General features: G+C 71.7%; 107 protein-coding genes and 1 pseudogene (2 of these 108 running past the window's edge). 57 read left to right on the plus strand and 51 right to left on the minus strand.

Annotation, left to right across the window (positions count from 1 at the left end):
• Positions 1-447 carry the beginning of a methyltransferase gene (locus tag ACTXG6_RS14505; RefSeq protein WP_445188318.1) on the minus strand. It extends 585 nt beyond the left edge of the window, so 447 of the gene's 1032 nt are visible here — the first part of the coding sequence; it begins with the start codon at positions 445-447; its stop codon lies off the left edge, out of view.
• 331 nt (positions 448-778) lie between these two features.
• On the opposite strand from ACTXG6_RS14505, the gene ACTXG6_RS14510 reads away from it, so the two are divergent.
• The 3 genes from ACTXG6_RS14510 to ACTXG6_RS14520 all read left to right on the plus strand — a co-directional run bounded on the left by ACTXG6_RS14510 (position 779) and on the right by ACTXG6_RS14520 (position 3483).
• Positions 779-1312, plus strand: coding sequence for a DinB family protein (locus tag ACTXG6_RS14510; protein WP_445188319.1), 534 nt, complete (start codon positions 779-781; stop codon positions 1310-1312).
• Positions 1313-1526: 214 nt separating this feature from the next.
• The gene (locus ACTXG6_RS14515; protein ID WP_445188320.1) at positions 1527-2300 is read left to right on the plus strand and encodes a hypothetical protein; all 774 of its coding nucleotides are present in this window, start codon (positions 1527-1529) and stop codon (positions 2298-2300) included.
• A 154-nt stretch (positions 2301-2454) separates the two neighbouring features.
• Entirely contained in the window at positions 2455-3483 is a 1029-nt protein-coding gene (locus ACTXG6_RS14520; protein ID WP_445188321.1) for an LLM class F420-dependent oxidoreductase, read from the plus strand.
• Between the two features lie 6 nt (positions 3484-3489).
• On the opposite strand, the gene ACTXG6_RS14525 is transcribed toward ACTXG6_RS14520, so the two are convergent.
• From ACTXG6_RS14525 to ACTXG6_RS14540, 4 genes are all read right to left on the minus strand, one after another.
• Positions 3490-3657 carry a hypothetical protein gene (locus ACTXG6_RS14525; RefSeq protein WP_445188322.1) on the minus strand — a complete coding sequence of 56 codons (168 nt, stop codon included), beginning with the start codon at positions 3655-3657 and terminating at the stop codon, positions 3490-3492.
• A 120-nt stretch (positions 3658-3777) separates the two neighbouring features.
• The gene (locus tag ACTXG6_RS14530) at positions 3778-4794 is read right to left on the minus strand and encodes a GlxA family transcriptional regulator (protein ID WP_445188323.1); all 1017 of its coding nucleotides are present in this window, start codon (positions 4792-4794) and stop codon (positions 3778-3780) included.
• Positions 4795-4896: 102 nt separating this feature from the next.
• Positions 4897-5697, minus strand: a complete 801-nt coding sequence (locus ACTXG6_RS14535) for a DUF899 domain-containing protein (protein ID WP_445188324.1) — start codon at positions 5695-5697, stop codon at positions 4897-4899.
• Positions 5698-5720: 23 nt separating this feature from the next.
• Positions 5721-6446, minus strand: a complete 726-nt coding sequence (locus ACTXG6_RS14540) for an SDR family NAD(P)-dependent oxidoreductase (RefSeq protein WP_445188325.1) — start codon at positions 6444-6446, stop codon at positions 5721-5723.
• 151 nt (positions 6447-6597) lie between these two features.
• On the opposite strand from ACTXG6_RS14540, the gene ACTXG6_RS14545 reads away from it, so the two are divergent.
• Positions 6598-7602 carry a sigma-70 family RNA polymerase sigma factor gene (locus ACTXG6_RS14545; protein ID WP_445188326.1) on the plus strand — a complete coding sequence of 335 codons (1005 nt, stop codon included), beginning with the start codon at positions 6598-6600 and terminating at the stop codon, positions 7600-7602.
• Between the two features lie 89 nt (positions 7603-7691).
• On the opposite strand, the gene surE is transcribed toward ACTXG6_RS14545, so the two are convergent.
• Positions 7692-8465: a 5'/3'-nucleotidase SurE gene (surE, locus tag ACTXG6_RS14550; RefSeq protein WP_445188327.1), complete on the minus strand. Its 774-nt coding sequence runs from the start codon at positions 8463-8465 to the stop codon at positions 7692-7694.
• A gap of 106 nt (positions 8466-8571) precedes the next feature.
• Between surE and ACTXG6_RS14555 the strand changes: the two genes are divergently transcribed.
• Positions 8572-9615 (plus strand): phosphotransferase family protein, encoded by a 1044-nt coding sequence (locus ACTXG6_RS14555; RefSeq protein ID WP_445188328.1) that lies wholly within the window; start codon positions 8572-8574, stop codon positions 9613-9615.
• Positions 9616-9660: 45 nt separating this feature from the next.
• Here the strand turns inward: ACTXG6_RS14555 and asnB are convergent, their stop codons facing one another.
• The 7 genes from asnB to ACTXG6_RS14590 all read right to left on the minus strand — a co-directional run bounded on the left by asnB (position 9661) and on the right by ACTXG6_RS14590 (position 17331).
• Positions 9661-11502 (minus strand): asparagine synthase (glutamine-hydrolyzing), encoded by a 1842-nt coding sequence (gene asnB / locus ACTXG6_RS14560; RefSeq protein ID WP_445188329.1) that lies wholly within the window; start codon positions 11500-11502, stop codon positions 9661-9663.
• Positions 11503-11766: 264 nt separating this feature from the next.
• A complete protein-coding gene (locus tag ACTXG6_RS14565) occupies positions 11767-12846 on the minus strand; it encodes a Rieske 2Fe-2S domain-containing protein (protein ID WP_445188330.1) in 1080 nt (359 codons plus the stop codon).
• Between the two features lie 79 nt (positions 12847-12925).
• Entirely contained in the window at positions 12926-13513 is a 588-nt protein-coding gene (locus tag ACTXG6_RS14570; RefSeq protein WP_445188331.1) for an SRPBCC family protein, read from the minus strand.
• Between the two features lie 6 nt (positions 13514-13519).
• Positions 13520-14326: an SAM-dependent methyltransferase gene (locus tag ACTXG6_RS14575; RefSeq protein WP_445188332.1), complete on the minus strand. Its 807-nt coding sequence runs from the start codon at positions 14324-14326 to the stop codon at positions 13520-13522.
• Between the two features lie 26 nt (positions 14327-14352).
• Positions 14353-15879 carry an MFS transporter gene (locus tag ACTXG6_RS14580; protein ID WP_445188333.1) on the minus strand — a complete coding sequence of 509 codons (1527 nt, stop codon included), beginning with the start codon at positions 15877-15879 and terminating at the stop codon, positions 14353-14355.
• An 82-nt stretch (positions 15880-15961) separates the two neighbouring features.
• Positions 15962-16732 (minus strand): SigB/SigF/SigG family RNA polymerase sigma factor, encoded by a 771-nt coding sequence (locus ACTXG6_RS14585; protein WP_445190006.1) that lies wholly within the window; start codon positions 16730-16732, stop codon positions 15962-15964.
• A 191-nt stretch (positions 16733-16923) separates the two neighbouring features.
• The gene (locus ACTXG6_RS14590; protein ID WP_445188334.1) at positions 16924-17331 is read right to left on the minus strand and encodes an ATP-binding protein; all 408 of its coding nucleotides are present in this window, start codon (positions 17329-17331) and stop codon (positions 16924-16926) included.
• Positions 17332-17530: 199 nt separating this feature from the next.
• On the opposite strand from ACTXG6_RS14590, the gene ACTXG6_RS14595 reads away from it, so the two are divergent.
• On the plus strand, positions 17531-18154 hold the full coding sequence (locus tag ACTXG6_RS14595) for a hypothetical protein (RefSeq protein WP_445188335.1): 624 nt from the start codon (positions 17531-17533) through the stop codon (positions 18152-18154).
• Between the two features lie 287 nt (positions 18155-18441).
• Here the strand turns inward: ACTXG6_RS14595 and ACTXG6_RS14600 are convergent, their stop codons facing one another.
• Positions 18442-18747 carry a WhiB family transcriptional regulator gene (locus tag ACTXG6_RS14600; RefSeq protein ID WP_445188336.1) on the minus strand — a complete coding sequence of 102 codons (306 nt, stop codon included), beginning with the start codon at positions 18745-18747 and terminating at the stop codon, positions 18442-18444.
• Between the two features lie 82 nt (positions 18748-18829).
• Complete coding sequence (locus tag ACTXG6_RS14605; protein WP_445188337.1) at positions 18830-19306, minus strand: STAS domain-containing protein; 477 nt, start codon at positions 19304-19306, stop codon at positions 18830-18832.
• Positions 19307-19395: 89 nt separating this feature from the next.
• Here ACTXG6_RS14605 and ACTXG6_RS14610 point away from each other — a divergent pair, with 89 nt between their 5' ends.
• From ACTXG6_RS14610 to ACTXG6_RS14635, 6 genes are all read left to right on the plus strand, one after another.
• Positions 19396-20412: a LacI family DNA-binding transcriptional regulator gene (locus ACTXG6_RS14610; RefSeq protein ID WP_445188338.1), complete on the plus strand. Its 1017-nt coding sequence runs from the start codon at positions 19396-19398 to the stop codon at positions 20410-20412.
• A 28-nt stretch (positions 20413-20440) separates the two neighbouring features.
• On the plus strand, positions 20441-21424 hold the full coding sequence (locus tag ACTXG6_RS14615; RefSeq protein ID WP_445188339.1) for a 2-hydroxyacid dehydrogenase: 984 nt from the start codon (positions 20441-20443) through the stop codon (positions 21422-21424).
• Positions 21421-22662, plus strand: coding sequence for a D-mannonate dehydratase ManD (manD, locus tag ACTXG6_RS14620; protein ID WP_445188340.1), 1242 nt, complete (start codon positions 21421-21423; stop codon positions 22660-22662). Before ACTXG6_RS14615 ends, manD begins: the two co-directional genes overlap by 4 nt.
• A gap of 5 nt (positions 22663-22667) precedes the next feature.
• Positions 22668-24236 (plus strand): mannitol dehydrogenase family protein, encoded by a 1569-nt coding sequence (locus ACTXG6_RS14625; protein ID WP_445188341.1) that lies wholly within the window; start codon positions 22668-22670, stop codon positions 24234-24236.
• A gap of 57 nt (positions 24237-24293) precedes the next feature.
• Positions 24294-25661, plus strand: a complete 1368-nt coding sequence (locus ACTXG6_RS14630) for an MFS transporter (protein WP_445188342.1) — start codon at positions 24294-24296, stop codon at positions 25659-25661.
• Positions 25662-25803: 142 nt separating this feature from the next.
• Positions 25804-27321: a DUF222 domain-containing protein gene (locus tag ACTXG6_RS14635; protein ID WP_445188343.1), complete on the plus strand. Its 1518-nt coding sequence runs from the start codon at positions 25804-25806 to the stop codon at positions 27319-27321.
• A gap of 4 nt (positions 27322-27325) precedes the next feature.
• Here ACTXG6_RS14635 and ACTXG6_RS14640 read toward each other — a convergent pair whose 3' ends face one another.
• Complete coding sequence (locus ACTXG6_RS14640; protein WP_445188344.1) at positions 27326-27850, minus strand: hypothetical protein; 525 nt, start codon at positions 27848-27850, stop codon at positions 27326-27328.
• Complete coding sequence (locus ACTXG6_RS14645) at positions 27847-29223, minus strand: PepSY-associated TM helix domain-containing protein (protein WP_445188345.1); 1377 nt, start codon at positions 29221-29223, stop codon at positions 27847-27849. Before ACTXG6_RS14645 ends, ACTXG6_RS14640 begins: the two co-directional genes overlap by 4 nt.
• 98 nt (positions 29224-29321) lie before the next feature.
• Between ACTXG6_RS14645 and ACTXG6_RS14650 the strand changes: the two genes are divergently transcribed.
• The gene (locus tag ACTXG6_RS14650; protein WP_445188346.1) at positions 29322-29759 is read left to right on the plus strand and encodes an RDD family protein; all 438 of its coding nucleotides are present in this window, start codon (positions 29322-29324) and stop codon (positions 29757-29759) included.
• 61 nt (positions 29760-29820) lie between these two features.
• Here the strand turns inward: ACTXG6_RS14650 and ACTXG6_RS14655 are convergent, their stop codons facing one another.
• Complete coding sequence (locus ACTXG6_RS14655) at positions 29821-30204, minus strand: anti-sigma factor antagonist (protein WP_445188347.1); 384 nt, start codon at positions 30202-30204, stop codon at positions 29821-29823.
• A 187-nt stretch (positions 30205-30391) separates the two neighbouring features.
• On the opposite strand from ACTXG6_RS14655, the gene ACTXG6_RS14660 reads away from it, so the two are divergent.
• Positions 30392-30823 carry an acyl-CoA thioesterase gene (locus tag ACTXG6_RS14660; protein ID WP_445188348.1) on the plus strand — a complete coding sequence of 144 codons (432 nt, stop codon included), beginning with the start codon at positions 30392-30394 and terminating at the stop codon, positions 30821-30823.
• Between the two features lie 23 nt (positions 30824-30846).
• Here ACTXG6_RS14660 and ACTXG6_RS14665 read toward each other — a convergent pair whose 3' ends face one another.
• Positions 30847-31452: a helix-turn-helix domain-containing protein gene (locus ACTXG6_RS14665; protein WP_445188349.1), complete on the minus strand. Its 606-nt coding sequence runs from the start codon at positions 31450-31452 to the stop codon at positions 30847-30849.
• A 143-nt stretch (positions 31453-31595) separates the two neighbouring features.
• On the opposite strand from ACTXG6_RS14665, the gene ACTXG6_RS14670 reads away from it, so the two are divergent.
• From ACTXG6_RS14670 to ACTXG6_RS14680, 3 genes are all read left to right on the plus strand, one after another.
• Positions 31596-33005: a purine-cytosine permease family protein gene (locus tag ACTXG6_RS14670; protein ID WP_445188350.1), complete on the plus strand. Its 1410-nt coding sequence runs from the start codon at positions 31596-31598 to the stop codon at positions 33003-33005.
• Positions 33006-33103: 98 nt separating this feature from the next.
• Positions 33104-34105 carry an isopenicillin N synthase family dioxygenase gene (locus tag ACTXG6_RS14675; protein WP_445188351.1) on the plus strand — a complete coding sequence of 334 codons (1002 nt, stop codon included), beginning with the start codon at positions 33104-33106 and terminating at the stop codon, positions 34103-34105.
• Between the two features lie 17 nt (positions 34106-34122).
• Positions 34123-35187 carry an isopenicillin N synthase family dioxygenase gene (locus ACTXG6_RS14680; protein WP_445188352.1) on the plus strand — a complete coding sequence of 355 codons (1065 nt, stop codon included), beginning with the start codon at positions 34123-34125 and terminating at the stop codon, positions 35185-35187.
• A 31-nt stretch (positions 35188-35218) separates the two neighbouring features.
• Here ACTXG6_RS14680 and ACTXG6_RS14685 read toward each other — a convergent pair whose 3' ends face one another.
• On the minus strand, positions 35219-37453 hold the full coding sequence (locus ACTXG6_RS14685) for a heavy metal translocating P-type ATPase (protein WP_445190007.1): 2235 nt from the start codon (positions 37451-37453) through the stop codon (positions 35219-35221).
• 426 nt (positions 37454-37879) lie between these two features.
• Between ACTXG6_RS14685 and ACTXG6_RS14690 the strand changes: the two genes are divergently transcribed.
• Together ACTXG6_RS14690 and ACTXG6_RS14695 are read left to right on the plus strand one after the other, a co-directional pair.
• On the plus strand, positions 37880-38380 hold the full coding sequence (locus tag ACTXG6_RS14690; protein WP_445188353.1) for a VOC family protein: 501 nt from the start codon (positions 37880-37882) through the stop codon (positions 38378-38380).
• A 194-nt stretch (positions 38381-38574) separates the two neighbouring features.
• Positions 38575-39906 carry a competence/damage-inducible protein A gene (locus ACTXG6_RS14695; RefSeq protein ID WP_445188354.1) on the plus strand — a complete coding sequence of 444 codons (1332 nt, stop codon included), beginning with the start codon at positions 38575-38577 and terminating at the stop codon, positions 39904-39906.
• Between the two features lie 110 nt (positions 39907-40016).
• On the opposite strand, the gene ACTXG6_RS14700 is transcribed toward ACTXG6_RS14695, so the two are convergent.
• Complete coding sequence (locus ACTXG6_RS14700) at positions 40017-41168, minus strand: acyl-CoA dehydrogenase family protein (RefSeq protein ID WP_445190008.1); 1152 nt, start codon at positions 41166-41168, stop codon at positions 40017-40019.
• A gap of 410 nt (positions 41169-41578) precedes the next feature.
• Between ACTXG6_RS14700 and ACTXG6_RS14705 the strand changes: the two are divergent.
• A pseudogene (locus tag ACTXG6_RS14705) lies at positions 41579-41680 on the plus strand (DUF2306 domain-containing protein); the annotation flags it as partial.
• 213 nt (positions 41681-41893) lie between these two features.
• On the opposite strand, the gene ACTXG6_RS14710 reads toward ACTXG6_RS14705, so the two are convergent.
• A complete protein-coding gene (locus ACTXG6_RS14710; RefSeq protein ID WP_445188355.1) occupies positions 41894-42712 on the minus strand; it encodes a helix-turn-helix domain-containing protein in 819 nt (272 codons plus the stop codon).
• A 132-nt stretch (positions 42713-42844) separates the two neighbouring features.
• Between ACTXG6_RS14710 and ACTXG6_RS14715 the strand changes: the two genes are divergently transcribed.
• From ACTXG6_RS14715 to ACTXG6_RS14730, 4 genes are all read left to right on the plus strand, one after another.
• Positions 42845-43600 carry a response regulator transcription factor gene (locus tag ACTXG6_RS14715; protein ID WP_445188356.1) on the plus strand — a complete coding sequence of 252 codons (756 nt, stop codon included), beginning with the start codon at positions 42845-42847 and terminating at the stop codon, positions 43598-43600.
• Between the two features lie 10 nt (positions 43601-43610).
• Positions 43611-45518: a sensor histidine kinase gene (locus ACTXG6_RS14720; protein ID WP_445188357.1), complete on the plus strand. Its 1908-nt coding sequence runs from the start codon at positions 43611-43613 to the stop codon at positions 45516-45518.
• Positions 45519-45638: 120 nt separating this feature from the next.
• A complete protein-coding gene (locus ACTXG6_RS14725) occupies positions 45639-46937 on the plus strand; it encodes a glycosyltransferase (RefSeq protein ID WP_445188358.1) in 1299 nt (432 codons plus the stop codon).
• A 10-nt stretch (positions 46938-46947) separates the two neighbouring features.
• Complete coding sequence (locus ACTXG6_RS14730; protein ID WP_445188359.1) at positions 46948-47691, plus strand: class I SAM-dependent methyltransferase; 744 nt, start codon at positions 46948-46950, stop codon at positions 47689-47691.
• 67 nt (positions 47692-47758) lie between these two features.
• Here ACTXG6_RS14730 and ACTXG6_RS14735 read toward each other — a convergent pair whose 3' ends face one another.
• Both ACTXG6_RS14735 and ACTXG6_RS14740 read right to left on the minus strand, forming a co-directional pair.
• Positions 47759-48439 (minus strand): O-methyltransferase, encoded by a 681-nt coding sequence (locus tag ACTXG6_RS14735; RefSeq protein ID WP_445188360.1) that lies wholly within the window; start codon positions 48437-48439, stop codon positions 47759-47761.
• 100 nt (positions 48440-48539) lie between these two features.
• Positions 48540-48782, minus strand: coding sequence for a hypothetical protein (locus ACTXG6_RS14740; protein WP_445188361.1), 243 nt, complete (start codon positions 48780-48782; stop codon positions 48540-48542).
• Positions 48783-49497: 715 nt separating this feature from the next.
• On the opposite strand from ACTXG6_RS14740, the gene ACTXG6_RS14745 reads away from it, so the two are divergent.
• From ACTXG6_RS14745 to ACTXG6_RS14755, 3 genes are read left to right on the plus strand one after another with little or no spacing between them, the layout of a single operon-like run.
• Positions 49498-50676 carry an LLM class flavin-dependent oxidoreductase gene (locus tag ACTXG6_RS14745; RefSeq protein ID WP_445188362.1) on the plus strand — a complete coding sequence of 393 codons (1179 nt, stop codon included), beginning with the start codon at positions 49498-49500 and terminating at the stop codon, positions 50674-50676.
• The gene (locus tag ACTXG6_RS14750; RefSeq protein ID WP_445188363.1) at positions 50673-51857 is read left to right on the plus strand and encodes an LLM class flavin-dependent oxidoreductase; all 1185 of its coding nucleotides are present in this window, start codon (positions 50673-50675) and stop codon (positions 51855-51857) included. Before ACTXG6_RS14745 ends, ACTXG6_RS14750 begins: the two co-directional genes overlap by 4 nt.
• On the plus strand, positions 51854-53233 hold the full coding sequence (locus tag ACTXG6_RS14755; RefSeq protein ID WP_445188364.1) for an NtaA/DmoA family FMN-dependent monooxygenase: 1380 nt from the start codon (positions 51854-51856) through the stop codon (positions 53231-53233). The genes ACTXG6_RS14750 and ACTXG6_RS14755 overlap by 4 nt, the downstream gene beginning before the upstream one ends.
• A gap of 158 nt (positions 53234-53391) precedes the next feature.
• On the opposite strand, the gene ACTXG6_RS14760 is transcribed toward ACTXG6_RS14755, so the two are convergent.
• Complete coding sequence (locus tag ACTXG6_RS14760) at positions 53392-53988, minus strand: TetR/AcrR family transcriptional regulator (protein WP_445188365.1); 597 nt, start codon at positions 53986-53988, stop codon at positions 53392-53394.
• A gap of 27 nt (positions 53989-54015) precedes the next feature.
• Positions 54016-54423: a hypothetical protein gene (locus tag ACTXG6_RS14765; RefSeq protein WP_445188366.1), complete on the minus strand. Its 408-nt coding sequence runs from the start codon at positions 54421-54423 to the stop codon at positions 54016-54018.
• A 23-nt stretch (positions 54424-54446) separates the two neighbouring features.
• Here ACTXG6_RS14765 and ACTXG6_RS14770 point away from each other — a divergent pair, with 23 nt between their 5' ends.
• Complete coding sequence (locus tag ACTXG6_RS14770; RefSeq protein WP_445188367.1) at positions 54447-54782, plus strand: TetR/AcrR family transcriptional regulator C-terminal domain-containing protein; 336 nt, start codon at positions 54447-54449, stop codon at positions 54780-54782.
• Between the two features lie 20 nt (positions 54783-54802).
• Positions 54803-55129, plus strand: a complete 327-nt coding sequence (locus ACTXG6_RS14775) for a DUF3817 domain-containing protein (RefSeq protein WP_445188368.1) — start codon at positions 54803-54805, stop codon at positions 55127-55129.
• Between the two features lie 3 nt (positions 55130-55132).
• Here the strand turns inward: ACTXG6_RS14775 and ACTXG6_RS14780 are convergent, their stop codons facing one another.
• Complete coding sequence (locus ACTXG6_RS14780) at positions 55133-55630, minus strand: MarR family winged helix-turn-helix transcriptional regulator (protein WP_445188369.1); 498 nt, start codon at positions 55628-55630, stop codon at positions 55133-55135.
• A 47-nt stretch (positions 55631-55677) separates the two neighbouring features.
• Between ACTXG6_RS14780 and ACTXG6_RS14785 the strand changes: the two genes are divergently transcribed.
• Entirely contained in the window at positions 55678-56136 is a 459-nt protein-coding gene (locus tag ACTXG6_RS14785; RefSeq protein ID WP_445188370.1) for a universal stress protein, read from the plus strand.
• A gap of 283 nt (positions 56137-56419) precedes the next feature.
• A complete protein-coding gene (locus ACTXG6_RS14790) occupies positions 56420-59266 on the plus strand; it encodes a right-handed parallel beta-helix repeat-containing protein (RefSeq protein ID WP_445188371.1) in 2847 nt (948 codons plus the stop codon).
• 162 nt (positions 59267-59428) lie between these two features.
• Here ACTXG6_RS14790 and ilvD read toward each other — a convergent pair whose 3' ends face one another.
• Positions 59429-61120, minus strand: coding sequence for a dihydroxy-acid dehydratase (ilvD, locus tag ACTXG6_RS14795; RefSeq protein ID WP_445188372.1), 1692 nt, complete (start codon positions 61118-61120; stop codon positions 59429-59431).
• Between the two features lie 321 nt (positions 61121-61441).
• Between ilvD and ACTXG6_RS14800 the strand changes: the two genes are divergently transcribed.
• Together ACTXG6_RS14800 and ACTXG6_RS14805 are read left to right on the plus strand one after the other, a co-directional pair.
• The gene (locus ACTXG6_RS14800; protein ID WP_445188373.1) at positions 61442-62290 is read left to right on the plus strand and encodes a L,D-transpeptidase family protein; all 849 of its coding nucleotides are present in this window, start codon (positions 61442-61444) and stop codon (positions 62288-62290) included.
• 64 nt (positions 62291-62354) lie between these two features.
• Positions 62355-63191, plus strand: a complete 837-nt coding sequence (locus ACTXG6_RS14805; RefSeq protein ID WP_445188374.1) for a phosphatase PAP2 family protein — start codon at positions 62355-62357, stop codon at positions 63189-63191.
• A 3-nt stretch (positions 63192-63194) separates the two neighbouring features.
• Here the strand turns inward: ACTXG6_RS14805 and ACTXG6_RS14810 are convergent, their stop codons facing one another.
• Positions 63195-65063: a glycosyl transferase gene (locus ACTXG6_RS14810; protein WP_445188375.1), complete on the minus strand. Its 1869-nt coding sequence runs from the start codon at positions 65061-65063 to the stop codon at positions 63195-63197.
• A gap of 189 nt (positions 65064-65252) precedes the next feature.
• On the opposite strand from ACTXG6_RS14810, the gene ACTXG6_RS14815 reads away from it, so the two are divergent.
• Positions 65253-66125, plus strand: coding sequence for a polysaccharide deacetylase family protein (locus ACTXG6_RS14815; protein ID WP_445188376.1), 873 nt, complete (start codon positions 65253-65255; stop codon positions 66123-66125).
• A gap of 6 nt (positions 66126-66131) precedes the next feature.
• On the opposite strand, the gene ACTXG6_RS14820 is transcribed toward ACTXG6_RS14815, so the two are convergent.
• Entirely contained in the window at positions 66132-66707 is a 576-nt protein-coding gene (locus tag ACTXG6_RS14820) for a TIGR03086 family metal-binding protein (protein WP_445188377.1), read from the minus strand.
• A 241-nt stretch (positions 66708-66948) separates the two neighbouring features.
• On the opposite strand from ACTXG6_RS14820, the gene ACTXG6_RS14825 reads away from it, so the two are divergent.
• Positions 66949-68205, plus strand: coding sequence for a LuxR C-terminal-related transcriptional regulator (locus ACTXG6_RS14825; protein WP_445188378.1), 1257 nt, complete (start codon positions 66949-66951; stop codon positions 68203-68205).
• A 538-nt stretch (positions 68206-68743) separates the two neighbouring features.
• Positions 68744-69718 carry an ABC transporter ATP-binding protein gene (locus tag ACTXG6_RS14830; protein ID WP_445188379.1) on the plus strand — a complete coding sequence of 325 codons (975 nt, stop codon included), beginning with the start codon at positions 68744-68746 and terminating at the stop codon, positions 69716-69718.
• A 43-nt stretch (positions 69719-69761) separates the two neighbouring features.
• On the opposite strand, the gene ACTXG6_RS14835 is transcribed toward ACTXG6_RS14830, so the two are convergent.
• Complete coding sequence (locus ACTXG6_RS14835) at positions 69762-70433, minus strand: TetR/AcrR family transcriptional regulator (RefSeq protein WP_445188380.1); 672 nt, start codon at positions 70431-70433, stop codon at positions 69762-69764.
• Between the two features lie 26 nt (positions 70434-70459).
• On the minus strand, positions 70460-72265 hold the full coding sequence (locus tag ACTXG6_RS14840; protein ID WP_445188381.1) for a PEP-utilizing enzyme: 1806 nt from the start codon (positions 72263-72265) through the stop codon (positions 70460-70462).
• Between the two features lie 284 nt (positions 72266-72549).
• Between ACTXG6_RS14840 and ACTXG6_RS14845 the strand changes: the two genes are divergently transcribed.
• From ACTXG6_RS14845 to ACTXG6_RS14870, 6 genes are all read left to right on the plus strand, one after another.
• Positions 72550-74043, plus strand: a complete 1494-nt coding sequence (locus ACTXG6_RS14845; protein ID WP_445188382.1) for an HAD-IB family hydrolase — start codon at positions 72550-72552, stop codon at positions 74041-74043.
• On the plus strand, positions 74043-75473 hold the full coding sequence (locus tag ACTXG6_RS14850) for a wax ester/triacylglycerol synthase domain-containing protein (protein ID WP_445188383.1): 1431 nt from the start codon (positions 74043-74045) through the stop codon (positions 75471-75473). Before ACTXG6_RS14845 ends, ACTXG6_RS14850 begins: the two co-directional genes overlap by 1 nt.
• Before the next feature lie 122 nt (positions 75474-75595).
• On the plus strand, positions 75596-76642 hold the full coding sequence (locus tag ACTXG6_RS14855; RefSeq protein WP_445188384.1) for an LLM class F420-dependent oxidoreductase: 1047 nt from the start codon (positions 75596-75598) through the stop codon (positions 76640-76642).
• A 198-nt stretch (positions 76643-76840) separates the two neighbouring features.
• Entirely contained in the window at positions 76841-78136 is a 1296-nt protein-coding gene (locus ACTXG6_RS14860) for a cytochrome P450 (protein ID WP_445188385.1), read from the plus strand.
• Positions 78137-78147: 11 nt separating this feature from the next.
• Positions 78148-78342 carry a ferredoxin gene (locus tag ACTXG6_RS14865; RefSeq protein WP_445188386.1) on the plus strand — a complete coding sequence of 65 codons (195 nt, stop codon included), beginning with the start codon at positions 78148-78150 and terminating at the stop codon, positions 78340-78342.
• Positions 78343-78348: 6 nt separating this feature from the next.
• Positions 78349-79578: an NAD(P)/FAD-dependent oxidoreductase gene (locus ACTXG6_RS14870; RefSeq protein WP_445188387.1), complete on the plus strand. Its 1230-nt coding sequence runs from the start codon at positions 78349-78351 to the stop codon at positions 79576-79578.
• A 48-nt stretch (positions 79579-79626) separates the two neighbouring features.
• On the opposite strand, the gene ACTXG6_RS14875 is transcribed toward ACTXG6_RS14870, so the two are convergent.
• The 5 genes from ACTXG6_RS14875 to ACTXG6_RS14895 all read right to left on the minus strand — a co-directional run bounded on the left by ACTXG6_RS14875 (position 79627) and on the right by ACTXG6_RS14895 (position 83660).
• On the minus strand, positions 79627-80775 hold the full coding sequence (locus tag ACTXG6_RS14875) for an acyl-CoA dehydrogenase family protein (protein WP_445188388.1): 1149 nt from the start codon (positions 80773-80775) through the stop codon (positions 79627-79629).
• Between the two features lie 159 nt (positions 80776-80934).
• Complete coding sequence (locus tag ACTXG6_RS14880; protein WP_445188389.1) at positions 80935-81780, minus strand: transglycosylase SLT domain-containing protein; 846 nt, start codon at positions 81778-81780, stop codon at positions 80935-80937.
• 341 nt (positions 81781-82121) lie between these two features.
• Entirely contained in the window at positions 82122-82748 is a 627-nt protein-coding gene (locus ACTXG6_RS14885) for a trimeric intracellular cation channel family protein (protein WP_445190009.1), read from the minus strand.
• Between the two features lie 85 nt (positions 82749-82833).
• Positions 82834-83217, minus strand: a complete 384-nt coding sequence (locus ACTXG6_RS14890) for a nuclear transport factor 2 family protein (protein ID WP_445188390.1) — start codon at positions 83215-83217, stop codon at positions 82834-82836.
• Positions 83214-83660: a nitroreductase family deazaflavin-dependent oxidoreductase gene (locus tag ACTXG6_RS14895; protein WP_445188391.1), complete on the minus strand. Its 447-nt coding sequence runs from the start codon at positions 83658-83660 to the stop codon at positions 83214-83216. The genes ACTXG6_RS14890 and ACTXG6_RS14895 overlap by 4 nt, the downstream gene beginning before the upstream one ends.
• Before the next feature lie 111 nt (positions 83661-83771).
• Here ACTXG6_RS14895 and ACTXG6_RS14900 point away from each other — a divergent pair, with 111 nt between their 5' ends.
• A complete protein-coding gene (locus ACTXG6_RS14900) occupies positions 83772-84599 on the plus strand; it encodes an alpha/beta fold hydrolase (RefSeq protein ID WP_445188392.1) in 828 nt (275 codons plus the stop codon).
• 116 nt (positions 84600-84715) lie between these two features.
• The gene (locus ACTXG6_RS14905) at positions 84716-86365 is read left to right on the plus strand and encodes an acyl--CoA ligase family protein (protein WP_445188393.1); all 1650 of its coding nucleotides are present in this window, start codon (positions 84716-84718) and stop codon (positions 86363-86365) included.
• A gap of 42 nt (positions 86366-86407) precedes the next feature.
• Here the strand turns inward: ACTXG6_RS14905 and ACTXG6_RS14910 are convergent, their stop codons facing one another.
• Both ACTXG6_RS14910 and ACTXG6_RS14915 read right to left on the minus strand, forming a co-directional pair.
• A complete protein-coding gene (locus ACTXG6_RS14910) occupies positions 86408-86833 on the minus strand; it encodes an SsgA family sporulation/cell division regulator (RefSeq protein WP_445188394.1) in 426 nt (141 codons plus the stop codon).
• A 361-nt stretch (positions 86834-87194) separates the two neighbouring features.
• On the minus strand, positions 87195-88130 hold the full coding sequence (locus tag ACTXG6_RS14915) for an aldo/keto reductase (protein ID WP_445188395.1): 936 nt from the start codon (positions 88128-88130) through the stop codon (positions 87195-87197).
• A gap of 70 nt (positions 88131-88200) precedes the next feature.
• On the opposite strand from ACTXG6_RS14915, the gene ACTXG6_RS14920 reads away from it, so the two are divergent.
• The 9 genes from ACTXG6_RS14920 (at position 88201) to ACTXG6_RS14960 (ending at position 98539) form a co-directional block, all read left to right on the plus strand.
• Positions 88201-89223, plus strand: a complete 1023-nt coding sequence (locus ACTXG6_RS14920) for a DoxX family membrane protein (RefSeq protein WP_445188396.1) — start codon at positions 88201-88203, stop codon at positions 89221-89223.
• Positions 89224-89942: 719 nt separating this feature from the next.
• Positions 89943-90731, plus strand: a complete 789-nt coding sequence (locus tag ACTXG6_RS14925; protein ID WP_445188397.1) for an IclR family transcriptional regulator — start codon at positions 89943-89945, stop codon at positions 90729-90731.
• A 189-nt stretch (positions 90732-90920) separates the two neighbouring features.
• Positions 90921-91553: a cytidylate kinase-like family protein gene (locus tag ACTXG6_RS14930; RefSeq protein ID WP_445188398.1), complete on the plus strand. Its 633-nt coding sequence runs from the start codon at positions 90921-90923 to the stop codon at positions 91551-91553.
• A 57-nt stretch (positions 91554-91610) separates the two neighbouring features.
• Positions 91611-92303 (plus strand): sugar transferase, encoded by a 693-nt coding sequence (locus ACTXG6_RS14935; protein ID WP_445188399.1) that lies wholly within the window; start codon positions 91611-91613, stop codon positions 92301-92303.
• 258 nt (positions 92304-92561) lie between these two features.
• Positions 92562-93617 (plus strand): LacI family DNA-binding transcriptional regulator, encoded by a 1056-nt coding sequence (locus tag ACTXG6_RS14940; RefSeq protein WP_445188400.1) that lies wholly within the window; start codon positions 92562-92564, stop codon positions 93615-93617.
• Between the two features lie 53 nt (positions 93618-93670).
• Positions 93671-94996 (plus strand): MFS transporter, encoded by a 1326-nt coding sequence (locus ACTXG6_RS14945; RefSeq protein ID WP_445188401.1) that lies wholly within the window; start codon positions 93671-93673, stop codon positions 94994-94996.
• Entirely contained in the window at positions 94993-96189 is a 1197-nt protein-coding gene (locus ACTXG6_RS14950; RefSeq protein ID WP_445188402.1) for a CaiB/BaiF CoA transferase family protein, read from the plus strand. Before ACTXG6_RS14945 ends, ACTXG6_RS14950 begins: the two co-directional genes overlap by 4 nt.
• Positions 96190-96211: 22 nt before the next feature.
• Entirely contained in the window at positions 96212-97117 is a 906-nt protein-coding gene (locus ACTXG6_RS14955; protein WP_445188403.1) for an HpcH/HpaI aldolase/citrate lyase family protein, read from the plus strand.
• 12 nt (positions 97118-97129) lie between these two features.
• Entirely contained in the window at positions 97130-98539 is a 1410-nt protein-coding gene (locus tag ACTXG6_RS14960) for an LLM class flavin-dependent oxidoreductase (RefSeq protein ID WP_445188404.1), read from the plus strand.
• 82 nt (positions 98540-98621) lie between these two features.
• Here the strand turns inward: ACTXG6_RS14960 and ACTXG6_RS14965 are convergent, their stop codons facing one another.
• The 6 genes from ACTXG6_RS14965 to ACTXG6_RS14990 all read right to left on the minus strand — a co-directional run bounded on the left by ACTXG6_RS14965 (position 98622) and on the right by ACTXG6_RS14990 (position 103500).
• Positions 98622-99347, minus strand: coding sequence for a DUF4190 domain-containing protein (locus tag ACTXG6_RS14965; RefSeq protein ID WP_445188405.1), 726 nt, complete (start codon positions 99345-99347; stop codon positions 98622-98624).
• A 121-nt stretch (positions 99348-99468) separates the two neighbouring features.
• Complete coding sequence (locus ACTXG6_RS14970) at positions 99469-100269, minus strand: SDR family NAD(P)-dependent oxidoreductase (RefSeq protein WP_445188406.1); 801 nt, start codon at positions 100267-100269, stop codon at positions 99469-99471.
• Entirely contained in the window at positions 100266-100607 is a 342-nt protein-coding gene (locus ACTXG6_RS14975; protein WP_445188407.1) for an alpha/beta hydrolase fold domain-containing protein, read from the minus strand. Before ACTXG6_RS14975 ends, ACTXG6_RS14970 begins: the two co-directional genes overlap by 4 nt.
• A 284-nt stretch (positions 100608-100891) precedes the next feature.
• Entirely contained in the window at positions 100892-101332 is a 441-nt protein-coding gene (locus ACTXG6_RS14980; RefSeq protein ID WP_445188408.1) for an SRPBCC family protein, read from the minus strand.
• Between the two features lie 27 nt (positions 101333-101359).
• Positions 101360-102193: a phosphoenolpyruvate hydrolase family protein gene (locus ACTXG6_RS14985; RefSeq protein ID WP_445188409.1), complete on the minus strand. Its 834-nt coding sequence runs from the start codon at positions 102191-102193 to the stop codon at positions 101360-101362.
• Positions 102190-103500 (minus strand): Tm-1-like ATP-binding domain-containing protein, encoded by a 1311-nt coding sequence (locus ACTXG6_RS14990; RefSeq protein ID WP_445188410.1) that lies wholly within the window; start codon positions 103498-103500, stop codon positions 102190-102192. The genes ACTXG6_RS14985 and ACTXG6_RS14990 overlap by 4 nt, the downstream gene beginning before the upstream one ends.
• A 196-nt stretch (positions 103501-103696) precedes the next feature.
• Between ACTXG6_RS14990 and ACTXG6_RS14995 the strand changes: the two genes are divergently transcribed.
• Entirely contained in the window at positions 103697-104797 is a 1101-nt protein-coding gene (locus ACTXG6_RS14995; protein ID WP_445188411.1) for a cysteine--tRNA ligase, read from the plus strand.
• Between the two features lie 109 nt (positions 104798-104906).
• On the opposite strand, the gene ACTXG6_RS15000 is transcribed toward ACTXG6_RS14995, so the two are convergent.
• Positions 104907-105275, minus strand: coding sequence for a winged helix-turn-helix transcriptional regulator (locus tag ACTXG6_RS15000; protein ID WP_445188412.1), 369 nt, complete (start codon positions 105273-105275; stop codon positions 104907-104909).
• A 75-nt stretch (positions 105276-105350) separates the two neighbouring features.
• Between ACTXG6_RS15000 and ACTXG6_RS15005 the strand changes: the two genes are divergently transcribed.
• Entirely contained in the window at positions 105351-106367 is a 1017-nt protein-coding gene (locus tag ACTXG6_RS15005; RefSeq protein ID WP_445188413.1) for a zinc-binding alcohol dehydrogenase family protein, read from the plus strand.
• Between the two features lie 181 nt (positions 106368-106548).
• Here the strand turns inward: ACTXG6_RS15005 and ACTXG6_RS15010 are convergent, their stop codons facing one another.
• A complete protein-coding gene (locus ACTXG6_RS15010) occupies positions 106549-106926 on the minus strand; it encodes an MFS transporter (RefSeq protein WP_445190010.1) in 378 nt (125 codons plus the stop codon).
• 338 nt (positions 106927-107264) lie between these two features.
• Complete coding sequence (locus ACTXG6_RS15015) at positions 107265-108716, minus strand: aromatic amino acid ammonia-lyase (RefSeq protein WP_445188414.1); 1452 nt, start codon at positions 108714-108716, stop codon at positions 107265-107267.
• A gap of 64 nt (positions 108717-108780) precedes the next feature.
• Between ACTXG6_RS15015 and hutC the strand changes: the two genes are divergently transcribed.
• Positions 108781-109536 carry a histidine utilization repressor gene (gene hutC, locus ACTXG6_RS15020; protein WP_445188415.1) on the plus strand — a complete coding sequence of 252 codons (756 nt, stop codon included), beginning with the start codon at positions 108781-108783 and terminating at the stop codon, positions 109534-109536.
• A 94-nt stretch (positions 109537-109630) separates the two neighbouring features.
• Here hutC and ACTXG6_RS15025 read toward each other — a convergent pair whose 3' ends face one another.
• Positions 109631-110023, minus strand: a complete 393-nt coding sequence (locus ACTXG6_RS15025; RefSeq protein ID WP_445188416.1) for a hypothetical protein — start codon at positions 110021-110023, stop codon at positions 109631-109633.
• Between the two features lie 8 nt (positions 110024-110031).
• The gene (locus ACTXG6_RS15030) at positions 110032-110556 is read right to left on the minus strand and encodes an MFS transporter (RefSeq protein ID WP_445188417.1); all 525 of its coding nucleotides are present in this window, start codon (positions 110554-110556) and stop codon (positions 110032-110034) included.
• 180 nt (positions 110557-110736) lie between these two features.
• Here ACTXG6_RS15030 and ACTXG6_RS15035 point away from each other — a divergent pair, with 180 nt between their 5' ends.
• Complete coding sequence (locus ACTXG6_RS15035) at positions 110737-111015, plus strand: DUF4873 domain-containing protein (protein WP_445188418.1); 279 nt, start codon at positions 110737-110739, stop codon at positions 111013-111015.
• A gap of 32 nt (positions 111016-111047) precedes the next feature.
• On the opposite strand, the gene ACTXG6_RS15040 is transcribed toward ACTXG6_RS15035, so the two are convergent.
• On the minus strand, positions 111048-112603 hold the 3' portion of the coding sequence (locus ACTXG6_RS15040; protein ID WP_445188419.1) for an AMP-binding protein. Its footprint extends 46 nt past the window's final position; only the last 1556 of its 1602 coding nucleotides appear in the window; its start codon lies beyond the right edge, outside the window — the gene reads right to left on this strand; its stop codon occupies positions 111048-111050.

Consider the following 112603-nt stretch of genomic DNA (forward strand, 5'->3'; position numbering starts at 1 on the left):
CAGTCGTTCCGGGTCGGCGTACATCGTGGCGAAGGGGTCTCCGCTGCAGCCCTTGAGCTCGTTCTGCGGTTCGCCGGTCCGCAACGCCTCAGTCAGCGAGCCCCAGAACCCGTACAGGCGGGTGTTCAACATCTCCAGCAACCCGCCGACGTAGCTGGCCTTGGCCGGGTCCAGGAACAGGTCGGTCTCGGCGGTGTTGAGGTAGCCGTCGTGGTTCCGGTCGAGCATGCCGAGCGCGACCAGCGCGTCGAAGAAGTCCCGCGCCGCGCGCGGGTGTAGGCCCAACCGCCGGCGCAGCTCCTCCAGCGGGAGCGGTCCGGCGGCCAGTGCCGCGAAGACCCCGAGCTCGACCGCGCTCAGAAGCGCCTTCGAGCCCCAGAACCCCGAGCCGAGCTCCATGATCCGGTTCGGCGTCGGCCTGTCCGGCGGTGCGTCTAGGGTGCTCACCAAGATCCCCTCGTCTCGACACTCGCGGCGGGCCTCTCAGCGGGCGCGACCCGCGAGTCTAGGACCGCCGGTGGTCGGAGCGACACCATTTTTGAGGCGCCCGCGCCGGTGCAACCAGCGCCGGTGTCCGTGGCCACGTCCTCAAGAAGGACGTCCGGGCCCGCTACCGGGAGGGCCGCGAGCGCAGCACCGTCTGACCGGACAAGCGGTTTTGCATCTCTGACCTGCATAAACAGTGCGCCGAACGTCGATGTGCGCGTTTGTGCGTCGCCCCCTGCCCGGTGCCTATCGTGATCCCCGCACACGGCCACACGCGAGGAACGGAGAACCGATGCAGGTGGACTGGCACGGCGAGCTGATCGGGCAGATGGAGTTCTACTGGGACACGTCGCTGCGACCTCGCCTCGAGGGCCTCACCGACACCGAATACCTCTGGGAGCCCGCGCCGGCATGCTGGTCCGTCCGCGCACAGCCGGATGGCACAGCCACCATTGACTGGGCATACCGGGAGCCGGGTCCACCGCCGCTGACCACCATCGCCTGGCGGATCTGCCACCTCGCGGGCCTGTGCTTCGCCCTGCGGACCAGCAATCACTTCGGCGCAGCTGACTGGACGCCTGACCGCACTGACTGGCCGACCACCGCCGCCGATGGCATCGCCTACCTCGACCAGACCTACACCGCGTGGCGGGACGCCATCAAGACAGCCGGACCGGCCCGTCTCACCGAGCGAACCGGAGATGCCGAGGGCCCGTACGCCGAGTACCCGTTCGCCACGCTCGTGCTCCATCTCAACCGCGAACTCATGCACCACGGCGGGGAGATCGGGCTCATGCGAGACCTCTACCGAGTGCGCAACACCTAACACTGCGACGGCTGCGGAACGCCAGCACGTCGTAGGCGGGGAGTCGCCGCGTCTCTGCTGGTCATCCTCATGATCGCTGCAACCGACTACGTGCCGGGCGGCACGCTGTCGTCAGTTCTGATGATGCTCCGACGCCGGCGCACTGGGCAAGCTCCACTATGCCGAGGTGGGCTGGGAGAGCCGGGCCGAGGGATCTAGCGGCAGGGAGATCACTGTGCGGAGCCTTGGACGAGCCTTGATCTCCCAATGGTTCACCGTGGTCTCGGGGCTGCTGCTGACCGTGACCGCGGCGGCTCTGGTGTTCGCGCTCGTCCCGCCGAGCTACACCTCGAGTGGCACGGTGGTGGTGCTGGCGCCGGCGCGGCCTACCAACAGGCCGGCGAACCCGCTGCTGGCGTTCAACTCCAGTCTCGACACCATCGCCTCGATACTGCTCCAGTCCCTGAGCAGCCCAGTGCTGCCCTTCCGGGTCGGGCTGGTGGCCGGCCAGGACGCCGTGACGATAAAGAACGCGGGTGTTGGCTCATCGCTCACCACCGGCCCGTTCATCAGCATCACCGCGCAGAGCCCGGACGCGGTGCGCAGCCCCGCGATCGTCTCCTGGGTCATCGACTTGGCCCGGCAGGACCTGGCGGACCGGCAGCACGCCCTGAAGGTGGCGAATCGCAAGGCCGTTACGTTGGGGAGCGTGGTCGATCCCACGCCGGCCAAACCGGTCTGGTTCGTTCCCGTGAGCGCGACCGGGGGCGCGCTGCTGCTCGGGCTGATGTTCACCACCGCGATGGCCTGGAGCATCAACTGGGCGGAGACCCGTAAGCGACACGAGCTCGCGGCGGCCGAGCCCCTCGAGGGAGTCGGCTACCCGCCGGCCACCCGGAAGCACCTGCCGGTCACTCCGGCCGTACGACCCGCCGTCGCCGCTGTCACCACTGGCGGCCGGCACTTCAGGCAGCCGACAACGGGCACCGCCTCGTCGCAGCCAGCCTGACGCGGTGCCGGTGCCCGCCTCGCCGACGAGGCGGCGGGCACCTTGCCGAGCCACTCGTAGGGCGCTCGTGTTCGAGCGGGACTGCTGAACGATCCGCGGCAGTCCGCATCACACCGTTATTCAACTTTCGGCCGCCGCCGACTAGGGTTGCGCTATGAAACTGAGCACCCCCGTTCTGTACGGCGGCAACCCGGTCGAGACGGTGAACCAGATCGTCGCGATGGAACAAATCGGTCTGGACACGGTCTGGCTGGCGGAGGTCTACACCTTCGACGCCCCCACCCTGATGGGTTACGTCGCGGCGAAGACGGAGCGGGTGGAGATCGGTTCCGGCATCCTGCCGATCTACAGCCGGACCCCGACGCTGACCGCGATGACCGCCGCCGGGCTCGACTCGGTCTCCGGCGGCCGCGCGATCCTCGGGCTCGGTGCGTCGGGCCCGCAGGTCATCGAGGGCTGGCACGGCGTGCCCTACGACAAGCCGATCGCGCGCACCAGGGAGATCGTGGAGATCTGCCGCTCGGTGTGGCGCCGCGAGGTCGTGCGGCACCAGGGCATCTACAACCTGCCGCTGCCCGCCGGCCAGGGCACCGGGCTGGGCAAGCCGCTCAAGCTGATCAACCACCCGGTGCGCGAGCGGATCCCGATCTGGCTGGCCGCGCTGGGCGACAAGAACGTGGAGATGGCCGCCGAGATCGCCGAGGGCTGGCTGCCGTTCGTGCTCTACCCGGAGAAGCTGGACGCCGTCTGGGGTGACTCGCTGCGCGCCGGCAAGGCCAAGCGGGCGCCGGAGCTGGGCGAGCTGCAGATCACCGGCGGCGGCATCCTGGCGCTGGAGGAGGAGCACTTCGACAACGCCAGGGCGGCCGCGCGCGGGCTGGCCGCGCTGTACATCGGCGGCATGGGCGCACGGGGCAAGAACTTCTACAACACCGTGTTCCAGCGCTACGGCTACCCGGAGGTGGCGGCCAACGTGCAGGACCTCTACCTGGACGGCAAGAAGAACGAGGCGGCCGCCGCGCTGCCCGATGAGTTCATCGCGAACTCCAACCTGATCGGGCGGCCGGAGTTCGTCAAGGACCGCATCGCGGCGTTGCGCGACGCCGGCGTGACCCACCTGAACGTGACGCCGTTCGGGTCCGACCCGGTCAAGCTGCTGGCCCAGGTAAAGGAGTGGATCTAGGCCGGGTCAGGCCCGGCCGGACATGACCGCGCCGTAGGGCGGCTCCGGGTCGTACTCGATGCCGAGCTGGATCAGCTGCGCGACCTCGTCGCCGGCGATCCGCCCGGCCAGCGTCAACCCCATGTCGATGCCGGCCGAGACGCCGGCGGCGGTGACGTACTTGCCGTCGATCACCACGCGCTCGTCGGCCGGGGTGGCGCCCAGCGCGGGCGCTCGGCGACGAACGCCGTCTCGGCACCGGGCAGCCGGCTGAGCACCTCGTACGGGCCGACCGCGTCCAGTGCGGTGAACCGGTCAAAGAGCAGGATGGCGATGCGCAGGGCGCTCCCTGGGTAGCGGGGTGAAACCGGGTTGGAACCGGCGCCGGTACTCCGCCGGGCTGAGCGCGAGCACCCGCAGGAACGCGCGGCGCATCGCCTCCGGGGTCCCGTAACCGCAGGCCCTGGCCGTCTCCGCGATGCCGTCGGTGCTGTCCTCCAGGCGCCGCCGGGCGGCCTCCAGGCGCACCCGGTCCACGTAGCGCCCCGGCGGTATGCCCACCTCGGCGGTGAACGCGCGGGCGAACTGCCGGGGGGAGAGGTGGGCGAGCTGGGCCAGCGTGTCGACCGAGAGGTCCGCGTCCGGGCGCTCGGTGATCCACCGCTGTACCTCGCGCAGCGGCTCGCGGTGTGCCACCTGGGCGGCCAGCTGTGCACTGAACTGCGACTGGTTGCCCGGCCGGCGCAGGAACACCACCAGATCCCGCGCCACCGCCAGTGCCGCGTCGTGGCCGAGGTCCTCCTCGACGAGGTCCAGTGCGAGGTCGATGCCCGCGGTCACCCCGGCCGACGTGGACAGCTCGGCGTCCCGGATGAAGATCGGCTCGGCGTCCACCTCGACCTCGGGGTGGCGCTGCGCCAGGGTGTTCGCGTAGTCCCAGTGCGTGGTGACCCGCCGCCCGGTCAGCAGGCCCGCCTCGGCGAGCAGGAACGCGCCGGTACACACCGACACCAGCCTGCTGGCCCGGGGCGCCTCGGTACGCAGCCAGTCGATCAGGGCCGGGTCGGACGCGCGGGTGCCGGCGCCGCCAGGGACGACCAGGATGTCCGGCGGCTCCGACCGGTACAGGTCCTCGTCCGGCGTGATCAGCAGGCCGGAGGAGGTGCGTACCGGCACACCACCGAGGCTGGCGGTGCGCGCCCGGTACGCCGGCTGTCCACCCCGGTGGTGGGTGGACCAGCGCTCGGCACCGACGAACACCTCGAGCGGACCGGTCACGTCCAGGCTCTGTACGTCCGGGAAGAGCACGAAGAGCACGGTGCGGGTCCGCATGAGGATCACCCTGCCGGCCCCGGCGGGTGACAGCAAGGCCGCATATCCCACCTTTCCTGCCACGCCGCCGTGGTCTGCCGGCCACGGCGGCATGGCTATCCGTCAGGGGACGGTGGGGCGCGGTCGGGGGTCGGCGGGGTCGACGTCGTCGGAGTCCGGGTCGCTCCACCACTGGGCCGGCCTGACGTCGCCGTACTCGTCGTGCCAGTTCCACCACGCATACGGTGGGGTTTGGGGGTGGCCCTCGGGCGAGTCCTCCCAGTCCTCCTGGCGGCCGAGCGCGGTCATGTCGAGATAGCTCCAGGTGCTGCCCAGTGCTTCGTCGCCGCGGTTGTTGATGAAGTAGGTGCGGAACACGCGGTCGCCGTCGCGGATGAACGCGTTCGTGCCGTGCCACTCGTCCACACCGAAGTCCGTGTCGAAGGCGCTGTTGTCGAAGGCGCTGTTGTCGAAGGCGTTGTCGAAGGCGCTGCCGGAAGAACCGGCCATGGTGTACCAGGGCATCGTCCAGCCCATCCGCGCCTTGACCCGCTCGATGTCGGGCTGGGGCGCGCGCGAGGCGAAGGCGAGGGTGGTGTCGCGGGCGTTCAGGTGGGCGACGTCGGCGACCTGGTCGGCTATCAGCGAGCAGCCCCGGCAGGCGTGCTCGGGCCAGCCGGACACACCGGGTTCGAGGAAGGCGCGGTAGACGATCAGCTGGCGGCGGCCCTCGAACAGGTCGAGCAGGCTCGCTGTGCCGTTCGGTCCGTCGAACTCGTACTCCTTGTCCACGGCCAGCCACGGCATCCGCCGGCGCTCGGCGGCCAACGCGTCCCGGGCGCGGGTCAACTCCTTCTCCCGCACCAGCAGTTTCTGGCGCGCGGCGTCCCACTCCGGTTGCGACACGATCGGCGAAAGCTTCATCGTGAGATGTCCACCTCTCCGGTTCATGACTTGACCGGCTCCGCAGGCACGAGCGCGGCGAACTGGTGCTCGAGCGCCTTGGCCGAACCGTTGCGCCAGCTCTCCGCCATGGACCCGGACAGGGGATCGGGGAAGATCTCCTCCTCGCCGTTCTCCACGCCGTCGAAGATGGCTCGCGCTACCGACTCCGGAGAGGCCTTCGGTATGTCGAGGTCCCGGGACATCTCCGTGTCCACCGGGCCGGTCATCACGGCGTGTACCCGCACACCCCGTTCGGCCAGGAGAGCACGCAGCGATTGGGACAGGGAGAACGCCGCCGCCTTCGAGATCGAGTAGGACGGAATGAGCGGCAAGGGGGCGAAGGCCGTCACCGACAGGATGTTGACGATGGCTCCCCGGGAGCGAGTCAGCAACGGCAGGAAGGCCTGCGTCATTCCGTACGTGCCGAAGAGATTGACGGCGAGCTGCCGTTCCAGCGCGGCACGATCGCTCAAGTCGTCGTAGAGCGAAAGGCCGGCGTTGTTGATGAGGATGTCGAGCGACTCGACCCTCTCGACAGCTGCCCGAGTCTGCGCTGCGTCGGTCACGTCCAGGGTCACCGGTGTGACGCGCCCATCCACGTGGGCCAGGGGCCGGCGCGTACCGGCATACACCCGTTTCGCGCCTCTCCGCAGGGCTTCCTCGACCAGCGCCTGTCCGATACCGCGATTGGCCCCGGTCACCAGAACCGTTCTGTCCGCGATTGTCATGGTTCCTCCTGATCCCGACGCCCCGGGTTGTCCGAGCCGTCGAAGAGGAAGACGCCAGGACGTTGGGGAACTGGGCGCCCAACCACCGCCCAGTTCGCGGCCGGGCCGGTGTCGATACTGGAAGTCCAGGGGAGGAGCGAGGGTGGAGTGGGTGACAACCGACCTGATCACCAGGGCGCGGGCCGGGGACGGCGACGCGTTCCGGGAGCTGACCGAGTCGCACCGTCGAGAGCTGCACGTGCACTGCTACCGGATGCTCGGATCCTTCCAGGACGCCGAGGACGCCCTGCAGGACACGCTGCTGGCCGCCTGGCAGGGCATCGGCGGGTTCGAGGGGCGCGCCTCGATCCGCACCTGGCTCTACCGGATCGCGACCAACCGGTGCCTCAACGCGCTCCGCGCGGCGAACCGGCGCCCTGCCAAGGAGTGGGATCTCCCCGGGGTTGAACCGCCCGAGCCGACCCGGCTCGGCGAGGTCGTGTGGCTCGAGCCGTATCCCGACTCCCTCCTCGAGGGTGCGGTCAACGTGCCGCTCGGCCCGGAGGCACGCTACGAACAGACCGAGGCTATCTCCCTGGCCTTCGTGACCGCGCTGCAGGTTCTGCCCGCTCGCCAGCGCGCCGTGCTCATCCTGCGCGAGGTACTCGGGTACCGCGCGAACGAGGTGGCCGACATGCTCGAGTCGACCGTCGAATCGGTCACCAGTGCCCTCAAACGGGCCCGCGCCAGCCTCCAGCGCCACCTGCCGCCGACGGGCGAGCGCGAACCGGCTCCAGCTCCCGACTCACCCGCCGAGCAGACGCTCGTGGCCAAGTTCGTCCGCGCGTACGAGTCCGGCGACATCGACGCCCTGCTCGCCCTGCTCACCGCCGACGTCCTGGTCTCCATGCCACCGATTCCCCTCGAGTACCAGGGCCTCGACGTCGTGGCCCGCTTCTACGCCGGCCTCATCGGCCAGGGCAGGACCTACGACTTCGTGCGGACGCGAGCGAACGGACAGCCCGCGCTCGGGACCTACATTCGCGCCGCCACCGGCATCCGCCACGGCGCCGGTCTCCTCGTCCTCACCCTCACCGGCGACCGGATCGGCGCCATCACCCGCTTCGACAACGGCACGCTCCCACCCTTCGGGCTGCCCCGCTCCCTCCCCGGCTGATGCTGTGTGCGCTGGCACAGACCTGGTGCGGGTCGCACAGAGCGTGCAGAGGCTGTGCGGCGTGCGCTGGGTGTGTGCCGCCGGCCAGCTCAGCGGCGGGTGAGCAGGTCGGCCAGCGGCAGGCCGGCGTCCTCGCCGACGGACCGGACGGCGGTGAGCGTCGGGTGCCCGGCGGACAGCAGTGCGACGTCGCTGCCCGGTTCGGCCGTGCCCGGCGGCGTGATCGAGTGCACCCCGATCTGGTCGTCGTCCAGGTTGTGCACCCGGAACTCGACCTTGCCCTTGGTGGCCAGGGTGGCGACCCGCAGCTCGCCGAGCTGATCGGCCGGCAGGTCCGGCACGTTGAGCGTCAACACGGTGCCCTCGGGAGTGCGGGCCAGCAGCTCGAGGACCTCGGGGACCAGCCCGGCGGCCACCGCCCAACCCGGGTCGGTGCCGGCCGGGGTGTCGTCGGAGTCCAGTGACACGGCCAGAGCGCGGACGCCGAACCGGCCCGCCGTGAGCGCGGCACCCACGGTGCCGGAGTGCGCGATGGCCCGACCGAGGTTGGCACCCTCGTTGATCCCGGACAGCACCAGCGTCGGCGGCTCGGCGAACCACCCGCGCATGGCCGCGAACGCGATGAACGCCGGCTGCGCGGACACCCCGTACGCCGGTACCCCGTCCAGTCCGGGCAGTTCGTGCCGCCGCACCGGTACCCGCCCGTTGCGCTGGTCGGCCATGATCGACGCGCCGGCGCCGCTCGACTGCTCGGCGGGCGCGGCAACCACCACCCGCTGACCGGCGGCGACCGCCGCGGCGGCGAGTGCGTGCAGACCGGGGGCGCCGATGCCGTCATCGTTGGTGATCAGTGTCCAGCTCACCCCCCGACGTTACCGGCGTGTGGTGTGGGTCCTCCTTCTGGCAGGGCGCCGTGTGCCCGGATACGGTCCCTGCATGGGAAGTGATCGGCCGTCCAGAAACGGTGCAGTGAGCGCGGTACGGGAAGGCGACGAGCTGGACTGGGCGAGCGTGGGCCGTTGGCTGCGCACCGCCGCCCCCGAGCTCGCCGGCCCGTTGAACGTCCTGCAGTTCCCGCACGGCCGGGCCAACCTGACCTACCTGCTCGAGGTCGGCGGCACCAGGGTGGTGTTGCGCCGGCCGCCGTTCGGCAAGATCGCCCCCGGTGCGCACGACATGCGCCGCGAGTACCGGGTGCTGTCGCGGCTGTGGCGCAGCTACGACCGGGCGCCCAGGGCCTACGCGTTCACCGATGACCAGTCGGTGGCCGGCGCGGACTGCTTCGTCATGGAGTACCGCGACGGCGAGGTGATCCGTGAGGACCTGCCGGCCAGCATGCGCGGCTACCCGGACCTCGGCCGGCGGCTGGTGCTCGCGCTGACCGACGCGATGGCCGACCTGCACCTGGTCGACCCGGGCGAGTGCGACCTGGAGGACCTGGGCAAGCCGGAGGGCTTCGTGGCCCGGCAGGTGTCCGGCTGGGCCCGGCGCTGGGAGCTGGCCGCGCCGCCGGACGCCGACCCGCTGATGGTCCAGGTCGGCGAGCGGCTGGCGAAGACCCAGCCGGAGACGCAGACCCACGGCCTGGTGCACAACGACCTCAAGATCGACAACTGCCAGTTCGACCCGGCCGACCCGGACCGGGTGAAGTCGGTGTTCGACTGGGACATGGCCACCCTCGGGGATCCGCTGGTCGATCTTGGCACCCTGCTGCACTACACGCCCAGCAAGGACGACCCGCCCGCGATCCAGGGCGCGGTGCGGCTGCCGCCGGGTCTGGAGCTGCCCAGCCAGGCCGAGGTCGCCGCCCACTACACCGAGCGCACCGGCACCGACACCGCGGACATCATGTGGTACCTGGCGTTCGCCCGGTGGAAGACCGCCACCGTCTACCAGCAGCTGGCCAACCGCACACTGCGCGGCGAGAGCAAGGACGCGCGCAACGCCGAGCTCGGCGCGTCCGTCCCGGTGCTCGCCGCCAACGCCTCGGAACTGCTGGACGAGCTGACCTGACGCCCGCACCGGCCCGGGGGGTCACACCCGGGCCGGCGGCCGAGATCAGGACAGCTTGAGCGTCGGGTTGTACATGTCCAGCCAGAGCGCCAGGTCCAGCGTGCGCTCCAGGCCCCGGCGGGAGAACTGGGTGATCTGTGGCGTGTCCACCTCGACGGCGCCGGCCAGCCAGTCGCGGCTGATCAGCTCGAACACCGGGTGGCCGGGCGAGGCCAGGTACTCGCGGGCGTGCTCCCGCAGCTTGACCGCGTACCTCGGGTCCTGGGTGGACGGGTAGGGCGACTTCACCCGGTTCGCCACCGACTCGGGCAACACGTCCCTGGTCGCCTCGCGCAGCAGTGACTTCTCCCGGCCGTCGAAGGACTTGAGCGACCACGGCGCGTTGTAGACGTACTCGACGAGGCGGTGGTCGCAGAACGGCACCCGCACCTCCAGGCCGACCGCCATCGACGCCCGGTCCTTGCGGTCCAGCAGGAGCCGCACGAAGTGGGTCAGGTGCAGGTAGCAGATCTTGCGCATCCGCCACTCGAAGTCCGACTCGCCGTCCAGCCGCTCGATCCTGGCGACCGAGGTGTTGTACGCGTCCTGGGTGTAGGCCGGCACGTCCAGTGACCTGATCAGCTCGGGCGTGAGCACCGTGTTGTCGTTGCCGAACTGCCGGCCGTCGCGCAGCAGCCACGGGAACGTGTTGGCCTGCCGCGCCTCCGGGTCGAAGAACTGCTTGTAGCCGCCGAACACCTCATCCGCCGACTCCCCGGACAACGCCACCGTGGAGTGCTGCCGGATCGCCTTGAACAGCAGGTAGAGCGACGCGTCGAGGTCGCCCATGCCCATCGGGATGTCCCGGGCGCGGATCACCTTGGAACGCACCTCGGGGTCGGCCAGCTCGTCGGAGTTGAGCACGATGTCCTGGTGCTGGGTCGCGGACTTCGCCGCCACGTCGTGCACGTACGGCGTGTCCGGGGTGCCGCGCAGCTCGTCGGGCACGAAGTTCTCGGTCTGCCCGACGAAGTCGACGGCGAAGCTGCGCACCGTCTCGCCGGTCTCCGCGAGCTGCGCCGCGGCGATGGCGGTCATCGCGGAGGAGTCGAGGCCGCCGGACAGGAGCGTGCACCTCGGCACGTCCGCGACCAGCTGGCGGCGCACGATGTCGTCCAGCAGCTCCCGCACGTGGGCGATCGAGGTGGCCTTGTCGTCGGTGTGCTCGCGGGTCGCCAGCGTCCAGTACCGGGTGGTGCGCAGGCCCTGGGCGGTGACCGTGACGACGGTGCCCGGCTCGACCTCGCGCATGCCCTCCCAGACCGCGTGGCCCGGGGTCTTGATGAACGCGAACAGCTCCCGCAGGCCGTCCAGGGCGACGGTGTGCTCGGCGAGCGGGTTGGCCAGGATTGCCTTGGGCTCGGAGCCGAACAGCACGCCGTCGGAGGTCTCGTAGTAGTAGAACGGCTTGATGCCCATCCGGTCCCGGATCATCACCAGCTTGTTCGCCCGGGAGTCCCAGATGGCGAACGCGTACATCCCGTTGAGCCGCTCCGCGACCGCGTCGCCCCACTCCAGGTAGGCGTGCAGCACGACCTCGGTGTCGGAGTCGGTCTCGAACCGGTGGCCGCGGCCGGCAAGCTCCTCGCGCAGCTCGGTGAAGTTGTAGGCCTCGCCGGAGTAGACCATCGCCACCGGCCCGTCCGGGGTCTCGACGCTCATCGGCTGCCGCCCGCCCGGCAGGTCGATGATCGCCAGCCGGCGGTGCCCGAGCGCCGCGTTCCGACTCAGCCAGGTTCCCTCGTCGTCGGGGCCGCGACAGGACATCGTCTCCGTCATCGCGCCCACGGTCGCCTGCTCGGAACGCAGGTCTCGGCCGAACGACACCCACCCGGTGATTCCACACATGTGCGCCTCCACGGTTGCTCGTCCGTTTCGCTGACCCGGGGCGTGGACCGGCGGTCCACACACCGCGCACATTCATTGTTAGCCTATGTAACTTCTCAGTTTCTGCGTCGTTACGTAGGTATTTCCTGAGGCAGGTGGGGCAATCGGGACGCACTGCTGGTCAGTCGCTCGCGGCGGGCGAGTGTGACGTCCGCCATGTCCGGGCCATCCCTCACTCGTCCGAGTTAGCTCGCGGAGCGGGCCGGACGGCGAACCTGAGTGAGCTCAGCCCTCGGCCGTCAGTGTCCGGGAGATGGCGCGGGCGCTGGTGCGGACCAGAGCGGCCAGCTGGTGCGGCGTCGCGGTGCCGTGCCGCACGACCAGCGAGACCGCCGCGACCACGGTGCCGCGCGCGTCCCGGACCGGGTCGAGCACCCGCTGCAGGACGTTCAGCGCGGCCACGTCCTGCAGCACCACGATGCGGTTCTGCTCGGCGAGGAACTCGGAGACGCCGGCATCGTCGAGCGCGAAGTCGCGGGCCACCGCCCAGAAGTCGTGGGTGCTGTGCCCGGTCTCCGGGGTGATCGCGTACACCACCTCGACGTGGAAGGCGGCCGGGTCGCTCAGGTCCGCGTTCGGCAGCACGCCGACCGGGGCGATCCGGCTGTGCAGCTGGTACAGGCACGGCGGTCGGTACTCGATGTCCTGCCAGCGGGTGATCCGCCCGGACAGGCCGGTGGATCGGGCGTAGAACGGCGGGCACTCGGCGTCGGCCATCCGCCTGCTGACGTGGACGACGCCGGCCTCGTCGTCGACCGCGGTGGTGATCGGGGTGTCGGCCACCTCGGGGGTGCCGATGTAGCCGCCGTGCAGGTAGGTCTCGTGGGACAGGTCGAGCAGGTTGTCCACCAGCAGCTGGTAGCCCGCCTCGAGCGGTTCCATCCCGCTGACCACGGTGTACCCGGGCGCGTCCAGGCATCTCGCGCGGGGGATGGCGGCGGCATCGGCGCGCTCCGGGTCGCCGATCCACACCCAGACGAACGAGTCCCGCTCGACCACCGGGTAGCTGCGCAGCCGGGCCGTGCGCGGCACCCTGGTCTGCCCGGAGACCGCGACGCAGCGGCCGTCGGCGCCGTAGCTGAAGCCGTGGTAACCGCAGACGACCCGGTCGCCGACCAGCCGGCTCGGCGGCTCGGCGAGCGGGAAGCGGCGGTGCACGCAGCGGTCCGAGGTGGCGGTGACCTCGCCGGCCCCGGTGCGCCAGAACAGGATCGACTCCCCGCACACCGTCCGGGAGAACAGCTCTCGGCCGATCTCGCGGCCGTAGGCGGCGACATACCACTGCTCGCGCGGGAACTCAGTCATGGCAAACACCATGCGAGCCCCACGCCGGGTGGCTGAAGGGCCTTCCCGGATGCCGGAAAGCCGCGCTGTCGGCGGCGGCTCAGCCGGGGCTGTCCTCCTCAGCTGGCTTCTTCTCGGCCGCCTCCGCCTCCGCCTCCGCCGTCCCGCTCTCCGCCCCGTCGGCCGCTCCGGACTTCCGGCGGATCGCTTTCGGCGGGTCGAAGTAGTTGTGCAGGTTGGTCAGCATGTCCTCGTAGGTCTTGCGGATGGCCAGCCGCTGCCGGGGCCGGCTGAGCAGCCCGGCCAGCCCGTCCGGGCCGTCCCAGCTGGCCAGTACCCGCACGACGGTGCGCCCCTCGCCGGCGTCCCGCACGGTCCAGGTGGTGACCAGGGCCGACCGCAGGTCCCGCTCGACGATCCGGTCCTCGGTGGCCTCGTCCACCCGCACCAGGCAGTCCCAGGGCACCTGCCGGCGGAGTTTCACCCGCCGCCGGCGGCGTTTCTCGCTGACCAGCAGCGTCCAGCCGACCTCGGTGCCGGCGCCGTGGCCACCCGACCGGACCTGGTAGTCGTCGAAGTTCTCGGTCAGCAGCAGCGGTCGGACCGACTCGTAGTCGGTCAGCGCGGTGTGCACCTTCTCGACCGTGCCCTTGATCATCGCCACCGCGGTGGCCGTGAGCTGTGCCATCGTCGTTCAGTCCCTCCGCGCGACGACCGCGTAGCCGCCGGAGTGGTCCGACACCGGGCCGTCGGGGTCAGGCTTCCACTCGTGCACCGCGACCACTCCGGGCGGTACCGGTACGAAGTCGCCGAGCAGCGCGGTGAGCTCCGCCGGATCGCGGGCCAGCATCGGGGTGGTGGTGCCGCGGGACCACTCGACGAGGGCCTGGACCTGCTCCGGGGTGCCGTAGTTGGGGCCGAAGTGGCTGATCACCAGATGGCTGCCCGGCCCGGCGCCGGCGGTCAGCCGGGTGAGCAGCTCGGCCGGGTGGGCGGAGTCGGGGATGACGTGCAGCAACGCCACCAGCAGCACCGCCACCGGGCGCTCGAAGTCGATCAGCTGCCGGGTGACCGGGTCGTCCAGGATCGCCTCCGGGGCGCGCAGGTCGCCCTGCACCACGCCGGTCAGGGCGTCGCCGGTCAGGATCGCCCGGCTGTGCAGCACCGCGACCGGGTCCAGGTCGACGTAGACCACCCGGGCCGTCGGCAGCACCGAGCGGGCCACCTCGTGCACGTTGCCGCCGGTGGGGATGCCGGAGCCGATATCCAGGTACTGGTCGATGCCGAGGCTCGCGCAGTAGAGCACCGCGCGGCGCAGGAAGGCTCGGTTCTCCCAGGCGGTCCGGATGGACCCCGGCACCAGCCGCTCGAGCCGGTCGGCAACCTCCCGGTCGACCGCGAAGTTGTGTGCGCCGCCGAGCATGTAGTCGTAGACCCTGGCCAGTGTGGCGGTCCGCAGATCGATGTCCGGGGGCACCCAGGGGGGCCGAGATTCCGCCATCGGAGAATCATTGCATCCGAGAGTTCTTACGGTCTGGCCGCTTCGGCCGCCGGTCCCGGGTGCAGTTGCGGGCCGGCCACCCCGCAGTGCGGGCACCGGGCCAGCCGCAACGCCCCGACGGCCGGTACGGCGTCCCCGGCCGGCACCGGCAGGGTCGATCCAGCCGGCGGCTTCGCAGGCCTGATCAGGACCGCGGCCAGCACCGACGCCGCCACGAGCAGCGCGGCGCCGATCAGCATGGCGCGCCGGAAGCCGGCGTCGTACACCGCCGGATCGGTGTAGTCGGCCCCGCCGAGGCCGGCGGCCACCGGGATCACCGCCACCGCGAGCAGCCCGGCCGAGCGGGCCACCGCGTTGTTGATGCCGGAGGCGATGCCGGCGCGGCGGTCGTCGGCGGCGGCCAGCACCGTCGCGGTGAGCGGGGCGACGGTGGCGGCCAGGCCCAGCCCCAGCAACACGGTGGCCGGCAGGACGTCGGCCAGGTAGCTCGCGCCGGGTCCGATCCGGATGGCCAGCAGGAACCCGGCGGCGGCGAGCAGCGGGCCCACCGTCATCTGCGGGCGGGGGCCGATCCGGTCGGCGAGCGCGCCGGAGCGGGCGGAGAGCAACAGCATGAGCGCGGTGACCGGCAGCAGTGCCGTGCCGGCGACGGTCGGTGAGAACCCGGCCACCGTCTGCATCTGCAGCATCAGCAGGAAGAAGAACACGCCGAGCGCCCCGTACAGCAGCAAGGTGACGATGTTGGTAGCGCTGAACAACCGGTCCCTGAACATCGACAGCGGCACCAGTGGGTGCGGCGAGCGGCTCTCCACCACCAGGAACGCGGCCAGCGCCAGCACGCCGACCAGGCCGCCCACCACCACCGGGGCACTCGACCCGGCACCCCCGACCTCGGTCAACGCGAAGGTGATCGCACCGAGCCCGAGCACGCCGAGGGAGGCGCCGAGCAGGTCGATGCGGCCGGCGGCGTCCGGGTCGCGGCTCTCCGGCACGTGCCGCAGGGTGATCAGCACGACCGCCGCCGCGACCGGCACGTTGATCCAGAACACCGCGCGCCAGGTCCAGTCCACCAGTGCGCCGCCGACGAACGGACCGATCGCGCCGGCCACCCCGCCGAGCCCGGACCAGGAGCCCACCGCCTTGGACCGGTCCTCCGGGCGGAACGAGGCGGCGATCAGCGCCAGGCTGCCCGGGGTGAGCAGCGCGCCGCCGATGCCCTGCAGCACCCGGGCGGCGACCAGCAGACCGGCGTTGGGGGCCAGTCCACACAGCGCCGAGGCCACCGCGAACCAGACCACCCCGACCAGGAACACCCGGCGCCGACCGAACCGGTCGCCCAGTGCGCCGCCGAGCAGGATCAGTGCGGCCAGCGACAGCGTGTAGCCGTTGACGACCCACTGCAGCGCGGCGAAGTCGGCGCCCAGGTCCCGGCCCAGCCGCTCCAGCGCCACGTTGACCACGGTGGAGTCGAGCATGGCCAGCCCCGAGCCCCCCACGGTGGCGGCGAGCACCCAGCGCCCGGCGGCCTGGTCCGTCCGCAGCTGCCCGGTCATGCGCCAGTCCTGGGGAGTGTCTGGCGGATCATCCAGCCGGCTGCGGCATAGATCCACCAGACACTCCCCTGAGCGGGCCCACTCATTCCTCGCCGGTCTCGAGCCGGTCGCGCATCCGGGCCAGGGTCTGCGCGAGCAGCCGGGACACGTGCATCTGGGAGACCCCGACCTGGTCCGCGATCTGGGTCTGGGTCTTGTTGCCGAAGAACCGCAACATCAGGATGGTCCGCTCCCGGTCGGGCAGCTCGGCGAGCAAGGGCTGCAGCGACTGCTGGTAGTCGACGCGCTCGAGTTCGGCGTCGGCCTCACCGAGCAGGTCACCGAGCGTCGTTCCGCTCTGGTCACCGGACAGGATCTCGTCCAGCGAGCTGCCGCGGTAGGCCTGACCGGCGGCCAGTCCCTCCAGCACCTCGTTGGTGGGCAGGCCGAGCTTCTCCGCCAGCTCGCTGGGCCGGGGCGCGCGCCCGAGACTCTGGGACAGCTCGGCGACCGCCGCGTTGATCGAGACGTGCAGGTCCTTGAGTCGCCGGGGCACCCGCATGGACCAGCCCTGATCGCGGAAGTGCCGGCGTACCTCACCGCTGATGGTGGGCACCGCGAAGGAGAAGAAGTCGCTGCCCCGGTCCGGCTCGAACCGGTCCACCGCGTTGATCAGCCCGACCGTGGCCACCTGGATCAGGTCGTCCAGCGGCTCGCCGCGGTGCGCGAACCGCCGTGCGATGTGTTGGGCGACCGGCAGGTACCCGGTGACCAGTTCGTCCCGGAGCGACTCGCGGCGCGGGTCGGTGCCGTCCAGCTCGGCGTACTCGGTGAGCTTCGGGACCAGGTGGGCGTACTCGCTGTCCCTGGACAGCCCGGCCGACGTGTCGTCGTCCTCCGCCTGTTCGGCGGCGCGTGCGGTGCGGTGTTCGGTGCCGTGTTCGGTGCCGTGTTCCGTGCTGTCTTCGGTGCTGTCTTCGGTGACCTGCTCGGTCGCCCACGCGGGGTCGCCGGGCTCGCCGTGCCCGGCGTCGTCAGCAGGGCCGGGATTGGCCGGCGCCGAGGTCACTGCGTCGCGCCGGCACGTTTGGTCAGTCGGATCGCGATGGCATCGGGCTCACCGTCGATGCCGTGTGCCGAGGTGACCTCGTCGGCCAGGGTCTGCAGCACCCGCCAGCCGAAGCTGTCGGTGCGCACCTCCGCGCCCGGCGCAGGCGTTGCGGTGCTGACGGTGACCTCGATCTGCGCGTGGTTCAGCACGAACTTGCAGCTCAGCATGCCGTCGGTGGCGGCGAGGGCGACCAGCGTCGTGCACGCCTCGTCGACCGCCATCCGGAGGTCGGAGATGGCGTCCAGGTCGAAGTCGGCCCTGCCCGCCAGATCGGAGGCAACCGCTCGGATAGTCGGAATCAGCGCGGGCCGCGCGGAGATCCGAATCTCCACGACCGCCGCGCCGGTCTCAGCAACAGGCACAGCGGAAATCCTGCTCCCAACCCGCCGAGGACGCGACCCGGGGTCGCCGAACACTCTGGGTAACGGCGCCGACCTGGGCCGCCACCGGCTGGCGACCGTTCATGGATCTTCACATACCGTTTGTCGTTTTCCTTCCCGTTCGCCCCATGGATCGCAGTTAGGTCGGTTAAGTAGTTCTTGACTCTTGGGGGATCGACGAATGGTGGCCGGTGAGTTCGGGTGGGGGCAGATGCCCGCCGCCGACCTGGCGTTCGATGCACCCCAGAATTCCGGCGCGGTGCCGCCGCAGCTGCGCCGATGTCGTCGGGTCGTCGCGATCACCGTGCATCTGCCGGAGTTCCTGGTCGCCGCGTCCGGGCTGGTCCAGCGGCTGGCCGCCGCCGGGGTGCGTACCGACGTGCTGGTGGCGGCCGAGGCCGATGAGCAGGCTGACGATGCCGCCGGCACGGCGCTCGCCGAGCTGGGCGTGCCGGAGCTGGCCAGGCACCGGTTGGCGCTGCCGTCCCCGATCGGCGCGGACCGGGCCGACGACCTGTTGGCCGGGATGAGCGAACTGGTCGGGTTCGACCCCGAGCCCGGCGTCTACTGCCTGGCACCGGCCATGGACGGGGTGGACGCCAGCCAGGCGGTTGTCGCCGACGCCGCCCGGCGGATAGCCAGGGTGTACCGGCTCAAGCTGGTCCAGTTCACCGCGACGCCGGATGCGGCGGTCGTCGATCTGGAGCTGGACGGCCCGGAATGGGCGCGCAAGTGTGCCGCGCTCGCCGCCTGTGCCACCCAGGTCACGCCGCTGACCGGGCGCCGCGAGTACTTCGGGCTCTAGCCCGTCACACCGCTGCCCGTCACACCGCTCTGGCCCGTCACACCCCGGCCGTCACCCGGCGGGCCAGCACACAGCTCCGGACATAAGGACGAGTCCCTTCTGGGCGGCTCCCGTTATTCCGCCCAGAAGGGACTCGTCTCCTAGTGGAGGCCGTCGTCAGTTCGGTCCGGCCTGCACCATTGGGAGAGTGGCCCGACACTGGGCCGTGGAGTCATGGGAGGCCGCCCCAGCGGCCGGTGGGTGGCACGCCGGGTCGTTGACCGGCTGGTACCGCGGCAGGGATCGGCTCAACTGGCGACCGCGCTGCCTTCGGAGACGGTGCTGGTCTCGATGATCGCGCGGCGTTCGGCCTCGGCCAAGCCGCCCCAGACGCCGAACGGCTCCCGGGTGCGAAGAGCGAACTCACGGCAGCGCAGCATCACCGGGCAACGGCCGCAGACCTCTTTTGCGCGCGCTGTGCGGCGTGCGCGAGAGGGGTTCCGCTCACCGTCGGGGTGGTAGAACGTTGCGCTGTCCATGCCTCGGCACGAGCCGAGCCGCTGCCACTGCCACTCGTGCTCAGTCGGCCCAGGCAGGCGGGTCACGTCGCTCACGGTGATTCACCTCTCTCCTCCGGTCGACAGACCGGACCGAGGGGTGTGTTCCCCGCGCGTGGGGGGCTCAAACCACGAACCACTAATCCATTTCTGGTTCCCGGTCCGACGCTGTGCCGGCGAGCGCACCGGCCGCTGATTCGGCGACCTGGAACAGCTGGATGAGGCCGGCGATCCGCAGCGGGCGGAGCACCTGGCGGCGCGAGCAGGCCAGCCAGAGCTCGGTGTTGCTCTGCTCCGCCGAGGCACGTGCCTCGACGAGCGCGGCGAGCCCGCTGGTGCCCAGGAACTCGACGTGGTCCAGATCGACGATCAACCGGTGGTGGGTCCCGCTCAGTGCCGAGGCGATGCTGTCGCGGAGCGTGGGCGAGCTCAGCATGTCGACCTCGCCGCCGACCCGGAGCAGGATCGTGCCCGGGACCGGCTCCTCGGACAGGATGCTGATCGGTTCCTCGGTCGACAGGTTGCCCACACCCCGCACGGTAAGCGCGTCGGCCGGGCCCAACAACTCGTGGCGCACGGCTCTCGATACCCGCCACACCCTTCCCGCCGTCGTCATCCCGGGACTCGGCAAGGATTGCCAATTTCTTGACAAGCTTGCGCAACCTGCCGCATGGTCAGTCGGTCGACGGCGAACGAGGAGGTCCCGTGGGGCCCACCCTGACCGATGTTGCGAAGCGGGCCAATGTGGCACTCTCCACCGCCTCCCGTGCATTCAGCGATCCCGGCCGGGTCGGCCCGGACACTTTGCGCAAGATTCGCATGATTGCGCAAGAAGTCGGCTACCAGCCGGTCGCGCCGCGTGCCTCCGGTCCGCCGGCGGACACTGCTCACGCCACGATCGCCGTCATCGTGCCGGACATCGCGAACCCGGTGTTCGCGGCATTCGTGAAGGCCGCGCAGGGCCAGGGCTGGCACAGCCGGCACACCGTGGTGCTCGCGGACAGCGACTTCGACCCGGACCGGGAACGCGCCGTCATCGCCCACCTGGCCGGGCGGGTCGACGGCATCGCGGTGTGCTCCTCCCGGCTGGATGCCGAGGAGGTGCTCGCACTCTGCGGACGGGTCCCGCTGGTGCTGGTCAACCGGGAGGCCGACGGCGCGGACCGCATCGTCGCGGACTGCATCGTCGCGGATGCGACCGAGGGGCTGCGGCAGACCGTCGACTATCTGACCGCGCTGGGCCACCGCCGCATCGCATACGTGCAGGGCTCGGCGCTCTCCTGGTCGAACCGGCACCGGGTGGGCGTGGTCCGCGCGCTCGCCGAGGCCCACGGCCTGGAGCTGGACGTGCTGGAGTGGCAGACCGAGACGGTCGACGGCGGGACGGCGGCGGCGGCCAGGGTGGTCGCCTCCGGCGCCACCGCGGTGATCGCGCACAACGACCTGGTCGCGCTCGGCGTGATCATCGGCGCCCGCGCCCTCGGGGTCCGGGTCCCCGACGACCTGTCCGTCGTCGGTACCGACGACATCCCGTTCGCAGTCGTCTCCCAACCCGCCCTGACCAGCATCTCCACCCCGAACGCCCGGGCCGGCGCACTGAGCCTGGAACTACTCGGCAGGGCCGCGGCGGGGGACCGGCAGCCGCCGCGCCGACTCCGGCTGCCCACCCATCTCGTCGTCCGTGGCTCGACCGGGCCCACGCCGGCGGCCGCGTCGCGCTGAGCAGCTCCGTCGCATTGAAAGGGACCGTATGAAGATCGTCGTCGCCGACCCGAACCTCGCGCCGCTGCGTGCGGAGCTTGAGGCCGGCTTCCCGGCCGGCGCGGAGGTCAGCTGGCCGGACCGGCGGGACGACTCGGCCGTCGAGGCCGCGCTGGACAACGCCGAGGTGCTGATCTGCGCCCGGTGCGGCCCGGCGATGGCGGCCGCCGGCAAGACCCTGCGGCTGGTGCAGGCGCCCGGCGCCGGGGTGGACGGGATCGACGTCGCTGCGCTGCCGCCGGGCGCGCTGGTGGCTAACACGTTCCACCACGAGGACTCCATCGCCGAGTACGTGCTCGCGTCGGCGATCCTGCTGCGCCGGGGCTTCCTGGCCCAGGACGCCGCGCTGCGCCGGGACCGGTGGGCCTCACCCGCCTACGACCCCGCCATGCCGTGGGGGGACTCGCTGGCCGCCGCGACGGTCGGCCTGGTCGGCTTCGGCCACATCGGCGAGCGGAGCTGGCGGCGGTTCCGGGCGTTCGGCGCGCGCGGACTGGCGGTCACCCGGCGCGGCGAGGTGGACGCCGCGGCGCACGGGTTGGACTGGGCCGGGACCACCGCGGCGCTCGACACCCTGCTGGAGCGGTCCGACGTCGTGGTCGTCAGTGCCCCGTTGACCGCCGCGACCACCGGGCTGATCGGTGCGCCCGAGCTGGCCCGGCTGCGGCCGGGGGCGGTGTTGATCAACGTCGGGCGGGGCCCGCTGGTCGACGAGCGGGCGCTGTACGACGCACTGCGGGACGGCTCGCTCGGTGGCGCCGCCATCGACGTCTGGTACGGCTACCCCTCCGCCGGTGCGCTCGCCGCGCCGTCCGCGCTGCCGTTCCGCGAGCTGCCCAACGTGTTGATGACACCGCACTCCTCCGGCATCACCCGGCAGACGTTCGCCGCCAGGGTCGAGGACATCGCGGCCAACGTCCGCCGGTTGGCGGCGGGGGAACCGCTGGTCAACGTGGTGGCGGTGGCCCGGTGAGCCGCCCCACAACCGGCGCCGGGACCGACCGGATCGTCGCGGCGGAAGTGCTGGTCACCAGCCCCGGCCGCAACTTCGTCGCACTGAAGATCGTCACCGCCGACGGGCTGGTGGGCTGGGGCGACGCGACGCTGAACGGCCGCGAGCTCGCGGTGGCCGAGTACCTGCGCGAGCACGTCTGCCCGATCCTGCTCGGCCGCGACCCGGCGCGCATCGAGGACACCTGGCAGTACCTGTACCGGGGCGTCTACTGGCGCCGGGGCGCGGTCACCATGGCCGCGATCGGGGCGGTCGACCTGGCGCTGTGGGACATCAAGGGCAAGGCCGCCGGGATGCCGGTCTACCAGCTGCTCGGCGGCGCGGTGCGGGACCGGGTGCTCAGCTACACGCACGCCACCGGTGCCGACACCCCGGCGCTGCTGGACGCGGTGGACGCGGTGCGGGCCCGGGGTTTCCGGGCGGTCCGGGTGCAGACCGGGGTGCCCGGGTTGGACACGATCTACGGTGTCAGCCGGGGCGGTACCGGGTACGAACCGGCCGGTCGGGGCGCCGGACCGGTCGAGGAGACCTGGGACACCGACGCCTACCTCCGCCACCTGCCCGGCGCGCTGGCACAGGTCCGCGCGCATGTGGGTCCCGAGCTGGCGCTGCTGCACGACGCCCACCACCGGCTCACCCCGAACCAGGCCGCCCGGCTGGGCCGGGCGCTCGAGCCGGTGGACCTGTTCTGGCTGGAGGACGTCACGCCGGCGGAGAACCAGGACGTGCTGCGACTGGTCCGCCGGCACAGCACGGTGCCGCTGGCGATCGGCGAGGTGTTCACCACGATCTGGGAGTTCCAGCAGCTCATCACCGAACAGCTGATCGACTTCGTGCGCGCGGCGGTGTCGCACGCCGGCGGGATCACGCACCTGCGTCGGATCGCCGCGCTGGCCGACGTGTGGCAGGTGCGGCTCGGTCCGCACGGGCCGTCCGACGTCTCGCCGGTGGCGCTGGCCGGTTCGCTGCATCTCGGGTTGGCCACGCCGAACTTCGCCATCCAGGAGTACATGGGCTACTCGGACGCGACCCACGAGGTGTTCCGGCACGCCTGGAGCTACGCCGACGGGCACCTGCACCCCGGTGAGGCGCCCGGTCTCGGCATCGAGGTCGACGAGGCGCTGGCCGCCCGGTTCCCGTACGAGCGCGCCTACCTGCCGGTGGCCCGCCGCCGCGACGGCACCCTGACGGATTGGTGAGCCCAGTGACCCCGCCCGACCCCACGGGGCGCCTGTCCGCCGCTGTGCCGTTGGGGCGGCTGTCCGCCGCTGTGCCGCTTGGGCGGCTGTCCGCCGCGGCGACGCCGCCGGCCGCCCTGCTGCACCAGCGCGCGCTGCCGCCGACCGGCATCGTGCACCTCGGCCTCGGCAACTTCCACCGCGCCCACCAGGCCGTGCACACCGCCGCCGCGCTTGCCGCCGAGGACGGGCCGTGGGGGATCCTCGGCGTCGCCAGCCACTCCGCCGCCGTCGCCGATGCGCTGCGCGAGCAGGACCTGCGCTACGCCGTCCTCGAGCTGTCCCCGGGCCGCACGGAGGCCGTCGTGCCGGCCGTGCACACCGGCGCGCTGGTGGCGAGCCGCGAACCCGAGGCGGTGCTGGACGCGCTGGCGGCGCCGGGTACCCGGATCGTCACGCTCACCGTCACCGAGCATGGCTACACGTTCGCACCGCGCACCGGGCAGCTCGACCTCGACCACGCCGGCGTCCGGGCCGACCTGCGCGGCGACGGCCCACCGCGCACCACCCTGGGCCTCATCGTGCGCGGGCTGCAGCGCCGGGCCCGCGCCGGCGCCGCCCCGATCACCGTGCTGAGCTGCGACAACCTGATGGCGAACGGGCACACCACGGCGCGCCTGGTCGGTGAGTTCGCCGCCGCTCTGCCCGCAGCCGAGCGCGACGAGCTGGCGCCGTACCTGGCCGGCGTCGCCTTCCCGAACAGCATGGTCGACCGGATCGTGCCAGCCACCACGGATGCCTACCGAGACCTGGCCGCGGCCCGGCTCGGGGTCCGCGACGCCATCCCGGTGCCCGCCGAGCCGTTCAGCATGTGGGTCATAGAGGACACCTTCGCCGCCGGCCGCCCGGCCTGGGAGCGCGGCGGGGTGCTGTTCGCCGCCGATGTCGGGCCCTACGAGCTGCTCAAGCTGCGCCTGCTCAACGGCACCCACTCGCTCATTGCGTACCTCGGTGCACTGGACGGCGCCGCCACCATCCCGGAGGCCGTCGAGCGCCCGGCCGTCCACGAGGCGGCGCTGCGGGTGCTGCGGGACGAGTACCTGCCCACCGTGACGGTGCCGGCCGACATCGACGTGGCGGACTACACCCGCCAGCTGTTCAGCCGCTGGGCGAACTCGGCGCTCGGGCACCGCACCAGCCAGGTCGGCTCGGACGGCTCGGTGAAGCTCGCCCAGCGGGTGCCGGAGCCGGCGCTGGTGCACCTGAACGCCGGCCGGTTGCCTCACCACCTGGCCCTGACCGTCGCCGGCTACCTGTGCTGCGTGGCGCCGCCGGAGGGGTTCGACCCGGGTCCGCACGCCGCCGCCATGGCCGATCCCACCGGGCGCCGGCTGGCCGCGCTGGCCGGCCGGCCGGTCGGCGAGTTCGTCCGGGCCGCGCTGGGTACCGGGCTGCTCGGTACCGCGCTCGCCGCGCACGAGGCGTTCACCGAGCGGGTCGCGGAGCTGGTCGGCGTGCTGGTCTCGCACGGTGTCGGCGTCGCCGTGCAGGAGGCCGCCGACGCGGCATTCTCGATCGACACCACGGCCAGCTGAAAGGAGCTTGGACCCGCACATCTCGCCCGCATCTGGGCCCGATCCATCCGAGGACGCATGGACAGCACGGACAGCACCGCCCGACCCGAACCGACGACTGCGCACGACCACGGCATCACCCCCGACCCGAGCGCGATCCGCCGCGCGGCCTGGGCGGGCCTGGTGGGCACCGCCCTCGAGCAATACGACTTCGTCATCTACGGGACGGCGTCGGCTCTGATCTTCTCCAAGCTGTTCTTCCCGAACATCTCGGCGGCCGCCGGCATCCTGGCGAGTTTCAGCGCGTACGCCGTCGGCTTCGCGGCCCGGCCGTTGGGTGGGCTGTTCTTCTCCAAGTTCGGCGACCGACTGGGCCGCAAGTGGGTCCTCGTTGCGACGTTGTTGCTGATGGGGGGCTCGACGCTGGCGATCGGGCTGCTGCCGACCTACTCCCAGGTGGGCCTGCTCGCGCCCGTTCTGCTCGTCGCGTGCCGGTTCGTCCAGGGCTTCGGCTCGGGTGCCGAGCAGGCCGGCGGGGCGACGCTGCTCACCGAGACGGCGCGGCCCGGTCGGCGCGGGAAGCTCGCGTCGCTGGTGATGACCGGCGCCGCGCTGGGGACCGCGTTGGGTGCGGTGGCCTGGATCCTGGTCCAACTGCTGCCCGAGCCCGCCCTGCTGAGCTGGGGTTGGCGGCTGGTGTTCCTGTCCAGCCTGGTGGTGACCATCGTCGCGCTGGTGATCCGGCGCAGACTCAACGAGAGCCCGGTCTTCCAGGACCTCAAGCAGCAGCACGCCGAGCCGCGCAAGCCGGTCGGCGAGGTCTTCCGGCACGGAAGGAAGCCGACGCTGCTGGTGCTGTTCATGAACCTCGGGGTGACCGCGCAGTCGTACACCTACCAGGTGTTCATGGCCTCCTACCTGGTGTCCTCGATCGGGGTGGACCGGGTGTTCGTGCCCAAGGTGCTGCTCGCCGGCGCGATCTGCGGTGGCATCGGTGCCATCGGTTTCGGCATGTTGTCCGACCGGTTCGGTCGCCGGCCGATCTACACCGCGATCGTCGTCGCGCTGGTGATCCTGCCCGCTCCGTCGTTCGTCCTGCTGGACACCAGGTCCCCGGTGGCGATCGTCGCCGTCATCGTGCTCGGCTTCATCCTGGCCGGTCAGGGCGCGGTGGGGGTGCAGATGAGCTACTTCCCCGAGCTGTTCGGCAACCGGTACCGCTACGCCGGGGTGACCATCGGCCGGGAGTTCTCCGCCGCGCTCGGTGGCGGTGTCGCGCCGCTGATCTGCGCGGCGCTGCTCAGTGCGTTCGGTGGATCGTGGGTGCCGGTGGCGATGTACATGACCGGCATCATGCTGATCAGCCTGGTGGCCACCCGGCTCGCGCCGGAGACCCTGAACCGCGACCTGACCGTGCCCGAGGACGCGACCGCGGCGCGGACCTAGCGGGCGTGGTAAGGTCGAACGTATGTTCGATTCGACGGCGCCTCCGGAGACGGCTCCCGAGCCGTATGAGGGGGATGGCGGGGCATCGTCGGATCCCGAGTTGTGTCCCGAGTCGTGGTCCGGGCCTCCGCCGGAGTCGGAGTTGTGGCTGGAGTCGGAGCCCGGGCCGTATCCGATCTGGTCCGACTACGGGCCGGATGGCTTGCTCGCCACGGTGCTCGCCCAGGTGTCCGGTGGCCCGTGTGGGGAGCGGGTGGAACGGATCGGCGGCTGGGAACGGGTCATTGCCTGGGTCCAGGCCGAGCAGATCCGCGAGATCGCCGGGCTGGCTCGGGCGGCCGAGGCTGATCCGGCTTTCGGTGACGACCCGGAGCAGGTGTACGCCTCGGTCTGTGCGGAGGTCGGCCTGATGGCGAGGGTCGCGTCCCGCACCGCGCGGGCGCGGGTCGACGACGCCGTCACCCTGGCCGAGCGGCTGCCGGCGACGTTGGCCGCGCTGTCCTCGGGTCGAATCAGCCTGCCGTCCGCCCGGGCCGTCGTCGAGGAGACCATGGTGCTGGACGAGTCCCTGCTGGCAGAGGCCGAGCGACGGATCCTGGCGCGTGCCGCTGGACGCACCACCGGGCAGATCCGGGCCGACGCCAGGAGGGTGGTCGCTCGGCTCGACGCCGAGGCCGTCCGCCGCCGGGCCGAGCAGGCTCGGCGGGAGCGTTCGGTCAGGCTGATCCCGGAGCCCGACGGCATGGCCACTCTGGCCGCCTACCTGCCGGCGCACGAGGCGGTGGCGGCTTACGGCGTGCTGGACGGCTACGCACGCCGAGCCGGTGGTCCTGGCGACGATCGCCCGATGGACGCCCGCCGCGCCGATGCCCTGGTAGACCTCCTCCTGGACCAGCTTGGCTCGAGTGGTCCGGTGGGTTCGGGTGGTCCGGTTGGTTCGGGTGGTCCGGTGGGCTCGGGCGCGTCGCCCGGATTCGGCGAGCCGGTGGATTCGGGAGAGCCGAATGGTTCGGGTGAACCGGGCGGCCATGGCTTGCCTCCCGATCTCGCCGCCCCGCCCGATCCAGTCCCAACGGTCACCCCGAACGGCGCAGCCAGATCAGGCGGCGTCGCTGGCTCAGCCGCGGTCGGCCGCCCGGTTCGCCGTGGCGGGGTGCAGGTGCGAGTCGGCGTCACGGTTGGGCTCACCACCCTGCTCGGACTGGACCAGTTGCCGGGCGAGCTGGCTGGCTACGGCCCCATCCCAGCCGATCAGGCCCGTGAGCTGGCTGCCCAGGGCACCTGGCGACGGCTAGTCACCGATCCCGTGACCGGCGCCCTGCTGGACTACGGCACCAGCCGCTACACCCCGCCGGCACACCTGGCCGCACACGTGGTCGCCCGCGACCAGACCTGTGTATTTCCAGGGTGCCGGATCCGCGCCGACCGGTGCGATCTGGACCACCGTGTCCCGTTCGACGCCGATAGCGGCAACGGCGCGACCAGCGATGTCAATCTGTCGGCACTGTGCCGGCCGCATCATCGACTCAAGCAGCAACCCGGCTGGCGGCTCGCCCGCTATGCCGACGGAACCCTCGCCTGGCGGACTCCGACCGGTCACCGGTACCTCCGCCGGCCCCCGCCGGTGGGCCGAGTGGGCGAAGTCAGCGATAGCGGCTGACTCCCTAGGCTGGTCGGCCGGTACTGCCCATTCGGAGGGTGACCACCGCGACGGCAATGCAGCCCACGACCGCCACCAGCGCGTCCCAGGTGGCTTCGTGGCGACGGGCCCGCCGGCCGATCCCTGGTTCCAAGTCGAGCTCGGAGGCCGGGGCGGGGGGCGGCTCGGCGGCGGAGTGCGACCCGCTCCGGGAGTCGCGGACTTGGCTTGCGGCGGGGTCCAGCTCCGTGGTCGGCGCCGCTTGTTCGGTCGCCCTGGTCACGGTGAGCACCAGGGGCAGCACGACGATCGACGCCAGCAGGTAGCCGGCGTGCACTCCGGGTTCGGCGTACCCGCGGCCGAAGCCGCCACTGGCCGCCATGAGCCTGGCCAGCTCGAGCCCGGCGCGAACCAGCAAGGTCAGCTCGAGTAGCACCAGCCCGCCGAGGTAACCGAGGCCGAGCCCGCGGCCACGCACCGCGCCGACCAGCGCCCAGTAGCCGAGTAAACCGGAATAGAGCAGCACGAAGACGGCCAACAGCGCGGTCATCGGCCGGCGGACCCCGCGCCCGGGCACGACCCCGCGCTCGACCCCGGCGCGCCGCCCGGGGTTCCGCCGGCCGCGACCGCTTTCCGTCGGCGCCGCCGGTTGCGATTGCTGCGTGACTTGGTCAGCCACACGGTCGTCCCGGTGATCCCGAGCAGGACCGGGCTCAGGCCGAACAACAGCCAGATCACCCGGGGTATCGCGGGCACCACGGTGCCGAAATGCAGTCCGTAGTAGAAGCCGCCGTCCCAGAGGCGCTCGGTCAGCGGGGAGTTCGGCCGATCCGGTGCGTAGTCCTGGGTGCCGCCGCCGTGACTGTCCACTCCGACGTACAGCGCGCCGGAGTAGTTCCAGTAGCCGTACGGGTCGTAGCCCTTCCGCAGACGGAACCCGTACGAGCCGTCGGGCTGCTCCGGGTGCAACGCGCTCAAGCCGGTGACCTCCGCGCCCGGATGCGCCGCCAGCGCCACATCCCGGGCCTGCGCGGAGGTGAGCATCGGCCCGGTACCGGGGGTCGGGGAGGGCGGGTCGGCATGCGCCTGCCCCGGCAGCACCGCGAAGTAGGCCTGCGCCGGCCAGTGGAAGTAGAACGCCGCCCCGGTCACCCCCCACATCAGCATGAACGGCACCGCGACGATGCCCACCAACCGGTGCAGGTCCAGGTCGCGGACGTAGTTACCCCGGCCTCGGCGCACCACGAACCCGCTGATCAGCCCGCGCAACCCGGGCCACCAGACGATCGCTCCGGAGACCGACAGGAAGATCAGCAGCGCCCCGAGCACACCGAGCAGGTAGGTGCCGATCGTGGCGTTCGCCCCGAACAACGCGGGCAGCGGGGTGCCCAACCATGCCTGGTAGCCGGGCAGGCCCTCGCAGGTCAGCCCGCAGTCATGGATGTTGACCATGAACAAGACGAACCAGGGCTGCTCGGCGCCGATGCCGTTGATTCGCCCCGTCCCCGGATCGACGAAGGCGTCCAGCGAATCCCGGCTCGCCGAGTCACCTCGGACCAGGTAGACGCCCTCGTAGTCCTGCACCCCCACGGCCTTCAGCTCCGGGTGGCTGGCCCGCACCATGGTCAGGGCGTCGAGCTGGGTCATCGGGGTGGCACTCGGGGTGACGATGTACCGCTCGGGGTGCAGGGCCCTGGCGAGGTCGTTGCCGTAGAGCAGCACCGCGCCGCTGGTCGCCTCCAGGATGAAGAGCAGGCCCAGGGTCAGCGAGGTCCACCGGTGGGTCCGGATCCACCAGCGATTGATCGGCCCGTGTGCTCGGCGTGTCCGTGACCAGCGGCGGGTCCGACGGCTGGGCTCGACGTGACCATTGCGCGCGCCGGGCGGGTGGCCCTCCTCGGCGATGAGCAGTTCGCTCGACACTCCCACTCCTCGCGAGTTAGCGTCACTTAACTCAGCGCAGGCTAACCTCTTGTCGAGCTAGAGCGGAACCGTCTTTTCGCCATTGGTAGGGAGTGACGATGAGCACTGCGGCCCGCGGCCGGGTCACCCGGCGGGACTATCGGCTCGCGGACGGCGCCCCCGCTGCCGGCTGGCGGCCGGCTGCTCGCTGGCGCCGGTTCAGTGCCTGGGTCCTCGACCTCGCGCTGTTCGCCGTGACATTGGGCATCGGCTGGTCCATGTGGGTCTGGCGCGACTGGGCCCGGGGGACGACTCCAGGCAAGTCGCTGCTCGGTCTGACGGTGTTCGACACCGACACCCGTCGTCCGGCCACCCGCAATCGGATGGCGCTACGGGCGCTGGTGTATCAGGTCGTCGTCGTGTTACTCGGAGTGGTCACGCTCGGGTTGGGCTGGTTGTACTGCGTCGGCGCGGCACTGGGCGCCAATCGGCGCACGACCTACGACGAGTGGTCGCGCGCCGTGCTCCTGGAGCGCCCTCGGCAGGCGTTTCGCTGAGGCCGGGACCGCCCCGCCAGCACGGGCCGGTGGACCTTCCGGATCTGCCCGGGGGCTCAGCTCAGCTCTCGAGGGCGGCGGGTAGGTCTTCGACGATGTCGAACAGGTCGCGCAGTCCGGTTGCCTCGAGCGCCCGGAGCACGATCCGGGACGAGCACACCAGGCGTAACTTGTGGCCGCCCTGCTGGGCGTGGTCACGTGCCTCGACCAGGACGGCGAGCCCGGACGAGCCCAGGAAACTCACTCCGGACAGGTCGAGAATCACCAGGTCAGCGGCCTCGAGCGCGGGGAGTAGCGCAGTTCTCAGTGCGGGCGCGCTGAGAATGTCGATCTCACCGGACGCCCGCAGCAGACGCGTCGAGCCCTGGTCACTGGACTCGAGCCCGAATGATTCGGATGACGCGTCGTCGGTCGGTTCGGCCTGTCCGCCGCTCTCACTGCGCACCGCAGCTCCTTGCTGGCTTTGTTCTTCGGTGGTGTGCCTGGGCCTCGCGCGGTCCGGGTCGCCCTGAGCGGCCACTGACCGCTGGCACAGCTTACGGAGGCCATTGTCGCCCGACAACGTTGTGTGATCGACGCAGTCGGGTTGTGGCGCTCGGTAATCGGTGAGTGGTCCGTGCGATGCTGCCGAGGTGCAGCCGCAATTCAGCGTCCGGGTCACGGTGCGCAGCTATGAGATCGACTCGCTCGGGCACGTGAACCATGCCGTCTACCACCAGTACGGCGAGCATGCGCGCTCCGAACACCTGCTGGCGGCCGGGTACACGATGGCAGCGCAGCGGGCCAGCGGCACCGGGGTGGTGATGCTCGAGTCGAGGATCCGGTACCTGCGCGAGCTGACCTTCGGTGAGGAGGTCGAGGTGACCTCGGACATCGAGTTCGGCACCGGCAAGGCGTTCCGCATCGAGCATGTGATCCTGCGCGCCGACGGTGGTCAGGCAGCCGAGATCAGCTGCGTGTTCGGTCTGTTCGACACCAACGCGCGCCGCCTGCTCCCGGAGCCAGGGGCGCGGCTCGCCGAGTTGCTGGACCGCCCGGAACTGATCGGCATCGAACCCGTCTGACCGGCGCCGCCGGCGCCGCACACCTAGCTGGAGTGGACCGGACGCGCCGCGGTGCCCTCGGCCGGATGGGCGAGCATGAACAGGACGAGGGCCGGTTCGTCGCCGACGAGCAGCCAGCGGTGCCGCAGCGCCGCGTCGTGCGCAATGAGATCCCGAGGATGCAGCCGCCAACTGCCCACGCCCTCCACCTCGACGTCGAGCAGTCCGCTGACCAGGTAGAGGGCGAGCTGACCGGGCAGCTGGAACCACTCCTGGAGGTACTGGCCCGGCGTCACGACGTACTCGATGACCTCCAGCGTCGTGTCCGGCTGCATCACCAGGGCCCGACCGATGGCCGCGTCCGGTCGGTTGGCGACCGGTATCGACGCACCGGAGTCCGCCCGCACGACGGTGACGTGGGCCGACTCCGGCGCCGGCAGCAACGCGCCGGGTAGCACGCCGAGGGCTTCGGCGAGCCGGTACGTCGTGATCATGGACGGCGCACTGGTGCCGCGCTCGAGCTGGCTCAGGAACGGCTGGCTGATCCCGGCGCGCCGGGCGAGCTCGCGCGTTGATAGCCCGGACTTCTCGCGCAGGCCGCGGATCGTGGCGCCGATCCGGGCCGCGAGGGCTACGTCAGAGATCTCCATAGTTCACTCAGGCGTTACGTCGAGCGATTGCTTCTGACAATCGTAAGGGCGATATTGACTGCTCATAGCGATCAGAACTTCCGGACGCGACCCGCAGACGCCGCGCAACTCGCTCCGCCTGATGCATGACGGGAGTATGCCCGATGGTCTTCACCACTCCAACGCCAACGGCGGACCTGACATCTGACAGCAATCGCTTCGGCGTCGAGCGGCGGGGCATCGAGCACATTCCGGACGCTGAGCGCCGGGGCACGCCGCGCCAGCTCGGGATGATGTGGAGCGGCGTGGTGCTGAACGTCGGGCCGCTGGTCTACGGGGCGCTCCTGGTGAGTTTCGGGCTGAACTGGTGGCAGTGCCTGCTGGCGATCGTCCTCGGCAACCTCACCTGGCTGATCGCCGGCCTGTGCAGCCTGGCCGGGCCGGCCGCCGGCAGCACCACGTTCGCGATCAACCGTGCCCCGTTCGGGCGCAATGGGAACCGGCCGATCGCACTGTTCAACTGGATCATGCAGGTCGGCTACGAGGTGCTCGACCTGGTGCTCATGGTGCTCGCCGCCTCGGCCCTGGCCCGGTTCGCCGGTGTCGAGCTGTCCGGGGCCGGCAAGGTCGCGCTGGTACTCGGGCTGGCCGTGGTGCAGAGCGTGCTGCCGGTGATCGGGCACGCCGCGGTCACCAGGGTGCTGCGCGCGCTGGTCATCCCGTTCGCCGCGCTGTTCTGCGTACTCGCCGCGCTGACCGCCACCCGTCTGCACCTCACGCCGATGCCGTCGGCCGGGTGGGCCGCTTTCCTGGGCGGCGTCGCGCTGTCCGCCAGTGGCGCCGGGCTGGGCTGGGCGTCCAGTGCCGCCGACTACTCCCGGTACCTGCCCCGGAGCGCCAGCCGGCGCGGCATCGTCGGCGCGGTGACGCTCGGCGGCGGGATCCCGCAGACCCTGCTCATGGTGGTCGGGGCGGGCGCCGCGCTGGTGACTCCGTCGGCGAGCGACCCGATCACCGGACTGCCGGCCGCCTACCCCGGGTGGTTCGTGCTGCCGTACCTGGTGCTGCTGATCGTGCAGATGACCGCGCTGAACGCCGTCGACCTGTACTCCTCAGGGGTCACCCTGCAGGCCATCGGAGTACCGATCGGACGTTGGCAGGCCGTGGTGCTGGACGGTGTGATCTGCGCCGGCATCGGGCTGGCGGTGGTCTATTCGGGCGACTTCAACACGCTGCTCGGCAACTTCCTGCTGTTCATGATCATTTGGTTCGCGCCCTGGGCAGCCATCTTCGTGGTCGACTACCTGCTGCGCCGGGGCCGGTACGACGTCCCGTCGCTGGTCGGGTCGGCCGGCCGCTATGCCCGTCCCGGTGGGCTCTTTATGCCTGGCGTGCTGGCGCAGGCGGCCGGCATGCTGGTGGCGGTCCTGTGGATCCACACCACGGTGTTCACCGGCCCGCTCGCCGCCGCCACCGGCGGGTTGGACCTCAGTGCGCCGGCCGGCTTCCTGGTCGGCGGCGCCCTGTACCTGATCCTGGCGCGCACCCGGGTGCGCGCCGAGGCGCTGGCCTGATCCGTGCGACGAGAGGGAGCAACATGACCGGCTCTGGCGTGACGGGCTCTGGCTCGCCCGGCTCCGGCGTACCTGGTGCTGAACTGAGGGGATCTGATGTGACCCGTTCTGGGGAGACTGACGCGTTGCGCGCGACCGGGGTGCCGCTGATCGACCTGCGGCGGTGGCGCTCGGGCGACGAGCGGACCCGCGCCGAGCTGGCCGGCGAGTTGGACCGGGCGCTGTGCGAGTCCGGATTCCTGCTGCTGGACGGCCACGGCATCGGGTCCGAGCCGCGGGAGCAGGTCCGGGCGGCCGCGAGGCGGTTCTTCGCGCTGCCCGCGACGGCGAAGGCGGCCTACGCGACACCGGTCGGCGGCCGGGGCTGGCTGCCGCCGGGCCAGGAGGCGAACGCGTTCTACGGCGAACAGGCCGACCCGGACCGCGCCGACCTCAAGGAGAGCTACACGCTCGGCCGCAACTTCAGCATCGGCGACCCGGGCCAGGACGCGCTCTGGTTCGCCCCCAACGTCTGGCCCGCCGAGGTGCCCGAGCTCGCCGCCCGGTGCGACGAGTACGCCGATGCGGTGCGGCGGGTCTACGCCGAGCTGCTCGAGGTCTGCGCCGTCGCACTGGGCCTGGCGCCGGACTGGTTCGTCCGCCGGGCCGGCCGCTCGCCGCACACCTTCAACATCAACCGCTATCCACCTCGGCGGGAGACCGGCACCCCGCGCGACGGCCAGTTCCGGATCGCGCCGCACACCGACTGGGGAATGATCACAATCCTGGACCGGCAGGTCGGCTACGGCGGCCTCCAGATCCAGGCCAGGGACGGCTCCTGGCTGGACGCCCCGCACGTGGACGGCTGTTTCACCATCAACATCGGCGACCTCATGGCGCGGTGGACCGGAGACCGGTGGCGGTCCACCCGGCACCGGGTGCTGCCACCGCCGGCCGAGTCGCCGGGGGAGGAGCTGATCTCGCTGATCATGTTCCTGGAGGCGGATGTGGACACGCTGGTCGCCCCGCTGGAGCCGCCGGTCGGGCCGCGCCAGGACTATCCGCCGGTGCGCTGGGGGGACTACCTGCTCGAGCGCGCCGGCGCCGCGAACGTCAGCTGAGCTGGAAGGGAGTCACCGTGGGCACGGCACACACAGCGGACGGTCTGCTCGACGTCCCGGTCGTCGACATCACCCCGTTCCGCGTCCCGACCACCGGCGACCCGGCCGCGGTCAACGCGGCACGGGACGCGGTGGCGGCCGAGGTGGACCGGGCGGCGCGCACCGTCGGGTTCATGCAGGTCGTCGGGCACGGTATCGAGCGGTCGGCGCTGGAGCGCTTCACCGAGGCCACCGACGCGTTCTTCGCCCTCGACCCCGAGACGAAGAACCGATACCGCTGCCCGCCCGGGATCAACCGCGGCTACAGCCCGCCGAAGTCCGAGTCGCTGGTGAACAGCCTCGGGCTGACCAGCGCGGCCGACCTGTTCGAGGCGATCAACATCGGTGTCGGGGCGACCGAGTACCCCGGGCTCGACCTGCCGCCCGACGACTACGCGCCCAACACCTTCCCGGCCGAGGTGCCCGGCTTCGAGGCCGCGGTGACCAGGTGGTTCGCCGAGGCGGGCGCGGTCGCCCGCACCATGACCCGGATCTTCGGGCGGGCACTGGGCCTCGGCGAGGACTACTTCGCCGGCTTCACCGACCACTCCCTCGACGTACTGCGGATGATCAACTATCGGTTGCCGGCCCCGGACGTCGAACTGGAGCCGGACCAGGTGGGGATGGGCGCGCACACCGACTACGGCATCGTCACCGTGCTGTGGGCCGACCCGGTGCCCGGGCTGGAGATCCTGGATGCCGGCGGGCGGTGGCACCCGGCGCAGCCGGCGCCGGGCGCACTGTTGGTCAACCTGGGGGACGCGCTGGCCCGCTGGACCAACGACGAATGGCTCTCGACCATGCACCGGGTGGCCGCGCCGAGAGTGGGCGGCGTGCTCGTACCGCGACGCTCCGCGGCCTACTTCCACGACGGCAACGTCGACGCGGTGATCGAGTGCCTGCCCAGCTGCGTGCGCCCCGGCCGCCCGCCCGCCTACGAACCGGTGACGGTCGGGGAGCACCTGCGCGCCAAGCTCGCCGGTTCCAGGGCCGGCCAGCTCACCGGTACCGCTCAACGGGAGGCGGCCAGGTTGACCCGGTGAGCCGGCGCTCAGTGGAAGCTGTTCAACGGGATCAGTGGAACCGGCGCAGCCGCAGGCTGTTGGACACCACGAACACCGAGCTGAGGGCCATGGTGGCGCCGGCGATCATCGGGTTGAGCAGGCCGGCGGCGGCAAGCGGCAGGGCGGCCAGGTTGTAGGCGAACGCCCAGAACAGGTTGCCCTTGATCACCGCCAGGGTGCGGCGGGCGAGTCGGATCGCGTCCGCCACCACGCGGGGGTCGCCGCGCACCACGGTGAGGTCGCTGGCCTCGATCGCCACGTCGCTGCCGGTGCCCATCGCGATACCCAGGTCGGCGGTGGCCAGCGCGGCGGCGTCGTTCACGCCGTCGCCGACCATGGCCACCACCCGCCCCTGCTCACGCAGCCGGGTGATCTCGGCCGCCTTCTCCGCGGGCAGCACCTCGGAGATCACCTCGTCGATGCCCAGCTCGGCGGCCACCGCACCGGCCGCCGCCGCGTTGTCACCGGTCAGCAGCACCGGCCGCAGCCCGAGCCGACGCAGCTCGCGGATCGCCTCGGCGGCCGTCGGCTTGACCTGGTCGGCCACCAGGAGCAACCCGCGGGCCCGTCCGTCCCAACCGACCGCGACGACGGTGTGCCCACCCGCCTCGGCATTGGCCAGTGTGTCTCGCAGCTCGGTGGGCAGCGGCTGACCGGCCTCGGCGAGCAGCCTGGCCCGGCCGACCAGAACCCGCCGACCGGTGACCGTGGCGCGCACGCCGAGCCCGTCCAGTGACCGGAAGTCGGACGCCGCCGGCCACACACCGACCCGCTCCCGGGCACCGGCCAGCACGGCGGAGGCGATCGGGTGCTGGGAGCCGTCCTCGGCGGCGGCGGCCAGCCGGAGCAGCTGGTCCGAGTCCTCGCCGGGCGCGGCCAGCACGTCCACCAGCGTCATCCGCCCGGTGGTCACCGTGCCGGTCTTGTCCAGCACCACCGTGTCCACCCGCCGGGTCGACTCCAGCACCTCGGGGCCCTTGATCAGGATGCCGAGCTGGGCGCCCCGTCCGGTGCCCACCAGCAGCGCCGTCGGTGTGGCCAGCCCGAGCGCGCAGGGGCAGGCGATGATCAGGACCGCCACCGAGGCGGTGAACGCGGTGGCCGGCGCGGCCCCGGCGATCAGCCAGCCGACCAGGGTGATCAACGCCAGCATGATCACCACCGGCACGAAGACCCCGGAGACCCGGTCGGCCAACCGCTGCACCTGGGCCTTGCCGGCCTGGGCCTGCTCGACCAGCCGTGCCATCTGGGCCAGTTGGGTGGCCGCGCCGACCTGGGTGGCACGCACCACCAACCGGCCGCTGGTGTTCACGCAGCCGCCGGCCACCGCGTCCCCCACAGTCACTTCGACGGGGACCGGCTCGCCGGTCAGCATCGACGCGTCGACCGCGGAGCTGCCCTGTTCCACCAGCCCGTCCGCGGCGAACTTCTCGCCGGGCCGTACTACGAACCGGGTGCCGACGGTGAGCTGGGCGACCGGCACGCGCGTCTCGCGGGTGTCGTCGGGATCCGTACCGGACAGCACCGCGACGTCCTTGGCGCCCAGTTCGAGCAACGCGCGCAGCGCCGCTCCGGCACGGCGCTTGGCCCTGGCCTCGAAGTACCGACCGGCCAGGATGAACGTGGTGACCCCGGCGGCGACCTCCAGGTAGAGCGCACCCGCGCCGTCGCCGCGGCCCAGCTCGACGCTGAACGGGTGGGTCATGCCGACGTGCCCCGCGGTGCCGAAGAACAGTGCGTACACCGACCAGCCGAACGCGGCCAGGGTGCCCAGCGAGATCAGTGTGTCCATGGTCGCCGCGCCGTGCCGCAGGTTGCGCCAGGCGGCCAGGTGGAACGGCCAGCCGCCCCACACCACGACCGGCGCGGTGAGCGTCAGCGAGGCCCACTGCCAGTAGTCGAACTGGGCCGGCGGCACCATCGCCAGCGCGATCACCGGGATGCTCAGTGCGGCACTGACCAGTAGCCGTTGCCGGGCCTCGGCTGCCGCGTCTGTCGCCGCGCCGGGGGAGTCGGCCGACTGGCCGGGCAGGTCGTGGTCGCCGGCGGCGGCCGGCGCGGCCGGTGGGGCGGCAATCGTGGCGGTGTAGCCGGCGCCGACGACCGCGGCGACCAGCTCGCCCGGGTCGAGCCGGGCCGGCGCGCTCACGGTCGCCTTCTCCGTCGCGTAGTTGACCGTGGCGGCCACCCCGTCGATCCGGTTCAGCCGCCTCTCCACCCGGGCCGCACAGGACGCACAGGTCATCCCGCCGACGATCAGCTCCAGGTGCGCGGCGTCCGACGGCGCCCCGGCTGATGTGCCGGAAGTGGCACCCGTGGCCGTACTGCTCGGCGCGTTCACGATCGACCTCCTCGCTCTGGTCCCTCAAGTTATACCCTACCCCCCTGGGGTACAACTGGCCTGGTCGGAGCGTTCGGAGGTAACGATCATGGCCGCTCGGACGCAATACCCAGCGTGGCGGAGACAGGGGCGGCAAGTGGCCCAGCGAGCGAAGCGGCGGTTGTGGCTGATGCGGCTGTGACTGATGCGGTCGTGGCTGATGCGGTCGTGGCTGATGCGGTCGTGGCTGATGCGGTCGTGACTGATGCGGCTGTACCGGGACAGCTATCGGCCGGGGACCTAGCACCCGACCAGGCAGCGCTGACGGACACGGCGGGGGGTCAGACGGCGGTGGGCCAGACGGCGGTGGGCCTTGCCGTGCGCGGTGAAGCCGAACCCGCACCGGCTACCGAGGCCACCGTGCCGCACATCGCGCTGGTGGTGCGCGACATCGTGGCCTCGGCGGACTGGTGGTGTCGCACCTTCGGCTTCGTGTCGACCGAGCAGCCGGATAAGGCCGGCGGGCCCGATCGGCCGGCATCCCCGGCGACGCCGCGGAAGGTGGTCGTGCGGCACCCCGACTCCGGTCTGGTGCTCGGCTTCCGGCAGCGGGCGCGGGACAGCGGACGAGGTCGGTTCGAGTACCTGTCGCTGCGGGTGGCCAGCGAGCGCGCCCTGGGTGACTGGGCCGCGCACCTGCACCGGCTGGGCATCCCGCACTCCTCGGTCCGCGACACCGGCGACGAGCAGTACCTGTCGCTGACCGCGCCGGACGGCATCGGCCTCGAGCTCTGGTGGTCCCGACCGCGCCGGACCGGGAGTCGCCCCCGGGACACCGCCGGCGTGCCCTGACCGCTGTCGTGCCCTGACCGCCGTGGTGCCCTGACCGCGCTCGTCCAACCGGGCCGCCCGCTGACGCGGCTCCCCGTCCTGACGCTCGCCGGCTCCCACTCGCCCGCTGACGCGCTCACCGCTGACGCGCTCGCCCGCGCTCGCCGGCGGGCCGGGGCGCTGTGGTCCGCGTACGCTCGCCGAGGGAGATCGGAGTGCGTGTGAGCGACAACGGTGTGACGGCGGACCAGCCCTCCGATCGCGGGGTCCGCGCGGGGGTTCTTGTCACCGGCAGCGAGCTGCTGACCGGCAAGATCCGGGATCTGAACGGGCCCTGGGTGGCCGAACGACTCGGCGCGCTCGGCGTCGATGTGGCCGACATCCTGGTGGTCGGGGACCGGCCGGACGACCTCGCCGGCGGACTGCGGTTCCTCGCCGGCCAACCGGTCGACCTGATCGTGACCAGCGGCGGCCTCGGCCCGACCGCGGACGACGTCACCGCCGAGGTGGTCGCCGGGTTCGCCGGGGTGCCGATGGTGCTGGACACCGGCATGGAGGAGCGCATCGCGGAGATCCTGCGCCGGTTCGCCGCGCGCACCGGATTCGCCGGCGCCGCGCTCGACGCCGCCAACCGCAAACAGGCCACCGTGCCGAGCGGCGCGATCGTGCTGAACCCGGTGGGCACCGCGCCCGGCCTCGTGGTCACCGTGCCCGGCGGCCCCGTGGTGGTCGTGCTGCCCGGTCCGCCGCGTGAGCTGCACGGCATGTGGCCCGCCGCGCTCGATACCCCGCCGGTACGTGAGCTGCTGGCCAGGACACCGCCGTTCGCCGCCGTGCACCTGCGGATGTTCGGGCTGCCGGAGTCGGAGATCGCCCAGACACTGCGCGAGGTCGGCGCCGAGGTCGACCTGTCCGGTGTGGAGATCACCACCTGCCTGCGCCGCTCGGAGCTCGAGGTGGACCTGCGCTACCGGCCCGGCTCCGCCAGCTCGGAGGCGGCGAGCGACAAGCTGGTCGCCGAGATCGAACGCCGGCACGGGTCGCACCTGGTCAGTACCGACGGCACCCCGACCGACGAGCAGGTGGCCCAACTGCTGGCCGGGCACCGGATCGGGTTGGCCGAGTCCTGCACCGGCGGTCTGCTGGCCGGCCGGCTGACCAATCGGCCGGGGTCCTCGGACTACCTGGCCGGCGGGGTGGTGGCGTACTCGAACGAGGCGAAGGTGGCGCTGCTCGGGGTGCCCGCCGACCTGATAGAGCAGTACGGCGCGGTGTCCCCGCAGGTGGCCAGGGCGATGGCGGACGGCGCCCGGGCGGTGTTCGACGCCGACATCGGCGTCTCGATCACCGGGGTGGCCGGTCCCGGCGGCGGCACCGAGGAGAAGCCGGTCGGCTACGTGTGTTTCTGCGTGACCACGTCCGACGGCCAGGTGCGCGAGGCGTCACCGGTACTGCCCGGCAACCGCACCGACATCCGCGAGCGCTCCACCGACCTCGCCATGCACCTGATCCGCCGCGTCCTGTCCGGCGGCGCGAACCAGCGCTGAGGAAGGCTCACACAGCCCTGGCGGCTCGACACAGCCGCCCAGGCCGCTGTGTGGGCGCCACCCGAGCTGTGTGAGCGGTGAGCCGCCGGGGCCGGCGCCGGCGGCGGGGCTCAGGGGAGCAGGCGCTTGGCGATGATCTCGTTCATGATCTCGTTGGTGCCGCCGCCGATGCCGAGGATGCGGGCGTCCCGGTAGTGCCGCTCCACCTCGGACTCACGCATGTAGCCGAGGCCGCCGAACAGCTGCACCGCCTCGTTGACGACGAAGTCGCAGGCGTAGACCGCCGTGTTCTTGGCCATCGCGACCTCGGTGATGACGTCCTCGCCGGCCAGGTACCGCACCGCGACCTCGCGCACGTAGCGCCGCGCCACGTCGGTCTGCCGGGCCATCTCGGCGATCTTGTGACGGACCACCTGGCGGCCGGAGAGCGGGCGCCCGAACGTCTCCCGCTGCCGGACCCAGTCCATGGTGAGCGTCAGGCAGCGCTGCGCGACCGCGTATGCCTGGGTGGCCAGCCCGAGCCGCTCGGTGGCGAACTGGGTCATGATCTGCAGGAACCCGCTGCCCTCGGCGCCGACCAGGTTCTCCGCCGGCACCCGCACGTCGACGTAGGACAGCTCCGCGGTGTCCGAGGAGCGCCAGCCCATCTTGTCCAGCTTGCGGCTGACCGTGAACCCCGGCGTGCCCTTCTCCACCACCAACAGGGAGACCCCGCCATAGCCCGGGTCGCCGGTGCGCACGGCGGTGGTCACGAAGTCGGCGCGCACGCCGGAGGTGATGTAGGTCTTCGCCCCGTTCACCACGTAGTGGCCGCCGTCGCGGACCGCGCGGGTGCGCAGGTTGGCCACGTCGGAGCCGGCGTCCGGCTCGGTGATCGCCAGCGAGCCGATCTTCTCCCCGGCCAGCGTGGGACGGACGAAGCGCTCCAGCAGGTACTCGTCGCCGGTGTTGGCCATGTGCGGCACCGCGATGCCGTGGGTGAGCAGCGACGCGCACACCCCGGTCGGCGCGCCGGCCAGGATGAAGTTCTCGGTCACCAGCAACGAGTCGATCAGGTCCCCGTCGCCGCCGACCGAGGGGTCGAACCCGACGCCGATCAACCCGACCTTCGCGGCGGCCAGGTGCAGCTCGCGGGGCAGCTCGCCGCTGGTCTCCCACTCGTCGGCGTGCGGCACGATCTCCCTGGTGGCGAAGGTGCGCGCCAGCTCGGCCAGGTCGCGCCGCTCCGGGTCGTCCCAAGGTCGGATCGGGTCCACGCTGATCTCCGTTCGCCGGGGCGCGCCGAGGTTTCGTCGAGCTAGTCGAGCTGTCGTCGAGCTTTCGTCGCGGGCCACCGAAGTTACCGACGAGTATGAGGTCATCTTGCCGGACCGTTCGCCGGCCCGGAAGGTGGAGGCAGCCCTACCCACCCCCGGGTGGCCTCCCTGACTGATTTCCGGCCCCGGGACGCGAAGGCTCGCGGGTACCCCGAACCCCGTCCCTGGAGGCCGACCCGTGAGTTCCGCCGTCGTCCGGAGAATCAGCGCCCGCTCGGTACTGACCCGCCCGTGGGTCGGCCCGCTCGCCGTGCTCACCGCGGTGTTCCTGGCTGTGTCGCTGCCGCGCTACCTGACCCTCGACCCCAGTCGGTCCGGGCCCCAACGAGCAGGTCCCGCTGACCCTGCTCGCCCTGCTGTGGCCGGCCACCACGCTCGCCGGCTACCGGATGGCACGGCGGCGCAGGTACGCCGAGCACCGGGTGTGGATGATCCGCAGCGTCGCGCTGCTCTTCTCGATCGTGACGAACCGGTTCTGGGGTGTGCTGTGCGTCGCGGTGTTCGTACCGGACTCGGTGCCGGACGCGCTGTCGGACTCGCTGGCCGCCGGCGGTCCCGAGGCACGGGCCGCGATCGCGCAGGCCATGGGAGTGTCCTTCTGGCTGTGCTGGGTGGTCAACCTGCTCGCCGCCGAGTGGTGGAGCCAGCGGCGCCGGCGGGCGCCCAGGACACTAGCCGGACTCTCCGCGCAGGATCTTCACGGTGGCCGCGTCGGCGGGGAAGAACGCCTCGATGGCCAGCTCGGCGACGGTGACGTCCAGCGCGGTGCCGAAGGTGGTGACCGTGCTGAAGAAGGCCAGCTCACCGTCGGGGTGCCGGAACCGCAGCGGCACCACCACCGCGCCGGCAGGTGAGTGCTCGCCGGCCGGGGTCGGGTCGTCGCAGGGGAGCTCGATCAGCTCGTCGTACAGCGCGGCGAGCTGGGGGTCGGCGGTGTGCTCGACCTCCCGCCGCAGCCGGGCCAGCAGGTGCCCCCGCCACTCCGCCAGGTTCGCGATCCGCGGCGCCATGCCGCCGGGGTGCAGCGCGATCCGCAGCGCGTTGGCCGGCGGTCCCAGCAGCTCGGCCGCGACTCCCTCGGTGAGGACGGCGAGCGCAGTGTTGCCGTCCACGATGTTCCAGTACCGGTCCACCGCGAGCGCCGGGTACGGCTCGTGGCCGGTCAGCACCTGGCGCACCGCGTCGCGCACCGCCGACAGCGGGGTGGTGTCCAGCGCGCGCTCCGCGTAGATGGGCGCGTAGCCGGCGGCGATCAGCAGTTGGTTGCGCTCGCGCAGCGGCAGGTCGAGCTGCTCGGCCAGGTGCAGCACCATCTCCCGGCTGGGTACCGAGCGACCGGTCTCCACGAAGCTCAGGTGCCGGGTGGAGATGTCGGCCTGGATGGACAGGTCGAGCTGGCTGAGCCGGCGGTGCTGACGCCACTTCCGCAGCAGATCGCCTACCGTGGCCCCGGACGGGGTGGGCCCGGAGGGCTTCACCGCGGTACTCATGCCGCCTCCTTCACCGGTGCTGCCAGCGCGCTCTTTCGAACGCTACCCGGTCGAGGGGTGACCGGCGTGCCGCACAGCTGTTACACAGACTTCGCTCACAACGGTCACAGACCGGACCGACAATCTAGGAGCATGTCGACCATGAATGCCCCGTCAGCAGCGTCCGAGACAGGCCGGGGCCAGCTGCGCCGCCCGGACGGGAGTCCGGTCCGGGTGTTGGTGGTTGATGACGAAGCCACCCTGACCGAGCTGCTCTCCATGGCGCTGCGCTACGAGGGCTGGGACGTCCGCGGCGCCGGCGACGGACTGACCGCGGTGCGGCTGGCCAGGGAGTTCCGGCCGGACGCCGTGGTGCTGGACATCATGCTGCCGGACATCGACGGGCTCGAGGTGCTGCGGCGCATCCACGCCGAGGCGCCGGACGTGCCGGTTCTGTTCCTCACCGCCAAGGACCAGGTCGAGGACCGCATCGCCGGGTTGACCGCCGGCGGCGACGACTACGTCTCGAAGCCGTTCAGTCTGGAAGAGGTGGTGGCGCGGCTGCGGGCGCTGATGCGGCGCTCCGGGCGGGGTTCGGCGCGGCCGGATGCGATGCTCGTGGTCGGCGACCTGACGCTGGACGAGGACAGCCGCGAGGTGCGCCGGGGCGGCGACTCGATCACGCTGACCGCGACCGAGTTCGAGCTGCTGCGCTACATGATGCGCAACCCGCGCCGGGTGCTGAGCAAGGCGCAGATCCTGGACCGGGTCTGGCACTATGATTTCGGTGGCCAGTCCAACGTGGTCGAGCTGTACATCTCCTATCTGCGGAAGAAGATCGATGCGGGGCGTTCGCCGATGATTCACACCTTGCGCGGTGCCGGGTACGCGCTGCGGCCGGCGGAATGAGCTTGGCGCGATGAGGAGTCCGACCGCCGGCTGGTCCCGGTGGTTGGGGTCGGCCGACCGAACCGGGCGGCTGGCCGACCGGGTGTCCGCGCTGCCGCTGCGCACCCGGATGTTGGTCGCGATGATCGCGCTGCTGGCCGCCGTGTGCCTGATCGTGCTGTCGATCTCGCTGTTGCTCCTGCGCGGGTTCCTGATCTCCCAGCTGGACATCCAGCTGAACGGGGCCGGTCTGCGGCTCGCGCAGTCCTACGGACACAGCAAGCCCTGCTCAGGGAACCGCGGCGGTGCCCAGTCGGCGGACCGAGGTGGCACCCCTGGCGACGGCACTCCCGGCAACGGCACTCCCGGCACGCCCGGCGCCGGCACCCCCGGGGGCCACGTTCCCGGGGACCGCTCCCCTTCCGACCACACCGCGGGGGACCACAACGCGCCGTGCTTCCTGCTCAGCCCGGGACAGCGGGTCGGCACGCTGGGTGCCCGCATCGTGGACGGCGACGTGCACCAGAGCGGTCTGCTGGACGGTGACGGGGTGCTCCAGACGGTCGGCCGGCACGAGGAGAACGACCTGGAGAACGTGCCGACCGACGGGCACCCGCACACCAGGGCGATCGGCGGCATCGGCGACTACCGGCTGATCGCGGTGCAGCGCCCGGACGACTCGGTGCTGGTCACCGGACTGCCGCTGAACGAGGTCAACACCACGCTCGTGCGGCTGGGCTGGATCGAGCTGGTGGTGGCCGCGATCGGGCTGATCGTGGCCGGCGCGGCAAGCACCCTGATCGTGCGGGTCACCATGCGGCCGCTGCAGCGGGTGGCGGCGACGGCCGGGCGGGTGGCCGAACTGCGGCTGGACCGGGGTGAGGTGGCGCTGGCCGAACGGGTCGCGCCGGCCGACACCGACCCGCGCACCGAGGTCGGCCAGGTGGGCGCCGCACTCAACCGGATGCTGGAGCACGTCGCGTCCGCGCTGGAGGCCCGGCAGGCCAGCGAGACCCAGCTGCGCCAGTTCCTGGCCGACGCCAGCCACGAGCTGCGCACCCCGCTGGCCGCCATCCGGGGCTACGCCGAGCTGACGCGGCGGTCCTCGGAGCACGTGCCCCCGGATGTCTCGCACGCGCTGAGCCGGGTGTCCTCGCAGGCCGAGCGGATGACCTCGCTGGTGGAGGACATGCTGCTGCTGGCCCGCCTGGACGCCGGGCGCCCGCTGGTCAGGGAGCCGGTCGACGTCTCGCAACTGGTGGTGGACGCGGTGAGCGACGCGCACGCGGCCGGCCCGGGCCACCACTGGACCCTGCAACTGCCGGACGAGGCGGTCACCGTCCCCGGCGACGCCACCCGGCTGTCCCAGGTGCTGTCCAACCTGCTGGCCAATGCCCGGGTGCACACCCCGCCAGGCACGACGGTGCGCGCCGAGCTGACCGGCGGCCCGGCCGAGGCCGCGCTGCGGGTGGTCGACGACGGCCCGGGCATCCCACCCGGGCTGCTGCCGCACGTGTTCGGCCGGTTCGCCCGTGGTGACAGCTCGCGCTCGCGCGCGGCCGGCAGCACCGGGCTGGGGCTGGCGATCGCGCACGCGGTGGTGGTCGCGCACGGCGGACAGATCGGGGTGCAGAGCGTGCCGGGCCACACGGTGTTCACCGTGCGGCTGCCCACCAACGGAGCCCCCCGGATCACCACGCCGATGCCCGGGGTCGTGGCTGGCCGGGGCTCGGCGGACGGGGCCGGTTCCGGCGGTGGGGCTGGGGTTGGGGTTGGCACGGTGCCCGTGGCGGTGAGCGCCCCGTCGGCGGTGACTGTGCCCGCCTCGATGCCCGCCTCGATGCCCGCCTCGATGCCCTCGTCCGGTCCTGGATCGGCGACCGGCGCGAACGGGTCCGGTGCGAACGGGTCCGGGTCGAACGGCGCGGCGCAGTCCTGACCTGCGCTGAGCACCGCTCTCAGCGCCGCTCTCAGCAGTACCGCCCTCAGCGCCGCCGTTCATAGCGGGCGCCTAGGTACGGCACAACGCGGCGACAGCGCGGGCGCCGAATCTGGGGCCATGGTGCTGACCGACCCGCTGTCCCTGGCCGGGCTCGACCTCGCCGTGCCAGTGGCCGGGTCGACGCGAGTGGTGCCCGCTCCCTCGGCAGCCGGTCCGCCGGTCGAGGGAGTGCCCACCCTCGACGTCGTGGTCCCGGTCCACAACGAGCAGCGGGACCTCGGCCCCAGCGTGCGGCGGCTGCACGCCTACCTCGAACAGACCTTCCCGTACCCGTTCCGGATCACCATCGCGGACAACGCGAGCACCGACGCGACGCCGGCGGTCGCGGCCGAGCTGGCCGCCGAGCTGCACCAGGTGGAGGTGCTGCGGCTGGAGCAGAAGGGCCGGGGGCGGGCGCTGCGGGCGGCCTGGTCGGCCTCGGACGCGCCCGTGCTGGCCTACTGCGACGTCGACCTGTCCACCGACCTCGCGGCCCTGCTCCCGCTGGTCGCGCCGCTGGTGTCCGGGCACTCCGACCTGGCGATCGGCACCCGGCTCGGACGCGGGTCCCGGGTGGCCAGGGGGATGAAGCGGGAGCTGATCTCGCGCTGCTACAACCTGATTCTGCGGGGCGCGCTGGGCGCCGGGTTCAGCGACGCGCAGTGCGGCTTCAAGGCGATCCGGGCCGACGCGGCGGCCGAGCTGCTGCCCCTGGTGCAGGACCCGGGCTGGTTCTTCGACACCGAGCTGCTGGTGCTGGCCGAGCGCGCCGGGCTGCGCATCCACGAGGTGCCGGTGGACTGGGTGGACGACCCGGACAGCAGGGTGGACATCGTGGCCACCGCGCTGGCCGACCTGCGCGGCGTCCTGCGGCTGAACCGCTCGCTCGGCTCCGGGGCACTGCCGCTGGGTGACCTCGGCGCCCGCCTCGGCCGCGCGCCGGCACGCCGGTCGGGGGTGCCGGTCGGGATCGGCGGTCAGCTGCTCCGGTTCGCCGGCATCGGGGTGATCAGCACCGCCGTCTACCTACTGCTCTACCTGCTGCTGCGGGACCCGCTGGGGGCACAGGCGGCGAACCTCGGCGCGCTGCTGGTCACCGCGGTCGGCAACACCTCGGCCAACCGGGCGATCACCTTCGGCGTGCAGGGCAGGCGCGGCGCACTGCGCCAACACGCCCGCGCCCTCGTGCTGTTCGGGCTCGGACTGGCGTTGACCGGCGGCTCGCTCGCGGTGCTGCACGCCGTCACCGGGGACCCGAGCTGGTCGGCAGAGCTGTTGGTGCTGATCACGGCGAACCTGGTCGCCTCGGTTCTGCGCTTCGCGCTGCTGCACACCTGGGTGTTCGCCGGGCGGGCCAGCGAGGAGACCGGGCACTAACATCCGGGGTGTGGATGCTGGCCCGGCCGGCTGGGGCCGGCCGCTCTACGAGCGGGTGCTCGATGCGCTCGGCACGGTTGCCGGGGGCGCGTTGGTGGATGTGGGCTGCGGGACCGGTCAGCTGTGCCGCCTCGCCGCCGACCGGTTCATCCCGGTGCGCGGGGTGGACGCCGACCCGGTCGCCCTCGTCCGGGCCGCCCAGCGCGTGCCGGAGGCGGAGCTGAGCCTGGGTGAGCTGCCCGCGCTGCCCCTGCCGGACGGCGAGGCGGCGGCCGTGACCTGCGTGCAGGTCCTGATGCACCTGGCCAACCCGCTGGCCGCGCTGCGTGAGCTGGCCAGGGTGGCCGGGGCGGGTGCGCCGATCGCGGTCACCGTGTGGGGGCCGCCGGAGCAGTGCGCCGTCGGTGCCTTCGGTGAGGCGCTGGCGCCCATCCTCGGCCCGCCACCGTGGCTGCGGGGAGCGGGGCGTACCGGGCCGCCGGAGTTGAGCGCGGACGGCCGGTTGGCGAAGTTGGCCGGGTTGGCCGGACTGGCGGACAGCGAGACCGAGGACGTCCGGTGCGCGTTCGACTTCGTTGACGAGCGCGCGTTGCTCACCGCGATCAACACCGCCGAGATCGGCCGGCGCGCGGTGGCGAAGGCCGGTCGGGCGCCGGTGCGCAAGGCGGTGCTGGCCGGGCTGGCGCGGTACCGGACACCGGAGGGCGGCTACCGGTTGGAGAACACCTTCCGGTTACTGGTGGCGACCGCATGACAGCGACCGGCTGACGCGCGCCGGCCTTGACCTGAACCGGAGCGGTCGGAGTAGCTGACGCTGTGCGCTACGCCTCGGCGGGGTCGTTGACCACGGCCAGGGTGAAGCCGTCCCAGCCCTTCACTCCCACCATCTGCAGCGTGGTGGCGCTGGCCCGGTTCTGGGCGCCGACCAGCTCGGCGAACTGGCGCGAGCCCTGTACCCGGGAGTCCGGGTTGTTGGCGTCGAGCACCTTGCCGTCCCGCACCACGTTGTCCACGATGATCATCGAACCGGGTCGGGCCAGCCGGATCGCCCAGTCGAAGTACGCGACGTTGTTCTCCTTGTCGGCGTCGATGAAGATCAGGTCGAACGGGTCGCCCTGCTCGGCGGCGAGCTTCGGCAGCGCCTCCAGGGCCGGCCCGACCCGGATGTCGACCACCTCGGACAGCCCGGCGGCCGCGACATTGGACCGCGCTACCTCGGCATGCTTGTCGACCGCCTCCAGGCTGATCAGCCGGCCGCCGGCGGGCAGCGCCCTGCCCAGCCAGATCGTGCTGTAGCCGCCCAGCGTGCCGACCTCCAGGATGCGCTGCGCTCCGGTTGCCCTGGCCAGCAGGTGCAGCAACTTGCCCAGCGTCGGGGACACCGCGATCGGCGGCAGGCCGGCCGCGTCGCTGGCGGCGAGCGCGGCGTCCAGCACCGGGTCCTCGCCGATCATCAGGTCACCGAAGTAGTTGTCGACCGCCGCCCACCGCTCGTCCACCATGGGCTCATCGTGGCACGCCGGCCCGGACCCGGCGGGTGATCGACGCCTCAGCTGCGCCGACCGTTCAGCGCAGCCGAGGCCCCGAGGCAACGCCGGTGCTTCAGCCGACCGAGGGGTGGCGGTCCAGCGCCCGGCGGGCGAGCGCGAGCTGGTGCGCGACCTCGGCCGTGACCGTCTCGGCGTAAAGGTCGGCGTGCTCCGGGTGACCGGACAGCGCCCGGTAGCGCCACACCACGTCCTCGAGCGCGGTGAGCAGGTGCTCGGTGATGGCCTGGCGCTGGAACTGGCGGTCGGTGCTCGGGTAGTCGGTCATGGACAACGGGGGGGTGCTCAGAACGGACACAGCGGACTCCTGGGGACGGTGACGTCGGTCGAAGGCCCGGCGGCGAAGCGGCCGGGTGGGGCTCAGACGGTGTGACGCCCCGGCCGACACAGCGCGCTCGCGGTGCGCTTGTAGTCCAGGTGACGGCGGCTCACGAGCTCGAGAAGGTCCGCCATATCTCTACTAATACAGTGGAGATAGCGGTCCTTCAAGGTGGTTTGCGGCTCACTCCGGGTGATTGCTGGCATCCTCGACCGCAGAGCCGGCGGGCCGGCCCTACAGTCGAGGTGACGGGGCGGCGCTGGGCGGCGCTGCCTAAGGATCGCCCCGCCGCGCCAGCGGCCGGCGGAAGATTTGCCGGCCATGCCACGTTGGGCCTAGTGGGATATCGGGAAATCAATCGGGGTCGGCTGGAGGTCGGGTGCGGGCAGGACGCTCGGTCAGGTGGCGGCACCGTTCGCCGTGCCCGACCGCGCTGCGCACCACCTGGCACGCCTGGCGACTGCATGTGGACTTCTGCCGCACGAGTACCGCGATCAGTCCGAACTGACCGGGCAGCCCATCGCGCGCTGATCCGGGTGCGGCGAGCGACCGCTCGCGGCGCCTGTCGGCGTGCCAGTCCCCACCGGGCCGCCCCAACGAGTCGCCGTTCCGGATGCTTTGGCGCACATTGAGGTGGCCGGCACAGCGGGTCGGGGACACCGCCGCGCCGCCGCCCCACCACCGGGAGGATCCGATGAGCCATCCGATCAGGCAGACGATCGGGCCGACGATCAAGCAGAGCGCTGTCCCGCTCTCCGTACTGGACCTGTCACCGGTGCCGGCCGGCGGCACGGCGGCCGATGCGCTGCGCAATACGATCGACCTGGCCCAGGCCGCCGAGCGCTCGGGCTACCACCGGTTCTGGGTGGCCGAGCACCACCTCGCGGAGGGCGTCGCGTCGGCCGCCCCGGCGGTGGTGGTCGCGCTGATCGCCGGTGCCACGGACCGCATCCGGGTCGGCTCCGGCGCCGTCCAGCTGCCCAACTCACCGCCGCTGCTGGTGGCCGAGCAGTTTGGCACCATCGCGGCGCTGCACCCGAACCGGGTCGACCTCGGCCTCGGCCGCTTCGACCTGCGCAAGATCCTGACCAAGCGCTCGGGGGCTGGCGCGGGAGGTGGCCCGCCGGACGTGCCGGACCGCGAGGTCGACGGACTGTTGCTGCCCCGCCCGAGCAGCTACCCCGGCGACCCGGGCACCTACGAGATACTCGGCCGGCTGCTGGACTACCGGCTGGACGAGCCGGCCCCGGACTACACCGGGCAGATCGACGACGTACTGGCCTTCATCGCCGGCAGCTACCCGGGGCCCGGTGGCGGCGCACTGCACGTACTGCCCGCCGAGGGCTCCGACATGCAGGTCTGGGTGCTCGGTTCGAGCCCCGGGGAGAGCGCGAAGGCGGCCGGCGCGGCCGGGTTGCCGTTCGCGGCCAGCTATCACATCCAGCCGAGCTTCGTGCTGGAGACGGTGGCCGCCTACCGCAAGGCGTTCCGGCCCTCGGAGCTGTTCGCCGAGCCGTACGTGATGGTGTCGGCCGACGTGGTGGTGGCCGACGACGACGAGACCGCGCGAGAGCTCGCCGCCCCGTACGGGCAGTGGGTACTGGACATCAAGGCCGGCCGGGGCGCGCAGCCGTACGTCACACCGGAGCAGGCCAAGGCGCGGCAGTGGACCGACGCGGAACGGGCCGGCGTCGCGGACCGGCTGGCCACCCAGTTCGTCGGCTCGGCGGCCACCGTCGCGGACCGGTTGCACACCCTGGCCCGGGTCACCGGGGCGGACGAGGTCCTGATCACCAGCATCACCACCGAGCACACCGACCGGGTACGCAGCCACGAGCTGCTGGCCAAGTACTGGATCGGAGCCCAGTCATGACGGTGCCGGCCCGCCCCGAGGCGTACCTGGCCGTCGAGCTGGCCGGTGCCGGTCGACACCCCGCCGCCTGGCGACTGCCCGGCGCCCGGGCCGCCGAGCTGTTCAGCGCCGGGTACTGGATCGAGCTGGCCCAGCAGGCCGACGCGGCCGGGCTGGACTTCGTGGCGCTCCCCGACTCGTTCGTGCCGCCCGACGGCACCGAGGGCGCCGAGGGTCGGGTGCGCGGCCGACTGGACGCGGTGGCCATCGCGGCCAGGGTCGCGCCGGTGACCAGCACGGTCGGTCTGGTACCGACCGCCACGGTCACGCACACCGAGCCGTTCCACCTGTCCAAGGCGATCGCCACCCTCGACTTCGTGAGCCTCGGCCGGGCCGGCTGGCAGCCTGCCGTGTCCCGCACCCAGGCCGAGGCCGACCTGTTCGGCCGCCGCGACGCCGCCCCCGCCGCCGTTCTGTGGCGCGAGGTCGCCGATGCGATCGAGGTGGTGGCCCGGCTGTGGGACAGCTGGGAGGACGACGCGGTGATCCGGGACGTGGCCACCGGCCGCTACCTGGACCGCGCCAAGGTGCACTACATCGACTTCAGCGGCGAGTTCTTCTCGGTCAAGGGCCCGTCCATCACGCCGCGCCCGCCGCAGGCGCACCCGCCGGTGGTACTGCACCTCGGCGACGGGTCCGACGAGGCGGACGCCGTGGCGGTGATCGGTCGGTGGGCGGACGTGGTCCGGGTGGCCGCCCCGGATCTCGCCGCGTCGGCCGCCGCCCGGCAGCGGGTGCGCGCCGCGGTGGCCGCCGCCGGTCGGGACCCGGACGTGGTGCCGGTGCTGCTGGACGTCGAGACGCTGCTGGCAGCCACCGCCGGGGACGCCGCGCGGACACTGGAGCAACTGGACGGCTGGGCCGGCGCCACCGGTCCGGCCGCCGCCCCGGGCACGCTGCGCGCGGTGGGTACGCCGGACGAACTGGCCGAGCTGATCGGTGACGCGGTCGGCGGCGGCGCGGCGGACGGCGTCACGCTGGCCCCGCTGGCACTGCCCGACGGCCTGCGGGTGATCACCGGCGAGCTGGTGCCGGCCCTGGTGGCGCGCGGGCTGCGGCCGGCGGCGCCGCGCCCGGGCAGCCTGCGCGACCGGTTCGGCCTGCCCCGACCGGCGAACTACTTCACGGAGGCCCGGGCATGAACAAGCCGCGCAAGCTGGTCCACCTGGCGGCGCACTTCCCCGGGGTGAACAACACCACGGTGTGGGGCGACCCGGCGTCCGGCAGCCAGACGGAGTTCGCCTCGTTCGTGCATTTCGCGCACACCGCCGAGCGCGGGTTGTTCGACTTCCTGTTCCTGGCCGAGGGCCTGCGGCTGCGCGAGCACCGGGGCCTGATCCACGACCTGGACGTGGTCGGCCGGCCGGACACGTTCACCGTGCTGAACGCGCTCGCCGCGGTCACCACCCACCTCGGCCTCGGCGGCACCATCAACACCACGTTCAACGAGCCGGTGGAGATCGCCAAGCAGTTCGCCTCGCTCGACCACCTCTCCGGTGGCCGGGCCGCCTGGAACCTGGTGACCAGCTCGGATGCGTTCACCGGGGAGAACTTCCGGCGCGGCGGCTTCCTCAAACCCGAGCAGCGTTACGACCGGGCGGCCGAGATCCTCGAGGTGGCCAAGAAGCTGTGGGACAGCTGGGCCTCCGACGCGGTGCGCGCCGACCCGGTGAGCGGCGTCTTCGCCCCGGACAGCGCCATCACCCCGGTGCGCCACCAGGGCGAGCAGTTCGACATCCGAGGGCGGTTCGGTACGCCGCGCAGCCCGCAGGGCTACCCGGTGCTGCTGCAGTCCGGTGACTCCGACGCCGGCCGGGAGTTCGGCGCGGCCACCGCGGACGCGATCTTCTCCCGGCACGGCACGCTCGAGGCCGGCCAGGCGTTCTTCCAGGATCTGAAGGGGCGGATGCCGCGCTACGGCCGGCGCCCGGACGACCTGAAGATCCTGCCGGCGGCCACCTTCGTACTCGGTGACAGCACGCGGGACGCCGAGGAACGCGCCGACCACGTGCGGCGCCAGCAGGTCGGCGGGCAGACCGCGATCGCGTTCCTGGAGCAGGTCTGGGGCCGCGACCTGTCCGGCTACGACCCGGACGGCCCGCTGCCGGACGTCGACCCGGACCCGGACAACGTCTCGATCACCCGCGGCCGGGTGCGGCACGAGAAGGACACCGTGTCGCTCGCCCAGCAGTGGCGTGAGCTGGCGAGCTCGCGCAACCTGAGCATCCGCGAGCTGATCATCGAGACCACGGCCCGGCAGTCGTTCATCGGCACCCCGGCGCAGGTGGCCGAGCAGATCGACAGCTACGTGCAGTCCGACGCCAGCGACGGGTTCATCCTGGTCCCACACCTGACGCCGGGCGGGCTGGACGAGTTCGTCGAGAAGGTGATCCCCGAGCTGCAGGACCGGGGCAGCTTCCGCACCGAGTACACCGGCTCGACCCTGCGCGACCACCTGTTCCAGGACACCCCCGCCCGGCTCGAGGAACCGAGGCACCCGGCGAACCGAGGCACCTAACCCGGCGAGTCGGGCTTTCCGTCAGCGCGAGTCGGGGATCTCAGCACACCGAGTCGGGGATCTCAGCACACTGAGTCGGGGTTTTCAGCACACCGAGTCGGGGATTTCAGCACAGCGAGTCGCGGTTTTCGGCGGCTCGAGTCGCGGGATGGCGCGGGTCAGCGGTCGACGAGCTCCCAGGCGACGGTCAGCGCGGCGTCCCGCACCTCGTCCTCGCTGACCCGACCGGCGCCGCCGCCGGGGCCCGAACCGCTGCCCGAGTGCAGGGCGGACAGTGACAACCGGGCGCGCAGCGCGGCGGCCGGGTCGGCGGGGCTGCCCGGAGCGAACGCGGGCCCACCGCTGGTGAGCAGCGCGCACAGGCTGTCCAGCCGCCGGTACACCTCGAGCACGGCTGGCATCCCGCGCAGCCCGGCGCGGTCGGAGTCCAGGAACCGGACCAGCCGACCGTGCCGGCCGGCGAGCAGCTCGGCGTAGCGGCGCAGCAGTTCGCGGCGGGTGTCCGGGCCGGGGCGCTGGGCGTCGCCCCAGGCCAGCAGCTCGTCGAGCGGGGCGGTGAACTCCCCGGCCAGGCTGGCCAGGATGTCTTCCTTGGTGGCGAAGTGGTGGTACACGGCGGCCTTGGTGATGCGCAGGCGCTCGGCGAGCTCACGCAGCGACGTCCGCTCGTAGCCCCGCTCGCCGAACTGCTCCAGTGCCACCGACCGGATGGCCTCTCGGGTGTCGGTCCGCCGGTCCACCGTGCCGCCCCCCATACGCCCTGACCACGATCGGACCGCAGCCTACGGGGCGGCCCGGCGTTCGGTGACGGCCAGCCACAGCGCGCCGCCGAGGCCGAGCACCGAGGCGCCGGTGAGCCACCAGAAGCTGGTGTGGAAGGCGGGCCCGGTGCCGTGCGCCAGGCCGCCGGTGAGCACCACCGCGAGCAGTGCGCCACCGAGCGCGCCGCCGACCCGCATCAGGATGTTGACCTGGGTGGTCGCATCGGGCAGCTGCTCCGCGGTCACCGCCCGGTACGCCGACGCGGTCGGCGGCATCATCGCCGCCGCGATCGCCACCCCCCGGACCACCAGCAGTGCCTGTACCGGCACGTTGTCGACGTGCAGGTCGAGCAGCGCGAACGGCACGGTGGTCGCCACCGCCCCCAGGCCGCCGCACAGGCAGACCACGCCGCCGCCGAAGCGGTCCACCAGCCGCCCGACGAGTGGCAGCGATGATCCGCCAGATCAGTGCCGAGGCCGCGCACTTCCCGCCCGAGATGCTGCACGCCTGGCGGGAGGCGGGGCCACTGCGGGTGCGCCGCGAGGTGGCCGACCGACTGCGGGGGTTCGGCGAGGCCGGGTTGCTGCGGGTCGGCGACCCGTTGCAAGCGGCCGGTCACCTGGTCGCGCTCGCCTCGGCGGAGCTCACCCTCCAGTACACGCCATGGGCCGATCCGATGACCGAGGACCAGGTGGACAAGGCGCTCGCGGCCGCGGTGGCGGCATTCCTGAACGGCTACGCCGCTGTGTCCGACCTGACCCCCTCCGGTGCGGCGGCGACCGACTGACCTCGGGCAGAGTGGTGGGCATGCGCAGCTCGGAGACATCCTGGTTCCGGATCGCGGCGGTTGCCGAGGCGATCTCGTGGACCGGCCTGCTCATCGGAATGGTGTTCAAGTACCTGGTCGTGCACAACGCGGCCGGGGTGCACGTCTTCGGCCCGATCCACGGGGTGTTGTTCCTCGTCTACGTCGTGCTGTCGATCCTGGTGTGGCGCCGCCAGCACTGGTCCACCACGGTCGGCGTGGTCGCGGTGCTGGCCAGCATCCCGCCGTACGGCACGGTGGTGTTCGAGCGCTGGGCCACCCGGACCGGCCGGCTTGCCGACGCCGGTTCGCCGCTCACCGCGACCTAGTCGCTAGTCGCTACTCGGGCGTACGGCGGCCGTCGGGGGATTGACCGGGCGCAGTCCCGCCGCGGGTGCACCCAGGTCGGCGAGCTTGGTCAGTGCGGGCAGCGCGGCCGCGATGGCCTGCTCCTGCTCGAGGGTCAGCTCGTCGAGCAGGCCGGCGAGCTGGGTCACCCGCTGACTGCGGCGCTGGTCGAGGAGCTGCTGCCCGGCGGGGGTGATGTGCACCATGACCACCCGGCGGTCGTCGGAGTGTCCGCGCCGCTCGGCGAGCCCGTTCCGCTCCAGGCGGGAGACTAGCTGCGTCATGGCGGGTTGGGTGACGCCCTCCCGCGCGGCGAGGTCGGAGAGCCGGTGCGGCCCCTCCGTGGCGAGGCGCGCCAAGGTCGAGGCCGTGGTCAGGCTGATCTCCCCGCTGGGGGTGAGCAGGCGGATCAGCGTGATCAGCCGTTCCAGACCGGCTACGATCGCGTAGCGTTCGGCGGAGTGGGTTGTAACCTCTGTCACCCTCTAAGTGTATCACGTGCTTATGTAAATAGGGTTATGCTGAACCTGTGGAGAACATAACTCCGAACTCGTGCACCGGTGACGGTCCCGGCGTGATCCTGGTCGCCGTCGACGGGTCCACCACCTCGGTCCGGGCGGCGGCCTGGGCCGGCGGCTTCGCGCGCCGACAGGGTTCCCGACTGCTTTGTGTGTACGTGGCGACCCGGCCCGCGCTCGCCGGCTTGGCGCTGACCGTGGGTGCCGAGATGACCCTCGAGCAGGACATGGACCAGGTGGCCACCGAGCTCGGCGAGGAGGTCAAGGCCAGCGCGGCGAGCTACAACGTGCCGCTGGAGTACGTGGTGCGCTCCGGCGACCCGGTGACCGAGATCGTGCGGATCGCCGACGAGGTCAAGGTGGACGCGGTCGTGGTCGGCGCCTCGACGCAGGCCGGCCATCGCCTGATCGGGTCGGTTGCGGTACGGCTGGTGCGGATGGGTCGATGGCCGGTCACCGTCGTACCCTGACTCGCCCGAATGGGGGCAGTCGTCACCCGCTGTGCGGCGGCTGCGCTGCGTCCCGCGGTCAGCGGCTGATCTACAACGCCGGATGGTCAACGGTGGGCCGCTTGTCGCGCCCAGATGTGCGACGGTCTCACCGAGCGCAACCATCGCGGGCGCCGCATCACCCGTCCGATACCTTTGCTCTCGGATCAGTAAAGGCCAGGTAACGAACAGGGCACGGAGTCCCCAATCCGCCGGTTTCCCGAAACCGGAGCCCATCCCGGCCGCCAGGTCCGGAAGGTAGGACATGTCACGGCACCGCTCCCCACGTGGCCGTATCGGTGAGACGACGTCTGTCGCCGAACCGGACGCCTCCGTCCCGCAACCCCGCGTCGGCCAGTTCGACCAGGGCACCGCCGAGTACAGGCTGGGCACGCCCTCTCTCGAGTCGGCCCTGATGCTGCCGCGCCCCCGGATCTCCCAGTCCGGACCGATGGCGGTCATCGGCTCGCCGGATCCGGGACCGATGGACCCGGATCCGATGGGCCCGGATCCGATGGGCCCAGGTCTGATGGGCCCGGATTCGAAGGACCCGGATCCGATCGGCCCGGATTCGATGGGCCCAGGTCTGATCGACCCGGACCTGATGGACCCGGATCCGATGGGCCTCATCCCGGCGCCCCGGGCCGACTACTCGGCCGGCCCGAACCCCGTCCCCGGGCCTGCCACGGCGGCTGGCCAGGAACCGGATGCCGGCCAGCCGGCAACGGACCAGGAGAACGGCTCCGGGCTGCAGCCGGCGTCGGCCTGGTCGTCCTGGCGGCCCGACCTGGAGTTCGAGCCCGGCCCGGATGTCGAGCCGAGCGGCCGGCACGGCGAGCTGAGCCCGGACGTCCGGCCGAGCAGGAACGGCGAGCTCGGCGACCTCGGTGATCTCGGCTCACCCGTCGACGCGGCCCTGGAGCCTTGGCTGGACCGCCGGCCGCCGCCGGCGAGGTGGTCCGACAGCGGTCGGCACGCGGTGGCGAACCCGGAGAGCGCCGGGCGGTCCCGCTCGGGCGCGGAGCGGTCGCGCCCGGCCGCCCGGCTCCGGCCGGTCGAGGACCTGCCACCGATCGGTGAGTTCGAGCGCGCCGTCGGCTTCCGGGCTGCCTGGGACTTCCAGTCCGACACCGAGCCGCATCCGGTGGACGACCTGTGGCCCGTCGAGGACCTCCGGCCACTCGAAGATCTCCAACCCGAGCAGGACCCCCGGCAGGGCGGGCACCTGTCCCCGGTCGACGCTCACCAGACGCACCCGGGCCTGCCGCCGGTGTCGCTCTGGTCGTCGGCCGAGGACCACGAGCAGGCCGCGGCTCCCCAGCCAGCCGCGGCCTTCCACCCGGCGTCGGACTGGAAGGCGAGCCGCGGTTTCGAGCTGGCGGCCGCCGAGTACCAGCCGGCGGTGGACGTCGAGCCGGCCGCCGGTGTCGAGCCGATCGCCGGTGTCGAGCCTGCCGCCGGTGTTGAGTCGGCCGCGGGTGTCGAGCCGATCCCCGGTGTCGAGCCGGCCGCGGGTGTCGAGCCGATCGCCGGTCTCGAGTCGACCGCCGAGTTCGAGGCGGCGATCGCGGAACCGACTGCCGGTGTCGAGCCGGTTGCCGGTCTCGAGCCGACCGCGGGATTGGAGGCGGCAGTCGCGGAGCCGGCCGCCGGTGCCGAACCGACCGTGGGACTGACCGACGCCTCCGCCTTCCATCCGGCATCGGACTGGAAGGCGAGCAGGGGCTTCGAGCTGGCGGCCGGTGAGTTCGAGCCGACCGCGGGTTTCGAGCCGTCGGCGGGAGGCTTCAACTCGGCATCGCGCCACGAGCCCGACGACGACTTCCACCTCGCCGAACCGCTCGAACTGGCCAGCATCCGGCCGGCCGCCGACCTCGGCGCCACCACCGTGTTCCAGGCGCCGCTGTCGGATGAGGAGACCGCCCAGGTCCTCGAGTTCGAGCCGCGCGCCGGGCATCGCAGGGCCCGACCGAGGCCGGAGCGGGCCGGGGTCCGGCGGCTGTTCTCCGGCCGGCCGGGCACCCGGATGATCATCCTGGTGATGGGTGCCGTGGTCGGGCTCGTTCTCGGGATCACCGCACTGATCGGCTTCGGGAAGTCGCTCTGGTCGACGCCGGACAACGATGTCGACACCTCGCACAACGCCGCCCTGACGCCCCCGCCGCTGGCCTCCCCGCCGGTCGCGCCGCCGACGGACCCGGCCGCCGAGGCGCGGAACCGGGCCAAGACGCAGGCCGACGCCGCGAAGCGGGCCGCGCAGAACGCCGGGGCCGGGTCCGGCAGCTCGGTGTTGTCACTGGCCAACTGCACCAAGCGGGTCAGCAGTGCGGCGAGCCTGCAGCAGGCCCTGGCCGCCGCCGCGCCGGGCCAGAAGATCTGCGCGACCGGCAACATGGGTGGCAGTCGGCTGCAGGTGTCCCGTTCCGGCACCCCGGCCGCGCCGATCACGGTGATCGGCAACGGGTCCACCCCGGTCAAGGGCATCACCGTCGACGGCAACAATGTCGTGGTGGCCGGCTTCAGCGCGGTCAACGCGGAGGCCCCCGGCATCGAGCTGACCGGCAACAACATCACGGTGCGGAACAACACGGTCAAGCACCCGACCGGCGGTGACTTCGACGGCCTGCGGTTCTTCGGCAGCAACCTGAAGATCCTGGACAACACGATCAGCGACATCAGCCCGGACGGCAGTGGGGCGCACGCCGACTGCATGCAGAGCTACGCCACCGACCCGCAGAGCCCGGCCAGCCAGAACGTGCTCATCGACGGCAACAGGTGCGAGCGGATCGACAACCAGTGCCTGATCGCCGAGGGCCCGAACAGCAGCGCCGGTGACGGCAGTGGCCAGGGCCGCAGCGACAACATCACCTTCACCGACAACTTCTGCGACGTGAACGCGTCCCAGGCCCTGCAGATCGACGACATCCAGAACGTCAAGGTCACCGGCAACACCATCACCGGCAAGCCGGACAAGGCGTTCTCGTTCCAGAACAGGTCGACCGGTGCGGTCGTCGCGGCCAACAAGATCGCCGCCGGGATCGGCTACCAGGTCGGCATGGACGCCAGCTCGCTGGTCGGCTACAGGGGCCCCTCGGTCGGCGGCGAGCCGTAAACCGGCGATCCCCCCCAGACGCGGATCCCTTCAGACGCAGTAGTGGCGAGTAGCGCCGGCGGCCGGCCCCCACACCGCCGCCGGCGCTGCGCATTTCCCACAGCCGCATTCCCCACAGCAGCATTCGCACAGCCGCATTCGCAGCCGCTCGGGACAGAACAGCTAGCCGCAGACGGCGCCCTCGGCGGCGGAGCTGACCAGTTTCGCGTATTTGCCCAGCACACCGCCCCGGATCGCCGGCGGCGGCGCGTGCCAGTCGGCGCGGCGGCGCTCCAGTTCGTCGGCGGGCACGTCCAGGTTCAGCTCGCGGCTGTTCATGTCCAGGGTGATCGAGTCGCCGTCCTCGATCAGCCCGATCGGCCCGCCGTCGGTGGCCTCCGGGGCGATGTGCCCGATGCACAACCCGGTGGTGGCGCCGGAGAAGCGGCCGTCGGTGATCAGCAGTACGTCCTTGCCCAACCCGGCGCCCTTGATCATCCCGGTGACCGCGAGCATCTCCCGCATGCCCGGCCCGCCGCGCGGCCCCTCGTAGCGGATCACCACGACGTCGCCGGCCACCACGGTGCCGTCGGCCACCGCGTCCAGCGCGCCCTGCTCCCGATCGAAGACCCGGGCCCGGCCGGTGAACACCGCCGAGTCGAACCCGGCGCTCTTCACCACCGCGCCGTCCGGCGCCAGTGAGCCGCGCAGGATGGTCAGCCCGCCGGTGGGGTGGATCGGGTTGTCCATCTTGTGCACGATCTTGCCGTCCAGGTCCGGCGGGGCCAGCTCGGCGAGGTTCTCCGCGACGGTCCGTCCGGTGACCGTCAGCGCGTCGCCGTGCAGCAGCCCCGCGTCCAGCAGCGCGCGCATCACCACCGGCACCCCGCCGACCTGATCCACGCTGGCCATCACGTAGTTGCCGAACGGCTTGACGTCCGCGAGGTGCGGTACCCGGTCGCCGATCCGGTTGAAGTCGTCCAGGGTGAGGTTCACCTCGGCCTCGCGGGCGATGGCCAGCAGGTGCAGCACCGCGTTGGTCGAGCCGCCGAACGCCATCACCACCGCGATCGCGTTCTCGAACGCCTCCATGGTCAGGATCTGCCGCGCGGTGATGCCGTGCGCCAGCAGGTTCACCACCGCTTCCCCGGAGGCGCGGGCGATGCCGTCCCGGCGGCGGTCCACAGCGGGTGGGCTGGCCGAGCCGGGCAGCGCCATGCCGAGTGCCTCGGCCGCGCTCGCCATGGTGTTGGCTGTGTACATGCCGCCGCAGGCGCCCTCACCGGGGCAGATCGCCCGCTCGATCTCGGTCAGCTCGTCCCGGGTGATCAGGCCCTTGAGGCACGCACCGACCGCCTCGAAGGCGTCGCTGATGTTCACCTCGCGGTCGCCGACCTTGCCGGGCATGATCGACCCGGCGTAGACGAACACAGCGGCCAGGTCGAGCCGGGCGGCGGCCATCAGCATGCCCGGCAGGCTCTTGTCACAGCCGGCCAGCAGCACGGTGCCGTCGAGTCGTTCGGCCATCACCACGGTCTCCACCGAATCGGCGATGATCTCCCGGCTGACCAGCGAGTAGTGCATGCCGACGTGACCCATCGAGATGCCGTCGGAGACCGAGATGGTGCCGAACTCCATCGGGAAGCCGCCGGCCCGGTGCACGCCCTCCTTGGCGGCCAGCCCGAGCCGCTGCAGCGACAGGTTGCACGGGGTGATCTCGTTCCAACTGGACGCGATGCCGATCTGCGGCTTGCTGAAGTCCTCGTCGCGCATGCCGACCGCCCGCAACATGCCGCGGGCGGCGGTGCGCTCGATTCCGTCGGTGACGTCGCGGCTGCGCGGTTTGAGGTCGTGCGCGTTCGTCGGTGCAGACATCTGGGCCTCTCGAGGGTGGATCAGGTGCGTTGTCGGGAGGACCAGTCTGCTCCCGTTGCCCGATTTCGCTCGGTGGCCCACCGCGCGGCGGTCGACCGGCCCGCCACCGGGGAGTTTCGCGACCGTGTGACCCCTCGCTCACATTTTGGGTCGGAATGTGAGCGATCGCGCACACCACCTCCGAACACCCACGCTCTCCAGTGCCGGGGGCCTGTCTCCCCACCTGGCCGGCGAGGTCAGCGACGCCCGCTTTCCGCTGACCGGCGCCCCGGTGCCGGCCGCCCCGGCAGGCTTGGCAGACTTCGCCGGATGAGCGGCCGTGTGAGCGCAGCAGTCCCGACCAGCCCCGCGCGACCCGTCGCCCGGCGGCTCGGCCGGCGCCGGTGCGGCGTGTTGGCGGGCGTCGGCACCCTGCTCCCGCTGCTGATCGCCGGCTGCGCCGGCCCGGTCGCCGCACCGGCCCACGCCGTGCCGACCCACGCCGTGCCGATCGACGCGGCGCTTGTCACCCGGCCCGGTGTCGGCCCCGCCGCGCCCGTTGCCCCGCCGCCGGGCGCCAAGCAGGGCCAGGCCCTGCCACCCGGGGTACCGGTCCCGCCGGCCGGCACCGACCAGCTGGTCACCGTGCTCGTCCCGGCCGCGACCAGCACCTCCGGCATACTGCGGGGCTGGCAGCGCGCTGCGGGCGGCGGTTGGAACAGCGTGCTCGGGCCGGTCCGGGTCCGGGTGGGCACCGATGGCGTCGGCACCGCGCGGGAGGGCGTCAACCGCACCCCGAGGGGGACGTTCACACTGAGTCAGGCATTCGGTCGGCAGCCGAACCCGGGTACCGCACTGCCGTACCGGCGGGTCGGCGCGAGCGACTGGTGGGTCAGCGACACGAAGAGCCCCGCGTACAACACGTTCCGCACCTGCGAGCCGGGCACCTGCTCGTTCGACGAGGGCGCCGGGGAGAACCTGGGGCGCGCCGGGGCGAGCTACGACTACGCCATGGTGATCGGCTACAACACCGCCCCGGTGCGTCCGGGTGCCGGCTCGGCGTTCTTCGTCCACGTGGACGCCGGAGCTCCCTCGCAGGGCTGTGTGGAGGTACCCCGTGCCTCGGTGCTGTCCCTGATCAGGTGGCTGGCTCCCGCGCACAAGCCGCTGATCACCATCGGGCTCGGCTGAGCGGACCCGAACGGGTCTGGCGCTCTCAGCGTTCTCTTCGGGGCGATCGGTAACCTCCGTACCCATGCGGATTGCCGAGGGGTTGTTGGCATCGTCGCTGGTCCTGCTCGTCTGCGTGGTGCCGGCCTCGGTGCTCGCGCTGCTGGTGCGCCGGGCCGGCGGTGCGGACCGCGCGGTGCGCCGCACGGTGCGGATCGGGGTGTCCGTCGCGGTCGTGCTGCTGGCGGCCCAGGCCCTGGTGGTGATCGGCGTCGAGACCGGCGCGCTCACCCGCCTCGATGATCCGGCGCTGAGCTGGTTAGTGACACACCGCAGTGCGTGGGCCACCGGGTTCGCCATCGTGCTGGCCGCGCTCGGCGGCACCGCGGCGCTGACCGTGCTGACGGTCACCGCGATGCTGGTGCTGGGGTACCTCGGACAGTGGCGCCGCGCGCTGCTCGTGGGTGGTACCGCGGCCGGTGCCGGGCTGCTGGTGCTGGGGTTCAAGTATCTCTACGGGCGCCACCGGCCGCCGAAGCTGGACCAGGTGATCCACTACGGCGGTTACGCGCTGCCCTCGGGTCACTCGCTCGGCAGCGTGGTGGTGTACGGGGTGCTGACGGCATCGCTGGCGCCCACACTGCGCGGCGCATCCCGGTGGTGGCTGCTGCTCGGCGCCGTGGCGCTGGTGCTGCTGGTCGGGTGGAGCCGGGTGTACCTGGCCGCGCACTGGGTGACCGACGTACTGACCGGTTGGCTGCTCGGGGGTGCCTGGCTGGCCCTCGGTGTGACCGCGCTGGTTCTGCTGGCCAGGGTGCCGGAGGACAACCGGCCGGGGACAGCGGTGGGCACATCGGCGGGCACATCGGCGGGCACAGCGGGCACAGCGGACACCGCCACGGGCCAGCCGGCGAACCGGTAGCCGCTACCGGCCGGTGCGGCCGCGCACGTCCCACACGAGTACGTCGTCACGCCGCTGGCCCGGCCCGAACAGGGCCTCCAGGGCGGCGCGCAGGGCCGGCTCGTTGCGGGGCACGGTGGTGACGCCCTCCGGCAGTACCACCACGTCGGCCCGCCAGAACCCCAGGTCGGACTGCGCCCTGGTGCGTTCGGCCGCACCGATCGGCGGGACCTTCCCGGTGGCGGAGACGCCGACCAGCAGCAGCGCGGTGCCCCGCCGCTCGGCGCCGTAGATGCCCTGCCGATCCGGGCCGCCCGGGCCGACGAAATAGCCCTCCACCAGCGGGAACGCCAACCCGCCTGCCACCTGCCAGTGCAGCGCCGCCGCTCCACCCGGGTCCGGCGGTGGCACGACGAGGACGGCGCTGCCGGGGCGGACGTACTCGCGCCAGTCGCCCGAGCTGAAGAATGTCGGGGTGGCCGCCCTGGAGACGACCCCGAACCGCACCGGCAGGATGGGCACCACGGCCAGCGCGAGCGCGACGAACCACACCCGGCGCGAGGTCAGCCAGCCCAGCGGCGGCCAGCTCGGCCGGCGCGGCGCGCGGGTCAGCGCCCGGTCGCTGGCCAGTGCCAGCAGCACCCCGATGGCCGGCAGGCACGCCAGTGTCAGCCGGGCCTCGATCAGCGAGTCGAACAGGGGTAGCCGGGCCAGCGCCAACCATGGACCGGGCACTCCGGTGGACCTCGTGTCGAGGTAGAGCGGGGTGCCCAGCGACAGCGCGGCCAGCACCAGCAGGGTGATCGAGGCGAGCCGGGCCGGCACCTCCCGCCACAGCCAGACCATGGCGACCAGGATCAGGAGCAGCAGCGCCCAGCCGAAGAAACTGTTCTGCTCGGTCGGGTTCGCCACCAGCTGGCCGGCGTGCAGCAGCTGGCCACCGATCGACTGTCGGGGTAGCGCGCCGAACGAGGCCAGGTCGTTGCCGGCCGGGCCGTGGACCAGCCCGTGGTAGCTGGCCGGACCGGTGAACTGGACCCAGAGCGGGTAGCCGACCAACAGCAGGCTCACCACCGCGGCCACACTCAGCCCGGTCAGCATCGGGCGGGCCGCCGCGAGCAGTGTGCGGGGCCGCACGGCGGCCCAGGCCAGCGTCCACACCACCAGCCCGGTCGCCATGATGAGCAGTGGCTCCTCGCCGATCAGCACCTGCCAGGCGAGCAGCACACCGAGCACCGCGCCTCGGCGCACCGCGTCCCGGCCCCCGCGCGCCCCGCGCAGCCGCAACAACCAGCCGATGACGATCGGCAGCAGGAAGGTCGCGGTGAAGTTCGGGTGGGCGTGCGCGTGGGAGATCATCGGCGGCGCGAAGGCGGCGCACCCACCCCCGATCGCCGCCGACCAGCGGGACCGCACGAGGTGCCGGGAGAACAGCCAGTACCAGGCGGTGGCGGTGGCGGCCAGCCCGCCGCTCAGCAGCACCGCCCAGGTGGCCGTGGGCCCCGCCAGCAGTGTCAGCGGGGCCAGCGGCAGCACCAGCCCCGGCATTGCGGTGTTGCCCATCAGGTTGACCCCGACGGGGAAGTTCTGCAGCGTCGAGAACAGGGTCGGATGCCCGGCGGCCAGCGCGTTGGCCTGCACCGCGAAGAACCATTCGAACAGGTTCTGGTCCTCGCCGCTGTCCACCAGGTACCCGTCGCCGAGGTGCAGCCACAGGTCGCGGTACAGGCCGAAGGAGACGAGCAGGTAGGCCAGCACGATCACCGCGTCGAGCACCCGGGGACGGGCCAGCAACGGCGCGTCCGCGGGTTCGGCTGTGTCGGGTGAGTGGCCGGTGCTCGGGGCCGGCGCGGCGGCGGCCCGAGTGGCCGCTGTCAGGCTGTTCGGCGGCATTGGCCGGCCAGTTTACCCCGCGCGGGCCGGCCGGCTGGCGCTCGGCTACCGCGCTGCCGATCACCACCCGGCCCATCATCGGCCGTCACCCCGGACGTGGTCGACGCGATTGTGGCCGCGGGAGGTCCTGGGCGCGCTCGAGGCGGGGGGGTCGGCCGGCTCTCAGGCGGCCCGGACCATGATGGCCGGATGACGGAACAGCCCCACCCCGGGCAGCGTCCCCGCGCGGTCCCGAGCGCCGTGTCCCGAGGCGCTGTGTCCCCGAGCGCTGTGTCCCGGCGTGCGCTGCTGCGCGGTGGCGCGGCGGCCGGCGCACTGCTCGGGCTCGCCGCCTGCGCCGCCCCCGGTGAGTCGGCGGTGACCCCGGTGACCCCGGAGACGCCCGCCGCGCCGGCGAACCCCGCGCCCCCGGGAGGCGTCGCGCCGCCCACCTCGTCCACAGCGGCCGCCGCACCCGCCGGTCCCGCCACGGAGCTGGTGCACGCGGACACCGGCCGCCCGGAGGTGGCGTTGACCTTCCACGGTGCCGGCGACCGGACCCTGGACCGCAAGGTGCTGGAGGCGCTGGCCAAGGGTGGTGCACACGTCACCGTGCTCGCGGTCGGCACCTGGCTGGCGCAGTACCCGGACGCCGCCAGGATGGTCCTCGACCTGGGGCACGAGCTGGGCAACCACACCTGGTCGCACAAGACCATGACCAAGCTCAGCGTGACTGCCCAGCGCACCGAGATCGAGCGCTGCCGGGACCGGATCGCCCAGCTCACCGGCGGCCCCGGCGCGTTCTTCCGGCAGTCCGCGGCCCAGCACGCCACCCCCGAGCTGCTCAAGCTGGCCGGGGCGGCCGGGTACCGGCGGGTGCTGTCCTACGAGGTCGACTCGCTGGACTGGACCGACCCCGGCGCCCCCACCGTGCGCGCCCAGCTGCGCAAGGCCACCGCCGGCAGCGTGGTGAGCATGCACCTGGGCCACCAGGGCACCCTCACCGCGATCCCCGAGATCCTGGCCGACCTGGACAGCCGGGGCCTGCGCCCGGTCAGCGCCAGCCAGCTGTTCGCCACCTGACCCGGCTCAGGACTTGCGGCCGAGCAGGCCGAGCAGCCGCGTATGCGGGTCCGCCGCGCCGTCCCAGTCCGGCAGCGGCGGCTCGAACAGGCCCAGTCCCTGCCACTGCTGGATGACCGGGGTGAACACCGCCAGCAGGTCCTCGGCGAGCTCGTCCGGGACCCGGTACCCACCGCTGTCACCGCCGATCCCGCTGGCCAGGTCCCAGCTGTGCACCGCGAGGTCAAGCGTCATCTGCCAGCCGTAGTTGGTGGCCCGGTCGTCGCCGTAGCTCAGGTGCACCGAGCGGTCCAGGACGCCCGGTTCGAGCCAGGCCCGCCGGGCCACGTCCGCGCCGGCCCGCCACGCCGCCACCGGGTCGCCGCCCAGCGGATCGCCGTCGAACCGGTCGCCGACCTCGGCGATAGTCGCCCCGCCCAGCAGTGCCGGCACCCAGAGCTGCTCGGTGACCAGGTGGCCGACCAGGTCGCGCACCGACCACTCGGCGCACGGCGTCGGGCTGGCCCAGCGGTCCTCCGGTACGGCGCGGACCAGCCGGTCGAAGTCGGCCAGTGCCGTGCCGTGCGCGTCGAGCAGATCCATTGGGTGACCCGTTCCCTCGTGGTGGCTGGACATGTTCTGGAGCCTGTCGGTATGCCCAGCGTGCCCGGCGGGCCCCTCGACAGCGCGGGCAGTATCACTCGTCCGAGTGAACCAAGCGGCGTTCGGCCTGTCTGACGGCTCTCAGGGCGGCTCGCGAATCCCCGATAGGTCAGCGGGCGTTAACCTCATTGTCAGTCCCGTACCGTCCTCGGACAGTCGGCTTCTTGATTGAGGAGTAGACATGCGTCCAGATGGCTCCACCGGAGCAGCCGTCGGAGTGGATGGGCCCGCGACCTGGACCGGCCGGGGTGTGGCGCTCACCGAAGAGAACCGCGACCATGTCGCCGGGGTGCTCGAAGGCGTGCGGGCCGCGCTCGCCGGGCCGGACGCTCCGGATCCGGTCCAGCTCGGCGACTACCGCGGCGCGCACGAGGCGCTCACCGACTCCTGGGACCAGGTGTTCGCCGCGCTGACCAGTGCGGTGCGCAGCGACGAACCGGGCGACGCCGACCGCTACCTGGACCTGCTCAACGAGATCAAGCGGGCCGACCAGAACCTGCTCATCGCGGGGCTGCGGCACCGGGACGCCGCCTTCGGTCGGGTGCGCGACGCGCTGGCGATGCTCCGCGAGCCGGAGTCCACCGCCGCGCTGGTCGAGCAGGCCAGCATCGCGGCCTGTGTGCTCGGCTTCGACCGCACCATCCTGTCCCGCATCGAGGACTCCGCGTGGATCCCGGAGAAGGTCTGGATCGAGCGGGACCCGAAGTGGGGCGAGGAGATCCTCGCGGTCGGGCAGGCCAACCCGCAGATGCTGGACCGCACCCTGGTGGAGACCGAGATGATCCGCCGCAAGGTCGGCATCCTGGTGCACAACGTGCAGGAGCGCCCGGCGGTGAACCGGCCGATCGCGGACGCCTCGCTGTCGCAGTCCTACACCGCCGTCCCGCTGATCGCGAACGGCGACGTGGTCGGCTTCATCCACGCCGACTGCTACTACCAGCAGCGCAAACTCGACGACTTCGACCGGCGGCTGCTCAGCATGTTCGCCGAAGGGGTCAGCCAGGCGCTGGGGCGCACCGCGATGATGGACCGGCTGAGCTCGATCCGGGTCGGGATGGACCAGGTCGCCGGCGCGCTCGCCGCCGCGAAGGACGACCGGGTCCGCCTCGGCGGCCAGGCGGTGCGCCCGGTGGCGCCGCTGCCCGGGGCGTTCCTGGTGCAGCGCGGCCAGTCCGGCTACGACGACCTGTTCGCCGCCGGCGGGGAGGGGTCCACGCTGACCCGCCGCGAGGTCGAGGTGCTGCGGCTGATGGCGGCCGGCGACACCAACGGCCGGATCGCGCGCCGGCTGGTGATCTCCGAGGGCACCGTCAAGTCGCACGTGAAGCACATCCTGCGCAAGCTCGGCGCGGCCAACCGGGCCGAGGCGGTATCCCGCTGGCTGGGCATGGAGCACGAGCGCGGCGGCTCCCGCAACAACGGCAACCACATCCGCTGACCGGACACCGGGCACCGCACACGGCGGCGCATTGCTCCGGCGGTACGATCCGCCCCGGGTGTGATCGGGCCGGGCCGGGTAATGGGTAGTCGGCGCGCTGATTCGCCGAATTCGCGCCGAGTGCGGTCTGTCGTACCGCGCCCGCTCAGGAGGGAGTCACGCCATTTTCGGCGCCGTGCTTTTTGGGGTTGTGGGCCTCGGTTTGATCGTTTTCGGATGGTGGGGGTTGCGGCGGGGGGAGACCCTCGGCGAGGTGCCGACCTGGGACGAGAAGGCTGTCGAGCGGCGGCGGCGCACGATGCGGCGTGGTTCGTTCACCTGTCTGGGACTCGGCGCGGTCTTTGTCGTCGCCTCCGTGCTCTCCATCATTGGCCCGCATCCCAGATGATCGAATAGGTCCGGCTCACTCGTCAGTGGGAATAGTGGATCGGGGCAGTGAAAGGGCCGCCGACCACACACGATGAAAACACCGGATCTGGTATACGATCAATGCCAGTAAATGAGTTGTCGCCGACCGTTATGAACTGGGAGCCGAGGGATGCCACTAGAGCCGATTCGGCCCCGGCCTGGCTTGTTGGCCCCCGAGGTCGAGCTCGACAACATCACCACCATTCTCGATGACAGCGCCGTGCTGCACCGACTGCGGCTGCTCGTCCCCGCCGGCATGGTCACCGTGCTGATGGGGCCGTCAGGGGTGGGCAAGACGACCCTGATCAAGCACGTCGTCGGCCTGCTGGAGCCCGACGGGGGCACCGTGTGGATCGGTGGCCGCGACTACTGGGACTCCTCCAAGGAGGAGCGGCAGGAGATTCGCAGGGGTCTCGGCGCCATGCTGGGCGGGCACAACCTGTTCAGTACCTCGGTGTTCAGCTCGCTCACCGTGCTGGAGAACCTCACCTACAGCCTGGAGGCGCTCGGCGTCCCGGACGACGAGCGACACGACCGCGCGATGGCCCGGCTGCGCGAGCTGCGCCTTGTCGAGGAGTCCGACCGCCTCCCCGACACGCTGCCGGCGCACGCGAGCAAGCGCCTCGCGCTGGCCAGGGCGCTGGTCGCGGACGCCCCGCTGACCGTGCTGGACGAGATCGACGTCGGGCTGGACCGGGAACACTCCACCGCGATGCTCGACGCGGTGCGCAGCCTGAGGGCCCGCACCGGCTGCACCCTGCTGGTCACCACGCACAACCTGGAGCTGGCCCGGTCCATCGCGGACAACCTGGCGATCATGGTCAACGGCCGCATCGTCGCGTCCGGCCCGCCGGAGGAGGTGCTGGACGGGGTGGAGACCACCGAGGACTTCGACCGCCGGTTCGAGTTCTCCGACTTCGTCGGCCCGCCCCGGCTGGAGGACGCGGAGGCGGCGGCGGAGCGCAGGCGGCCGACGCCGAAGCGCGCCTACCAGTTCGCGGTGGAGCCGCAGATGGTGTGGATCGCGGTCGCGGCGGTAGTGCTGCTCGCCGCGCTGTTCATCGCGGTGAAGCTGTTCTCCGGCGGATCGGCCGCGCCCTTCTAGAGCGAACTGGCGCCAACTGACGCCAGCCAGTGCCACTTGACAGTCAGTTGTGACTGTTTTGGTGCGCGACCGCGACAACCGCCGGGCTGGCGTCCTCGACCAGCAGGTAGGCGATGCTCCGCCACAGCGCCAGGTGCGGGTCGGTGAGCCGGTCGCGGCGGTCGAAGGCGTACGTCATCGCGACGCCCCGCATGCTGGTCAGCAGGATCTCGCGGACCATCGGATACCGCGGGTGGCTGCTGAACCTCGGGCCGAACAGAGCGTCGATGACGTGCCGCACCGCCGTGCCCAGCCGGCGTTCCTCGGGCATCAGTGTGCTGCGCAGCCGCTCATCGGTGCGCGCGGCGGTCCACAGCTCGATCGCACCCCAGAAGTAGCGCTGCTCGAAGGTGGACCAGAACAGGTCGATGACCCGGTCCAGCCGGTCCAGCTCGGACCCCCGGGAGTCCAGTGACACCGCGACCCAGCTCTCCAGCTCGGCCAGATGGTTGCTGGCCAGGTGCTGGCAGGCCGCCACCAGCAGCCCCTCCCTGGACGGGAAGTGGTGCAGCAGCCGACCCCGGGACACCCCCGCCCTGGCCTGGATGGTCAGCGTGGTGGTGCGTGCGTAGCCGTTCTCCAGCAGGCAGTCCACGGTCGCATCCAGGATCAGTTGGCGGCTGTCCGCGCTGCGTTCGCTCCGGCTGCGGCGCCGCGGGCGGTCCGGTTCAGCCAAGGGGGAGACCTTTTCGTCGTGGGCGGTCATGCGGAACTGATGGTGGGTTGGTCGGCCACCTGGGCCGGTGGCGGTCGCCCGCCGTCCTCGCCCCGCCCGGTGAGCCGGACGGTGCCGGCGAAGCCGTCCACCTCCACGGTCGCCCCGTTGCCGATCCGGGTGGTGGCGTCGACGGTGGCCACCACGCACGGGATGCCCAGGTCGCGGCATGCCACCGCGACGGCGGACAGCGCGGCGCCGGCATCAGTGACCACGGCGGCGACGACCGGCAGCAGTGGTACCCAGGCCGGCCCGGCCGACGGCGCGACGAGTACGTCGCCGGGGTGCAGCTCGGCTGGCAGGGCGGCCGAGCGCAGCACCCTGGCCGTGCCGCTCACCGCACCGGGGCTGGCCGCGGTACCGGTGATACCCCGGCGCCCGACCAGGGTCTTGGCCGTGGAGCCCCTCGGCCAGCGCACCACCGGTGGCGGCTGCCCCACCGTGACGAAGGGCGGCTGGTAGGTGGCCAGCGCGTGGTAGTCGTAGGCCCGCATCCGCAGTGACTCGCCGAACCGCTCCGGCTCGGCGACGAACTCGTCGAGCTCGCCGACCAGCAGCATGAAGATCTGGTCGACGCTGTCCAGCAGGCCGGTGGCGACGTGGCGGCGGCCCAGCTCGCGGGCGGCCAGGCGCTGCTCGTGGTGCAGCCCGGAGACAACCTGGTGGATCCGGTGGCGGGCCAGCAACCAACTGCTGGCGGCGGCCAGTGCGGTGTCGAACCGGGCCAGCGCCTGCGGGCTGCCGCGCATCGAACCGCGCACGGCCGAGGCGGACTCGGCGCTGTGCTCGGCGCGCAGGGCGGCGCGAGCGGCCGGGTCGGGCTCGTCACCGGCTCGGCGCAGCACGTCCAGCACGGACAGCATCAGCCGCGGCTCGGTGCCCCAGGTGTCGGCGGCCAGCTCCCACTCGGCCGGGCCGTGGTGGCCGTGCTCGGTGCGCAGCCCGGCCAGCGCAGAGCGCAGTCGGCCGACCTCGCCGTTGCTCGCGCCCGCCAGCTGCGCGGTGACACTGGCCAATCCCTGGCCGAACAGCTTCCCCAGCCGCTCCGACTGGTGGATCAGCCGGCCGGCCTGCCACAGCCGGGTGACCGGCTGCTCGGTGACCGAGCCGCCGAGCCCGGCGACCAGCGCGCCGGTCAACCCGGGGTGGCCGCCATCCTCGGTGGCCCTGGTGAGCAGCTCGTTTGCCACCGCGGTCGCCAGCTCGGCGTGTGCGTGCAGCCGCAGCGCCTCCCTCAGCTCACCGCGCAGCGCGCCGATCCGGGCGCTCAGCTCGGCGTCGGGGCAGCCGGCAAGGTCGGGCCGGGCGGCCCGCTGCTCGATCAGCCGGCGCGCGGCCCTGGTGTGCTCGGAGCGGTCCGGCGGATCGGACAGCGCGCCGCGCACCCAGTTCGCCAGCCGGTCGCCGGCCGCTTCCAGTACCGGCCGCTCGTCGCGCTGCCGAGGTACGTCCGGCCGCTCACCCAGGTACTGGCGGGCGAACGCCATCGGGTCGGCGCCACCCGCGTAGACACCGAACAGCCGCAGCATGGTCGTGTTCAGGTACAGGTAGGCGCCGAACATGGAGACCGGGTGCTCCCCGGTGCGCTCCCGCGCGGTGGAGCCGGGGTTGCGGCCGGGCAGCGGGCGCAACCCGGTCTCGGCGTACACCTCGGTCCACGCCGGCCCGAGCTCGGCGCCCACGCCGGCGGTCGCGGTCAGCGGTGTCACCGGGTCGGGGCACAGGTCGCCCACGACCGCGCGGGAATAGAGCGGGTAGGCGGTCGACGCCTGCTCGTCGAACTCCCACTCCATGCCGGGCCCGCTCTCCGCCGCCGTCCTTGCCTCAGTAGCCGCTCAGGCTCGGCCCGGAGGCGCCGCAATTGATCAGCGCGACGCTGCCCTCGATGTCCACAGTGGCCCTCCTCGGCGATGAGTAGTGCGCCAGTGTGCCGGCCCGCGGCGCTACCAGTCAATTCTGACCGTTTGTATCCCGGGGGAATTTGGTTGAAGTTCTGCCCGTGATCATGGCGACCGGGGATCGGCCAGGTAGGTTGGCCCGCGCGGTACTGCGGCGCGGGTTCTGGACGGGGTGTGCGATGAAGCTGGATGAGCTGATCGCCCGGGTGTATGCGGCGCCGAGGGGGCCGAAGATCGCGGCGTGCTTCGACTACGACGGCACGGTGATCTCCGGGTACTCCGCGATGGCGTTCTACAACAAGCGGTTGCGCGACCGGGAGATCGGGGCGACCGAGCTGGCGAGGATGACCTGGGCCAGCGTGCGCGGGGTCAGCTCGGAGCGGGACTTCGCCGAGCTGCTGGACCTGTCGCTGGCGGCCTACCGGGGCAAGACCCCCGAGGAGCTGCTGAAGCTCGGCCAGTCGCTGTTCAAGAACGAGATCGCCGCCCAGGTGCACACCGAGGTGTGGGAGCTGATCGAGGCGCACCACGAGATGGGCCACACCGTGGTGCTGGCCTCCTCGGCCACCCGGTTCCAGGTCGAGCCGATGGCCAGGGACATGGGCGCCGAGCACGTGCTGTGCACCGAGCTGGAGGTGGTCGACGGTGTGGTGACCGGGCGGCCGGCCGGAGCGCCGCTGTGGGGTCTCGGCAAGGCGCGCGCGGTGCGTGCCATGGCCGCCGCGCACGACGTCGACCTGACCGCCTCGTTCGGCTACAGCAACGGCGACGAGGACGTGATGTTCCTGGAGACCGTGGGCAACCCGGTGGCGGTGGCGCCGCAGGCCGGGCTGGCCTCGGAGGCTGCCCGGCGCGGCTGGCCGGTGCTGCGCTGCGTGCCGCGCGGCGGGCGGCCCAGCCCGGTCGAGGTGCTGCGCACGATCGGCTTCTACGGCGGCTTCGCGGCCGCCGTCGGTGCCGGCATCGGCGTGGGCCTGCTGCGCCGTTCTCGGCGCGACATGCTGGACGTGACCACCGCGCTGGGCTCGGACCTCGGGCTCGGCCTTGCCGGCGTCGACGTACGGGTGATCAGCGGTGCTGAGTACCTGACCTCGGCGCGACCCTGCCTGTTCCTGTTCAACCACCAGAGCAAGATCGACCCGATCCTGGCGATGAAGCTGGTGCGCGGGCAGTTCACCGGGGTGGCCAAGAAGGAGGCCAAGAACATCCCCGGGTTCGGTCAGCTGTTCCAGCTGGCCGACGTGGCCTTCGTGGACAGGGGCAACACGGCGCAGGCCCGGGCCGCACTGGAGCCCGCGGTGGCGAAGATGCGCGACGAGGGCATCTCGCTGATGATGGCGCCGGAGGGCACCCGCTCGGCCACGCCGCGGCTGGGACCGTTCAAGAAGGGCGCGTTCCACATCGCCATGCAGGCCGGCGTTCCGGTGGTGCCGATCGTGATCCGCAACGCCGGCGAGGTGATGTGGCGCGGCGCCCAGGTGATCAGGGCCGGCACCGTCGAGGTGGTGGTGCTGCCGCCGGTCGACACCTCCGGCTGGCGGACCGAGACGGTGGCCGAACACACCGCCGAGGTGCGCGGGATGTTCGTCGACGTGCTGGCGCACTGGCCCGGGCGGCCGGCGCCCCCCTCGGAGTCAGAAACCGACTCGAACTCCTCGGACGGGGACGCCTGATGGCCGATCAGCGGGACGGCGCGGCGGGGACCCCGTTGAGCTGGGGCGCCGGCGACGGGATGAACTCGTTCGAGACGGTGATGTGGCGCGCCGAGTCGGACCGCGCGCTGCGCTCACCGGTGATCGGGCTGGAGGAGCTGGACACCGTCCCGGACTGGGACCGCTTCCTCGCCGCGCACGAGTGGGGGGTGCGGATGGTGCCCCGGTTCCGCGAGCGGGTGGTGGAACCGCCGCTCGGCCTCGGCACCCCGAGGTGGAGCGTCGACCCCGACTTCGACCTGCGGTTCCACGTGCGGCGTACCCGGCTGCCCGAGGGCTGCGGGTGGCCGGAGCTGCTGGAGGCGGCCGCCCTGGTGGCGATGACCCCGTTCGACCGCACCCGCCCGCCGTGGGAGGCGGTGCTCTACGAGGGACTGCCCGGCGGCCGGGCGGCCTACCTGATCAAGCTGCACCACTCGGCCAGCGACGGCATGGGCGTCATGCACCTGCTCGGCCTGCTGCACTCCCGCACCCGCGAGCCCAACCCGGACCGGCCGAGCCCCGCGGTCACCGAGGGCAACCGGATCAGCCCGCTCGACGCGCTGGCGACCCAGGTGCGCGGCGACGTCGAGGGGGTCCCCGGCGCGCTGCGCGAGGTCGGCACCGGCGCCTGGCGCGCCCTGGGCAACCTGAAGGGCACACTGCGCTACGGGCAGTCCCTGCGCCGGATGATGATGCCGCCCGAGGCACCGGGGTCCCCGCTGCTCGCGAAGCGCAGCCTGGCCTGGCGGTTCGCCGCGCTGGACGTGCCGTTCGCCGACCTCAAGGCGGCCGGCAAGGTGGCCGGCGGATCGGTCAACGACGTCTACCTCGCGGCGCTCCTGGGCGGCTACCGGCGCTACCACGAGGCGATGGGCGTGCACGTGGACGCGATCCCGATGGCCATCCCGATCTCGGTGCGCCAGCCCGGGGACACCGAGGGCGGCAACAAGATCGCGTCCATCCGGCTCTCCGGGCCGGTCGCCACCGAGGACCCGAAGGAACGGATCGAGGAGATCCGGGCACTTATCCTGAGCGCGCGGGCCGAGCCGGCGGTCAACACCATCGGCCTGCTGTCCCCGGCGCTGGCCCGGTTGCCCGGGCCGCTGATCGCCCAGGTCGCCGGGCCGCTGACCAAGGGCAACGACCTGCAGGCGAGCAACGTGCCCGGCATTCCCGGCGAGCTGTACCTGGCCGGCGCGCGGATCGAGCGGATGTACCCGTACGCGCCGCTGCCCGGCTGTGCCGCGATGATCACCCTGGTGACGCACGGTGCGGTGGGCTGCGTCGGGGTCAACTTCGACTCGGCTTCGTTCACCGAGCCGGAGCTGTTCGTGCAGTGCCTGCTGGACGGGTTCTCCGAGGTCCTCGCGCTGAAGCCGGGTGCGGGCAGCCCCCTCGCCCGGCTCTGAGCGCCACCCGACCGGGCGTGCGCCGGGTCACGTAGCCGCGTCCGTGACAGCGCTATGTGCTGAAATCCGAGGGGTGTCCGGCCCGGGACCGACTGACTCGACTCGACGCTGAGGAGCCGCTCGTGCGCATTGGGATGACGCTGAACTACAGCGGTGGGTTCGCCGAGACGGTGGCCGCTGTCGCGGACTACGAGCGGGCCGGTCTGCAGATCCTGTTCGTGCCCGAGGCATACAGCTTCGACGCGGTGTCGCAGCTCGGCTTCATCGCGGCGCGCACCGAGCGGCTGGAGATCGCCTCCGGGATCCTGCAGCTCTACACCCGCACGCCGTCGCTGACCGCGATGACGGCGGCCGGACTGGACTACGTCTCCGGCGGCCGGTTCACCCTGGGTATCGGTGCCTCGGGCCCGCAGGTGATCGAGGGGTTCCACGGCGTGCCCTACACCGCGCCGCTCGGGCACACCCGGGAGCTGGTGGAGATCTGCCGGCAGGTGTGGCGGCGGGAGCGGGTGCAGTACCAGGGGCGCTACTACCAGGTGCCGCTGCCGGAGGGGCAGGGCACCGGGTTGGGCAAGCCGCTCAAGCTGATCAACCACCCGGTGCGGGCCGACATCCCGATCGTGATCGCCTCGATCGGGCCGAAGAACGTCGAGCTCACCGCGGAGATCGGGAACGGCTGGCAGCCGCTGTTCTACCTGCCGGAGCGGGCCGCCGACGTGTGGGGTGACGCGTTGGCCGCCGGCAAGGCGAAGCGGGCCCCGGAGTTGGGCGAGCTGGACGTGGTGCCGCAGATCCCGGTAGCGATCGGCGAGGACCTGCCCGCGCTGCGCGATGCGATCCGGCCGCTGCTGGCCCTCTACGTCGGTGGCATGGGCGCCCGGGGTAAGAACTTCTACAACGACCTGGCCCGGCGCTACGGGTTCGAGGATGCCGCGAAGACGGTGCAAGACCTCTACCTGGACGGCAAAAAGGACGAGGCGGCCGCCGCGCTGCCGGACGCGCTGATCGACGGGGTCGGCCTGCTGGGCCCGGAGGGCCTGATCAAGGAGCGGCTGGCCGCGCTGTCCGAGGCCGGCGTGACCACGCTGAACATGACGCCGCTCGGTGCGAACGCGGCCGCCACCGCGCACCAGATCGAGCGGATCGTGGAGCTCGCCGACGGACTGTGACCCGCGCCGCCGCTCAAGGGCAGGGGGGTAGGCGCGGGTCTCTCGATAGAGGCACGAGGACCCTCTCGGCGGGTGATGCTCACCGGCTGCACCCGCCGGCACACTAAGTGTCCACCGGGGGCCGGCGAGCTAGCGGCCCCGGGGGCAGCACCAGCTCCCGGGCGGACGCCGACGCCCCCGCGTTCCCGGGAGGATGCCGTGACAGTCGACACCGAGTTCATTCCGGCCACGTCGGAGGCCAAGCCCGAGCATTCGCCGATCGACGTCTCGTCGAAGGCGTTCTGGGCCCAGACCTCCGAGCAGCGCGACGAGCGGTTCGCCCGGCTGCGCGCCGAGGACCCGGTCTCCTGGCAGCGCCCGGTGGAGGACGCGGTCGCACCCGACCCCAACGACCCCGGTTACTGGGCGGTGACCAGGCACGCCGACATCGTGAAGGTCAGCCGGGACGCCAAGAGCTTCATCTCCGGCCAGGGCGTGCTGTTCGACCTGTTGCCGCCGGAGTTCCTGGAGATGTCCCAGTCGTTCCTCGCGATGGACGCGCCCCGGCACGACCACCTGCGCAAGCTGGTCAGCTCGGCGTTCACGCCCAAGCGGATCCAGCGCATCGACGAGCAGATCAAGGTCGCCGCCCGCGAGGTGGTGGACAGCTTCGCCGCCGACCCGTCCGGCGAGATCGAGTTCGTCGAGCGGTGCGCGGAGCCGCTGCCGGTGCGGCTGTTCTGCGACATGTTCGGGGTGCCCGAGGAGGTGCGCGCGCAGACCGCGAAGTCGGCCGGCGACGTGGTGTCCTGGGCGGACCCGGAGCGCCTCGGTGACCGCTCGCCGGCCGAGGTGACACTGGAGGCGTGCCAGATCCTGCACGGTATCGCGGGGGAGCTCACCGCCGAGCGGCGCAAGAACCCGGCCGACGACCTGTTCACCAGCCTGGTGCAGGCCGAGGTCGACGGCGAGAGGCTCACCGACCATGACATCGGTGCGTTCTTCACCCTGCTGTCGGTGGCCGGCACCGACACCACGAAGCACACCTCCGCCTTCACGGTGAAGGCGATGACCGAGTTCCCGGACCAGCGGGACTGGCTGCGCGCGGACTTCGACGGCCGGATCAAGACCGCGCTGGAGGAGTTCGTCCGGTTCGCCTCGCCGGTGATGACCTTCCGACGCACCGCCGTCGTGGAGACCGAGCTGGCCGGCAGGAAGATCATCCCGGGCGACAAGGTCGTGCTGTTCTACCCGTCGGGCAACCGGGACGAGGACGTGTTCGACGAGCCGGAGCGGTTCGACCTGTCCCGCGACCCCAACCCGCACGTCGGGTTCGGCGGCGGCGGGCTGCACTTCTGCCTGGGCAACCAGCTCGCCAAGGGGGCGCTGCGCGCACTGTTCAGCGAGCTGCTCACCCGGGTACCGGACTTCCAGGCCGGCGAGCCCGACCTGCTGGGTACCAACTTCATGCGCGGCGTCAAACGCCTACCCTTTACCTTCACACCTGAGAAGTAAGGAGCAGGACCATGCGGATTGTGGTCGACCGGGACAAGTGCACCGGACTGGGCATGTGCGAGGCAGAGGCCCCGGACCTGTTCGAGGTCCAGGACGACGGCTCGCTGACGGTACTCAACGATCGGCCGGGGTCCGACGACCTGGAAGCGGCCGAGGCGGCTGTCATGGCCTGCCCGACCGAGGCGCTCACGCTGGTGGAGGACTGAGGATCAGTGGTGGCTGAGCGGTTCGTGGTGGTAGGAGCCTCGCTGGCCGGGCTGAGGGCGGCGCAGACCGCGCGGAAGTCCGGGTACGACGGGGCGCTGACCCTGGTCGGCGGCGAGGTGCATCTGCCGTACGACCGCCCGCCGCTGTCCAAGGCGTACCTGGAGGCCGGCACCGACGAGCCGGAGGACCCGACCTACCGCACCGACGAGGAGCTGCGCACCGAGCTCGGCGAGTTGGCCGACCTGCGGCTGGGCACCTGGGCCACCGGCCTCGACCCCGAGCGCCGGGTCTTCTCGCTCAGCGACGGCACCGAGCTGGAGTACACCGCGGCGGTGATCGCGACCGGTGCGAAGGCGCGGACGTTGCCGGGTACCGAGGAGTTGGCCGGGGTGCACACGTTGCGCACGCTGGATGATGCGGTGGCGATCCGGGCGGCGTTCGACGCGGGTGCGCGGGTGGTCGTGGTGGGTGCCGGGTTCATCGGGTCGGAGGTGGCTGCCGGGGCGCGCAAGCGGGGTCTGCCGGTGACGGTGCTGGAGGCGTTGCCGGTGCCGCTGGTGCGGTCGGTGGGCGAGCAGATGGGTCGGGCGTGTGCCGAGCTGCACCTGGCGAACGGTACCGACCTGCGCTGCGGGGTGAAGGTGACCGGGCTGTGCGGTGCGGACGGCCGGGTGACCGGGGTGTCGTTGGACGACGGCAGCACGATCCCGGCTGATCTGGTGGTGGTGGGTACCGGGGTGGCCCCGAATACGGACTGGTTGGCCGGCTCGGGTGTGACGTTGCATGAGCGGGACGGGGGCATCGTCTGTGATGAGACGTTGGCTACCGGGTTGGCGGGGGTGTACGCGGCCGGGGATGTGGCGCATTTTCCGCATCCGTTGTTCGACGGGTTGGTGATGCGCCTGGAGCACTGGACCAACGCCGCGGAGCAGGGCATGTTGGCGGCGCGGAATGCGATCAACCCGGCGGAGGCGAAGCCGGCGGCGGGTGTGCCGTACTTCTGGTCGGACTGGTACGACAGCCGGATCCAGTTCGTCGGTATCCCGCAGGCGGACGAGATCCGGGTGGTCAGTGAGGAGTTGGGTGAGGACAAGTTCCTCGCCCTCTACCGCCGCGGTGACCGGCTGACCGGCTGCATCAGCATCGACCGGCCCACCCAGATCATGAAGTACCGCCGGCAGATCATGAAGTCCGGCACCTGGGCCGAGGCCCTCGAGTTCGCCGGCGTCTCCTGACCCCTCCCGCCCGTGAGTGGTATCGGTCGCTCTGGCGACCAGTACCACTCACAGGCCAAGGGACCGGCCGACGACCTCCTTCATGATCTCGGTGGTACCGCCGTAGATCCGGGTGATCCGCGCGTCGGCGTACGCCTTGGCGATCGGGTACTCGTTCATGTAGCCGTACCCGCCGTGCAGCTGCAGGCAGCGGTCCACCACCCGGCCCTGCAACTCGGTGCACCACCACTTGGCCTTCGCCGCGTCCTCCGCGCTGAGCTCGCCCGCGTTGAGCTCGGCCACGCAGCGGTCCACGTAGGTCTGCGCGATGTCCACCTCGGTGGCGATCTCGGCGAGCACGAACCTGCTGTTCTGGAAGCTGCCGATCGGCTGGCCGAACGCGCGGCGCTCCTTGACGTAGGTCAGGGTGTGCTCCAGGGCGACGGCGGCCGACGCGACGGCGGACAACGCGATGGACACCCGCTCCTGGGGCAGGTTGGCGACCAGCTGACGGAAGCCCTGGCCCTCCTCGCCGAGCAGGTTGGCCACCGGGACCCGGACGTCGGTGAAGGACAGCTCAGCGGTGTCCTGGGCGTGCTGGCCGAGCTTGTCCAGGTTGCGGCCGCGCTCGAAGCCGGGCATCCCGCGCTCGATCACCAGCAGGCTCATGCCCGCGTGCCGCTGCGCCGGGTCGGTCTTCACGGCGGTGATCACCAGGTCGGCGTTGATGCCGTTGGTGATGAACGTCTTCGCGCCGTTGACCAGGTAGTGCTCGCCGTCCCGGATCGCCGTGGTGGACATCGAGGCCAGGTCGGAGCCGATGCCCGGCTCGGTCATCGCGATGGCGGTGATCAGCTCGCCGCTGGCGATGCCGGGCAGCCAGCGCCGCTGCTGCTCCTCGGAGCAGTAGCGCAGGAAGTAGGGCAGTGCGACGTCGTTGTGCAGCGTGATGCCGAGCCCGGCGGCGGCGGCGCCGGCCCGGGTGGCCTCCTCGCCGATCACCATGTTGAACCGGAAGTCGTCCACCCCGCCGCCGCCGAGCTCCTCCGGGATCGCCATCCCCAGGAAGCCGGCCTTGCCCGCGGTGGTGAACAGCTCGCGCGCGACGATGCCGGCGGCCTCCCAGTCGGCCAGGTGCGGCACCACCTCGCGGTCGAAGAAGGCCCGCACGGCCTCGCGGAATGACTCGTGGTCCGCCTCGAAGAGGTTTCGCCGCACGATGCAGCTCCTTCCACCCGCTGATCCGACCCGCAGTTTCCCGCGCTATTTAGTCGGGCGTCAAATCTTTGCGGGTGCGAGTACCGCGAACAGAAGACCGCCCGGGCCGTGTGGCCCCGGCGGTCTGTGAGCTGTGAGCGGGGTGAGCCGCGCTCGGGTCTAGTAACCCACGTACTGGCCGTTGAAGCGGCGGCCGCCGGCCTTCAGGGTGCCGATGCCGTAGTTGGCGATCATGTACCGGACGCCGGCGGTGATGTTGGCGACCGGGTCGGTGATCGGCCGGCCGGCCAGCTCGGGCAGCACGTAGGCCCGGAAGGTGCTCGGGATGACCTGCATCAGGCCCTGCGACGGACGCCCGGCCATCGCGTTGCTGTCGGTGCGGTTGATCGCGTGCGGGTTGCCCCGCGACTCCGCCATGATGACCCGCTTGACGCCGCCGGACAGCGCCTGCGGCAGGTTCAGCTTGTCCAGCGCCACCGCGATCCAGTCGTCCAGGCCGCCGCCACCGGCGAGAATGCTGGCTTCCTTCACCGCGAGGGCGTGCTGGGCGACCGCCTCGGCGGCCAGCGCCTCACCCTTGTGCAGGGCCTCGACGTCCCGGTTGTCGTTGGCGGCCACCCGGTCACCCGGTACGACCACCGGGAGCATCGCGGTGGTGGCGCTGATGTCGTGGAACGTGGAGCCCGAGGCGACCGTCGCGATGTGCAACGGCTGGGTGGCCGCCGCGAGACTCGTCGCCGGGAGGGCCGCCTCGGCGGCGTCGGCGGTGGCGCCGGGCACGCTGGGGCTGCCGGCCATGAATCCGCCGGTGACCACGGCGCCGAGCGCCGCGGTCGCACCGACCACCGTGTTGCCACGGACCGTGGGCGGCTTGAGCGGGGCACGGCGATGCGCCGAGCGTCCGCAGTCTTCCGCCGGGATCGCCGCGATCAGCGAGGTCGCCTCGAAGGACGCTACGCCGAACGCCTGTTCGGACTTCGCACGGCGCGCGTCAGGTGACGGCATGTACGCCGAAACCGTGCCGCGGCCGCCTGGGGAGCGGTGACGAGCCACGAAGTTCTCTGCCTTTCCGCGACCGAAGATCTGCCACCGGGATGTCCGGTCGGGGGTCCGGTGAGCCAGTGGGGAGGCCGGCTCAGGATCCAGGTGGCGAGATCGGATCGTGATGTGTTCGGGCAGCTTACGAAGGAGACGGGGGTCATGCCAAGCGGGTCCCCGGTGTGTCGCCGCAGGTTATGCGCCTTTTTTCGGCCGAACGGCCCGTTACGGTTGCAATCGCCCTCGACGAACGGCCACTTCCTGCGCCAAACGGTCGCATTAGGCCGAATGGTGGAGCCCATGTGGGTTTACTTGGGGTGTGGTGCGTCCCAATGGCGCCAGATCGCGAGGAGTCGCAGCCCGGCGATCAGGGCCGCCGAGGCCACCAGCACCGGGGTACTCGGCCAGTCGAGCCGGCTGCCGACGGCGACCAGCGCGGCACCGAGTACGGCGGGCAGCGCGTAGATCTCCCGGTGCAGCACCATCGGGATCTCGCGCAGCAGCACGTCCCGTGCCACCCCGCCGCCGATGCCGCTGATCGCGCCGACCAGACAGGCGGTGACCGCGGGTGCGCCGGCGGCCAGGCCGGTGGCGGTGCCGGTGGTGACGAACAGGGCCAGCCCGAGCGCGTCGGCCACCAGGATGGTGCGGCGGACCAGCGCGCCCGCCGGGCGGGAGCGGTAGGCCCCACCGGCCGGGCGCAGCAGGAAGGTGGCCAGCGCGACCAGTGCGGCGACGAGCAGGTAGGGCCACTGGCGCAGCGTGCTCGGCGGGGTGATGCCCAGTAGTACGTCCCGGACCACGCCGCCGCCCAGTGCGGTGGTCATGCCGAGCACCACCACCCCGAACACGTCCATCCGGGCCCGGATCGCGGCCAGCGCGCCGGACACCGCGAACACCGCGACGCCGAGCAGGTCGAGGATGAGGAACGACACGCCGACACTCAACTCGCCCTCCCGGCACAGCTGATCTGCGGTTTCGGGCTCAGCCGGACAGTGGGGCTCAGCCGGACGGTGCGGCTCAGCCGGACAGCAGGGCGGCCATCCGCTCCCGGAGCGCGGTGGCGCCCGAGTACGGCCGGATCAGCACGGTGAGCTCGGTCAGCGGCGCCTCGGGGTCCGGGCCGGTGCGCAGGATGTCCACGCCCTGCAGCTCCCGGCCGTCCACGTCGGCCGCGAAGACCAGCACGTGACCGTCCGGTCCGGAGTACTCGGCGGTGTAGCGGAAGTTCTCGAACACTCGGAACACCGCGCCGAGGATCATCCCGAGTGCGTCCTTGCCCTGGTACGGCTTGTACACCACCGGGCTGTTGAACACCACGTCGTCGGCGAACTGGGCGAGCGCGCCGTCGAGGTCGGCGGCTTCCACGGCGGCCCGGAAGCGGGCGGCCGCCCCGCCGGTCACACCCGCTCCAGGATGACGAGCGGGATCTCCCGGCCGGTGCGCTCCTGGTAGGAGGCGTAGCCGGCATAGGTACGCAGCGCCAGGGGCCACAGCCGTTCGCGCTCGGTGGCGTCGGCGACCCTGGCCCTGACCTGGCGCTTCTCGCTACCGACCTGAACGGTGGTCAACGGGTTGGCCTTGAGGTTGTGATACCAGGCGGGATGCTTGGGGTGGCCGCCCTTGGACGCCACGACCACCAGGTCGTCGCCGTCGCGGACGTAGACCAGCGGGGTGGTGCGCGGGGCACCGGAGCGAGCGCCGACGTGGTCGAGCAGCAGCATCGGCGCGGCGCCCGGGATGCGGTGGCCGATCACCCCGTGCGTGGCGCGGTAGACGGCGGCGTGCGCGGAGGCGACCCGGCGCAGGATCGGCCAGTTCCGGTCGGCGATCTCGAGGATGTCCACCTACCGGAGGGTAACCGGTCAGCGCGCGTTGTCAGGGATCCGCTGGCACACTGCGGCAGAGTCGATCACAGGCGACCAGCACAGGCGACCCCAGGCGAGGAGGCACGGTTCATGTTGCTCGATGTCAGCACCGGTACCCGGTTGGACGTGGTGGAGAGCGGGGACCGGGCCAACCCGTCGTTGCTGCTGATCTGCGGTACGACGCAGCACTACCTGTTGTGGGGCGCGCTGGCCGCGGGGCTGGCCGAGAACTACCACGTGATCAGCTACAACCACCGGGGCATCGGTGACTCCGAACGCGGCACCGGCCCGCTCTCGACGGCCAGCATGGCGCGGGACGCGGCCGCGGTGCTGGACGCTGTCGGTGTGCCGAGTGCACACGTGGTGGGCTGGTCGCTGGGCACGCTGGTGGCGCAGGAGCTGGTGCTGGCCCACCCCGAGAAGGTGGCGTCACTGGTGCTGTGGGGCACCTACGCGGCACTGGACGGCTTCCAGGCCTGCGGGCTGACCGCCCTGAGCTACCCGTGGCGCACCGGGGACGTGCAGACCGCGCTGACCGCGCTGGGCCTGGCGTTCTCCCCGGAGCTGCTGAACTCGCCGGACTTCCCGGCCGTGATGGAGCAGATGCTGCCGCTGTTCCCGCAGACCGAGGCCCAGGTCAAGGTGGTCGTGGAGCAGTGGGACGCCGACCTGGCGCACAACACGACCGACCGGCTGCCGAGCATCGACAGGCCGACCCTGGTGATCGCCGGCGAGCAGGACCTGCTTACCCCGGTCTGGCAGTGCCAGAAGGTGGCCGACCTGATCCCGGGCGCGAAGTTCAAGCTGTTCACCGGGCCGGGCTCCAGCCACGCGCTCGGGCTGGAGCGCACCGAGGAGTTCCTGGCGGAGGTGCTGCCGTTCCTGGCCGCCCAACCCATCCCGGCCACCACCGGCTGACCCTGGCTGACCGGCATCGAGTGGCCGTAGGGTCTGCCCAGGCCACCACTCGTGAGTGGCTGGCGTCGCCAGCGCAACGTCAGCCACTCACGAGCCTGTCTACGTGGAGGTGCTCCGTGCCCGGCGCCGTGTACCAGACCGAGCTCACCCCGCTTTCCTACCTGCGCCGCAGCGCGGAGGTGTACCCGGACAAGACCGCGATCGTCTACGGCGACCGGCGCTACAGCTATGCGGAGTTCGCCGAGGCGGCGACCCAGGTGGCCAGGGCACTGCGGGCCTCGGGCATCGCGCCGGGCGACCGGGTCGCCTACCTGTTGCCGAACCTGCCGGAGATGCTGGTGGCGCACTTCGCGGTGCCGCTGGCCGGTGCGGTGCTGGTGGCCATCAACACCCGGCTCTCCACCGACGAGGTGCGCTACATCCTGGACCACAGCGGCGCGAAGCTGCTGGTGGTGGACGCGGTGCTGGCCGCGACGGTGGCGCCGGTGGCCGACGAGCTGGCGGGAGTCACCGAGATCGTCACGGTCGTCGACCCGGCCGCGCCGGGCTCGGGGGACCGGATCGCCGGGCCGGACTACGACGACTTCGTGGCCCGGGGCACGGCGGGGGAACCCCTGCCCTGGGCGGTGGACGACGAGCTGGCCACCATCTCGATCAACTACACCTCGGGTACCACCGGCCGACCCAAGGGCGTGATGTACACCCACCGGGGCGCCAACCTGAACTCGCTGTCCGAGATCGTGCACTCGGCGCACACCCCGGACTCGGTGTACCTGTGGACGCTGCCGATGTTCCACTGCAACGGCTGGTGCACGCCGTGGGCGGTGACCGCGATCGGCGGCACCCACATCTGCCTGCGGGAGGTGCGCGGCGACGTGATCTGGCGGTTGATCGGCGAGCACGGCGTGACCCACCTCAACGGGGCGCCCACCGTGGTCACCACGATCATGAACGCACCGGAGGCGGTGACCCTGGACTACCAGCTCGTGGTGACGACCGCCGGGGCGCCGCCGGCACCGGCCACCATCCTGCAGATGGAGCGGATGGGCTTCCGGATCGTGCACGTCTACGGCCTGACCGAAACCTACGGCCCGTACTCGGTGAACCAGTTCCAACCGGCCTGGGCCGAGCTGGACGCCGAGGAGCGCGCGACGCTGCAGGCCAGACAGGGTGTCGGCATGATCACCGCCGAGTGGCTGCGGGTGGTCGACGAGAACATGGCCGACGTGGCGGCGGACGGCGCGACCATGGGCGAGATCGTGATGCGCGGCAACAACGTGATGAAGGGCTACTTCGACGACGCGGAGGGCACCGAGCGGGCGTTCGCCGGCGGCTGGTTCCACTCCGGTGACCTGGGTGTGCGGTACCCGGACGGTTACGTCGAGCTGCGGGACCGGGCCAAGGATGTGGTGGTCTCCGGCGGCGAGAACATCTCCACGGTCGAGGTGGAGCAGGCGATCATGTCGCACCCGGCGGTCCTGGAGGTCGCGGTGATCGGGGTGCCGGACGAGAAGTGGGGCGAGCGGCCCAAGGCTTTCGTCGTACTGAAGAGCGGGGCGCTGAAGAGCGGGGAGCTGACGAGCGGCGGCGCGACGGCCGGCGAGGACGAGCTGCTCGAGCACGTGCGGGCGAAGATTGCCCGCTACAAGGCGCCGAAGGCGATCGAGTTCGTCGAGGAGCTACCGAAGACGTCCACCGGCAAGGTGCAGAAGTTCGAGCTCCGGGAAAAGGAGTGGGCCGGCGAGCAGCACCGCATTCGCGGCTGATACCCGCCGGCCCCAGGCCGAAGGTCGAGCAACACCGCCGGCTCAGCCGGCGCAGCTGTTGGTGATCTTCTCGATCTCAGCTTCGACGTCGATGATCGAGGACTCGGCACCCGCCGGGACGATCTCGAAGGTGGCCTCGAGGAAGCGCTCGATCAGGTCGCGGTCGAACTCCAGGGAGGCGAAGCCCTCGTCGTCGCCGATGCGCACCTCGAGGACGTCGAACTCCTCGTCGGAGAACGGGGTCAGCCGCACGTCGCCCACACCGGCGGGCGTGCAGAGACCCTCGATCAGTAAGTCGCGGGACAGCAGCCAGTCGATCCAGCGGCCGCTCGGCCGGCTGATGGACATCATCACGGCGAACGGGTCATCGGCCCGGTAGCTCCAGCGGGTCAGCAGCGGCGTCTCCTGGCCGTGCAGCACGGCGAACATGTCCTGCCTGACGCGGTCGATTCGCGTGTCTTCGTTCATCCTTCGGCCCTCCGAGTGCTCTGCGCCAGCATCCCGCCGGCTTCACTGATGTCATCGCCGCGGCAGGCCGAAGTGCTGCACTTTCCGTCTTGATTCACCTGAAACGGGCAGTGTTGTAACAGAGCCGTGATCAGGTGCGACACGGCGCAACCGGTGCGGAGTGGGGATCGGGACCGTGAACCGATCGCGAGCGGTGACCAGGGCCGGACGCACTGTTACCGTCGGTAACGCCTGCTGTCCGGTCCAGGGGCGGTTCCGCCGTTACGGCGGCGCCCGGCAGGCCCGTTACGCGGTAACGGGACAGGAGCGGATGGCGCAGTGCGGTGCGCTGGTCAGCGGTACTGGGCATCTGAGAGGTCTCTCAGCGCTCCGAGGCCGCGGTCAGCCGCCCCAGCTCGTCGTCGGTCAGTTTCAGCTCGACCATCGGCAGCAGCGCGGCGAGCTGCTCGACGTTGCGGGCGCTGGCCAGCGGGGTCGCCACCGTCGGCTGGGCGAGCAACCAGGCCAGTGCGACGGCGGCCTGGGTGACCTGGTGGTGCTCGGCCACCCGGGCCAGCTCGGCGAGCACCCGGCGGCCCCGGTCGTCCAGGTAGGCGAGTGCGCCCTCGGCGCGCCAGCTGTCCACCTTGGTGTCGGCCGCGTACTTGCCGGTCAGGAAGCCCATGGCCAGCGCGAAGTACGGTAGGCAGGGCAGCCCGTGCTCGGCCAGCAGCGGTGCCAGGTCGTGCTCGTAGTCGCGCTCCATCAGGTTGTAGTGCGGCTGCACCGCGACGTAGCTGGCCAGCCCGTTCTCACTCGAGATGCGCAGCGCCTCGGCGAGCCGGGGCGCGGAGTAGTTGGACGCCGCGATGTAGCGCACCTTGCCGGCCCGCACCAGCGCGTCGAAGGCGCCGAGCGTCTCCTCCAGCGGGGTGTCCGGGTCGTCGCGGTGCGCGTAGTACAGGTCGATGTAGTCGGTCCGCAGCCGGCGCAGCGACTCCTCGGCCGCCACGGCGATGTTGGCGGCGGCCAGCCCCGGGTGCACCGGCCAGTTGCCGACCTTGGTGGCCACCACGACGTCGGCCCGGTTGCCCCTGGCGGTCAGCCAGTTGCCGATGACGGTCTCGGACTCGCCGCCGGAGTTGCCGGGTAGCCGCCACAGGTAGGAGTCGGCGGTGTCGATGAAGTTTCCGTCGGCCGCCGTGTACGCGTCCAGTACCTCGAAGGACTGGTCCTGGTCGGCGGACGCGCCGAACACGTTGCCGCCGAGGCAGAGCGGGTGGACGGACAGCACGGTGCCGGGCAAGTTGATCCGCATGACTTTCACGGTAGGCCGGCAGCTCGGGCTTTGCCGTTTGACCGGGGTGTGATCTGGGCATTCCTGAGAAATGCTGCTACGTCGCATTGCCCGCCCGTTGCTCGCCGGCATTTTCATCACCGGAGGAATCGCCCAGCTGCGTGACCCGGAGGGCCATGCCAAGGCGGCCCACCCGGTCCTGGACCAGGTCGCCGGGATGGTGCCGGTCGAGAACCCCCCGTCCAGCGTGACGATGGTGCGGGTGGACGCCGGGGTCAAGGTCGGCGCCGGCGTGCTGCTGGCACTTGGTAAGGCCCCCCGGCTGTCCGCGGCCGCCCTGGCCGCCAGCCTCATCCCCACCACCCTGGCCGGTCACCGGTTCTGGGAGATGGAGGACCCTGAGCTGCGCAAGCTGCACCAGGTGCAGTTCGTCAAGAACATGGGCCTGCTCGGCGGGCTGATGCTGGCCTCGGCCGACACCGAGGGCAAGCCGTCGATGGCCTGGCGGGCCCGTCGCGCCGGGCGCACCAGCGCGGCCACGGCTGAGCTGTTCCACAAGGACATCACCACCGGGCTCGGCGCGCTGTCCGAGCGGGCCGGCCTCGCCGGTGAGCAGGCCAGCGCCGTGGCTGGCCGGGCCGGTGAGCAGGCCAGCGCCGGGGCCGGCCGGGCCGGTGAGCAGGCCAGCGCCCTGGCCGGCCGGGCCAGCGAGCAGGCCGCCGCCGTTGCCGGCCGGGCCGGCGAGCAGGCCGCCGCCGTGGCCGGCCGGGCCAGCGACCGCTTCGGCGACCAGGCCGGGCGGCTGCTCGAGGAGGCGGAGCGGTGGCGCGGTGAGGCCGAGAAGCGCGCCGCCGAGGTCGCCAAGCGCGCCCGCAAGGCGAGCAAGCGGGCCAGCAAACGCGCCAGCAAGCGCATCGAGCAGGCCAGCAAGGACGCCGATAGGCGCCTGCAACGCGCCAGCAAGCGCGCGGCGAAGGTGCGCGCCGAGGTCCCGAAGCGGGCCGAGAAGCTCCGCGCCGAGGGCGCGAAGCGCGCTGAGAAGCTCCGCGCCGAGGGCGCGAAGCGCGCTGAGAAGCTCCGCGCCTCCGTGCCCGCCGGCGTGTCCAACTGGTGAGCTGACCGGTGAGCTAGACCACACCGTTAGGTCGTCACGTCCCGCGCCACCGCACCGTCCCTCGTTGTGACAGTGCGGTGGCGCGGACGACAACGGGCGCACGGTGCAGGCGATCGCCGCACGGCCACGACGAGCTCGCGGCGGGGGAGGACCCGCAGCGGTTGTTCCAGGTCGCGGCCTGGCACCGGCCTGAGTCATCGGCCTGAGTCCGGCGTAGCCGGCATGAACCGATGAGTTCCGGGCCGGGTGTCAGTCTCCATTAGGGGCGAACGGGGCGCGCGTTGCCGCCGCGTCGAGACACCGACGGGAGCACATCGATGAGGACGGACGATGCCGGGCGCCGGGAACCTCACAGCGACCCCCCGCTCGCGCGTCTGGGTGGCGACTTTGCCTCCGGGACCGCGGCGGTGAACGGCACCACGATCCACTACGTCCGTGTCGCCGAGAACCTCCGGGCCCGGCACGGCTGGACCGACGTGTCGAGGTCCTTGAGAACGGTAGGCACTACCTGGCCGAGGAGCGACCTGACGACGTCGCCGAGCTCATCGAGCGCCACGCGGCGGACAGGTAGCCGACCGGCGTGGGCGGACTGGCCAGGACTTCCCCCGACATGCCGCTGACGCCGGCACTAGACTTCCGGGATACGGAATTCCACTCCCGGAGTTCCGCTGTGAGTTCCGCTGTCAGTTCCGAGGGGGATTCCGTACCCGGGAGGTTTGATGGCCGGCCACGAAGTCATCGCACGCGCCGGCGGTGGCGTGCAGTCGGTCGAGCGGGCCTTCGCACTGCTGGAGACGATGGCCGCCGCCGGCGGCACCATGGGCCTCTCCGGGTTGGCCGCCGCCTCCGGGCTGCCGCTGCCGACGATCCACCGGCTGGTCCGCACCCTGGTCACCCTGGGCTACGTCCGCCAGCAGCCGTCCCGGGAGTACGCCCTCGGGCCCCGGCTGATCCGGCTGGGCGACGGGGCCAGTCGGCTGATCGGGGTCTGGGCACGGCCGCACCTGGCCCGACTGGTGGCCGAGCTCGGGGAGAGCGCCAACCTGGCCCTGCTGGACGGCAGCGAGGTCGTCTACGTGGCGCAGGTGCCCGGTCGGCACGCGATGCGGATGTTCACCGAGGTCGGCCGGCGGGTGTCGCCGCACTGCACGGCGGTCGGCAAGGCACTGCTGGCGCAGATGGACCGCGAGCAGGTGGCCGACGTGCTCAGCCGTACCGACCTGGTCGCGCACACCGAGCACACGATCACCGACCGGGGCGCCTATCTGCGTGAGCTGGGTCGGGTGCGGGCTCGCGGCTACGCCGTCGACGAGGGTGAGCTGGAGCTGGGGGTGCGCTGTGTGGCGGTCGCGCTGGTCGGCGGACCGGCCCGGGCGGCGCTGTCCGTCTCCGGCCCGACCACCCGGATGACCGACGAGCTCCTCGAGCGGGCCGTGCCGCACCTGCGCGCCGCGGCGACCGCGCTGGCCGCCGAGCTGGACCAGGCCGGCGGTTCGGCGGCGGGCTGACCGGCCCGACCATCGCGGGGAGGAGGCCCCCGTGTACTGACCGTGTGCGTGCGGTCACCTGGCGGCGCCGGTGGCCCGATTACTACGCCGGGTGACCGCCGTTCGGTCGTATTGCGTTGCGCTACCTCGTCCTGGCGGGCGCCGCCGTCTACGCTCTCATCCTGGCAAATTCCCAGATGGGAGCGGGCTATGTACGTCGTGACGGTGTCCGCCGCATTCGGCGCCGGGGGCGGGACGATCGGGCCGGCGGTTGCTGAGCGTCTCGACGTTCCCTTCATCGACCGGGCCATCCCCGCGGCGGTGGCCGACGATCTCGGGGTGTCGATCGAGGACGCGCTGTCCCGGGACGAGCAGGTGAAGGGTTGGCTGTCCCGGATGCTCGCGGCGGCGGCCCCGCTCTCCAGCGACTACATGATCGGGTACGACCCGCCGAGGATGGCGCTGCTGCCGGATGCGGAGTTCGTGAACTGCACCCAGTCGGCCATCCGCAAGGTCGTCTGCGCCAAGGGTGGGGTGATCCTGGGCCGGGCGGCGGCGATCGTGCTCCGTGACCACCCGACCGCCGTGCACGTCCGCCTCGACGGGGACCCGGACCGCCGGGTGCGCCGGGCGATGCGCACCATGCACCTGAGCGAGCAGCAGGCCCGGGACGCGCTCGATCACAACGACAGTGCCCGCACGAGCTACGTCAAGCACTTCTACCGCACTGACCCGGCAAATCCGTGCCACTACCACATGCTTCTGGACAGCACGCGGTTGTCGGTGGAGACCTGTGCGGACCTGATCGTGGCCGCGGCGAAAGCGTCACATCCCGTCGGGTAACGGTTGCCCGGGATCCGGCGATAGCCCAGGTGTCCGCAAACCACCTGGGAGAGTGCGATGTACACCCTCGGAACCGAATCCGGCGCAATGCCCGCCGTTGACAGGTTCTACGCCACCGTTTCCGGGGCGTCATGGCAGTCCCTCGCGCGGCGCGTACTGGACATCACGGTGGCGAGCATCGCACTGGCGGTGCTGGCGCTGCCGATGCTGGTGATCGCCCTGGCGATCCGGCTGAGCAGTGACGGGCCCGCTTTGTTCCGGCAGCGGCGGGTCGGCCTCGGTGGGGTGTCGTTCACCATGTTCAAGTTCCGCACCATGCGGACCGGAGCGGGTGACGACATGCTGCGCCAGCTCATCGCGGCCGAGCTGCGCGGCGAGGACACCTCGGTGGACGGGAGCTACAAGCTCGACAGCGACCCTCGGGTCACCGGGATCGGCGCGTTCCTGCGCAAGACCAGCCTCGACGAGCTGCCTCAGCTGGTCAACGTGCTGTTCGGCGACATGTCGCTGGTGGGACCGCGGCCGTGCCTGGAGTGGGAAGCGCGGATGTTCCCGGCCGAGTTCCAGCCGCGGTTCTCCGTCCGTCCCGGCATCACCGGCCTGTGGCAGGTCAGCGGCCGCTCCACGGTGAGCACGCTGGACATGCTGCACCTGGACCTGACCTACGTCCGGACGCGCACCCTGGTCAGCGACCTGTCCATCCTGGTCCGGACGGTGCCCTCGATGCTCAAGGACCACAGCGCCCGGTGAACTACAGCGCCCGGTGAACTACAGCGCCCGGTGAACTACAGCGCCCGGTGAACTACAGCGCCCGGTGAACTACAGCGCCCGGTGAACTTGGGCCCCTCGACAAGCCAGCTCACTAGACCAGCCCGACCGGTGGCCCTTCCACCGGTCGGGCTCTTTTCTGTCCGGCCGGCCTGGTCTTGACCGGGCCGTGTTCGGCGTGATGTACTCGAATAAGCCGGATGTAAACGATTACATTCGGAAATGTAAAGGTTTTCAGCCATGGCAGCACGGACCCGTCGCGCCGAGATCGGGGTGGTCGACCTCGCCCGCGAGCTCGGCATCTCGACGGCGACGGTGTCGCGTGCGCTGAACGGCAGCGCGGCGGTGCGCCCGGAGCTGGCCGAGCGGGTCCGCCAGCACGCCGAGTCCCGGGGATACGTGGCGAACCGCCTGGCCAGGGCGCTGTCCGCGAACACCAGCCGCGCGTTCGTCGGCTTCATGATCCCGTACGTGGACACCCCGGCGTACTCGGCGGTGGCCGCGGAGCTCGCCCGGCTGCTGTCTGCCGACGGCACCCAGATGATCCTGACCATCACCGAGAACGACCCGGAGCGCGAGCTGCGCCAGCTCCGTGAGCTGCTGGCCAGCCGGGTGGCCGGGCTGGTGATCTCCACCAGCACCGGCGTGCTGGAGGACACCAAGCGGCTGCTGACCAGGCTGCCGGTGGTGGAGCTGCACCGGGCCAGCGGCATCGATGCGCCCGGCGTGTTCAGCGACGACGAGCAGACCCTCGCGGAGAGCGTGCTGCACCTGGCGGCGCTGGGGCACCGCCGCATCGGCTACCTGGGCACCCCGACGGCGCTGTCCAACGGCGAGTCCCGATTGCGCGGGGTCCGCCGCGGCACGGAGCTCGCCGGGCTGGGGCGGGACGCGGTGACGGTGTGCCTGCCGGAGCCCACCCAGGAGAACGGGTACCGGGGCGCGTTGGAGCTGCTCGGCCGCTCACCGGCGCCGACCGCGCTGCTGATCGGCGGTGGCGCGCTGTCCATCGGCGCGGCGCGGGCGGTGCGGGCCAGTGGCCGGCGGCTGCCCGACGACCTGTCGCTGGTCGTGTACGGGGACCCGAGCTGGTTCGCGCTCAGTGATCCGCCGCTGACCACCATTGCGGTGCCGTACCCGGAACTGGCCAGCCGGGCCGCCCGGTTGCTGCTCGGGCGGCTGGACGGCGTGGCTGGTGGTGGGCTGGCCGCTGGTGGCGGGCTGGCTGGTGGCGGGCCGAATCTGATCAAACCGGAGCTGATCGTGGCCGGCTCGACCGGGCCGCCGGGGGGCTAGCGCACGCGCGAATTCGAGGTCGGGCAGCACACCGAGGTGCGAGGAGGGCAACCATGTTGCGGAACCGGCGGCGCTGGGTCGTCGCCACGTTCGTAATGATCATCACCGCGATCGCCTATGTCGACCGGGTCAACCTGTCGATCGCGGCGCCGGTGCTGACCAAGGAGTTCCACACCAACGCCGCGGTGATGGGGCTGCTGCTGTCCAGCTTCACCTGGACCTACACCCTGCTGAACCTGCCGGCCGGGATGCTGGTGGACCGGGTGCGCACCCGGGTGGTCTACTCCGCCGCACTGCTGATCTGGGCGGTGTCCAGCTTCCTGACCGCGCTGGTCAACTCGGTCGGCACGCTGTTCGGGCCCCGGTTGCTGCTCGGCGTCGGCGAGGCGCCGTTCGCCCCGGCGGCGATCCGCACCCTGTCCGACTGGCTGCCCCGCTCCGAGCGCGGGATGGGCGGCAGCATGTTCATCTCCGGGGTCGCGCTCGGCTCCGCGGTGGGCCCGCCGATCCTGGCCTGGATGGTCACCGACTACGGCTGGCGCAGCTGCTTCATCGCGACGGGCGTGCTGTCGCTGCTGGTAGCGGTGATCTGGTACGCCTGGTACCGGCACCCGCTCGAAGACCAGCGGCTGTCCGCCGAGGAGCGCGAGCTGATCGTCTCCGACCAGGAGCCGTACCAGCAGGAGGGCCGCGCGCCCTGGGGCTCGATCGTCAAGCAGCGGGAGATCTGGGCGATTACCGGCGGCTACTTCTGCCTGCTCTACATCCTGTACACGTTCATCACCTGGGTGCCGAGCTACCTGGTGCAGGACCGGCACATGACCATTCTGAAGTCCGGGTTCGCCACCTCGGTGCCGTGGATCTGCGCGTTCGCGGTCGGGATCCTGGCCGGCCGGACCTCCGACATCGCACTGCGCCGGGGGATGTCCGCGCTGAACTCCCGCAAGGTCGTGCTGGTCACCGGCATGGTGGCAGCGCTTGCCATCCTGGGCACCGCGTTCGCCAGCTCCGCGACGGTGGCCATCATCTGCCTGGCGATCTCCACCTCGGGGATCATCTTCGCCAACGGGGCCGTCTGGGCGGCCACCCAGGACGTGACGCGCAGTCTGAACCTGTCCGGCTCGGCGACCGGGTTCATCAACGCGATGGGCAACGTCGGCGGCATCCTCGGGCCGATTGTGACCGGTGCGCTGGCGTACGCGACCAGCTCCTTCGTGGTGCCGCTGGTGGTGGCCGCCGCGCTCGCCCTGATCGGTGCACTGACCTGGCTGTTCGGCATGCGGGCCCGGCCGGGGACGGTGGTGCCCGGCGGTTCCGGCGACTCCGGGCCGGCCGGCTCTGGCGGCTCGGGCGGTTCGGGCGCCGAGGTGACGGCGTGACGGGCGGGCCGTTGGCCGGTATCCGGGTGCTGGACGCGGCCACCTTGGCGGCCGGCCCGTTGATCGCCACCTGGCTGGGCGAGTTCGGCGCCGAGGTGATCAAGGTCGAGCAGCCGGACGGCGGTGACCCGCTGCGCCAGTGGGGCGCCCAGCGCGACGGCATCGGGCTGATGTGGAAGAGCCTGGGGCGGAACAAGAAGTCGGTCACGCTGAACCTGCGCGAGCCGGCCGGTCGGGATCTGCTGCGGGAGCTGGTCAACCAGTGCGACGTGCTGGTGATGAACCTGCGCCCGTCGACGCTGGCCCGCTGGGGGCTGGCGTACGAGCAGCTCAAGGGGGACAACCCGGGCCTGGTGATGGTCCACGTCACCGGTTTCGGCGCCGGCGGGCCGAAGAGCGACCGGCCGGGGTTCGGCACCCTTGGCGAGGCGATGAGCGGGTTCGCGCACCTGACCGGGCACCCGGACGGGCCGCCCACGCTGCCCTCGTTCATGCTCGCGGACGGGGTCGCAGCCCTGACCGCGAGCTACGCGGCACTGATGGCGCTGTACCACCGGGACGTGCACGGCGCGCCCGGCCAGCTGATCGACATCAACCTGATCGAGCCGCTGGCCCGCCTGATCGAGCAGCCGGTGCTGACCTATGACCAGCTGGGCACCGTCCCGGGGCGGACCGGCAACCGCTGGGACATCAGCGCGCCGCGCAACACCTACCGCACCAAGGACGAGAAGTGGCTGGCCATGTCGGGCAGCGCGCCGACCATCGCGATGCGGGCGCTGCGCGCGGTGGGCCGGGCCGACCTGACCACCGATCCCCGTTTCGCCGAGGCGCAGCAGCGGCTGCGTCATGCCGCCGAGGTCGACCAGATCATGGCGGACTGGATCGGTGCGCGGACCCTGGACGACGCGATGGCGGTGTTCGAGGAGGCGGAGGTGGCCGCCGCCCCGGTCTACGACGCCGCGCAGCTGCTGGCCGACCCGCAGCTGCAGGCCCGCGAGGTCTACCCGGCCTACCCGGACCCGGACTTCGGGCAGATGCGGGTGCAGGCGCCGGTACCGCGGTTCTCCGACACCCCGGGCGTGGTGCACCACCTCGGCCCGGCGTTGGGGGAGCACACCGAGGAGGTCTACCGGCGGCTGCTCGGGCTCGACGACGAGCGGCTCGCCGAGCTGCGCGCGGCCGGCGTGATCTGAATCTGAGCAGGGAGGACGCAGCATGACCGTACGTGCCCGCCGCTCCGAGCTGGCCACCCCGGCCAGCAACGAGTGGATGTTCGCCAAGGCTGCCGGATCGGGCGCTGACCTGGTGTTCCTGGACCTCGAGGACGCCTGCGCGCCGGCCGAGCGGGAAGCCGCGCGGGGCAAGGCGGCGGCCGCGCTGCGCGACCTGGACTGGGGTCGCACCACCCGCGCGATCCGGATGAACGGCGTGGACACCCGGTGGGCGTACGGCGACGTGATCGAGGTGGTCACCGCCGCCCGCGAGGCGCTGGACGTGATCATCGTGCCGAAGGTGCGCTCGGCCCGGGACGTGTGGTGGGTGGACGTGCTGCTCACCCAGGTCGAGCAGACCCTCGGGCTGACCAAGAAGATCGCGCTCGAGGTGCTCATCGAGGAGACCGAGGGGCTGGAGAACGTCGGCGAGATCGCCAGGGCCAGCCCCCGGCTGGAGGCGGTCATCTTCGGTGCCGGCGACTTCTCCGCGTCCCAGGGAGCCCGGGTGGACACCAACTTCGACCCGATCGTCGACTACCCCGGCGACATGTGGCACTACGCCAGGGCCCGGATCGTGGTCGCCGCCCGGTCCGCCGGCGTCGACGCCATCGACGCGCCGTTCCCCAACTACCGGGCCCCGGACGCCTACCGCGTCGCCGCCCAGAACGCCGGCGCGATGGGTTACGTGGGCAAGTGGGCCATCCACCCCAGCCAGGTCGAGATCGCCAATGAGGTCTTCGCGCCCACCGAGGACGAGATCGAGCACGCCCGCAAGGTCGTCGCCGCCTACCGCGAGGCCGAGGCCGCCGGCAGGGGCGCCAGCGGGCTCGACGGGATGCTCGTCGACGCCGCCCATCTACGCCATGCAGACAACATCACCCGCAAGGCCGAGCTGCTCGGCCGATAGGAAGGACCCGTCATGGCCAACCGCCAGATGAGCCTGGTCGGCTTCATGCAGGCCGGCAACGTCACCGTGTACTCCGGATCGTGGCGCTACCCGTCCGCCGAGCTGGGGTTCCTCGACCTGGAGTACTACCAGAAGATCGCCCGGACCCTCGAGGAAGGCACCTTCGACCTGGTCTTCTTCGACGACCGGCTGGCGATGCCCGGGGTGTACGGCAACTCGGTCGCCGACGCGGTGCGCTACGGCGCGCGGCCGATCAAGCTGGACCTGACGGCGGTGCTCGGCGGCATCATCGGTGCGACCAGTCGGATCGGCATCGGCGCCACCTACTCCACGACCTACTACGACCCGTTCCACGTGGCCCGGACGTTCGCCACCCTGGACCACCTGTCCAAGGGGCGGGCCGCGTGGAACGTGGTGACCTCGGTGAACGACTCGGAGGCGCAGAACTTCGGGCTCGAGCAGCACCTGGGCCACGACGAGCGCTACGACCGGGCCGAGGAGTTCCTGGGGGCGGTCATCGAGCTGTGGGACTCCTGGGAGGACGACGCGCTGGTGATGGACCGGGCCAGCGGAATCTTCGCCGACCCGGAGAAGGTGCACGAGATCAACCACGACGGCAAGTGGTTCAAGGTGCGCGGGCCGCTCACCGTGCCGCGCACCCCGCAGGGGCACCCGGTGCTGCTGCAGGCCGGCTCGTCGGGGCGGGGCCGGGAGTTCGCCGCCGCGCGCGCCGACCTGATCTTCACCGGCGATCCGGGGCTCGAGGTGGCCAAGCAGCACTACCGTGACCAGAAGGAGCGGATCGCCGCGGCCGGCCGGGACCCGGAGCAGGTCAAGATCCTCCCGATGGCCTACGCGGTGGTCGGCGAGACCCAGTCGATCGCCGAGGAGAAGGAACGGCTGTTCCTGGACGCCTACGTGCATCCGATCGCGTCGCTGGCGCTGCTGTCCGAGGTGCTCAACTACGACTTCGGCAAGCACGACCTCGATGACAAGGTCTCCGACGAGATGATCGCCGCCAGCTCCGGGATCCGCGGCCTGTTCGAGGGCGTGCGCCGCCACCTCGGGCGGGACGACGTCACCGTGCGCGACCTGGCCGCGCACCGGGCGACGCTGCTGCAGGGACCGCGGTTCGTCGGCACCGCCGAACAGGTCGCCGACCAGATGCAGGAGTGGTTCGAAGGCGGCGCGTGCGACGGGTTCGTGCTGGCCGCCACGCACCTGCCGGGCGCCTTTGAGGAGTTCGTCCGGATGGTCGTGCCGATCCTGCGCGCCCGGGGCGTATTCCGTAGCGAGTACACCGGCAGCACGCTGCGCGACCACCTCGGCCTGGCCCGGCCGGGGAATCCAGCTCGGGTACAGGCGGCTCCGGCAGAGCAGGGTCAGGCACAGCCGGCTCTGGCGCAGACCGCTTCCGCGTAGGCCGTTCCGCAGAAACCGATCCTCAGTGCGGAGGCCCGGCCCCGGGCGATGCTTCCCGGAGCCGGGACACCGTCCGGCCCGGCTAGTTGACCTTCGTCCAGGGTTGGCAGCCGCTGGTGTGGAACGCGCCGTCGGTCGGCTTGATCGTCACTGTCGTCGGGCCCTGGGTGATGTCGCTGGCGATGATCGAGCTGAGTTCGCCGGAGGTGTCGCTGTTGCGGGTCCAGTAGCAGTTCGGGATCACCCTCTGGGCCGGTCCGGTCGTTCGGTAGCTGCCCGGTTGGATGTCGGTGCCGACCACGTAGGTGCCGTCGCCGGCGATCTGCCCGGGCACCGGGGTGGGTGCCGACACCTCCGGCGTGGCGAGCCGCGGCTGACTGGTGGAGCTGAGCGCGCCGAGGTCCTTGCCCAGTTTCTCGGCCGCCTGGAAGGTGATCGTCATGCCCCAGATGCCGAGCACCAGCGCGAGCGCACTGAGCACCGTGCCGGTGATCGACATACCTCGGTTGGTGGCCACGCCCCTGCTGGCCCGGGCGATGCCGAGGAACCCGAACACGATCCCGATCGAGCCGCAGATCAGCGCGATGAACCCGGTGAGCGGCACCAGCCCGAACACGACGCCGACGATGGCGAGCACCAGCGCGGTGATGCCGAACCCGTTGCGTGCCCCCGGCCCTGGCGACTGGCGCTGGGCGGGGATGACCCCGTCCGGGATCGGCGGGTAGCCGACCGGCGGGTAGTTGACCTGGGGCGGATAGGCGGGCGGCGGATAGGTGGGGTGCTGCTGCTGGGGATCGGGATGGGTCATGGCGGTTCCCGAGGGTGAGAAATGCGCTGGACTACGAGGTCACTGTGGCTATCGGGACAGCCGTGACTTGTGTTACTTGTCACATCCGATGAGGCCGGCGTTGTCGACTGCGCACCGATGCTCAGTGGTTGCCGGTGTGCGAACCCACGATGTCCGCCGCGCCCGCGCGGCGCTGGATGGCGGCGTTCAGAGCGGGGAACAGTGAGCCGAGGCGTGCGCCGAGCCGGAGCTCGGGTGGCGCGACCACGATCTCGCCCCTGTCCTTGACGATCGCCTTGACCACCGCGGCCGCGACCTGTTCGGGGGAGGCGGTGCGGGTGCCTCGGGGGATTTCCATCCCGCTGTTGGCGAACATGCCGGCGTCGCGCACGAAGCCGGGCTCGACGATGGAGGCGCTGACCCCGGTGCCGTGCAGGTCCTGGCGCAGGGCGTCGGTGAAGCCGCGCAGACCGAACTTGGTCGCGTTGTAGAGCGTGGTTCCCGGGGATGCGACGATCCCGGAGAGCGACCCGATGAAGACCAGGTGGCCGCTGCGGCGGGCGGTCATCTGGGGCAGCAGCGCGCGGGCGAGCATGATCGGCGCCCGCAGGTTGACGTCCAGGTTCGCGTCCACGCGCTCGACGGGCATGTCGGGCAGCAGGCCGACGCCCGGCAGGGCCGCGTTCGCGACGAGGAGATCGATCGGGCCGGCCTCGGCGAGCAGGGCGTCCAACGATGCCGGGTCGGCGAGGTCGGCGACGATGCCGCGGGCACCGAGCTCGTCAGTGAGGGGCGCCAGAACGTCGGCGTTGCGCCCGGTGAGGATCAGCTGGGCGCCCTCGGCGTGCAGTCGCCGAGCGATCGCATGTCCGATCCCGCCGGTGGCGCCGGTCAGCAGGACTGTCGCTCCGTCGATCTTCATGCGCTCGGGTCCGGGTGTCATGATGGGCTCCTGCCAGCACGCGCGTGGGCCAGACCGAACCGGATGGCGGTGGCGATCTCCAGTGTGGCCTCCGCACAGGCTCGGCCCGCTCCGATCGCGGCACTGAATGGGTGAATGAGGCCGGTGTTCACCCGCAGCACGGTCTGGACCCCGGCGTCGCGTAGGCGTTGGGCGTAGGCGATGCCCTCGTCACGCAACGGGTCGAACCCGGCTACCGCGACGTAGGCGGTCGGCAGCCCGGACAGGTCCTCGGCGAGCAGGGGCGAGACCCTGGGGTCCAGGGCTTGTGGGCTGGTGCCCGCGATGTTGCCGAGGAAGGCGCCTCGGGGTTGACGCACGAGAACTGTCGGCGGTCGAATATATGTTCGACCCATGAAGTCGATGGTGGAGCCCTGGCGGATGGACCTGAGGACTGCTCGGCGGCCGAAGGGGTCGCGGCCGGCCACGAGGCCGCCGCCGCGCCCGAGCAGCTCGCCCCCGGCGGCGCGGCCGGGCGGCCGCCGGGTTCGCCGACCGTCCGGGAGTGCGCTACCGAGCGGCCGCTCGGCAGTGAGTCGAGAGGCGCCGTGGCCGCCACTGTGACCGCGGATTGCCGCGAACGCCCCTCGTCTCACTCACCGGGTCAGCCGCCGAAGTGCTTGACCAGTCCCTCGATACCGGCGGCGTAGACCCCGTTGGAGTAGGTGTTCATGAGCTCCTCCTCGTGTTCGGCATCCGAGTCGAACCAGGCCCACCACTCGACGAAGGTCTGGCCGGTGGTGGTGAGCGGGGCAACTCGGATGGTCGACTTGTAGCTGCGCACCGGGAACGGGCCGGAGTCGGTGAACGCGTAGGTGTACGACCGGTCGTCGTCGTCCATGGTCAGGAGTTTCTCGGCAACCTGGCCCATCTCGCCCAGGGTCAGCCGGCGTACCGCGCCGACCTCCTGGCCGGAGCCGCCGCCCTCGATCTCGCTGGCGGTGATCGCGGGGAGCCAGTCGGGCAGTCCGTTGAACTGTTTGACCAGCTGCCAGACCTGGTCGGCGGACGCGGGCACGATGCCGCTGGCGTAGGGCTTGGGCAATTTACTTCCTTCCGGACGGGTTGATCCTCAGTGACGGAGGTTCTTGAAGGCGCGGGTCTGCTCGGTCAGGGCCCGCTCGGTAGGCAGTCGCTCCATGCTGCTGGCGCCGTAGAAGCCGTGGCAGTGCTTCGCCTTGGCCAGCACCTCGGCGGCGTCCTCCGGCTCGGCGATCGGGCCGCCGTGACAGAGCACGAGCACGTCGTCGCGCTCGGCCAGCGCGGCCGCCGACCACTCGTCGATGAGCGCCACGCAGTCGTCCAGCGACTTCGCGGTGTCGGCGCCGATGGCGCCGCCGGTGGTCAGCCCCATGTGGCAGACGATCAGGTCGGCGCCGGCCCTGGTCATGGCGCGCGCGTCGTCGGCGGAGAACACGTAGGGCGTGGTGAGCAGGTCGGCCTTGCGCGCGGCCTCGATCAGTTCGATCTCGAGGCCGAAGCCCATGCCGGTCTCCTCCAGGTTCGCCCGGAAGACCCCGTCGATCAGGCCGACAGTGGGGAAGTTCTGGATGCCGGCGAAGCCCAGCTCGCGCAGCTCGCGCAGGAACCGGTCGCGCAGCAGGAACGGGTCGGTGCCGTTCACGCCGGCCAGCACCGGGGTGTGCTTCACCACCGGCAGCACCTCGGCGGCCATCTCGACCACGATGTCGTTGGCGTTGCCGTAGGCGAGCAGCCCGGCCAGCGAGCCCCGCCCGGCCATCCGGTAGCGCCCGGAGTTGTAGATCACGATGAGGTCGATGCCGCCGGCTTCCTCGCACTTGGCGGACAGCCCGGTGCCGGCCCCACCGCCCACGATCGGCTCACCCCGGCGGGCCATCTCGGTGAAGCGCTCGACCAGTTCGGTACGGCTGGGGGCGGTGCTCATCTGGTGACCTCCTCGAATGCGGCGACCAGTGCGTTCGAGAACTTCGGATCGTTGATGTTGTGCGGCAACCGGACCAGCCGGCGGTCGGCGGTCTGCACCACCAGACGCTCCAGCGTGGCGAACAGCACCTGGTCGGCGCCGGCATCGTGGAACGGCTGGCCGGGCGCATCCAGCAGCGACACCCCACCTTCGGGCAGTAGGAACCGCACCGGTCCGTCGCATGCGTTGAGCTTGCCGGCGAGGAACTCGCCGATCCGCTGGTTTTCCTCCCGGTTGGTGCGCATCAGCGTGATCTGGGGGTTGTGGTGGTAGAACAGCCGACCGGCGTACCGCGCGGGCACGGTGTCCGGGGCGCCGAAGTTGACCATGTCGAGGGCGCCGCAGGACCCGACGTAGGGCACCCCGGTGCGGGCGATCGCGTCCAGCCGCTGCTCGCCGGCGCTGAACACGCCGCCGCCGATCAGGTCACACACCTCGGTGGTGGTGATGTCCAGAACCGCGGTGATCTGGCCGTCGTCGACCAGTTTCTCCATGGCCCGGCCCCCGGTGCCGACGGCGTGGAAGACCAGCGGGTCGTACCGGTCGACCAGCTGCTCCGCCACGGCGGTGACGCACGGGGTGGTGACGCCGAACATGGTCAGCGCCACAGCGGGTTTGTCGGCGGCCGCCGGTACCCGGTGGGCGAGCATGCCGGCCAGCGCGTGCGCGCCGTTGCCGAGTACCTGGCGGGAGATCCGGTTCAGCCCGGCGACGTCGGTGACCGAGTGCAGCATGGCGATGTCGCTGGCGCCGACGTACCCGGAGACGTCCCCGCCGGCCACCGTGCTGACCACCAGCTTGGGCAGCCCGACCGGCAGTGCGCGCAACGCCGGTGAGATCAGCGCGGTGCCGCCGGAGCCGCCCAGTCCGAGCACTCCGCCCACGTCGTCCCGACCGGTCAGGAACCGCTCGAAGGCGATCGCCATGGCAGCCACCGCGGTGCCCCGGTCGCCGGTGAAAACCGCGTCCGCGCCGGCGGGGTGATGGCTGGCGACCTCCCGCGCGGAGACGGCGGCGTCGGCCACGGCCGCGTCGGCCACGGCGGCGTGGGCGGTGGTCGGGTCGGCGGCGGCGTCACCCGCGGGGTCAGTGGCGGGGTCAGTGGCGGCGCTCTCGGCGCCTTCGGGGTGGGTGGACAGGTCGACGGTGCGCACCTCGATGCCGGTGGCCCTGATCAGGTCGGCGACATAGCGGAGCTCCGCGCCCTTGGTGTCGAACGTGCCGACGACGTAGGCGGCGCCGCGGTCGGTGCTGCCGGAGTCGGCCATGCCCACCTCCTCGGGGGTCAGGTCACAGTCTTACCGGATCACCGCCGGTTCGGCAGGGGGAGCCCCGGCCCGGGCCGGGTGGATTCGGTGCGCGGCCGCGCTGTTGCGTATTCCTACGCAGAGCAAGCGGTACGCGCGTACCGGGAGTCCTGGAGGTCCCGCCGCGTCGGCGCGCGACACCTGGCAAGCTGGCGGCATGGCCTCTCTGCCCGCCGCCCGCTCGCTCACCCTGGGGGGCCAGGCGTTACCGCTGATCAGCCCTGCCCGCGTCTACCTGTGCGGGATCACCCCCTACGACGTGACGCATCTCGGTCACGCGGCCACCTTCGTCTGGGCCGACGTGGCGACCTCGATCATGCGACTGGCCGGCGTCGAGGTCGTGGTGTGCCGCAACGTCACCGACATCGACGACGTGCTGACTCTCGCCGCCGCCGTGCGGGACAGCCCGTACGACGAGTTCGCGGTCACCCAGGAGTACCTGTTCGAGCAGGACATGGCGGCGCTGCGGGTCCGTCGCCCCACCTACGCCCCGAGGGCGCGGCGCTACGTGGATCGGGTGATCCAGCTGGCGGCCGCGCTGATCGAGTCCGGGCACGGCTACCACCGCGACGGTCAGGTCTACTTCCGCGGTTACCCGGCGATCCCGGGTGGCGCGCCGGCGTTGGCCGACGAGCACGGCGAGCTGACCGGCGGCCCGTCCCGTGGCGAGCCGTACGACGTGGCGGTATGGCGCAGTTCGGGACTGGGGGATCCGGCGTGGCCGAGCCCGTGGGGTCCGGGGCGGCCGGGCTGGCACGCGGAGTGCGCGGCGATCGCGGTGAGCGTGCTCGGCGCCTCGGTCGACCTGGTCGCCGGCGGCGCCGATCTGGCGTTCCCGCACCACGCGTACCAGGCCGCACTGGTCGAGGCGGCGACCGGCGTGCGACCGTTCGCCCGGGCCCGGCTCTCCGTGGGCACGGTCCGGATCGGCGGCGAGAAGATGGCCAAGTCGACCGGGAACCTCGTGCTCGTCGGTGACCTGCTCCGGGACCACTCGCCGGCCGCGATCCGGCTGCTGTTGCTGGACCGGAACTGGCACGACGCCTGGGACTTCCGGCCGGAGGACCTGGTGACCTCGGCCGGGCGGCTCGAGCGGCTCTACTCGGCGGCCGGTCGACCGTCCGGGACGAAGGGCGCGGCGGACGCGGTCACCGCCTCGCTGCTGCGCGAACTCGACGTGCCGACCGCGCTGGACATCGCCGAGGAGGCCGGCGGCGAGGCCGCCCGCCAACTGGTCCACACACTCGCCCTGACCTAACCCGGCCCGGGCGGCCCGGCGCGGGCGGCGGCAGCTCACACAGCTCGCGCGGCTCGACACAGCGGCCTGGGCGGCTGTGTCAGCGTCAGACGTGCTGTGTGAGCGCGGTTCAGGCGAGGGCCAGGGCCGGGATGCGGTCTACGTTGGACTCCACCCAGCGGCGCAGCTCGCCGAGCGGGATGCAGGCGTCGCGGCCGAGCGGGGTGAGCGAGTACTCGACGTGCAGCGGCACCGCGGGGTAGACGACGCGGTCCACCAGGGCGAGCTCCTCGAGCCGGCGCAGCGTCTGGGTCAGCATCTTCGGGCTGATCCCCTCCAGTTTGGCGCGCAGCGCGCCGAACCGGCGCGGACCGTCCTCCAGCGCACCGAGCGCGAGCGCGCTCCACTTGTTCGCCAGCAGGTCGAGCAGCTCGCGGCAGGGGCAGGCGGCGGTGTAGGCATCGCGGGGGCCACAGGTTCCGGTCGCGGGTTCAGCCATGGTGAGCAGGTTACTATCTTTTCAATACTAGGAGACCTTGCTGGTAACTAGGGCCCTAGAGATACCGTCGATGTCATGACCGACAACATGCGCGCGATCGGGTACCGCAAGAGCCTGCCGATCACCGACCCGGACAGCCTGGTGGATGCCGAACTGCCCATACCGACGCCCGGTCCGCACGACCTGCTGGTGCGTGTCGAGGCGGTCTCGGTGAACCCGGTGGACACCAAGGTGCGGACCGGCGGGGACCCGGGCGGCGAGCTCAAGGTGCTCGGCTACGACGCCGCCGGCGTGGTCACCGCGGTGGGCCCTGAAGTGACCCGGTTCGCGGTGGGCGACGAGGTGTACTACGCCGGCTCGATCGGGCGGCCGGGCACCAACTCGCGGTTCCACCTCGTCGACGAGCGGATCACCGGACACAAGCCGAGCACCCTGGACTTCGCCGAGGCCGCCGCGCTGCCGCTCACCACGATCACCGCCTGGGAGGCGCTGTTCGACCGGTTCCGGCTCGACAAGGACAGCACCGGGACGCTGTTGGTGATGGGTGCCGCCGGCGGGGTGGGCTCGATGATCATCCAGCTGGCCCGCGCACTGACCGGGGTGACCGTGATCGGCACCGCGTCGCGGCCGGAGTCCCAGAAGTGGGTGACCGAGCTCGGTGCGCACCACGTGGTCGACCACCACGGCGACCTGGTGGCGGCGGTCCGGGCGGTGGCCCCGGCTGGCGTCGACTACATCTTCAGCCCGTTCTCGGCCGGCAACGTGGACAACTTCGTGGAGCTGCTGCGGCCGGGCGGGGAGATCACCGCGATCGACGAGCCGGAGGGGCTGGACCTGCTGCCCCTCAAGTCCAAGAGCCTCACCTGGCACTGGGAACTGATGTTCACCCGGCCGCTGTTCGCGCCGGAGGACCCGGCCCAGTACGAGCTGCTGGAGGCCGCCGCCCGGCTGGTGGACGACGGCGTGCTGCGCACCACGGTCGCCGAGCGCCTCGAGCCGATCAACGCCAGCACGCTGCGCCGGGCGCACGAGCTTGTCGAGGCCGGCGCGATGACCGGCAAGGTGGTCATCGGCGGCGGTTTCGCCGACTGAGCCGCGCTGATCCTGCACCGGGTCATCGGCGGCGGCTTCGCCGACTGAGCCCGCGGATCCCGACGATCGGTCCGTGACGCGACTGTCCGTGGCGATCCGCCCACCCGCCGACGTGATCGCGGTGCGCCCGGGCCCGGCCACCGGGATGCACCGGGCCCGGTGAGGGCCTGCTCCGGACAGGTCAGTCCAGCACGGTGCCCTTGGTCTCCGGCGCCCAGGCGATCGACACCAGCAGGCCAACCACCAGCACGAGGGTGAGTGCCGACATGGTCGGCCCGAAGCCGATCGAGTCGAGGCTGATCGGCAGCAGGAAGGTGCCGATCGCCGACCCGACCCTGCTCAGCCCGTTCAGCAACCCGACGCCCGAGCTGCGCAGCTCGGTGGGGAACAGCTCGGGCGGGTAGACCTGGTCCAGGTTGACCGCCGCTGACATGGTGAACGTGAACACCAGGAACAGCGGGAAGAGCAGCCAGGTCGGCGCGCTCGGCCAGATCGCCATCGGCGCCATGGACACGGCGAGGACCGCGAACGAGCCGATGGTCAGGCCGCGCCGGGACATCTTGGCCACCAGCCACAGCCCGCCGAGACTGCCGAGCAGCAGGGAAGACGTTCAGCCAACCGTCGCTGCGCACGCTCTCCTCGCCCAGCCCCATTTTCACCAGCACCAGCGGCAGGAATGTGTAGATGGCGAAGTACGGGATGACCTGCGCGTTGTAGAACAGCGCTCAGGTGGAACCTGTTGAGCGGGACATCGTCGTAGGAGGTCGCGCCGGCCCGTCCGGTTGCCGGCACGTCGCTAGGCGGGGTGTCGGTCACAGCTCTCCTAGCCTCGGGCGGACGCGGACCTCTGGAACGCGGCGTGCACTAGAAAGCGCGTGCACTAGAACGTTGCGAGCACTAGAACGTTAAGAGCACGTCGACGAGGTGTTCCGCCTGGGCGACCTCGTCACTGAGCGGGTGGTCGGCCTCGACCAGCGGGAGTTGCTGGACCGCGCGCTGGAACGCCTCCGCGACCGGTGCGTCCGGCAGCTCGGCCCCGGACAGCCGCAGCGCGCGGACCGCGCCGAGTACCTCACAGGCCAGCACCGTGCGGTAGGCGTTGACCGCGGCCGCGGTGCTGCGTGCCGCCTGCGTGGAGAAGCTGGCATGGTCTTCCAGACCCCGCGAGATCACCGCGGTGCCGAGGGTGACCGGTGAGGCGGCGTGCCGCAGCTCGCCGAGCGCATCGTGCGCCACGTACTCCAGGATCATGATCCCGGAGCTGCTGGCCGACCCGGCCGAGAGGAACGGGGTGAGGCCGGTCAGCTCGGGCTCCACCAGGTCGCTCAGCCGCGCGGCGGACAGCTCGGCGACGTGGTGCAGCGCGACCCGCAGGTGGTCCAGGGTGAGCGCGAGGTAGGCGGTGGAGAACTGGCCGTGGTGGTAGGCCTCCTGGCTGTCCACGTCGATCAGCGGGTTCTCCGCCGCGGCGTTGATATCGATGGTCAGCACCCGTTCCAGCGAGTCGACCGCGTCCAGCGCCGGCCCCTGGACCTGCGGGAACGCCCGCAACCCGAACGGGTCCTGCAGCCGGCGCCCCGGGCCGGGCGGCTCCTCGCCGATCAGCAGCCTGCGCATCTCGGCCGCGCAGCGCACCGAACCCGGGTGCGGCCGGGCGGCGTGCACCTGCTCGGAGAACGCCTCCGGAGACCCGCCCAGCGCGCAGTAGGACAGCGCGGCCACCACCTGGCTGGCGTGCAGCAGCCGGTGCAGGTCGTGCCAGGTGAGCACCGCCTCGGCCAGCGTCGCGGCGTTGCTGGAGATGAACGCGAGCGCGTCGCCCGGGCTGACCGCCACCGGGTCCAGCCAGCCCGCCATCCAGGGCCGCTCGCCCGCCATGGTCAGCGCGACCTCGGCCAGCGCGGTGAGGTCGCCGGTGCCGATCGCGCCCCGCGAGTGCACCAGCGGGATGGCGCCGACCCGCAGCGCGGTCTCCAGCGCGTAGAGCAGCCTCGGGTGCACCCCGCTGCCCGCCGCGGCGAGCTGGTTGAGCCGGATCGCGAGCGTCGCGCGCACGCTGTCCTCCGGCAGTGCCGCCCCGGTGCCGCCGGCGTGGCTGCGCAGCAGCTGCAGGCCGTGCTGGTCGGCGGAGTTCGGGTCGACGACGGTGTGCCGGTTGGCGCCGACGCCGGTGGTCCTGCCGTAGACAGCCCGCTTGGCGCCGATCTCCACGGCGAGCTGGTAGGCCCGCTCGGCCCGCGCCACGGCGTGCTCGTCGAGCTCGATCGAGGCGCTGCGGCGGGCGATCCGCACCACGTCGGCGCAGCGCAGGCCGCTGCCCTCGATCCGAATGCGGCTGCTGTCTGGCATGACTCCCCGGTTGCTGGTGGGTTGGGCGCTACTGTGCGGGCGACGGAGCGGGACGGAGGTCGGCGTGGCTATCGACGATGCCGACTTCGCTACCTTGTACCGGGCCCGCAACCAGGATGCCGAGCCGGCGTACCAACGGGTGAAAAATGTGATCACCGAGCAGGTCAGCGCCGGGTTCTGGGCGGAGGGCGAGCTGCTGCCGTCGGAGAACCAGCTGGTCCAGGCGCTCGGCCTGTCCCGGATGACGATCAACCGGGCGTTCCGGGAGCTGGTCGCCGAGGGGCAGGTGGCCCGGCTGATGGGCGTGGGCACCTTCGTAGCCCGGCGCAAGGGCAGCTCGCCGCTGGTCGAGGTGCGCAACATCGCTGACGAGGTGCGCGCCCGGGGCCGGCACTACTGGGCCGAGGTGGTGCTGCTGCGCGCCGAGCCGGCCGAGCAGGCGGTGGCCGGCGAGCTGGAGCTGCCGGCGGGGGAGAAGGTCTTCCACTCGCTGGTGGTGCACTTCGAGGACGAGCTGGCGATCCAGCTGGAGGACCGGTTCGTGCGCCCGGACCGGGCCCCGGACTACCTCGCGCAGGACTTCACCCAGAACACGCCCAACACCTACCTGTCGCACGCGGCGCCGCTGCAGCGCGGTGAGCACATCGTGGAGGCCGGGCTGGGCAGCGCCGAGGAGTGCCGGCTGCTCGGCATCGGCGGCGGCGACCCGTGCCTGCTCATCCGCCGCCGCACCTGGTCGGCGAACCGTCCGGTCAGTGTGGCGCGGCTGGTGCTGCCCGGGTCCCGATACCGCCTCGAGGGGTCGTTCGAGCAGCACTGAGGCGGTGAGCATTACGTGTATATACAGGGTGGCGTGTCCGGCCGTCGAGAGGTACGCGGGATCCCGTCCTCGGCCAACCTGAGGGTCCCGCACGCTAGCCGATCTCGACCGGTTCGGCGTCCTCGGCGGTTTTGGGTCGGCCGTTGCGGAGGACGAACGCGAGAAGCACGCCGGCCAGGGTGCAGATTCCGGCGATGAGGAACACGTTGCTGTAGGCCTGCGCCTGGACCTCGATCTGGAGCTGCTGCCAAAGCGGGATGAGCCCGCTGGGCCCCCGTTTCTCCATGGTCAGGATGCGCGGGTCGGTGTCGGGCCCGCCGCCGGCCAGCAGCGCGGAGCGGTCGGCCATCAGCTGGGCCTGTTGGGCGGTGGCCAGGGACGTCAGCGCGGCAAGGCCGAGCGCCGCGGTGACCCGCTGGGTAAGGGTGTTGAACGCGCTGCCAGCGCTGACGATGCTCGGCGGGAGCGCGGAGATACCCCCGGTCATGATCGGCATCATGGCCAGGCCGATGCCGGCGGCACCCGGTAGCCGGTCCAGCCCCAGTCCTGGCCCTCGGACACGGCCAGCAGCAGCGCGAACAGCCCGGCCGCGATGCACACGAACCCGGGTAGGTCGAACCGCCTGCCCCGCTTGCCGGGAAAGTTGGGCAGTACCGCGATCGCCGTGACCGTGCCGACGATCCCGACCGGGACGTTGATGTAGAAGATCAGTCGCCAGTCCACGTACTCGACCAGGTACCCGCCCAGGGTGGGCCCGACGCCGGGCGCGACCACGATGCCGAACCCGTACAGGCCCATGGCGGTACCCAGCTTCTCCGGCGGCACCATCCGGTACAGGATCGTCACGCAGGTCACCGGGATCACCCCGCCCGGTATCGCCTGCAGGATCCGGAAGGCGATCATGCTGTCGAGTCCCCCGGCCATCCCGCAGAGGGCGGAGAACGCGGAGAACGCGGTCAGTGCGATCAGGTACAGCCGTCTCAGGCCCAGTCGCTCGCCCAGCCATGCGCTGGTCGGCACGACGACCCCCAGGCACTGTGTGTAGGCCGTGGTCGGTAACTATGCGCCGTGCTAATTAGCAATGCTAACCTGGCTGCTTTTGGGTGCTCGGTCGAATCATCGCGCCGTTTCTCATCGCGCACACATATTCCGCGCGGATAGTGGGAATTGCTGAGGTCGGGGTCGAGGAAGAAGGTGGACATGGCCAGTTACAGCGGGCCAGCCACGATCGTCTCCCCAGGTGGCGAGATCGAGGTGACCGTGGACTTGCACTCGAAGCCCGATCCTGACGGCGGCCTGACCTGGGGTGGGTTGGTCGACCGCGGCACGCGGGGCGAGGTGGGCGCGGCCGTGAACGGGATGAGCGCGTACGGCCTGGTCCTCCGATTCCCGGACGGCCGCGAGGGCAACTTCGTGCCCAGTCCGCGCACCACCTGGTCGCTCTTCAGCGTCGGCGTCAGCGGATTCATGCGCGTGTGAGGCGCTGTCAGGTCGCGCCCCGAGCGGGCCGATCAGCTGGTGGCCGCCGGCTGGCGCGCGCGTAGCTCCTTGCGCAGGATCTTGCCGGCGGCCGACTTGGGGATCCGGTCGACGAACTCCACCAGACGGACCTTCTTGTGCGGCGCCACCCGGCCGGCCACGAAGGTCAGCACCGAGTCGGCGTCCAGCCCGGGGTGGCTGTCGCGGCGGACCACGAACGCCTTGGGTACCTCACCGCAGTCGGGGTCGGGCACGCCGATGACCGCCGCGTCGGCCACCGCCTCGTGGCTGAGCAGCAGGGCCTCCAGCTCGGCCGGCGCGACCTGGTGCCCCTTGTACTTGATCAGTTCCTTGAGCCGGTCGACCACCCGGAACACCCCGCCGGGGTCGACGGTGACGAGGTCGCCGGTGTGCAGGAAGCCGTCCTCGTCGACGGTGGCGGCGGTGGCGGCCGGGTTGTTCAGGTAGCCGCGCATGACGTTCGGCCCCCGGCACCACAGCTCGCCGTGCTCGCCCGGGGCGACGTCGAGCCCGGTTCCCGGGTCGACGACGCGGGCCTGCACGCTGGGCATCAACACCCCGATGGTGCCGAGGTCGATGTCCGGCCGGTCGACCGGGATGCCGTGGGTGCCGGGGCTGGACTCGGTGAGCCCGTAGCCCTGCAGCACGGTGGCACCGAGGCGGTCGGCGACCGCGCGGCCAAGGTCGGCGTCCAGCGGTGCGGCCGCCGAGACGATGACGCGCAGGCTGCTCAGGTCGTAGTCGTCCACCAGCGGACTCTTGGCCAGCGCCAGTGCGATGGGCGGAGCGATGTAGAGGTGGTCGATCCGGTGTTCGGCGATCGCGGCGAGGAAGCCGGTCAGCTCGAAGCGCGGCATGGTGACGACCAGCGCGCGCCGGTGCAGGCCCTGGTTCATGATCCCGGTGAGCCCGTAGATGTGGAACAGCGGCAGCACCGCCAGCAGCCGCGAGCCGCCGTCGATGCGCCCGAGCGGCGCGAGCTGCAGCAGGTTGGCCACCAGGTTGCGGTGGGTCAGCATGACGCCCTTGGTCAGGCCCGTGGTGCCCGAGGAGTACGGCAGCGCGGCGAGGTCCTCCGGGAGGATCGTGAGGTCGGGGACCGGCGTGGCAGTGGCGACGAACTCCTCGAAACCGGTCTCGGGGACCGTGGCGGCGGCGTCCTGCGGCGCCGCTCCCAGTACCACGATCTCGCGGACCGACACGCCGGCCTCGGCCACCGCGACCCGGGCCCGCGCCAGCCCCTCCGGTCCGGTGAACAGGATCGTCGCGCCGGCGTCGCGCAGCTGGTGGGCCAGCTCCGCCGGGGTGTAGAGCGCGTTCACCGGGGACACCGTGGCGCCGGCCGCGAGCACGCCGTGGAAGACCACCGGGTAGTCCGGGCTGTTCGGGGCGAACAGCCCGGCCACGTCGCCCCGGCCCAGCCCGCGAGCGGCGAGCGCGCCGGCCACCCGGTGCACCGCGTCGGTGAGCTGGCCGAACGTGTAACCCTGCCCGGTGGCGGCGTCGATCACCGCGGGGCGCCGCGCGTCCGCCGGGTCGAGTGAGTCGAACAGGAACCCGGCCAGGC

The sequence above is a fragment of the Pseudonocardia sp. Cha107L01 genome, assembly GCF_052566575.1.

Coding starts and splice junctions, on each gene's coding strand:
- ACTXG6_RS14510 (WP_445188319.1), top strand. CDS start 779: ATGCAGGTGGACTGGCACGGCGAGCTGATCGGGCAGATGGAGTTCTAC.
- ACTXG6_RS14520 (WP_445188321.1), top strand. CDS start 2,455: ATGAAACTGAGCACCCCCGTTCTGTACGGCGGCAACCCGGTCGAGACG.
- ACTXG6_RS14530 (WP_445188323.1), bottom strand. CDS start 4,794: ATGCGGACCCGCACCGTGCTCTTCGTGCTCTTCCCGGACGTACAGAGC.
- ACTXG6_RS14535 (WP_445188324.1), bottom strand. CDS start 5,697: ATGAAGCTTTCGCCGATCGTGTCGCAACCGGAGTGGGACGCCGCGCGC.
- ACTXG6_RS14540 (WP_445188325.1), bottom strand. CDS start 6,446: ATGACAATCGCGGACAGAACGGTTCTGGTGACCGGGGCCAATCGCGGT.
- asnB (WP_445188329.1), bottom strand. CDS start 11,502: ATGTGTGGAATCACCGGGTGGGTGTCGTTCGGCCGAGACCTGCGTTCC.
- ACTXG6_RS14565 (WP_445188330.1), bottom strand. CDS start 12,846: ATGACTGAGTTCCCGCGCGAGCAGTGGTATGTCGCCGCCTACGGCCGC.
- ACTXG6_RS14570 (WP_445188331.1), bottom strand. CDS start 13,513: ATGGCACAGCTCACGGCCACCGCGGTGGCGATGATCAAGGGCACGGTC.
- ACTXG6_RS14575 (WP_445188332.1), bottom strand. CDS start 14,326: ATGGCGGAATCTCGGCCCCCCTGGGTGCCCCCGGACATCGATCTGCGG.
- ACTXG6_RS14580 (WP_445188333.1), bottom strand. CDS start 15,879: ATGACCGGGCAGCTGCGGACGGACCAGGCCGCCGGGCGCTGGGTGCTC.
- ACTXG6_RS14595 (WP_445188335.1), top strand. CDS start 17,531: ATGGTGGCCGGTGAGTTCGGGTGGGGGCAGATGCCCGCCGCCGACCTG.
- ACTXG6_RS14605 (WP_445188337.1), bottom strand. CDS start 19,306: ATGACGACGGCGGGAAGGGTGTGGCGGGTATCGAGAGCCGTGCGCCAC.
- ACTXG6_RS14615 (WP_445188339.1), top strand. CDS start 20,441: ATGAAGATCGTCGTCGCCGACCCGAACCTCGCGCCGCTGCGTGCGGAG.
- ACTXG6_RS14630 (WP_445188342.1), top strand. CDS start 24,294: ATGGACAGCACGGACAGCACCGCCCGACCCGAACCGACGACTGCGCAC.
- ACTXG6_RS14640 (WP_445188344.1), bottom strand. CDS start 27,850: ATGACCGCGCTGTTGGCCGTCTTCGTGCTGCTCTATTCCGGTTTACTC.
- ACTXG6_RS14650 (WP_445188346.1), top strand. CDS start 29,322: ATGAGCACTGCGGCCCGCGGCCGGGTCACCCGGCGGGACTATCGGCTC.
- ACTXG6_RS14665 (WP_445188349.1), bottom strand. CDS start 31,452: ATGGAGATCTCTGACGTAGCCCTCGCGGCCCGGATCGGCGCCACGATC.
- ACTXG6_RS14670 (WP_445188350.1), top strand. CDS start 31,596: ATGGTCTTCACCACTCCAACGCCAACGGCGGACCTGACATCTGACAGC.
- ACTXG6_RS14685 (WP_445190007.1), bottom strand. CDS start 37,453: ATGACCTGTGCGTCCTGTGCGGCCCGGGTGGAGAGGCGGCTGAACCGG.
- ACTXG6_RS14710 (WP_445188355.1), bottom strand. CDS start 42,712: ATGAGTACCGCGGTGAAGCCCTCCGGGCCCACCCCGTCCGGGGCCACG.
- ACTXG6_RS14715 (WP_445188356.1), top strand. CDS start 42,845: ATGTCGACCATGAATGCCCCGTCAGCAGCGTCCGAGACAGGCCGGGGC.
- ACTXG6_RS14720 (WP_445188357.1), top strand. CDS start 43,611: ATGAGGAGTCCGACCGCCGGCTGGTCCCGGTGGTTGGGGTCGGCCGAC.
- ACTXG6_RS14725 (WP_445188358.1), top strand. CDS start 45,639: ATGGTGCTGACCGACCCGCTGTCCCTGGCCGGGCTCGACCTCGCCGTG.
- ACTXG6_RS14735 (WP_445188360.1), bottom strand. CDS start 48,439: ATGGTGGACGAGCGGTGGGCGGCGGTCGACAACTACTTCGGTGACCTG.
- ACTXG6_RS14745 (WP_445188362.1), top strand. CDS start 49,498: ATGAGCCATCCGATCAGGCAGACGATCGGGCCGACGATCAAGCAGAGC.
- ACTXG6_RS14750 (WP_445188363.1), top strand. CDS start 50,673: ATGACGGTGCCGGCCCGCCCCGAGGCGTACCTGGCCGTCGAGCTGGCC.
- ACTXG6_RS14755 (WP_445188364.1), top strand. CDS start 51,854: ATGAACAAGCCGCGCAAGCTGGTCCACCTGGCGGCGCACTTCCCCGGG.
- ACTXG6_RS14760 (WP_445188365.1), bottom strand. CDS start 53,988: ATGGGGGGCGGCACGGTGGACCGGCGGACCGACACCCGAGAGGCCATC.
- ACTXG6_RS14770 (WP_445188367.1), top strand. CDS start 54,447: ATGATCCGCCAGATCAGTGCCGAGGCCGCGCACTTCCCGCCCGAGATG.
- ACTXG6_RS14775 (WP_445188368.1), top strand. CDS start 54,803: ATGCGCAGCTCGGAGACATCCTGGTTCCGGATCGCGGCGGTTGCCGAG.
- ACTXG6_RS14790 (WP_445188371.1), top strand. CDS start 56,420: ATGTCACGGCACCGCTCCCCACGTGGCCGTATCGGTGAGACGACGTCT.
- ilvD (WP_445188372.1), bottom strand. CDS start 61,120: ATGTCTGCACCGACGAACGCGCACGACCTCAAACCGCGCAGCCGCGAC.
- ACTXG6_RS14805 (WP_445188374.1), top strand. CDS start 62,355: ATGCGGATTGCCGAGGGGTTGTTGGCATCGTCGCTGGTCCTGCTCGTC.
- ACTXG6_RS14810 (WP_445188375.1), bottom strand. CDS start 65,063: ATGCCGCCGAACAGCCTGACAGCGGCCACTCGGGCCGCCGCCGCGCCG.
- ACTXG6_RS14815 (WP_445188376.1), top strand. CDS start 65,253: ATGACGGAACAGCCCCACCCCGGGCAGCGTCCCCGCGCGGTCCCGAGC.
- ACTXG6_RS14820 (WP_445188377.1), bottom strand. CDS start 66,707: ATGGATCTGCTCGACGCGCACGGCACGGCACTGGCCGACTTCGACCGG.
- ACTXG6_RS14825 (WP_445188378.1), top strand. CDS start 66,949: ATGCGTCCAGATGGCTCCACCGGAGCAGCCGTCGGAGTGGATGGGCCC.
- ACTXG6_RS14830 (WP_445188379.1), top strand. CDS start 68,744: ATGCCACTAGAGCCGATTCGGCCCCGGCCTGGCTTGTTGGCCCCCGAG.
- ACTXG6_RS14840 (WP_445188381.1), bottom strand. CDS start 72,265: ATGGAGTGGGAGTTCGACGAGCAGGCGTCGACCGCCTACCCGCTCTAT.
- ACTXG6_RS14845 (WP_445188382.1), top strand. CDS start 72,550: ATGAAGCTGGATGAGCTGATCGCCCGGGTGTATGCGGCGCCGAGGGGG.
- ACTXG6_RS14850 (WP_445188383.1), top strand. CDS start 74,043: ATGGCCGATCAGCGGGACGGCGCGGCGGGGACCCCGTTGAGCTGGGGC.
- ACTXG6_RS14865 (WP_445188386.1), top strand. CDS start 78,148: ATGCGGATTGTGGTCGACCGGGACAAGTGCACCGGACTGGGCATGTGC.
- ACTXG6_RS14880 (WP_445188389.1), bottom strand. CDS start 81,780: ATGCCGTCACCTGACGCGCGCCGTGCGAAGTCCGAACAGGCGTTCGGC.
- ACTXG6_RS14900 (WP_445188392.1), top strand. CDS start 83,772: ATGTTGCTCGATGTCAGCACCGGTACCCGGTTGGACGTGGTGGAGAGC.
- ACTXG6_RS14910 (WP_445188394.1), bottom strand. CDS start 86,833: ATGAACGAAGACACGCGAATCGACCGCGTCAGGCAGGACATGTTCGCC.
- ACTXG6_RS14915 (WP_445188395.1), bottom strand. CDS start 88,130: ATGCGGATCAACTTGCCCGGCACCGTGCTGTCCGTCCACCCGCTCTGC.
- ACTXG6_RS14920 (WP_445188396.1), top strand. CDS start 88,201: ATGCTGCTACGTCGCATTGCCCGCCCGTTGCTCGCCGGCATTTTCATC.
- ACTXG6_RS14925 (WP_445188397.1), top strand. CDS start 89,943: ATGGCCGGCCACGAAGTCATCGCACGCGCCGGCGGTGGCGTGCAGTCG.
- ACTXG6_RS14930 (WP_445188398.1), top strand. CDS start 90,921: ATGTACGTCGTGACGGTGTCCGCCGCATTCGGCGCCGGGGGCGGGACG.
- ACTXG6_RS14935 (WP_445188399.1), top strand. CDS start 91,611: ATGTACACCCTCGGAACCGAATCCGGCGCAATGCCCGCCGTTGACAGG.
- ACTXG6_RS14940 (WP_445188400.1), top strand. CDS start 92,562: ATGGCAGCACGGACCCGTCGCGCCGAGATCGGGGTGGTCGACCTCGCC.
- ACTXG6_RS14945 (WP_445188401.1), top strand. CDS start 93,671: ATGTTGCGGAACCGGCGGCGCTGGGTCGTCGCCACGTTCGTAATGATC.
- ACTXG6_RS14955 (WP_445188403.1), top strand. CDS start 96,212: ATGACCGTACGTGCCCGCCGCTCCGAGCTGGCCACCCCGGCCAGCAAC.
- ACTXG6_RS14960 (WP_445188404.1), top strand. CDS start 97,130: ATGGCCAACCGCCAGATGAGCCTGGTCGGCTTCATGCAGGCCGGCAAC.
- ACTXG6_RS14965 (WP_445188405.1), bottom strand. CDS start 99,347: ATGACCCATCCCGATCCCCAGCAGCAGCACCCCACCTATCCGCCGCCC.
- ACTXG6_RS14970 (WP_445188406.1), bottom strand. CDS start 100,269: ATGACACCCGGACCCGAGCGCATGAAGATCGACGGAGCGACAGTCCTG.
- ACTXG6_RS14985 (WP_445188409.1), bottom strand. CDS start 102,193: ATGAGCACCGCCCCCAGCCGTACCGAACTGGTCGAGCGCTTCACCGAG.
- ACTXG6_RS14990 (WP_445188410.1), bottom strand. CDS start 103,500: ATGGCCGACTCCGGCAGCACCGACCGCGGCGCCGCCTACGTCGTCGGC.
- ACTXG6_RS14995 (WP_445188411.1), top strand. CDS start 103,697: ATGGCCTCTCTGCCCGCCGCCCGCTCGCTCACCCTGGGGGGCCAGGCG.
- ACTXG6_RS15000 (WP_445188412.1), bottom strand. CDS start 105,275: ATGGCTGAACCCGCGACCGGAACCTGTGGCCCCCGCGATGCCTACACC.
- ACTXG6_RS15005 (WP_445188413.1), top strand. CDS start 105,351: ATGACCGACAACATGCGCGCGATCGGGTACCGCAAGAGCCTGCCGATC.
- ACTXG6_RS15010 (WP_445190010.1), bottom strand. CDS start 106,926: ATGTCCCGGCGCGGCCTGACCATCGGCTCGTTCGCGGTCCTCGCCGTG.
- ACTXG6_RS15015 (WP_445188414.1), bottom strand. CDS start 108,716: ATGCCAGACAGCAGCCGCATTCGGATCGAGGGCAGCGGCCTGCGCTGC.
- ACTXG6_RS15025 (WP_445188416.1), bottom strand. CDS start 110,023: ATGACCGGGGGTATCTCCGCGCTCCCGCCGAGCATCGTCAGCGCTGGC.
- ACTXG6_RS15035 (WP_445188418.1), top strand. CDS start 110,737: ATGGCCAGTTACAGCGGGCCAGCCACGATCGTCTCCCCAGGTGGCGAG.